A 111,021-nucleotide genomic window follows, 5' to 3' on the forward strand; every position below is an offset into this window, starting at 1 on the left:
GATGCTGATCCCCATCTGCTTCATCATCTGCTTCATCTTCTTGGGGCTTACCCCCTTGCCACCGATCCCTGGGAACATGGTCTAACCTTGGAGGGGCATCCGTAGTAAATCTATCTGTGGCCTTCCGTCCCCCCGCCGGGAGATGTGGGGCCGATCCGGGGGCTTTCTCCGAGGGGTGAAAGGACCGGTTGGAGGCCATTGAACAAAAAAAGATGGAAAAATTGTTTTATAGCTGTGAAAAAATCTGATTTCATCCCGCAATTATAATGTTTAATTGTAAAGATCTCCATTAAATATGGAAAAGGATATATCCGATGCGGTTTCAGGGCTTCCCGTCGAATCTTTCGGCTTTCGGCTTTATTGGAGGGATAGGATATAGCATCAGATACGGGTGGAGGAAGGCCCCGGGACATAACCCACGTCGGTCCCGTGGACATAAGAGACGGAACATCGAACCCAGCGCCTCTTGGTCTGATGGGCTTCGGCATGACGACGGTGCTCCTGAACATGCACAATGCGGGCTGGTTTGAGCTCGGGTCTATGATCCTGGCCATGGGGATTTTCTACGGCGGGGTCGCCCAGATCATCGCCGGAATCATGGAGTGGAAGAAGGGGAACACCTTCGGGACGACGGCGTTCACCTCTTATGGGCTCTTCTGGCTCACCCTCGTAGCTCTGATCCTCTTGCCCAACACCACCTGGGCAGCGGGGACTAAGACTTCGGATCCTGGACTGATAGCCTACTTCTTCATGTGGGGGCTCTTCACCTTCTACATGTTCATAGGCACCCTGAAGCTGAACAGGGCCCTCCAGGTCGTCTTCTTCACCCTGACGATCCTCTTCTGGCTCCTGGCCATCAGGGACTACACCGGCAGCGCCACCATAGCCACCATCACCGGGTACGAGGGTATCTTCTGCGGCTTCACTGCCATATACGCCGCCTGCGCCCAGGTGCTGAACGAGGTCTACGGCAGAACCGTCCTGCCCCTGGGGCCGGTTAAGCGGAAATGAACCCGAGATGAATCGGACGGCATGGAACCTGCACGTCCACCTCATCTCCTTCATCCCTTTTTTGGCGTCGACGGCTTCGGGGCTGCTCCTGGGTGGGCCCTGCCCGCTAGAGGAGGCGAATTTCGCGACGACAGGGTGGCGTTGGCAGGGGAGCTCTTCCTGGGGATATCCCGGCCCGAATGGCTTCCCCTCCCCCACTTAGCCCTTCTCTGGCGCGGGATCCGAAATCGGTGGAGGCGAGCCCCGGGGACGCCGGAGCTTCAGAAAGAGCCCTGAGGGGATCCTCTGATCGGTCCCACCCCTGGCTACCAAAGGGCCTTATATTCTGCCGTCCCTTATCATCCCTGGTGTATAGGTGATGATGCATTCTGGAGATAGGATCAAAGGCGGAGATATGCCTACGGACCTGATCGAGAAGGTTGACAGCCTCCTGGATCAGTTCATGGGGATCGTGGATGGCCTGGCGGAGGAGAAGAAGATTCAGAGGGGGGTCGTCAGGAGCCAGAACCCCAGCAGCATCGTGGCTGTCCTGGACGCGGCCACCCTCTACATCCTGGCCCAGAACCATGCGGGCGCCCTCTCCACCATGTACACGTACCACCCCGACAAGCGGATCTCTGAGCAGAAGGCGATCAGCAGCGCTCGGTGGGAGTTCGGGTACGAGGATCCGTTGATGATAGTCTTCCCGGCGGTCGTCCTCGATCAGGGCGAGAGGGATAGGAGGGACATCCTCCGGGTGATCGCCCTCGCTCACGTCGAGGCGGAGGTCCTGAGGGCGATAAACCTGATGAGCCTGATGCAGATCCGGCCCCTCTTCGGCCACGCCTCCTACATCGTCGACGATCGGACCGCCTCGGTCCTCCTCCCCCTCACCGACGAGGGCGACGATCTCTTCGACGAGGCGGTTAAGCCGGCCCTGGAGCGGGCGGGGCTCATCCCCCGGAGGGCCCTGGAGTTCGGCGACGACGACGAGAAGCTGAAGGCGATCTGGAGGGACATATGCAGGGCCCGGATGGTGGTGGTGGACCTGACCGGCTCCGACCCCCTGGTGATGTACGAGCTTGGGATCGCCCACGCCGTCGGAAAGGAGTCTCTCGTCCTCTGCCGGCGCGGCGCCTGCCCCCAGTTCCCGGAGAAGCTGATCCGGGCAAACCTCCTGGAGTACGACGGCGGCGAAGAAGGGATGGTGAACCTCCGGGCGGAGATGGCCGAGGTCCTCCACCAGATGATAAATCCGGTGATGGGCTCGGATTGAGGACGGAAAAAGATTGCCGGGGGCGGGAGCTGCACCGCCCCCTCATATCTGGGACCTTCAGATCGGATGGGTCTTGCAGCTCTTATCCATCATGTTGTAGACCTGAGCAAACTCGGTGTTCACCCCCACCACCTCGTCGTTGAAGCCCCGGAGCCCCTCGGGGACCGGGCCGAGGCCGTCGGCCTTCTCCTGGGCGTCGACGACGGCGCCCGGCGGTACGAAGCTCCCATCCCGGAGCCTGACCCCCACCACCAGGGCGAGATGGCCGACGAAGCACCTCTTTCCCAGGGTGGAGGCGTGGACGACGGCATTGAAGCCGACGAAGCTTTCGTCCCCTATCTCCAGGGGGCCGTGGATCACGGCGCCGTGGGCTATGGAGACCCTCTTCCCCAGCCTTATGCTCGTCCCCTCGAGGCCGTGGAAGACGGCGCCGTCTTGGACGTTGCAGTCGTCCCCGATGATGATCGGCGTCGCCTCATCGGCCCGGACGGAGGCGCCCGGCGCGACGTAGACCCGCTCTCCGATCCTGACGTCACCGATGACGGTGGCCGCCGGGTCGACGTAAGCGGTCTTGGCGATGGTGGGCATCGATTCGAGATCGTTCCAGCTGGTCTTTGGATTGGCTTTGATCATCCAACTCACCATCCCCTAAACAGCCTTCTAAGATAAAAGCCATTATCATCATCGATGGTGGCCTTCTCCAACGACCGACCCGATGGGGAGGAAGGCGGGGAAGTAAATAATATAAATTCTCTATAATCAAAATATTTTTATGAATATCTCAACTTAGAACGCATCTCCTGATCGGTCCCTTGGGGCTCCTGAAGGGTTATAAAAGGCGAATTTCTTATGTGGATAACGTATTTTCGAGATAATTGGCGCTAATTTTAAATAGATACGATACCCTAATAATTCAGCCCAACAAATCTTTGGCATGACGTTCTCTTGGAGGGAGACGCCATTTTGGGAAAGGTCTTTCGGCAGAGTGCGAGCTTTGAGCGAGCATAGGCAGTTATCCATGGAGGGTGTCTGATTATGGCAGAAAATATTGAAACCTACGAGCCGCCGGGTGGGCGGTGGATGATAGTAATAGTGGGCCTGATCATCCAGCTATGTCTGGGTGCCATTTACGCTTACGGCGTCCTGAGAACCCCGCTTTTGAACCACTTCAAGGCCTTAGGGCAGGATCCGACGGCCATGGCCATGACCTGGCCTTTCATCGTCTTCCTGGCGATGTTTGCCTTAACTATGCCCCTGGCGGGCCCTTACATCCAGAAGGTGGGCCCCACCAAGGTCTGCATGGCGGGAGGGGTGCTCTGCGGCGTCGGCTGGCTGGCGGCCTCCTTCGCCTCCTCCCCGACGATGCTGATACCCCTTTACGGCGTCATCGGTGGCGTCGGTGTAGGAATCGCCTATGGCGCGCCGATCTACACCTCTGCCCAGTGGTTCCCCGACAAGCGAGGCCTCGCCGTAGGATTGACGGTGTTGGGCTTCGGCTTCTCGTCGGCCATCATCACTTACGCCAGCAGGTTCATGCTGGGGAGCGGCTGGGACATAATGAACATCATGCGGACCTTTGGGGTGGCTTTCATCATCATAACCGTGATCCTATCCGTCTTCCTCAAATGCCCCCCCTCTGGCTGTAAGCCCGGAGGCTGGACCGCACCGCCATCCACCACCGTCACTCGGAAGGTCGACTTCATGAGGAACGAGATGTCCAAGACGAAGACCTTCTACGGGCTTTGGCTCTGCTACACCATCGGTGCCCTGGCAGGCCTCACGGCGATAGGGATCGCGGGCCCCGTGGGCCTGGAGGTCTTTGCCAACGCCGGGATGACGGCGGAGGAGGCGACTAAGTGGACCTTCCTCCTGATCTTGCCCTTCGCCATCTTCAATGGGGCGGGGAGGCCGATCTTCGGAAGTCTGACGGACAAGCTGACCCCCAGGAATGCGGCGATCCTATCCTATGTCCTCATCCTGGCGGCATGCCTTCTGATATACACCAACTACTCCTCGTTCTACGCATACGTCGCCAGCTTCGCCATCCTTTGGGGTTGCCTCGGCGGGTGGCTCGCCATAGCGCCGACGGCCACGGCGAGCTTCTTCGGGATGAAGGACAACGCCAAGAACTACGGCCTCGTCTTCACCGCCTACGGTGCGGGCGCCATCATCGGGGGGATCGTCTCCGCCCAGGCGAAGGACCTCCTGGGGGCCTTCCAGCCCTTCTTCCTGATCGTGGCAGCCCTGGCGGTCCTGGGCATCGTCGTCGCTTTCGTAATGTTGAAGCCCCCTGAGGCGAAGTGAGGAGGCGGCATTCAAGGGAACTGAGGCGATGGTGAGGAGCCATTGGCCGGGTCCCCTGGGAGGGCGGAAGGCACCGCCCTTCCCCCGGCCCACCAATCAAATCCTTTTTTCGATCTCGGCCTTGATCTGAGGGTTCTTCTATCGGAAAATCCTCTCTTCACGCCCCGGCGGGGCCAGAGATCCTCTCTTTTGGGTTCGCCAAATATATTATATCCTCATCAGCCATCTCCTCTCCTCATGTTCAAGCTCGGAGAGTATGAGGAGTCCGAGGCGGCGGAGATAGCGGACTCCCTGAAAGAGGCTGGCGTAAAGGTCGACCTGAAGCCATCGATATCCGCATCCATGGAGAGCGCCATCTACCTGGAGGGGAGGGAGAGCCAGCTGAGGGAGCGGATCGGTGACTTCGAGGTTTACGATCGGTACATTGAGGCGCTGAAAACGGTTCTATCCGAGGAGGTGGAGGATGAGGAGCTCGTCGATCGGTACCTTTCGCTGTTGAACCCATCCTGGAATGGGAGGATGGAGGATATCTTTGAAGACGTTTCGAAGATTGCAAAAAAGAGTCGAGAATCAACCCCCTCGGGCATCGAAGAGGCATCAGCTATTTTAACAAATCTTCTGGGTGCGGCGGAGGCGCTCCAGTTTCTGGACGCAGCCCTCGAGCTGAATGAGATCGATGTTCATGGCGGGGCAGGAGGGGAGCTAGGGGACGATCCGCTCCTCAGGATCCCGGTCGATCCCGACGACTGCGACCCCGAAGACGAGCTGACGAAGTCGATCCTCGCCGTCCGTCTCGAGAAGACGGTCGAGGTCCGCCTCGACGAGATGACGACCCCCCTGGCCAAGAACGTCGCCGACGAGTTCGCCGAGGAGTTCGCCGAGGAGTACTATAAGATCTGCTCCATAGGCATGATCGTCGAGAGGGTTCTCGCGCCGCCGGGAGACTCGAATAAGATCGACCTGGACGAGTTCAGGGAGCTCCTCGTCTTCGAAGAGGATATGGAGGGTTTTGTCATGACGGTCGACGGGACGGCGGTGGCCGAGGAGATGGCCAGGACCCTCAAGAAGGAAGGGGTGATCAAGTTCAAGGGGGATAAGATCGTCTGGAAGGGGTGACCATCCGCCCCTCGGGTCCGAGGTCCCCCCCTTGAATCCCGAGAGGTCAGAGCATCGACCGGCGGATCTCCTCGGGGGTCTTCGGCGAGAGGTGTGCAGGAGGGACGTCGAAGACGGTTCTGGCGCCGATCGCCCCCTCCTGGTGGAGCCTGTACGCCGCCCGGGCGTAAGCGAGGAGGACGGATGCCGTAAAGGCAGGGTTGCTATCGAGCTTCAGCCTGAACTCGAGGACGTGCCCCGTGCCGTCGGCGGTCTTCCCCGCCCTCATGACGAACCCGCCGTGGGGCATCCGGTTGTGGGACCTCTCCATCTCCTCCTGGGAGATGAAGGAGACCTTGGTATCGTAATCGGCGAAGTAGTTGGGCATGCTCCGGATCTTCTCTCTGATCTCCCCCGGGTCCGCCCCCTCCTCGGCGACGACGTAGCACCTCCGGAGGTGCCTCTCCCTCGTCGAGAGGCTCGGGGCCTCCCCCGACCTCACCCTGGCGACGGTGTCTTCGATGGGGATGGTGTACTGCCTTGCGTCTCTCACCCCCTCGACCCTCCGGACGGCGTCGGAGTGGCCCTGGCTGACGCCCGGGCCCCAGAAGGTGTAGTCGGTCCCCTCCGGCAGAACCGCCTCCTCCAGGAGGCGGATCAGGGAGAAGAGCCCCGGGTCCCACCCCGTCGAGACGATCGCCGTCCTCCTCCCCCGGCGGGCGGCCGAGTCGACGGCGGCGAAGTACTCGGGGATCCGGGGGTGGTTGTCGTAGCTGTCGACGGTGTTGAAGATCGACGCCATGGCGGGGCCCTGGACCGGAAGGTCGGTGGCCGAGCCGCCGCAGAGGACCGCCACGTCCACCTCGCTGGCGTACCTCTCGGCCTCCTCGATCGACGACGCCATAAGCCCCGGGGTCAGGGTCCTGATCCCCCGGGGGTCTCTTCTGGTCAGCACCACCGCTGCCATCATGTCGGGGTTCTGCCTCAGGGAGAGCTCGACGGCCCTCCCGACGTTCCCGTATCCCACGATCCCTATCCTCAACTTCTCCATAGCCGCCCTCCCCAGGTCCCCGGGCGGGCTCCTCGGCCCCGCCGAAGTTCTGCCGTCGAGGATAAAGCCTTTTACTCCTCGTCGCCAAACCTGGACCGAAGCGACGGTCCCATTCGAGGGAGGCGGCGATCATCATCCCCAAAAAGACCCCCCGAAGCCTCTCGCCCCGGGAGATGCTGGCCGAGGCGAAGAGGCTCTGCCACGGATCCTGCGCCGAGGGCTGCGTCGAGATGAAGCGAGCGGGGCTCCACCTGAAGCTCCTGGAGATGAGGCCCCACTGGTCGGTTCTGAAACGGGAAGAGCAGGAGAGGACCATCGACCGGGGGGAGACCGAGCCCTTCGACATCGCCATACCCCTCCCCGCCAAAGACCGGAGGGATCCGGCGGGGACCCGGGGGGGGGCCGACCTCTTCTGGGAGAGGTTCCGATGCACCGGGTGCGGCCTCTGCTGCAAGACCCCGGGGGCGGGGCTCTACCTCGATCGGGAGGACATGGAGCGGATCTGCCGCCACCTCGGCTGGCCGATGAAGCGGCTTGAGGCCCTCTGCAGGTATGACAGGCAGCTGAAGGCCTGGGCCCTCCGGCAGCCCTGCCCCTTCTACGACCCCGAAGAAGGTTGCACCATCTATCCAGCCCGGCCTAAGACCTGCACTCGATACCCCCTCCACCCTCCCCTCAGGGAGGTGCCGTACCATTTGGCCGTCGACGCCTTCTGCCCCGCGGCGAGGAGCTTCGTCAAAGAGACCCTGGGATGGTGGATCGTCTGCGAGACTAACTGGGCCCGGATCCTGAAGGGGCTGGAGGAGGAAGGGGCGTCGGAGGATGGGGAGGTTGAGGGTTGAGGTCAAGAGGGGTCCGAACCCGCCGAGATCGATGGGGCGGATGAATCCCCGGCTGGAAGAAGGAGCCGATGGGCGACATCCGCCCTTCAGATCATCTCTTCTGCCACCATATAATCCACGATCTCGCAGAACCCCGGCCCGAACTCCTCCCCTGAGACGTAGTCTGCCTTCGCCTTCAGCTCCGGGACTCCGTTTGCTACGGCCGCCCGAAACCCCGCCACCCTGAACATGGGAAGGTCGCTTATGCTGTCGCCAACGGCCGCCACCTCCTCCTGGGAGAGGCCGAGCCGGTCCATCACCTTCGCGAGGGCGCGCCCCTTGTCCACCTTCCTGTCCTTTATGTGGACGGCGAAGCCGCTGTCGACGAGATCGGCTTCCAGCCCCCATCCTCGGAGGCGGGATTCGGCCTCCTGGATCTCGAAGTTCGATTCGACGACGAGGTCGGTGATCCTGTACCTTGAGTCCTTCTTGGCCAGCGGGTAGACCTCTTTTAGGCGACGGTAAGCCTCCTGGCAGATGGCGGGGTCGGAGAGGAGTTCCATCTCTCCCTCGCCCCAGGATATGACGCCGCCGTTCTCGGCGATGAAGGTCCTGCTCGTCCCCAGGAGGACGGCCGCAGCCCTGGTGAAGCAGTGGACGTTCCCCGAGACGAGGATGACCGTGGTGCGGGAGTTGAGCCTTCCGACCGCCTCCACCGCCCTGGGGTGCAGAAGCCTTTGATCGTCGGTGATGGTGCCGTCGATGTCGAGGGCCAAGGCCCGGATCAATCCATCAGCCCCGCAGAGGTGACTGCGAAGACCGCCTCGCCGTCGGGGAGGTTCGGAGAGTCGATGAGCCTTGCGATCCTCTTCTCCCCCTTGGACTTCCGGAGGTAGATCCGGAAGGTGGCGGTGTGGCCGACGATGTGGCCACCCACCGGCTTCGTCGGGTCGCCGAAGAAGGCGTCGGGCTTGGCCATCACCTGGTTTGTCACCAGGACGACGGCGTTGTTGAGGTCTGCAAAGCGCATCAGGGTGTGGAGGTGCTTGTTCAGCTTCTGCTGCCGGTCGGCCAGGGTCCCCCGGCCGACGTACTCGGCCCGGAAGTGGGCGGTGAGGGAGTCGACGATGAGGAGCCTCGCCGGCTTCCCCGACTTCTTCATCTTCTCTGCGAGGTCGAGGGCGCTCTCGGCGAGGAGGATCTGATGGTTGGAGTTGTAGGCCCGAGCGACGTGGATGTTCCTCAAAAATTCCTCCGGCTCCCGGGGCTTCTCCGGCTCCCCGGAGGGGGGGAGCCCCTCCACCATCTGGGCGATCCTCTCGGGCCTGAAGGTGTTCTCGGTATCGATGATTATGACGGAGCCGTTGAGGCCGCCCTCCTCCGCCGGGAGCTGGACGTTCACCGCCACCTGATGGGCCACCTGGGTCTTCCCGGAGCCGAACTCGCCGTACACCTCCACGATCGCCTGGGTCTCAAAACCCCCTCCCATCAGGGCGTCGAAGGTCTCGCTCCCCGTCGTCACCTTGCCGACGAGCTTCCTCCTCTCCATCACCATATCGCCGGTCTCAAAGCCCCCGATGTCGGCGGCCGCCCTCGCCGAGGCTATGATCTTCGCCGCCGTCGACTCCCCCACGTCGGCACAGGCCGCCAGCTGCGCCGGCGAGGCGACGGCCAGGGCCTCGACGCTGGCAAACCCCGCCTCCCTCAGCTTCTCCGCCGTGGCCGGACCGACCCCGGAGAGATCCTCGAGTAATACTTCAGCCATATTTCACCAATCCTCCATCCACCCTCAGGCCTTAACCCCTCTCCTCGGGCGGGGCGAAAGTAACCCTGGTGCTCCACCCACAGCTCAGCTCCACATCGCCGTTCCACCCCGCCCGAGCCATGCAGTCGACGATATCTATCCTGGAGCCGAGGTCGAGGTCCTCGATCAGCCGGACCTGGTCGTTCCAGAGGGCGACCCTCACCCGGCCCGTTCCGTCGGAGACGTAGATGTTCGCCACCCTTCCGACGGTCCCGTCGTCCCGCTCGAACTCCCGGACCTCCCCGAGGCCGGATACGAAGCCGGAGATGCTGCAGATCGATCCGGCGGCGAGGTCCGAGACCTGGGTCATCTTCTCCTGGTACTCGACGGGAACATCGCTCTTTTTCACGACCGAGTACCCTCCGGCCTGGACCTCCACCGATCCGTACCTCTCTCGGGAGAGGGCGTTCGTCACCTCCAGGGCGTCGCCCTCGGCGAGGTCGATCTCCGCCTTCTCGTTCCAGAGGGTGAGCCTTATCTTCCCGGAGCTGTCGCCGAGGATGACGGACCTGACGAGGCCCACGGAGCCGTCCCGCCGGGAGAACTCCCGGACCGTCCCCGGGTCGAGGACCCTGGCGAGGATGTGGATGTCCCCCATATCCGCCCTCACCTCGGAGATCTTGAGGGGCTCCGTCCGGGTGGTGATCTCCGCCTCCACCTCCTCGAGGCCGCCCCGGTCCACCGTCACCTCGGTCCCGAAGTACCCCTCCCGGGTGAAGCCCCGGACCCGCAGGGTCTGGTCGAGGTGGAGCTCCCCGGTGGATACGGGCTCCGCCAGCTCGTCCCAGAGGACGATCCTGACGCTCCCGGTCTCGTCGGCGAGGGTGACGTTGGCGACCCTCCCCACGCCCCCGCCGCTCCGGGGGAACTCGTGGACCTCAGAGATGGCGACGACCTTTCCGACGAAGGTGACCTTCCCCGTCTCGGGCCTGATCCGGTCGATCTTCAGCTCCACCTCGCCGAACTCCCGGGCTACGAGCATCGCTGCCGTCCTCCGGTCGCAGAGCTCCCCCATCAGCTCGACCTTCTCTCCGACCCTCTCCTCGAACTCCTCGGGGGAGATCATATCCTTGATCTGCTCGTAGACCTCCCCGATCTCCTGGTCCATGCCGCTCCCCCTTCAGGCCTTCTCCGCCGGAGCCTTCGTCTCGGGATTGACCCTCAGGTAGGAGGCGTCGCAACGGGAGACGAAGAGGTCGCAGACCTCCTCCGGGTCGCCGTCGGCGAGGACGGCTCCATTCTCGAAGAGGATCGCCCGGTGGGATATCTCCCGGACGAAGTCGACGTGATGGCTGACGAGGAGGATGGTGGTGTTGAACTCGGCGTTGATCCTCTTGATGGCGTTGGCCACCCCCCGGAGGGTGATGGGATCGATGTCCCCGAAGGGCTCGTCGAGGATGAGGATCCCGGGCTTCGAGGCCATCAGGAGGGCGATGGAGACCCTCACCTTCTCGCCGCCGCTGAGCTGATGGGGATACTTCTCCAGGATAGAGGGGTCGAGGTCCAGGACCTTGAAGACCGGCTCCGCGTACCTCCTCGCCTCCGTCTCCGGAAACCGCGGGAAGAGCTCCTCGAAGATCTCCCTCGTCAGACCCAGCTTGTCCAGAACCGTCTTAGCCTCTTCCTCCGTCATGTCGGTGAGGGTGTAGATGACGTCCAGGATCTTGTCGCTGATCCCCATCTCCTCCGCCACCTTCCGGGCGTAGTCGATGACGTCCTGCCCCTTCACCCCGAGCTTGTAGGCGATCTGCTCCAGGACCGTCTCCCTCGGGAAGAGGGCGAACTCCTGGTACATTATCCCAATGTTCCTCCGGACCCCCATCCTCTCCCGGGAGTACTCCACCATGTCCACCCAGCCATCTCCGAGCCTGTAGAAGACGGAGCCCTCGTCCGGGCGGGCGATCCCCTGGATGATCTTGAGGAGGGTCGTCTTCCCTCCGCCGCTCGACCCGATGAGGGAGGTGATCTCCCCCTCTCTGATCTCCAGGTTCAGGTCCTCGATCCTGAGAACCTCGCCGGTCCCGACGAGGTAGTTCCTCTTGTGAAGGCCCACAATCCTGATGGCGGGCAGGGCCTGGGGGCGGGGGACTAGGGGCTCGGCGTCGCCGAGGAGGGATAAGAACCTTCTCAGCACCTCCTCCGGCTCCCCCTCGTCCAGGATCTCCCCCTTATCCAGCCAGATCATTCTATCGGCCAGGTATCTGTGGACCTCGGGGAGGTGGGATACGACGATGGTGGTGATCCCCAGCTCCCGGTTCACGTTCTTGATGGCGTCGAGGACCTCCTGCTTCGTCGCCGGGCAGGCCATGGTGGCAGGCTCGTCCAGGAGGAGGAGCTTCGGCTTTTTGGCGAGCTGCCTTGCGATCAGAAGCCTCTGCTTCTCGCCGCCGCTGAGGATCGTGGCGAGGTGCTTCGCCTTCTTATCGAGGCCGACGAGCTTCAGGTAATCCATCGCCTCTTCCATCACCGCCTCGTATTCGAGGTCGTACTCCGTCGGGATCGTCTCGTAGCCGGTTATGCGGGAGTAGACCCGGCGTGCGACGTTCTTGATGGCGGGCTCGGTCCAGAGGCCGAAGTCCCTCTGAAGATGGATGGCGGTGACCTGCCTCTGGCGGTGGACCAGATCAGGCCCCGAGTTGGGGACGATCTCGAGGCCGTCGATCTCGATCTTCCCGGAGTCGAAGGTCTCGATGCCGCGGAGGATCTTCAAGAGGGTGCTCTTGCCTCCTCCGCTCTTTCCCACGATCCCCAGGATCTCCCCCTCTTCGGCGGTGAAGCTCACCCCCTTCAGGGCCTCAACCTGGCGGTCTTTCAGCTGGTAGACTTTGGATAGGTTCTCAACCTGGAGCAATATAAGGACCTCCTCAATATTTCATTCTTTCAAATGTATAATCGATCTTCCATTCTGATCCGACCGGCCCCATGCCTCCGTTTCCGGAGGCTCCGGGCCGCCCGCTGATCCGGCGGGGTCATCGGATCTTTGTCCCCGGAGGGGTCGCCTTATCGGGGGCGAGGAGGACGGCCTCGCCGTCGGCGTCGGCGGCTAGGAGCATCCCCCGGGACTCGACGCCGAAGAGCTTCGCTGGCTCGAGGTTGGCGAGGACCACGACCCTCCTCCCCAAAAGGTCCTCGGGGCGGTGGGTCTTGGCGATCCCCGCCACGATCTGCCTCTCCTCGGAGCCTATATCGACCAGGAGGCGGAGGAGCTTCTCCGATCCTTTGATCCCCTCGGCCGCTTTCACCTCCCCAACCCTGAGGTCGAGGCTCTTGAAATCTTCGAACTTCACGGTCCCCATCTTCTCTTCTCCCTGCTTCTTCCCTTTTTTGGCGTCTATCGCCGCTATCCTCTCCATGAAGATCTCGTCGAGCTTCGAGACGAGGGAGTCGTCGATCCTGTTGAAGATGTGCTCGGGGGCGCCGAGCCTCATTCCCGCCTCGATCGGGAGGTGGGCGTCGTCGAATCGGGCGTCAGCGGCGGTGCCGTCGAGGCCGAGCTGCCTCCAGGCGACCTCCATCTTCCCCGGCATCACCGGCTGGAGGAGGATCGCCAGGGCCTTGGCGATCTGGAGGCAGTTCCTCAGGACCGCCCCGCACCGGTCCCGGTCGGATTTGGCGAGCTTCCAGGGCTCGCTCCCCTGGAAGTAGACGTTCCCGAAGTCCGCCAGGGCCATCGCCCCATCGGCGAGCTTCTTGAACTCGTACTCCTCGAGGGCAGACCTCACCAGAGATACCGTCCCCTCGATCTTCGCCATCACCTCCGGGTCCAGCTCCCCGGCGGGGACGGCCCGGTCGAAGTTCTTGGTGGTGAAGGTGACGGCCCGGTTGACGAAGTTCCCGAGGGCCCCCACCAGCTCTCCGTTCACCTTCTCGGCGAAGATCTTCCAGGAGAAGTTCAGCTCCTTGGTGTGGGAGGTGTAGGAGGCGAGGTAGTACCTGAGGAGGTCGGGGTGGAGCCCCTGCTCCAGGTAGTCGTCGATCACCCAGACGACGTACCCCCTGCTCTTGGAGAAGGTCTTGTTGTCGATCTTCAGCATGCCGCTGGCGACGACGGCGGAGGGGAGGGTGTAGCCCGCCCCCTTCAGCATCGCCGGCCAGAAGATGCAGTGGTGGTAGACGATGTCGCCTCCGATGAAGTGGACGATCCGGGAGGGTTTTCTCCAGTACCGCTCCCAGTCGCCGTTGGTCCGGAGGGCCCACTCCTCGGTGAAGGAGATGTAGCCTATCGGCGCGTCCACCCAGACGTAGACGACGAGATCCTCGGAGCCGGGGAACTTCACCCCCCAGCCGAGGTTTCTGGTGATGCACCAGTCCTTCAGCTCCTGCCTCACCCACTCCAGGGCGTAGTTCCTGGCGTTCGTCGTGCCTCCGAGGCTCTGGAGGTAATCGACGAGGAAGTCGCTGAAGGAGGATAGGCGGAAGAAGTAATGCCTCTGGGTCCGGTACTCCGCCCCGCTCCCGCAGACCTTGCAGACCGGCTCGGAGATCTCCCCCGGCTCCAGGTGGCGGCCGCACCCCTGGTCGCACTCGTCCCCCCTGGCGGGGGAGCTGCAGTAGGGGCAGATCCCCTCGACGTATCGGTCGGGGAGGAATCGGTCGCAGGAGGGGCAGTAGGCCAGCTGGATCTCCCGGGGGTAGACGTGCCCCTCCTCCATCAGGGCCTCGACGATCGCCTGGGTCCGGCGGTGGTTGGAGGGGTCGTCGGTGTTCCCGAAGTAGTCGAACTCCACCCCCATCCGGCGAAAGACCTCGTCGAAGTGGTCGTGGTACCGGGTCACCAGCTCCGTCGGCGTCGTCCCCCTCTCCTCGGCGTTGACGACGATGGGCGTCCCGTGGGAGTCGGAGCCGCAGATGAAGTGGGGGGCCTCTCCCATCTTCTTCAGCCCCCGGACGAATATGTCGGCGGGGACGTAGGTCCTGAGGTGGCCGATGTGGCAGGGGCCGTTGGCGTAGGGCAGTCCGCAGGTTACGAGTATGGGAGGTTCGGATGGAGCCAAGTCAGAACACCTGCCGGATCTATTCCCAAACTTCCTGATATACGTTTCCCATATCGAAAAGGAGGTTGGCGGGGTCTCGCGGCCCCCCCCGGCCGGCGGAGGCAGTTTAGATCCGCCATATCGGGATCGATCGGGGCTTTATTCCCTGCCGCCGGCGGCATCCGGGGCGGCGGCCTGACCCCCGATATCCGCTTTCTTTTCGGTACGATGAGAACTTCAGAGCTTCTATCAGCATCGGGATCGTCGGAAGCTACTTATACGGCGAAATCAAGGAAAAAACTCAAGCCGAGGAGATGGGCTCGCGAAATTGGAGGGTGGAGGCTGATATCAAGCCGATAACTGGGGAGTTGTTCCGTCGGATCGCGAATCGCTCCCGGCTTTCGTGGATCTACGCCATTTAGGCCCTTAAAATGAGGGGGACCTCAACATGGACGAAAGGGATATGGTCAAACGGGTGAAGGTATTCGCCAGCTCTGAGCTGAAGCTGAACATCTTGCTCTGTTTAAAATATCGAGAGATGGATGTTAACGACCTCCAGGGGGTCCTGGGAGGAAGGAATACCACAATTCTCCATGCCATAAGGGATATGACCGATGACTATCTGATCTCCAGGGGTCGGCAGGGATACAGGCTGACGAACCTGGGGAAGATCAGGGGCTGCGTCCTTGAGAGCCTGATGGGGGTCCTGGATGATCTCGAGGCCCGTCCCGATTTCTGGCTGAACCACGATATCAGCTCCATCCCTCCGGAGATGCTAGAAAGGCTGAGCATGCTCCGCCGGTCGGAGATGGTCTCCACAAACCCCGCCTCCCCCCTGGAGATCCACGAGAGGCTGGAGTCTCTGCTCTCCACCTCGAAGAAGATCTCCGCGATCCTCCCTCTATTGATATTTCCAAAGGACTCGAAGGTCTTCACGAACGCCCTCCGGAGGGGGTCCCGGGTGGATCTTTTGATGACGGAGAAGATCGCAGGAAGCCTCCTCGACGACGGGAGCATCTCCGCCTACGAGGTGGAGAGGCTCCTCAAGTTCGAAAGCTTCAGGCTCAGGCTCATCGGTGAAGATCTCAAGCTCGCCCTCTTCGTCACTGAATCCTTCCTCTATCTGGGGCTCTATCGCCACGACGGAGTCTACGACGTGGGGACGGGGGCGATCTATCTCGGAGAGTCCGCCGTCGCCTGGGGGATGGAGCTCTTCGAATACTACGCTCAGAGATCCCGGGAGCTGGATGAGGGGGACCTCACGAGGGTATTCCGATCGAGCATTCAGCCGGAGGCGGAGGCTCCGCCTCTGGCCGGCGAAGACCCCGGAGCCTTCGACGTGATGATCGTCGAGGACGACCTCGGCCACGCCACCCTCATCCGCCGGATCTTCGAGGAGAGCAGCCCGAGATGGAGGGTCCATCACGCCAGCCAGCTCCAGGATGCCCTGAGGTGGATCGAGGAGAGCTATGGCCGACCGTTCCTGGTGGTGGCGGACTATCTCCTCCCGGACGGCTGCGGCCTAGACCTCGCGGGGAAGGCGGAGCGTCCCCTGGAGGTGGGCTTCCCCCTGATAATCCTCACCGGATTCGGCTCCGAGAAGATAGCGGCTCAGGCCTTCAAGTCCGGGGCGATGGACTACGTCGTCAAGGAGGCAGATAGCATCCAGCGGCTTCCCGAGATCGCAGAAGAGGCCCTCCTCAGGTGGCGGGAGCTGAAGAGGCGGGCCGCCGGCGGGGAGGGCCACCCGAGCCCCCAGGAGGGGCAGGGCCTCCCCCTCAAGGTCTGATCTGGCCTCAGGGGGTCGGGAGGGTGAAGAGGACGCAGGTCCCTCTCCCCTCCTCCGATTCGATCCAGATCCTCCCGCCGTGGACCTCTATTATTCTCCTCACTATGGCGAGGCCGACGCCGCTCCCCTCGGAGTCGGGGTCGATCTTGTAGAAGAGGCCGAAGACCTTCTCCCACTGGTCGGGGTCCATCCCGATACCGTTGTCCCTGACGAAGAAGACGGTCTCCTCTCCCTCAGGCCGCCATCCGACCTCTATCTCGGGATGGGGCCTGTCGCCCATGTACTTGATGCTGTTGTCGAGGAGGTTCGTCAGAGCCTCCTGGACCCTCAGCCTGTCCACCCTCACCCTGGGCCAGCCCTCGGCGAGGGAGACCTTGATACCCCTCGATCTCAGCTCCCCGGAGGCCTGGCTGAGGGCCTCGTGGACGATCTCTCCGAAGGAGCCCTCCTCCGGAGGGTTGACGACCCGGCCGACCCGGGAGAGGCTCAGGGTGTCCTTGAGGAGGTGGTCCATCTTGAGGACCGCCTCCTCGATCATCGCAAGGTCGATCTTGATCTTATCTCCGTCCAAGGCCGAGAGATCCTCCCGGAGGAAGCCGACGAACCCCTGGATGGTGACGAGGGGGGACCGAAGGTCGTGGGAGACGGTGTAGACGAACCTCTCCATCTCGGCGTTCTTCGCCTCCACCTCGCCGATCCTCTCCTGGAGCTCCCCCTTCGCCCTGACCAGGTCCGCCCTCGTCCGGGACCGGATGAAAGCGCCGCCTATGGACCCCGCCGCCACCTGGAGGACCGATATCTCGCCGTTGCTCCAGAACCTCTCCCGGTGGCAGTCGTCGAAGCCGATGAACCCCCATAGCCGATCCTCGACGAAGATCGGGACGATCAGGATGGAGACGATACCCTGGGGCGCAAGGTAAGCCCTCTCCGATTCGGGAAGGTCCTTGACGAGGCCTACATAAGGTCTCCCCCTCGATATAATCTCATAAAAAGTGGATGAATCGGGGTGGTACGGGAGGCTCTGAAGGACGGGGTTATTTATCTGGGGCTCGACCTCTCCCTTCGTCCACTCGTAGCGCTGGCTCATGAGGACCTCCCCATCTACGGTCTGGTTCTCGAAGATGTAGGCCCGGTCCGCCTCCACCGCCTCCCCCAGGAGCTGGAGGACGTCGATGATGATTTGGTCGATATCGTAGTTGACTAGGAGGGAGTAGGAGGCGGCGGCGGAGGCGGAGAGGAGCCTGTCCCTTTTCAGGAGTTCGACCCCAGCCTCCTTGATATCGGTGATGTCTCTTGCGATCCCGCATATCCCCGTGACCTGGCCCCGGTCGTCCCTCAGGGGGACCTTGACGGCGTGGAAGGTCATTGAAGATCCGGCTCGGGTATGGGCGGAGACCTCGCCGACGAACGGTTCTCCGGAGAGAACCCCGGCGTCTTTCTCCCGGATCCGAGCCGCCGTCTCGGCGCTGAAGAAGACCTCGTCCCTCTCTCCCAGCATCTTGGAGGCTGGCAGCTGAAATATCCTCTCCATGACGGGGTTGACGAGGACGTACCTGCTCTTCGGGTCTTTGATGAAGATGCAGTCATGGGCGGTATCCACGATCGTCCTGAACCTCTTCTCGCTCATGGCGAGCTTCTGGTTGTAACTCTCGAGGTGGTCGAGCATCTCGTTGATCGACTCTGCGAGGGTGGCCAGCTCCGCCGGCCCCACCGTTGGGATCCGCGACCCTTGGCCTTTCTCCTGCTCCCGGATCGCCTCGACGGAGGAGGTGATGGTGGCCAGGGGCATAAGGATGGAGAGCTCCAGGAAGAGGAGGATCAGCCCCCCGAAGAGGAGGCTTGCAAGGAAGATCCCCACCACCTGCCGGCGGATCGTCTCCAGTCCCCTTGAGCGGATCTCCCTCGGGACCTGGGCCTCCAGGAGGACGGTGGGGTTACCGTATACATCATCGATCGTCTTGGTGGCGATGAGGGTATCTGAGTCCTCCTTAACGATGAGGAGGGAGGTTTTAGAGTTGGTACCCTCTGACTCCCCCACCGGGGCGGTGGCAGCCATCCTCAGGTCGATGCCGCTCAGCCTCGCAAGCCCTTCCGCCCTCGCCCCGTCCAGGCGCCTGCCGACGATGAAGGTCCCCGATATCGGCCCCTTCCAGTGGCTGTCGAGGATCGTGGTGGAGCTGACCAGAAGAAGCCCCTCCGGATCGGAGACGATCCCCGTAAGGCCGTCCTCCGGCGAGGAATGAGCTATCAGGGGGTCGTCCTTCGCGAGGCTCAGAAGCCGGCCGGGGGCTGGGACCTCCTCTCCCGTGGCGTGGTTGAAGGCCCTGGAGTAGAATAGGTTGCCGGAGCGGTCGTAGTAGATCATGAAGTCGACGTCGAGGCCGGATAGGGTCCAGCTGTTCAGGTTATCCTGGATGTACTGATCGTTCTCGCCTATGACGAAGTCCCGGGTATCGTTCCAGTGCCCCCAGTCCTCCGCCGCCCTCTTGAGGGATGATAGGTCCTCCTGGAGGTAGAAGAGGGTGCCATCGACCTTCTGGTGGACGTAGGCCTCCTCCAGATCCGAGAGGGTCCCCATCATCATGTGGCACATGAAGGTGCTGCAGATGAGGGCGAGGACGAGGATCATCCCCCCGGTGAAGGCCAGGATGCTTCGGCGCAGCGTCATGGGTGAAGGCCTCGGTTTCGCTCACCTCTGGGGTCTTTCACGCGGGTCCGGGGGAGCGGTTCCATCCAAGCCAGTACTCTTTGATCTCCTCGACGGTCCGCTTCAGGTCCTCGAAGCTGAGGGGCTTGATGAGGTAGCTGTTGACGTGGTTGGAGTAGGCCCGCCGGAGGTCGTCGTCGCTGGTGGAGGTGGTGAGGACGACGACGGGGATCGCCCTCAGCCTCTCCGACCTCTTGATCTGAGATAGGACCTCGTGGCCGTCGACCTTAGGGAGCCGGAGGTCCAGGAGGACCATCCTCGGGAGGCTCCTCCCCCCCCCTTCGTGGAGGCGGAGGTAATCTAGGGCGGCCTTCCCATCCCTCAGCCACTCTATCCTCCCGGTGAAGCCGAGCCTTTCAAAGGCCCTCATGATAAGCATCGCATGGGCGTTGTTGTCCTCTACGAGCAGTATGATGAAGGGGTCCTCTGCCTCTAGGACGTCTCCGGAATCCAGGCCGTAGCTCACTTCCTTTCAACCTCCTCCAAAACGAGATTGTCTCTCCGTCCACTGGGTGATGAAGGCCTCGCACCTGCCTTACTGTCATCCGTCCGTGGTTTATGAAGATAACCCTCCGAGTATAACGAATAATTGTCCATCGCGGGTGGGGAACCGGTGACGACGATCCGCCTCCTCAGATGGTTCCATCGATGAGATCCATCGGAGATCTTCGGAGGGAGGGATCTTCAACGATAATTCTGGTTTCATCTTTCCATCTGTAAATTGCCCCGTTCCCACAAAGAATAGTGGATAACCCCCTTCGGGCAGGCGTCGACGCAGCCGCCGCAGAGTATGCACTCGGCGTCCTCCATCCGCCTCCGCTGGACCATATCCAACACATCCAGCCCCATGGGGCAGGTCGTGGAGCACCTACCGCAGCCGGTGCACCGGTCCCCATCAGCGAAGAGGCGAAGCGCCGGCCACCGGAAGAGGTTCCGTATCTTCCTGCCGATGATCATGATCACCGCGATCGGGCAGAAGTAATGACAGAAGCCACGTCTTCCTGCGGCTATGGCGAAGATGGTGATAAAGGTGATCTGGGCATAGAATATGGTGTATGCTCCCTCTTTCGCGATCGAGATGCCATGATCGGTGTAATAAAATGGGTCGATGGCTGTAAACCCTCCGGCGGAGTGGACTGCAAGGATGAGGGGGGCAAAGAGCAGAAGGAATATCAGGTATTTGAGCCAGTTCAGCCGGACGCGGTTGGTCTTTCTATCATTAATCTGAAAGTAGATCTCCTGTAAGCCACCTGCGGGGCAGAGCCACCCGCACCAGAGCCGTCCCAAAAATAGCGAGCTGATGAATATGAGGATGAAGACCATCAGCCCTCCGGTGACGATCCCCTCCGATGCTCCTCGAGTTATTATTGGGCAAGATATATAAACAAATGTTATGGGCATCAATACGAAGGATAATATGATCAACGCCTTCCGGAGCCTCTGCCTATCGTTTATGATATTTTTCATATAGAAAACCGTCAGAATTAAATGTATTTTAAGTTTCCTCCGCTGCTATAACTGCATCCTGTCGAGCTCCAGATTTCACGACGGGGTCAGAATGATTCTATCTTCTGGTTTCCTGCAGGTGCCCGACAAGCGTTTCTATAAAGCGGCGAAAATAAGACAAGCTCTCTTTGAGTGTTTCAGGATTCAATTCAGCCAAAATCTGGAATGAACGTCGACCTTTGTCGTACCCTTTCCCTTTACCGCAATCCTTGGTAGCGTTTTTCAGTGCCCCCAGCAGATCTTCCCGTGATCTGCGCTCCAAGTCTTCCGCTGGAAAAAGAGCGCTCTCTCGCAAATGTGCGCCAAAAACATTGCGCAGAGCCTCACGATCCGCCATTATCCACGTCTCCATGCAGGTTACCATCATCTGCGCCTGGTCATCCTCGGCACCGGCTGGACGGTCCCATCCGTCGCGGGACTTCAGATGAGCCCAAGGCGCCATTGTAACTGGCTCTTCGCTATCGACGAGAAGCATCGGAAATTCGTTTACATAGGCTGATCTCAACGCTATCTTGAACATGTCGTAGGCTTTGTTGCGTCCTCCACAGGCAACGGTGCTCGGCATCCGCCCTTCAAAGCCCGTCCTTTCGATGAGCTTTCTAAACCCCTCTCGACATCGCAATTGAAGATCCTTGCTGTCGCCGCCCCCTTCAATGTATATCCGCACGCTCACCATCTTGTCCCCCCAAGCGCGCCACGGGTCCAGAGTTCGCCCAGACGATAACCTTTTAGCCATTCTTCCAGCTTCTTGCCGTCGAGACGTCGAATCTCGGTCTGGCCGTGGTGCTTCTCGCAGACGAGGACAGCCTCCGGCCGCTCGGTCATCGCATCTACGAGGATGTCCGAGTGAGTGGTGACGATCAACTGGGTGCGCTCTGAGGCGGCGTTAAGCAGGTCGGCCACTTTAGGGAGTATATCGGGATGAAGACCGAGCTCCGGCTCCTCGATGCAGATGAGCGGCGGGGGTGTCGGGTCGCACAGGATAGCCAGCATGCAGAGGTATCGCAGAGTTCCGTCTGACAGCCTCGTTGCGGGAATCGTAAAATCTCCTTCGGTAAAGAAGACCTGGACCGTGCCCCCCTTGATGCTCACATCAAAGTCGTCTAGGCCTTCGTAGAGGTCATGCAACGCTTCAAGAATGGCCTTCTTCGCCTTCGGCACCCCACGCAGACGGTTTAGAAACAATCCCAGGTTCGAAAAGTCTTCCTCCAATCGATCGTTGCGCATGTCTGCCTTCTGCGGCTCGCGGAAGATCGCGCTCCGTCCGAAGTACCACTCCCGGTATATCTTGATCTTATCGTAGACACTCGCCAGGTAAGAGACCTCCGGGTACGCCTCAGGGTCTCGCCGCTGAGCGAGTATTGACTGATCGGTCTCGACCGTCTCAGGCTTCAGCTTCCGTTCTTCAGTCTCTTCGTGTAGTCCTTTGGTACTGACATTGAGTACCGGGTTCCCGTGCTGGTAGCTGTAGTAAAAATATGGCCTGTCGAAACCTGGAAAGGGCTCTTTATTCTCGATGCGTTCGTCAGCCAAGCGGAAAGTCTGGTTCTCCTCCCGAAAGGCCAGAACGTGACGGAGCGGCAGATTTCCTCGGAGATTGCTGATGACGACGTCGATGGAAGCCTCACCATCGGGCTTTCCTTTCCATATCCAATCGCTTGCACCTCCGCCCCGGCGGATAACTGCACGGATGTCGCCTGGGGCTGCGCGCAGGAGAGATATGGCCTCGATGAGATTGGACTTCCCAGAGCCGTTCGGACCGATGAGCACATTCAGGCTTTCAAGGGCGATAGGCTCTGTATCGGGTCCAAAAGAAAGCAGATTGCGTGGCCTAATTTCCCTCACCATTCGCATCTCATTGCCGTTCAATTCCATTATTCCACCTCCTCATATCCCCTCAGATTTTCCGCAAAACAAGACGATAACCTCGTCTGTGGCATTCCTTTATAGCACTTTCCAGAAGAATAGCCGGGTCAGAAGCGGGAGGTTTAGTGCATAATCGCTGGTATTTGTGGATCGCTTGGATGAGACGATGATGGTAAAGGTCTGCCAAAATAGCAAAAGTCATTGAATATAATTTGTAAAAGAGCGCCGAGGGGGAGATTCGAACTCCCGCGACCCTTGCGAATCACAAGCTTTCAGTAGAGAATTCCAGGCTTGCGCCTTACCACTAGACTACCTCGGCACGATTACGACTTTTTGGCCCACATCTTCGGATACGTCCCCGGGGCCATGACGACCCGGGAGGTCTTGGCCACGATCCCGGTGGCCGACTTCATCATATCCTCGCTTCCCATGGCGGCCACGGCCACGGCAACAGCCTCTCCTTTCAGGGTATAAATAACTACCTTCTCCCCCTCCTCTATCCCCGACTCGAGCCGGAGGAGCCCCGGCGCCGCCAGGGGCGCTCCGTGGCAGATGGCGTCGACGGCTCCGTCGCTGATGACGAGGGTGGGCATGTGCGAGAGGGCTCGCTCCACCGGGAGGACGGCCCGCCGCAGGGGGGTTTCATCCCCGGTCTCCCGCCAGATCACCTTCGCGTCCTGGAGTTCATGGAGGGTCACCAGGGTCTCATCTTCGCGGAAGGGGCCGGACCTCGTCCTCCGCAGCTCCTCCATGTGGGCCCCGGACCCGAGGGCGAGGCCGATGTCGTGGCAGAGCTTCCGGATGTAGGTCCCCGCCTCGCAGCCGACCAGGAAGAGGACCCTCGGCCCCTCGATCTCCAGGACCTCCAGGTAGTAGATCTCCCGAGTCCGGAGGGCCCTCTTGACGCTGGACTTGAGGGGAGGCCGCTGGTATATCACCCCAGCGAACTCGCTGCAGACCTCCATCACCCTCTTCCGGGGGAGGGTCGCATGAAGCCGCATCAGGCAGACGTACTCCTTCCCGGCGGAGAGGAGGGTCTCGACGACCCTCGTCGAGTCGCCGAGCATCGTCGGGAGGATCCCCGTCACCTTGGGGTCGAGGGTGCCGCTGTGGCCTGCGGTCTCGATCTCCAGGATCCTCTTCACCCAGGCCACCACCTCGTGGCTGGTGGGGCCCGGCGGCTTGTCGAGGTTTATGCAGCCGAGGCGGATGTGTTGGTCGAGGGGGCGCCCCTCCGGCGAGACCCCGTACCTCGGGTCCGTCCTCCCCTCCCTCCGGACCAGGGTCTCCCGGGTCCGGTCAGCTGGAAGAGCTCTCTTCATCTTCAAGAGTCCTCACTGCGGCCAGGACGATGGCGCCGACCCCCCGCTCGTCCCAGGTCCCGGTGTCGATGACGAGGTCGTAGACGGAGAGGTCGCGGACGTCTATGTTGTAGTACTTCTCGTACCTCCTCGCCTCGCACTCCTCCCGGCCTTTCGCCTCCTGGAGGGCGTCCTCCAGGAGCTTCTTCTCCCGGGTCGCTATCCTCTCGGCCCGAAGCCTCCGGTCGGCCTTGAGGAGGATCTTCAGGTCGGCGTCGAGGACGTGCCCCGAGAGCCGCCCCTCGAAGATCCCCCCCGCCTCCGCCGCCATCTCCCTCTGGGCGTCGTCGATGATGTAGTCGATCTCGGGCCCCTCCTCGGCGATCCGGCCGAGCTCCCCCAGGGAGATGCCCCGGTCGCTGGCTATCTTCCGAAATAGCTCCCCCGAGTTGACCCACCGGAGGCCGAGCTCCTTAGAGAGGATCCGGGATAGAGTGCTTGTCCCCGTTCCGGGGGCACCGCTGACGGTTATTATCATCCCATACCGCCGATGTCCAGAGCTTTTCTTATGATCTGGGAGACCGGTATCGAGCAGATGAAGTACCAGTAGAACCAGTAGAATATGGGTCCCAGGACGGTATCGGAGATCGGGTGGACCCCCCAGAAGGGGAAGCTGAGGAGGATGGCGTGCTCCTCGATGTAGAGGTAGGCCCACATGAAGAGGGGTATTGAGACGATCCCGATGTAGGCCATCGGCTTCAGCTGCATCTTCATCATCTTGCTCTGATCGCCGAGCATCTCCCTCTGCTGGACCTGGAGCTGCTGCTGCCGGGCCTTGTCCCCGGCGAGCTGAGCCGCGCGAAACTCCTTCTGGAAGCTCCTCATCGTCTCCTGCTGCCGCTTCAGGTAATCCCAGTCCATGGTGTACTTCTGGATGAGGCTCGCATAAAGGCCGGTGATGGCGGCGAGGGCGAAGAGGACGACGTGGAAGGGGAGGATCCCCGGGAGCCACCCGAGGACCGCCTCCATCACCTCTCCCACGTTGTGCCTGAACTCCATGCTCACCATGATCCCCACCATCAGGGCGATCCCGACGCCCAGAAGGAGGGAGTCGAGGGACTTCGCGAGGCCGCCGTTCTTCATGCCGACTCACCGAAGAACCTGCGCATCATCGGGTACATCTCCTGGATCTGCTCGCTGGCGATCTGCTCGTAGAGCCGGTAGACGATGCTCACCGCCAGGAGGAGGCCGGTGCCGCCGGCGCCGCCCAGGGTTCCCATGAGGCTTGCGACGAGGGTGAGGAGGCCTATGATGACCCCGCCGATCACCGTCACCTTGGGGATGTACCTTAAAAGGAGCTTCTCGATGCTGACGGGGTTTCTCCTGTGGCCGGGGACCTGGAGGCCGGAGGCGTGGATCTTGGCCGCGACGCTCTTGGCTCCCATGCCGGTCGTCTCGATCCAGAACATGGCGAAGATGACTCCCCCGATGATCAGAACGGCGGCGTCGGTGAAGACGTGGAGCCAGATCTGCCAGCCCGCGATCGGCGGAAGGCCCAGAAGCTCCATCCCCGGGTTGCTGCTGGCGACGAGCCCCGGTATCCAGTCGTGGGGGCTGTTTATCGGCGAGAGGTAGTACATCAGCCCCGATATCGGCTGGGGCGACGTGGCGCCCACCAGCTCCCCGGTGACCATGTCGTAGCTGGAGGTGGAGGTGAAGGTCCCGAGGATGCTCGAATAGGCGGTATAGACGATGTTCACCCCGGAGGCGGTGTCGGTGGTGCTGGCCGTTGTCATGGTTCCGATCTTGCCGGCGAGGAGGGTTCCTATCATCTGGATGTTCGCCTGGAGGGCCCTCACCAGGATCATGGGGAGGACGCTCGCGTAGACGAGCTTCACCGGGAACCTGCCTCTAGCGCCCCGAACGGCGCTGTGGGCGAGGGGTATCTCAACCCTGGTGCTCTCCACCAGGACTACGAAGAGGATGATCACTATCGTCGTGATGAGGGCGAGGATTCCGCCGTCGATGAAGACCCTCTCCAGGCCTGAGGTGGTGAATACATCCTCGAGGCCCAGAACGTCGTTGGTGAATATGAAGACCCATTTGGGGATTATCCCGATGGGAAGACCCTGGTCCCCGATCGTCCAGTTGAATAGGCCTGTGATCAGCGACTGGCTGACCCCCGCGACGATGAAGAGGCCGACGCCTGACCCGATCCCCCACTTGCTCACCACCTCGTCCATGAAGAGGACGAGGACCCCGCCGATACAGATCTGGACGAATATCAGCAAGGATATCAGGCCGAGGGATACGCCCAGGGCCGAGGCGAGGGACTGATCTGGGAGGAGGTAGCCGCCCGTCACCTGGGGGAGGGCCTCCACGATGATCATGACAAAGACCAGAAGCTTCTGAGTTCCCTGGAAGATCGCCTGGTCCCGCGGGTCTCTCAGGTTCAGCTTGATTATATCTGCCCCCACCAGGAGCTGGAGGACGATGGAGGCGGTGACTATGGGCCCTATCCCCAGGAGCATCAGGGAGCCGAAGGACCCGGCGAAGAAGGCCCGATACATCCCGAAGAGGTCTATGGATGCCGGGGAGAGGCCGAAGAGGGAGACGTTGGAGAGGGCGAAGTAGAGGATCAGGATGCCCACAGTCCAGCTGAGCTTCTTCTTGAAGTGGACGTGACCTTCGGGCCTCTCCACCGCCGGCAGCCTCCTCACGAAGGGCTCTATCGCGTAGAAGAAGCTGTGCTGATTCATGATACCACTACTTCACCGCCAACCTCTTCGATCTTAGCCCTGGCGGCAGCGGAGAAGGCTTTTGCCGTGACGGTGACGGGCCTTGAGATACTCCCTTTGCCCAGGACCTTCATCTTCCCGAGGTCGATCCGCCCTTCCTCGGTCGCCATCGAGTCCAGGTCGCCGACGTTTATGACGTCCACTTCCCTGGCGTTGTGCTTGAAGAACCCGTGCTTGCCCATCACCCTGCCTAGCATCATATCCCGAACGAAGTGATGCTTGCATCCGCCCGCATTGCCGGTGCCGCCCCTCGACCCCGCACCTCTGCGGTTTTTGTGGGTGCCGCCTCCGCAGGTCCTGCTGCCCCGAAACTTCTTAACCTTGCTTTTAGGCATGGTCCTACCTCATCTTCCAGATAAGATCCGAGATCGACTCGTGGTAGCCGAGCTCGCCGCCCTCCCGGACGGTCTTCTTCGTTCCGCGGTGCCCCTTCCTCGGAGGGTGGAGCCTGAAGACCGGCTTTATCCCCGCATCCTTGAGGGTCGCCCCTCCGTGGGCTACCGCCGAGGCGAACTCCTTTACCGTCTTGTAGGAGGTGTTCTCCTTTATGAACTGGTCCGTAAGACGTCTGTTGCCGTTCAACCTCCCCCGCATCTCCAGCATCTTGGCGAGAGCATCCTCGTCGATCTCGCCCCAGGCGACGTAGTCCTTCACCTTCTGGATCATCCCCCGGTAGTGGGGGTTGTCCGGGACCACGACGCAGTGGTTGATCCTGTGAAGCCGGAGCAGGTCGAGGGTATCCTTGATATCGGGTTTGGTATTGACGCTCCCCCGAAGTCGCACTATCGCATACATCCTCATACCCTCATGGTGACGGTATTCCGCAGAGCGTTGTAGGTGGCCTTGGCGAAGTTGAGGGTGGTCCTGGTGTTTCCGGAGGACTTGGTCCAGACGTCCCGGATCCCCGCCATCTCCATCACCTTCTTGGCGGTCCCTCCCGCTGCGATCCCCAGGCCTCTCGGGGCGGGGATCAGGGTGATGGAGACGGACCCAGCCTTCCCCACGACCTCGAAGGGGACGGTATGGCCGGCGCCGCAGCCGCACTCCCAGCTGCCACAACCGCGGTTTACCTTTATGATGTTCAGCTTGGCGACGTCGATACCCTTCCTGATGGCGGGTCCGACCTGGTTGTCTCTCCCCTGGCCGATGCCGACGTAGCCGTCCTTGTTTCCGACGATGACCGTCGCCCTGAACTTGACCCTCCGTCCCGAGTCGGTCATCCTCTGGACCATGTTTATGTCCAGAACCTCGTCCTCAAGGCCTGGGAGCAGGGCGTCGACTATCCCCGCCTCTTTTATGGGGAGCCTCGACTTGAGCGCCTCGTCGAAGGTGGTGATCTGCCCCTCGTAAACGAGCCTGCCCAGCTTGGTCTTGGGGACCCATTCCTCTCTGTATTCCATCCTCATCCTCTCACCCCAGTATCTTCTCGCGGACGGCATCGAACTGGGCTACAAACTCCACCCCTCGGTAAGCCTCTATCGTCTCGCCGCGGATTCTTTCGTCATCCGGGAAGATCTCGGGGCTGTGGGGAATCTCTATCCCGGCGTCCACCACGCCCTTCAGGGCGGAGTATATCCTGTTGCCCCGGGTGTTGGCGTGGATCCCCATGTCCAGGATCGCCTCCGTCCCGCCCATCGCCTTCATCCTCTTGCCGAAGAGGAGGCCGGTGAGGTATGCCGCCGGGACGTTCCCGGTGTTCTGATCAAACCCGAGCTTCTTCAGCTCCTGGGAGTTGACCGTCAGGAGGGTCCTGTCTCCGACCGGCTCTGCGACGATGAGCTGGAGGGAGATGTTCTTGTTCCCCTTTCTGATCACAAGCCTGGGCTTTCTCGAAAGGATGAGCTTGTATCGGAAGTGATAGTCCGTTCTGCCCTCTCTCCGCCTTCTGAAGGGCACTTTGTATCGTGGTCCGGTTGCCATCAGTCACTCCTCGTTAGACCTTTTGCCTTGATGTAAGCGTTGAGATGGGCTGTGCTGCGGTACTCGCCGCCCTTGGCCTTCCGATAGAGCATCCGATAGGTGTGGCGATCGATCTCGCCCTCTTCCCTCAGCTCTTTCAGGTTGCTGCGAAGGGCCCGGATCTTGGTCATCCAGACCACTTTCCTCGGAGACCGGGAACCTTTCGCGCCCTTTCTCCTCCCCTGTCCCTTCTGGTGGCCGTAGGCCCTCTTGGCGGCTCGAACCCTGTATCTAGCGCGGCTGTTCCCCTTCTTCGGCTTGGCCTTGATATTTCCAGCCTCGATCTGAGACCTGATGTCCTCCCTCGTGATGGAGTCGGCGATCTCGCCGGCGACCTCCGGGTCGGGGTTTATCCAGATCCTGCTCTCCCCCACGGCGAGGACCGACGCTGCAAGCCTCTTCTGCGTTGAGAAGTCCGGCAACTCAGTCCCCTCCCGCGGTGGGGTTGAGAACCTTCAGGTTCATCTCCCGGGCCATAGCCTCGATCTCGTCTCTCTTCTTCATGCCGACAGTGGCGGCGATCCGGACGGCGCAGCCCTCGGCGTTCTTCAGGTCGTCTGGATTCTTCACCAGGACCTCCTTCATGCCGCAGGGGTGATACCCCCTGACGCCCCTGGGGCTGCCGTATCCGGCCTTCACCAGCTTCCCCTTGGCGGCGATCTGCTGTCTCAGCTTGTTGTGGAGGCCCCGGGGCCGCCTCCAGCTGGGCGAGAGCTTCTTCTTCTTGTGGGAATCGCAACGGTTGAACTCGGGCTTCCTCTTCTTCTGCCTAGCCCGAACTTTCATCAACCTCTCTCTCTCGGAAGTCAACTCCGTCACCTCTTATCCACCAGATATATCCCGTCCTGGAATACTCTGATGTCGAATCCTCTTACTTTGGTCGCCTGCTCGATGTTGGCCATCGTCTGGCCCACCAGCTCCTTGTCGATTCCGGTGACGATCACGGTGTCGCCCTTGATCTCCACCTGGGATCCGCCCATGATCTTGGCGGATCGGGGCTTCCTCTCGCCCAGGAAGTTGCTGATCAAGAGCTCTCCCTTGGAGGCCTTCAGCTGAATCGGGAAGTGAGAGTAGACTGCCTTCATCCTGTACTCGAACCCCTCGTTGACCCCCTTGATCATGTTCTTCAGGTGGGCGGCTATGGTCCCTGCCATCGACCTGTGCCGCTTCCTGGTGATCTCGGCGTCCACCACCAGGGTGGAGTCTTCCTTTCGGATCTCTATCCCTGGATACCAGAGCCGTCTCGAGACCGTCCCCAGGGGGCCGGTCACCGTCACCGTAGCGTCGTCGCCGATCTCCACGGCGACGCCCTCTGGAATCTCAATAATTCGCGCCAACTCCTTGACCATCGTGACCACCTAATAGACGTAAGCCAGAAGCTGGCCGCCGATCCCGCGCTCCCTGGCGTCGACGTGAGATATGACCCCCTGGCTCGTGCTCATGATGAGCACCCCGAAGTTCCGGGAGGGGAGGAACCTCTTCTCCCACTTCTCCAGGTCGGCGACCTGGGTGGAGAACCGAGGCTTGATCACGCCGCATCGGTTGATCTTCCCCTGGAGGTTGACCTTGAACATCCCGGACTTGCCGTCGTCGACGAACTCGAAATCGCCGATGTATCCGAGGTCAGCCATCACCTTCAGGGTGTTGCCGATGAGCTTGGAAGCGGGCTGGATGATGCATCCTCCTTTGCCGACGTCCTCAGCGTTCTTTATGATGGACATGGCATCGGAAAGCGGATCTGACAGTACCATCAATCATCACCTACGAGTACTTCTCAAAACCCATCTCCGGGGCGATCTCTCTGAAACACTGCCTGCAGAGATAGATTCCGTATTTTCTGATGAGCCCAGGCCTTCTGCCACACCTTTTACAGGCATTTGCGCCCCGGCCGAAGCTCTTGGTATCGCTCTTCATGCCGCCTCCACGATGTCAACGCCGTATTTATTCTTGACGTACTCGACGGCGTCTTCTCTCGTCACTCTGTGCGTTGAGGCCATCTTCGCCCTGGCGACCCGCCTCCGGGCCACCCGGTATCCCGGCCGTTTCAGGGCCACCGAGACGTCCATCCCGAAGATCCCGATGTCGGGCTCGTACTTCATCCCCGGAAAGTCGGTGTGCTCCTCGACCCCGAAGGAGAAGTTGCCGGTATCGTCGAAGGAGCTCCGCCGGAGGGCGCTCCCCGCCACCTCCAGGGCCACCTTGAGGAACTCCTCGGCGTCTCTCCCCCGGAGGGTGACCCGGCATCCGATCGGCTCCTTCTTCTTTATCCCGAAGCCCGGCAGGGTCTTTTTGGCGATGGACCTGACGGGGGACCTGCTCGTGATCTCGCCGAGGATCGTCTCGGCGTTGACCAGCCGCTGGCCGCTCTCGCCGGTTCCGATGTGGACCGTCACCTTGTCGATCCGCGGCTCCAACATGACGTTCATATCTCAGCCCCCAGCTTGATGGCGGGCTTATCTCTGCCGATCATGAAGACGTGGTCTACGGTCGTCTCGAACTCCTCTTTCCCGGAGATGATGACCCGGTTCGGCCGAGAGCTCTTGACCACCTCGATCACCTTGATCGTACCGACCTCCCCGGAGTGGGTGCCGCCGACGACCATGGCGAGGTTTCCTTCCTTGAACTCGATGACGTCGGAGATCTCCTTATCGGGTATCGATAGGATCACCGAGCTTCGGGTGGTGTAGTCGCCCTCGGCCAGGATGTTGGTCCCGTCGTTGAGGTTCAGCTGGGTCTTGCCGCCCTGGAGGACCGTCTTCTTCTCGATCCTGCAGAGCTTCCTCGCCTCGCCGGCCTCCAGCTCGTGGAGGTTGAACCTGCCTTTCGCGTCCGTAAGGAGCCTGAAATTTTTGTCCAGAGCCGGGACCGATATCACGTCGAAGATCCCCACGGGGAAGTTGAGGTCTTTCCTCGCCTTTCCGTCGACGAGGACCCCGCCCTCGTGGAGGACGCGCTTCGCCTCTCTGGAGTTGTCGACGAGCCCTAAGAGGTCTCTGACTACGACGACGAGGGGGATGCTCCCCTTCTCAGAGTGGGGGCCTGGTCTCGTCTTGGCCACCCACGTATGGACCTTCCTTGCGATCGGCCAGCTTCTGGGGCTCGCAACCCTCTTCTGATGTCTGCTCACCTAAATCACCTGGAAAAGATCTTCTTCCGCTCCTCGTCGTCCATCTCCATCTTGGTGATGATGACGTTGGAGGGCTGGACTGGCCTGGGCACCTCGGTCCCGTCGGCCCGGAATACGCTGACTCCGGCGACGTGGATGGTGCCGCTCTTCAGATCCGCCTTCTGGACCTCGCCCTCGGTCCCCGCGTGGTCGCCGCGCATCAGCTGGACGGTATCGCCCTTCTTGACCTGAGCGCTGCGGGCCTTCATCTCCTCCCGGAGCTCTTTGGAGAGGGCGGCGTGCATGTACTTCTGCCGTTTGTGAAGGGGGGCGGAGAACCTCTCTTTTCTCTGCTTGCGTGGCTGTTTGCTCTTCATGGTGATCACACTATTATCGAGGCCGCCGAGGCGATCTTTCCGTACCGCTCAGCCACCTCTCGGGCCACTGGCCCCTTTATCTCCGATCCCTTGGGAATCCCGAGAGCGTCGGTGATGACCGCCGCGTTGTCCTCGAACTTGACCCTCATCCCGTCGGGCCTCCGGAACTCCTTCCTCTGGCGGACGATCACCGCGGTCATGATCTGCTTTCTCATCTCCGGGGTACCCTTCTTCACGGATACCACTATCATGTCGCCGACTCCAGCGCAGGGCATCCGGTTCTTTACGCCCCTGTACCTCTTCACCGATATGATCTCGAGCACCCTCGCGCCGGTGTTGTCGGCGCATTCGAGCCGCGCTCCTGCGTTGATCGGCCTTGAGATGCTCGCCTTCAACCCCTTCATCGGACGACCTCCACCACGACGAAGGACTTGGTCTTGCTGAGGGGCCTGCATTCGGCGACCTTGACGACGTCGCCGACCTTGGCCTTAAGGCAGGGGGGGTTGTGGGCGTGGAGCTTCGACCGCCTCTTCTCGTACCTGTCGTACTTCGTCATCTTCCTCTCGAACTCTCGCAGGACCACCACTGTATCGGTCATCTTGTCGCTGACCACCTTTCCGTCAAAGACCTGACCGCGAACGGAAAGCTCTCCATGAAAGGGACATTTTGGATCGTCACAGGCCTTTTCAGGGGACTTGACGCCCAGTCCGACATCCCTCATAATTTCCACCTCGATCTCCGTATTTTTTTGTTAATCCTGTTTTCGGGTTGTGAGACTAAAACTGAGCCCTCTGCCTTCACCTTCAGGCCCTGGGACAGGGTAAAAATGAAGCAGTTGCAGGACTTGGGAACGCATTTCACTCCGCTCCTGGTCTCGATCAGAAAGGTGTTCCGGGTCTCATCGACGACCCGGCCGGAGATTCCCGCCTGGGCGGGGTTAGTCCCCCTTGCAACCTCCACCGGAAGGCCAATGAGCTCATGTCTGACGAGATTCTCAGGAGTGATCATCACGCCGTTGCACGCTCCTTCTGAATGGTCTTGATCCTGGCTATGGACCTCTTTATCTCCCTTATCCTGCCGGGGTTCTCCGGGGCGCCCCCAGAGACGACGAGCCCCCGCTCGCGGACGAGCTCGCCCTTTAGCTTCTCAAGCTCCTCCCCCAGCTCCTCGGGGCTCATGTTCCTCAGTTCATCGACCCTGAATATCGCCATGTCAAGTCCCTCTCGTCTCACCCTTCTCTCTTCGGCTCTTCAGAGGCCGCCTCGGCGGGGGCCTCCTCCTCGGTGGCCGGTTCCGCGGAGACCGGCTCTTCGGAGATCGGCTCGTCGGATTCCGCAGCAGGCTCCTCGGAGGCCTCCTCCTCGAAAACCGGCTCTTCGGCGGGGGTCTCTTCGATGGCAGGCTCGGCGGGGATCTCCTCCTCGACGATCTCCATCTCCTCGACCGTCACCTCGACGGCGCCCTCGGCCCCGGACTCCAGGAGTTCCTCCAGCTCGTCCCTCTTCTCCTCCACTGGAAGGGCCTCTTCAGCCTGTTCCTTGGAGGGGGGCACGATCTCGAACCTGTCGGGGGGCACGGCGTCGGGGGGGACGATCCTCACCTGGCATCCGATGGTCCCGAGCTTCTTAACCGCCACGGCGTAGCCGTGGTCGACTATCTCCTGGGAGGGCTTCCCCGAATGCTTGACGTAGCCGGAGAGGAACTTCTCGACCCTCGACCTCGGTCCTGTGAGCTTGCCGCTGAGGATTATCTCGCATCCGAGGGCACCGCTCTCCATCACCCTCCGCAAGGTGGTCTGGCCCGCCTTTCTGAAGTACCAGCCCCTCTCCAGGGAGCTGGCGAGCCTGTTGGCCACCACCTGGGCGTTCAGCTCGGCCTTTCCCACGTCCTGAACGTCGATCTGGGGGTTGTCCAGCCGGAAGTTTCGGTCCAGGTCTCGGGTGAGCTTTCGGATCAATTTGCCGCCCTTGCCGATGACCATTCCAGGCTTTTCGGCATAGACGGTGATCTGGATCCCCATGGGGGTCCTGTTCATCGTCATGCCGCCGTATCCGGCCCGACTGAGCTCCTTGGAGAGATACTCGTGGACCAGGGCTTTGGTGAAGCCGTCCTCTACAAATTTCTTCTCTACGCCCAAGTCAGCTCACCTCGGTCAATATCATCTCTATAGAGACCGTCTCCGTATCCTTGGGGGTGGCTCTCCCCATGGCCCTGGGCATCCAGCCCCGGAGGGTCCTCCCCTGTTTGGTGGAGACGTGGGTTATCTTCATCCCGGCGGGGTCCAGCCCTTTGTACTCGGCGTTGCTGGTGGCGTTGACCAGGACGCCCAAGACGGCCTTCGCCGCCTTCTGGGGGTACCTGCCGGCGTCCCATCCGACGAGGCCGTGCCGGTGGGGAACCTTCTTGTTGTGATGCTTGAAGGGGACCGGCCTCTTCTTGGCGATCACCTCTTCCAGGTATGTCTTCGCCGCCTCGGCCCTCATACCCCGGATGGCGTTGCAGATCTCCAGAGCGTGCTTGGGCGAGATGTGATGTTCCGTGCCCATCGCCCTGGATGACTTCTCCTTTTTTTCAGGGATGATGGAATATTTCAGTCGTCCCAAAATTCACACCTCACTTCAACGGCACGAACTTGCTCGATCGGGTGGCGCCAACGCCGGCGCTGCCGTGAGTTACCCTTGCTCTCGTCAGGGAGTACTCGCCGAGGTAATGGCCGACCATCTCCGGCATGATCTCGACCCGGTTGAAGGCCTTGCCGTTATAAATCTCGATCGTCTTCCCCACCATCTCGGGAAGGACTATCATGTCCCGGAGATGGGTCCTCACCACTTCCCGGTCCTTTACCCTGGAGAGGAGCCTCTTGTGATCCTTGGTCAGGCCCCTCTTCAGCCTTCTCCGCTGCCTCGAGGGGAGAAGCTCCATGAACTCCTCGGTGCTGAGCTTGTTCAGATCCTCGGTCTTGAGGCCGCGGTAGGTGAACTCCTCTTTCCTCTTCGGAAGCCTTGATCCTGATTTCCTAGCCAAAACAATCCCTCTTCAACGCTTTCCGGTCCTTCTGGCCGCAATGGACCCGACCTTACGACCGGGGGGTGTGTTCCTGCTGACGGTCTTGGGCCTTCCTGGATGCTGCCATCCGCCGCCACCGAAGGGGTGGTCCACCACGTTCATGGCCACGCCTCTTACCCTCGGATACTTGCCAGCCTTGGACTTCATCTTGTGGTACTTTTTTCCAGCCTTCACGAAGGGCTTGTCGGTCCTGCCGCCGCCAGCGACGACGCCTATCGTCGCCATGCACTGGGGGTTGAGCCACTTCATCTCTCCACTGGGGAGCTGGACTACGGTCTTTCCGACGTCGTGGGCGATGAGGATGCCGTAGACCCCGCTGGATCGGGCGAACTGGCCGCCGGCCCGGGGGTTCGACTCGATGTTGCAGATCGGGATCCCCTCGGGGATCTCCGCCAGGGGGAGGGAGTTTCCGGGCTTGATCTCGGCAGAGGCGCCGCAGGCGATCTCCTGGCCGACGTATACCCCCTCTGGGACGAGGATGTACCTCTCCTCATCGTTGTCGAGGACCACCCTCGCCACCGGGGCGCACCGGGCGGGATCGTGGACTATCTCCTTGACGACCCCCAGGACGGTCTGGTCCTGGTCCACCTTGACGTGCTTCAGCTCTGCCCTGAACTTGTGAGAGGGTGCCCGGTAAGTCGGGGTTCCTCGACCTCGGTTCTGTTGTATTAATCTGTGCCCCATAACCTCACCTCACAATAGTCCCAGGGTGGTGGCCAGCTCGTTAGCGCTCCCTTCTCCGGCCAGCTTCACCGCCGCTTTCTTCTCGCCCTTGGAGGTGATCATAGTCCTGACGGAGATCACTTCTACGTCGTAGAGCCTCTCCAGCTCCTCCTTGATCTCTTTCTTGTTTGCGCCGATCTCCACCAGGAACTCCATGGTGTTATCGGAGTCGATCATGTTCGTGACCTTCTCCGTGATGAACGGACTCTTAATGACCATAGGTCTCACCCAGCCACCTCAGAGAGGATTCTGTCCAGACGGTGAGCCTTCCGGCGTGGGTTCCGGGGGCCAAAAGCTCGACGTTCAGCCTATCGACGGTGGTGACGTCGACGCCCGGAAGGTTTCGCGAGGCCCTAATCAGCCCGCCCTCTCGGCCCGCCACTATCAGCAGGCTCTTCGGCTGCTTGTACCTTCTTCCTCGCATCTTGCCTCTGCCGGCCCTGACGGTCTTCCCGTCTTTCGCCCTCATGACGTCGTCCCACCGGCCGCAGGCCGCCAGGAACTTTCTGACCTCCGCCGTCTTCTCGACTCCTTCGAGGTCGTCTTTGGCGACGACGATCGGCTCGCCTGAGAAGAGGTGGCCCCTCCCCCGGACGAGGTCGGCGTTCGCGGTGGCGGCTATCGCCGATCGGATCGCCTTCCTCCGCTCCTTAGCGTTCACCTTCTCGGTCCTGTCCGTCTGGGGCTTCGGGGGGTGGGCTCTCCTGCCGCCCTTGGCCTGGGGGACCCTCGCAGCCCGCCTTCCGTTCAGGATCCTCGGGACTCGGGAAGCGCCGCGCCCCGTTCCCCAGGAGAGGGCAGAGGTCTTGAGGCCTGCGAGATCGCTCGGACCGTAGGGCTGGAGCCGGTTGGCCTGGGCCGCCAGCACCGCCCTCTTTATGAGATCGGGCCGGAACTCCTCGTCGAAGACCGATGGCAAGTCCATATCTCCGACCTCATTTCCGGATAGATCGATTACTTTAGCCTTCATCACAATCCCTGCTTGGAGTCTCTGCTGACGTAGAGGACCTGGGGCGTCTTCAGGTCGGCGTCCTTGGCTCTGACTGCGGACCTCATCCTGACCAGCCTCTTGCTGGGGCCCGGGACGCTGCCGCTGAGGATGGCGTACTCCCCCCGGATGATCCCGTATCCAGGAAATCCGCCATCGGGGGTGATGGCGCCGCCGTCGGATCCGATCGCCAGGACCCTTTTATTGAACTCGGTCCTCTGGTGGTAGCCCATCTGGCCCAGGAGGGGGACGGTCCACCTGACGTGGTGGGGGTTCCAGGGGCCCAGGTTGCCTATGTGCCTCCGCTTGCCGCCCCGGGAGTGCTTCCTCTTCTGAAGGTTGATACCCCACCGCTTGACGGGGCCCTGGACTCCCTTCCCTTTGGTGATGGCGGAGACGTCGATGATCGATCCGGGGCTGAAGATGCTGGAGATCGGAACCGAGGATCCGAGGAGGCTCTTTGCCAGCTCGAACTGGTTGGCGATGTTGCCGCCGTTCACCTGGATCTCCATCAGGTCTGGATTCTTCTTGGGTACCCCCGTCAGAAGCTTGGGGTTGGTGTGAGCGATCAATCGCAGCTCTTCCATATCTTCAATTATCGCCCCGATCTCGTCGATGGCGGCTCCCCTCTTGTTCTTGGGGACGGTGATCGACCGTGCCAGGGATGGGTCCAGCTTATCGGACCAGGCCTCTCCCGCAGCCCTCACGCCGCCGTTGTACTTCTCGTAGACGCGAAGGGCGGCTATGCTCAGGGGTGGCGTCTCCAGGATCGTCACCGGGACGCTGATCTCCATCCCCTCGGTGAGGCTGTTGGGCTTGTCGTCGATCATGATGATATGGGTCATGCCGGCCTTGTAACCGGCAAAACCGTCCATTCTGGCCTTCTCCTCGCCAGCGGCCCAGTATCTCGTCCTGGGGACCTGGCTCTTAGCCCGCTTTCGGGGGCTGAAGGCCAGCGAACCTCGCCTTGGTCGGTGTATGGTTGCCATTTAGCCCTCCAGTGATCGCATCAGGTTGACCTGGGAGAGGGTGGCGAATATCGCCTCTTCGAGCCTCACCGTCTCGGTTCCCTGATGCGGTATGGTGTTAATCACGCAACATCCTTCCATCGTTTCGCTGCTCAAGAACGCATCAACGCCGCGAGCGGGCGATCCGTAGACCAGTTCCAGACCTCGCCCTTGGCCCTGGCGGACCACCCGCGCGAGGAGGTCTGGGGTTGCTGGCGTCCCCAATCTGGACGTGGCCACCACCAGCCGCCCGCTCGAGCGGACGTGCTCGTCCAGGTCCGGGATGACCTCGGTCTCGTAGCCCCAGTAATGGGGTATCTCCGATCGGTCTACAGGCTCCGCGGCGAGGGGTTTCAGCGAAAAGACTCTGACGTTCAGACGCTGCCCAGCAGAAAACCGCTTCGCGGTTCTGAGGGGCAAAGGGCGCTCAACACCTATCTCCACCCATGCGCCGTCGTCAGATCCCACTTCGTCGACTACTAAACCTACTCGATACTCGCCGACCTTGAGCGTTGAAACCTTTGAGCTTTTGGGATGATGAGGGGTGCGCAGCGGCGGCAGGATGCCGACGTACCTCAGGGCCCTCTCCCGAGGAAAGAGCCTCTTTCGGAGGTACTGGGGCGTCTCTGCGTACTGCAGGACCCGGGATATGAACCGGGAGTCGTCGAACTCCTCGTCGCGATATATGACTATCCGATCCACCCGAAATACCGCAGCTGCTCTTGCGATCATGCCCACCTTGAGGGTGCGTACCCGCTCGTCCCGCGACTCCATCGTCGCTGAGGACGGGATCAAGATGGACGTCTCGCAGCCACCGATCATCGGATCTTACCCCCAAGACCTACTCCTGATATAAAAAGGTTTGGAGAGGAAAATGAGGTCACTCCGGCGGCCGGTATGCGGGCCGATTTGAAAGGCCGTCCAGAGGCCAGTTTTGGGGCCGGATCCCCCGGCCCACCCTCATCTGATGACATCGAATTGCTCGCCTCGTCCCCACCTCCACGCCTCCTCCCCTATATTATGTCTCTCGTCGAGGCGTTGAGGTGGTGGTGGCGCGGGGTCCCGGGCCCCGGGTCAATGGATGGGCTTGAAGGTCCGGGGGTCGAGGGTGAGGGCGCTCTCGCAGTAGGTGCAGATCGTGTCGAGGCCCGTCCCGGCCAGGACCGCCCTCTCCACCAGCTCCTGGGGCGGGAGGTACTGGGTCATCTCCTCGCCGCAGAGGGGGCACTTTATCTTCAGCCACTCGAGGTCCGTGAGGTCCCGCATATTTAGTATCACCTCGCCGAGGGCGTCGGAGTAGCCCTCCCGGCTGAATGTAATCGGCTTGAGGTGCCTTATCATGACGGGGAGCTCCGCCTCCTTCTCCAGGAGGGGGATCACCAATTGGTCGATCCCGGCGGCGAAGCCGATCTCCTGGTTTACCCTTGGGGATACGACGCCGTCCAAAGTAAGCAGCGCGATGACGCAGTCACAGTGGCGGATCCCAAACCTCACCCTCTCCCCTGGAGAGATCCCGCGGGCCCGCCGGTAGATGGCGACGAAGCTCTCGAGGCCGACCCGCCAGAGGGCCTCGGCGAGCTCCCGGGCGAGGGGCTCGTCCTCCTCAGAGTGGGTGATGTAGACTTTTGTGATCATGAGCTATGGACTCCGGAGGGGAGATGGTTGTGGGGGGTAATCACGGTTTCCGTCGGGCGGGGCCCTTCAGCAGAAAAGCTAATAAGCAATCCTCTCCCCGGGAGGGGAGCCCGGAGGGGTAATCCATGGACTTGGAGCTTGAACCGATATCCTCGGAGGATCGTGAAGAGATAGTCGAGATCTTCAACTTCTACGTCGATAACAGCTTCGCCGCCTTCCCGGAAGATCGGGTGCCTGGGAAGTTCTTCGACCTCCTGATGGAGGCCTCTAGGGGCTATCCCGCCTTTGTCGCCAGGGGCGCCAGGGGGCAGGTCCTCGGTTTTGGGCTCCTCCGCTCCCACCATCCCATGCCCGCCTTCTCCCGGACCGCCGAGATCACCATCTTCGTCCATCCTGAATCCCGGGGGATGGGGATAGGCAGATCTTTGGCTCTCCGGCTCATCGATGAGGCGAAGGGGAGAGGCATCACCTCTATCCTCGCCGGCATCTCCTCCCGAAACGATGGGAGCATCGCCTTCCACCGACGGCTGGGGTTCCGAGAACGCGGTCGGTTCAAGGCGATCGGGAGGAAGTGGGGTGAGGACTTTGACGTCGTATGGATGCAGAGGACCCTTTAAGGTGGGTGGGGTTAGTAGATTCCATCCTCCCTTTAGGGCGGATCACTTGACGTCTCGGCGATGGGGGCCGGTGATGGGCGATCCTTCTTCGAACTCCTCCGATCTCTGGCCGGGTGCGAAGGCTTAAATAGTCAGAGACCTTTCTGGAGTCCTGCGTTAAGCTATTCTGTTTTATGGTTTTTCGCAAAGGATGGTGTAAAGTTTGTACGGTAATACTAGAGGCTCTTTTGGCGCCAGCGGTTTTGGTCCCTCTGCGCCGGTGGAGACTGGAAAGGAATATGATGTTGAGATCGAGGACATATCAAAGCAGGGCGACGGCATAGCCAGGATCGAGGGTTTCGTCATCTTCGTCCCGGAGACCGGCGTTGGCGACAAGACCAAAATTATGGTCGATAAGGTCATGCAAAGGTTCGCTATCGCCCACAAGGTCTGAAGCAATCATCGATCTTCATAGTCGTTGGCGGTCAGAGGAGCGATCCTGCTGCCCACGACTGCTTTAATATGAGACAGTCTGTCTCTCTCGCCTTCGATCTCTTCGATTTCTAGGGATGGGGATCTTCTGTTGAGAGATCTCTGTCTATTTCTGGGGTGAGGCCTTAGGCCTTGAGAATGTCGAATATGGCGTAAATATAATTTAAAATTGAGCCGAGATGAATATGAGCGAGGCATCAAACCAAAGATCAACGGTAGTGGAGAATCTGGACGAGCCGCTCAAGGATGCTGCGGAAGGTTACGGGGATCTTATGGCCATATCGGTGGTCCACAAGGTGAGCATGAGTGCTCTCCGGTCCAGGTTGAAGGAATTGCAGATAGAACAAGGGCGAGAACTTCAGCGTGAGCGAGAGAATGATCGAAGAAGTGATCCGAGATGAGGGGAGAGAGAAATGGAGATTTGACGATCGATGGGAAGAGGATCGTAGCCGAAATCGCTGATAAGATCGAATGGACCCCCCAGGGATGGCCCGTCGTGGAAGGTCTGGAGGGCGAACTCGCCCTTCAGAAGTGTTATTCCTGGCTGGCGTGGCAGGATCTCCCTCTTGCCACGGTCCCCAAGAACGATAAGGAGTTCGACGAGTTCGTCTCCTCGAACGTATTCCTAGCGATCAGCTTCGACGGCCGAGACCTCAACGATCTGGAGTTCGTCACCAGAGAGTACGCTGAAACTTTCGGTCGGAGATCGGATGTGGCCTTCGTTCCCGCCGCCTTTGGAGAGAAAAAAATGCTATCGCGGCTGAAGGCCTTCAAATTCCCTCGGGGTCGGAGAATGTGATCTCCGGATTCCACGCTCCGATCTCCAAGACCCGAGACCACCCTGGATACAGCCTGCCTTTTTATACGCCGCTTTCTTTCTCTCTTCGCATCCTGATCCATCTCGCCCCTGCCTGCTCGGATCATACGCGGCCATCAGATAAACGGCAGAGGGTCCCGTTTTCTGTAAACTAGGGCCTGGCAGATAGCGATGAGGTCGCCGCCGGCGGTCTTGACCCGGATATCGTAGGTCGCAACCCGGTTCGACCTGCTCACCTCTTCGGCCTCGGCCTGGAGGGTCTCCCCCTTCTTGGGGGAGCTGACGTAAGTGACGCTCATGCTGAGGGCGACGGAGACGGTCCCGTGGGAGTTTGAGGCCACCTCGAAGGCCTCGTCGATGAGGGAGAAGATGGCTCCGCCGTGGGCCATCCCGAAGATGTTCTCCATCTCTTCGGTGAACCTCATCTCAACAAGGGCGTACCCTTCGGCCACCTCCACCAGTTTGAGCCCCATCTTTTCAGCGTAGGGCTCTTCTGCGACCCTCCTTCGGATCGCCTCGAATATCTCTTCGGTCATCAGTCAGCATCTCCAATAGATCCCTTCTTCCATTCCTCTCGCCTCCGGGGATAAAAACATCTCAGAGCTTGAGGTCGTACCTCACCTCGGTGACGACCCCGCCCCAGATCTCGGAGGTCTTCTCCTCGGTCTCTTCAAAGCCGAGGGATTCGTAGAGGCTCTCTGCCGCCTCCAGGCCCCGGACGGTCCAGAGGAATATGGAGGGGTACCCGACGGATCGGGAGAACTCCACCGCCTCCTCCGCCAGCCTCCGGCCGAGGCCGAGCCCCCTCACCTCCGGGGCGAGGAGGAGCCACCGGAGCTGGGCCTCCTCCTCGGAGGCCTTGACGACGGCAGCGGACCCGACGACCCGTCCCTCCCCAGCCTTCTCCACCTCGACGATCCAGATCCTCTCCCGCTCCGACCGGGATGTAGCAAACCTGGCGATCGGCCCCGCGACGTAGCCGTCGAAGGTCTCGTCCCACCCCTGCTCCTCGGAGTAGACGACCCCGTGAAGGTGGATCACCATCCCGATGTCCCCTGGCTTGAGATACTTTCGGATCGAGATCGAAGATTTCTCCGTCTCTGGCCGCCTCGGCTTCATCAGCTTCCTCTTCTGATCCCTCGACATATTTCAAAATTGCCTCCTTCTGCCGCTACCTTTTTTTCCTTGCCGAAAGAGACGATCTCGGATGGCCCCAGAAGATAGTTCCACCGTGGATATTGACTTTGGCCCACCCGATGGCGACCCGCCCGAGGGGGGCGGGGGGGAGGCGCGCTGGTGGGATTCGGCCGAAGGGCACAGGTTCGCCCTGGAGGTCCTCCAGCTGAGGGCGAGGAGGGCCATATTGAAGATGGTCGACGAAGGCGCCGGCTCCCCGGAGGAGATCGCCGAGAAGTTGGGGATCGATGGGGGCCTTGCCGCCTTCCACCTCGCGATGCTGGAGAGGGCCCTGGTCGTCGAGGCCGTCGATGGCGTCTACAGGTCCACCCCCACCGGTCGGCTCTATATCGAGAGGGTCGAGGCACCGCCCTCTGAAGGCCCGGACCGTTCCTGATTTCCGCCAGCTCTTTCCATAGCCGGTTGGCGAAGATCTCGGTTCGCGAGGGATGGCGTAAGGTCATAGCCCCGGTCCCAGAGACCCGGGTATGTAGCAACTTAACCGAAAAGCTTAATACTAAATAAGATATCATCTCCAATTGCCGCGCGGAAGGCGAGATCCTGACCTCCACCGCTGAAACGCCGTGCCCAGACTGTGCCCATTGGACAGAATGGGGCCCGGACGTTGAGCGACGTCTGGGCCCCCTCTCCCGCTTTGGGTCGGGGCGGGGCCGTCGATAGTTCAGACCGTCCTTTTTCTCTTTTTATCAGCCCGGGGCTGGACCCCCCCAGCGTACTTCATCGCGATGCATATCCGCTGGACTGCGGTGAGGTTGGAGAGGACGGCGGCGATGGCAATCGCCCCAAAAAGCCAGCTTTCTCCGAATAGAAGGGCTCCGATCATCCCGGCGTAGATGAGGATCAGCCTCTCCGCCCTCTCCAGGAGCCCGCCCATCTCCTTCGCCAGGACGGCCTGGTCCTTGACGAGGCCCCGGTGGTCGGCGTAGGCCCGGACGAAGGAGGTCATGACGGCACCGAAGATGAGGGCCGCGATCCAGCCGCTCATGGGGATGATGAACTCGGCCTCGGGGCCGATATAGAATAGAAGCCCCAGAATCAGGAGAGCCTCGACGTACCTGTCGAGGACGCCGTCGAGGAAGGCACCGGCCACGGAGGTCCGGCCGGTCGTCCTCGCCACCGCCCCATCGACGACGTCCAGGCCCCCCGATACCAGGAAGAGAAGGAGGCCGGGGAGGAGCTGGCCTCTCCAGAGGGCTACGAAGCCGCCGAGGGCGACGGCCAGGGCGAGGCCGGTCCAGGCGTTGGGGGAGAGGCCGAGGCGGGCGAGGCGGGCCAGCCTCCTATCCACCTTCTCTCCATCCACCAGACGGGACTTGAGCATCGAGGTCGAAACGGGAGGGGGGTATTAAACCCTTTTGAGCCCCCCCGGCTCAGGCGCCCAGGTCCGCCAGGAACCGCTCGATCCTGTCCACCGCCTCCAGGATCTCCTCCCTGGAGGTGGCGTAAGAGCAGCGGAGGAACCCCTCGCCGCTCTCGCCGAAGGCATTCCCTGGGACCGCCGCCACCCTCTGCTCCTTCAAGAGCTCCTCGGCGAACTCCTCGGAGGTGAGCCCCGTCCCCTCGATGGAGGGAAAGGCGTAGAAGGCCCCCTTCGGCTCGAAGCAGGGGAGGCCGAGCCTCTCCAGCTCTGAGACGAAGAGCCTCCGCCGCCGGTCGTACTCCCGCTTCATCGCCTTCACCTCGGATTCGCCCCGCCGGAGAGCCTCCACCGCCGCCACCTGGGCCATGGTGGGGGCGCAGAGCATGGTGTACTGGTGGACCTTGGTCATAGCCCCGATGATGGCGGAGTCGCCGAGGGCGTAGCCTATCCTCCAGCCGGTCATGGCGCAGGACTTGGATAGGCCGTTTAGGAGGACCGTCCTATCTCTCATCCCCTCCAGCTGGGCGAAGCTCGCGTGCTTGCCGTCGTAGGTGAGCTTGTCGTAGACCTCGTCGGAGATGACCAGGAGGTCGTTTTCGACCACCAGGTCTGCGATCTCCTCCAGGTCCTCCCGGGTCATGATCGCCCCGGTGGGGTTGTTGGGGTAGCTGAGGACGAGGGCCTTCGTCCTCTCGCCGATGGCGTCCCGGAAGTCCTCGGGGCGGAGCTTGAACTCCTCGGAGAGCCGCGTCGCGACGGGTTTGGGGACGCCCCCCGCCAGGAGGACGTCGGGGACGTAGGCGACGTAGCAGGGCTGGGGGACGATCACCTCGTCCCCGGGGTTCAGGGTCGCCCGAAAGGCGAGGTCGACGGCCTCGGAGACCCCGGTGGTGATGAGGATCTCCTCCTCGGGGTCGTAATCGAGTTCGAGCTCCTCCTTCGCCGACTCCGCCAGGATCTCCCTCAGCTCGATGAGCCCCTTGTTCGAGGTGTAGGAGGTGTGGCCGCACTCCAGGGAGTAGATGCACGCCTCCCGGATGTGCCAGGGGGTGGGAAAGTCCGGTTCCCCCACGCCGAGGCTGATCACGTCCTCCATCCCCACCACGATGTCGAAGAACTTCCTGATCCCCGAGGGGGGCATCTCCTTAACCGTAGTGGAGAGGTGGTTCTCGGGGCTCCAGACGGCGGGCTTCTCCATCGCCAGATTCTTGTTTTTTCCGCCTTTATCGGTCCTCGTCATGCGGTGACCACCAGTCTCTTGGGCTGGACCCTGTCGTAGAGGATGACCCCGTGCTCCTTGTAGCTCTTGAGGACGAAGTGGGTGCAGGTCGCCTCGACCCCCTCCAGGGTGGCGATCTTCTCGGTGACGAAGAAGGCGACGTCCTTCATCGACCTCCCCCGGACGGTGAAGGATATGTCGTGGTCGCCGGATATCAGCCTCACCGACTGGACCTCGGAGAACCGGGAGATCCTCTCGGCGATGGCGTCGTACCCCTTGTCCCTCGATAGGGATACCTTCAGCTCGACTATGGCGTAGACGTAGCCGTCGTCGACCTTCTCCCAGTTGATCATCGTCATGTACTTCCTTATGATCCCCGAGTCCTCGAGGCTCTTGATCTCGGCTGCCACCTCCCCCTCCGGGCGGCCCAGCAGGGTCGCGATCTCTCCGGGGGTGGCCCTGGCGTTCTCCTCCAGCACCTCTAAGATCTCCTTGGCGAAGTCCCTCATAGATCCACCCGTTCGTATCTGAAGAGGATTATAGTTTTCCTTCGAGGAGCCTCACCACCAGTCCCGGAGGAGGATCTCGAAGAAGGACTCGTTCTCCGCCGCATCCGCCCCGAAGGGTACGGGGAACGCCGGGGCGGTGAGGTTGGCGAAATCGAGGAAGATGCTCTCGTTTCTCAGAAGATGGAGGAAGGGCGGCTCGATACCGGGGTCGGCTCCGCTCCGGGCCGCCCCCGCCGCCGATCGGTTGATGAGGCCGATATCCTCACCCGCCAGGAGCGCCTCCAGCTCGTCCAGGTCCCCGGTGAAGCTGAGGTTGAGGGGGTCGACGGCGGCCGACGCCATGGCCATCGTCGAGAAGATCAGAATAGGTATAAGACGCACCTTCTGCCTCCGGAATATATAGAATTTTATTAAGCCCCGGGCGTGATTCGAACACGCGACCTAGTGATTACAAGTCACTCGCTCTAGCCAGCTGAGCCACCGAGGCCCGCACCCTCCTCCGCCCTGAAGATTTAAAGACTTTGCTCCGGCCGTAGCCGTTCGAGGAGGCGGCAGGTGGCGCAGACCCCGTCGCTGGAGGGCTCGCCACACCGGGTGCAGGCGACGACCTCGTAGGATCCCGGCGGATCCCGGGCGAGGATCTTCTCAAAGCCCCTGACGATGGAATACTTCGTCCCGGGGTGCTTCGCCTCCAGGTCGTTCAGGAGTTCCTTCACCTCCTGCCTCATCGCCCTGGATAGGTATGGGCAGGCAAGAGTCTCGAAGGGTATGGCGTGGGCGATGGCGTAGACCCCCATCTCCTTCTCCGGCACCCTCCGGAGCGGCTTTATCCTGGGGACCATCCCCGGGAGGGCCCTCCTCGGCCGGAGCCTGTAGAGCCGGTCCACGTCCCCCTTCAGGTAGTTGAGCATCACCGTCTGGGCCTCGTCGTCGAGGTTGTGGCCGGTGGCGACGGCGTCGGCGGAGAGCTCCCGGGCCGTCCTGTTGAGGAGCCCCTTCCGGAGGACGCCGCAGAAGCTGCAGGGCCCCTGGGGCTGGCCGGAGGAGGCGAGAAGGTCGGTGGTGACGCCGAACTCCCCCTCCAGGCTCCTCACCACGTGCTCGACCCCGAGCCCCTTCGCCACCGAGGCCGCCGCGGCGAGGGTCCTCGGCCTGTAGCCGGCGATCCCCTCGTCGATGGAGACGGCGACGAGCTCCACGTCCTCCCGGGAGGAGAAGAGGGCATGGAGGATCGAGAGGAGGGAGGAGCTGTCTTTGCCGCCGGAGACGGCCACGGCTATCCTGCAGGGTCTGCCGAAGATCCGATAGGTCCGGAGGACCTCCTTCACCTTCCGGTGGACGTCCTCCTCGAAGTGGCGGGGGCAGAGGTGGAGCCCCGAGTACCTCTGGAATATCGCCGCCCTCCCCGAACACCGATCGCAGCGGATCATCCCACCGACCCCCTCCCGGGAGATATATGAACCTGTCCCGTCACCGGCCGATCTTGTACCGCGTGATCGCCGCGACGCCGCCGAGGGCCGAGAGCCTCTTCCCCGGCTCGAACTCCGAGCTGAAGATCACGACCCGACCCCGGGCGTCGGAGACGGACCTCATCAGCCGGTCCATCTCGGGGCTTCGGACCTGCTCGTCGGAGACCATCAGGGTCTCGACCGCCCCCTGCTCCGCCGCCCCCCGCACCTCGGCGGGGCCGTAGGCTGCCCTCCCGTCGGTGGCGATCTCCCGGAGGAGGGCCTCTAGGAGGGTCGTCTCCAGGGCGAGCCTCGACTCCTCCAGGATCTGGTCGATGGCGCCCCGTCGGAGGACCTCCTGGAAGCCCGATACCCCCATGGCGGAGGCGTCGCAGAGGACGATCCTGGGGGCGAGGCCTGGGTAGGCGGCGTCGACCCTCCTCTTCAGGTCCTCCTTCGTGAACCCCGGCCCCGCCAGGATAACCTTCGAGTCGGAGGCGGCGACCCTGGCGATCTCCTTCGCCGCCTCGTCTAGGAACTCGGTCCTCCGGTCGCCGCCCCGGCCGCTCATTCCCTTGCCGCCCCCCATCCTGATCTCCGAGACGGTCTCGACCCCGAACTGCCGGAGGACACCGATCGCCGTCTCCCCCTCCTCCACCAGGGCGATGACCACCTTCGGCCGCTTCGCCTCGGCGACCGCCTCCCGGATCCGGGCCAGCTCGTCGGGGCGCCACCTCTTGACGATGGAGAGGTCCGACCCCGGCTCGAGGTTGAGGGTGTGGTAGGAGGAGACGTCCTGCCCCACCTCGATCACCCCGTGGACCCGGAGCCAGCTGGAGGAGGTGTGAAACTCCACCGACTCCACCCTGATCCCGAGCCGGACGGGCCTCCTCTCCAGCTTCTCCGGCCGGAGCTTGTCGGCGGAAGGGGTCGCCTTCCGGTGGGTGAGGGCGAAGACGAGGTCGCCGGGGGCGATCAGATACTTGAGGTGCCAGAGGTCGTCGATCGACTCGGTCACCAGGGAGATCTCCCCCTCATCGCCCCGGAGGCTCTTCTTAAGAACGCGCATGAGGCCCCTTCTGATCAAAAGGCTTAAATGGATTGCCCGAAAAGGCAGGGTTCGAGCCGCCATAACTCAGCTGGTAGAGTGTCTGGCTGTTAACCAGATCGTCACAGGTTCGAGCCCTGTTGGCGGCGTCCAAAAAATACGCTTCTTGGGCCTGTAGCTTAGTCCGGTTAGAGCGCTCGGCTCATAACCGAGTGGTCGCCGGTTCAAATCCGGCCAGGCCCATATTCATTAAATCAGCAGCTTTGTGCCTCGTTTACCATCGTCTTGGCGAGGAGCTGCCACGAGGATATCTTCTTTTTAGTAAGGCCGGTCTTCTCCGCCAGCGCCTCCGCCTCGGCCCCGGCCAGGTCGAGGGCGGTCTTCACCCCGGCTGCCCCGAGCTTCTCCAGGGTCTTGGGGCCGATCCCGGGGATCTTGGCGAGGAGGTCGACCTCCGTCTTCTTCTTCGCCTCCTCGGCCTTCTTCGCCTGCCACTGGTCGAAGTTGCACTTGGGGCAGCCGAGGTCCCAGGGGCGTTTCCCCTTGTTGATGATCCTTATCTGCTGCATCCCGTGCTCCTCGCAGGCCTTGTCGGTGACGACGATCATCCCGAACTTCGGCAGGGGGAGGGTGAAGGTGCAGTCGGGGTAGCCGGCACACCCTATGAACCTGCTGCCGCGCCTTCCCCTCCGGATGATCAGCTCGTGGCCGCAGATTTGACAGAGGCCCACGATCTTGTCGGTCCGGAGCCCCTCGCGGAGGGTCGTCCCTATCTCCTCCTGGTGGCGGAGGAGGTCGTCGAAGACGGCGTCGAGCATCGACCTCGACTCCTCGATCACCGCCTCCTCTCCGACGTGGCCGTTGGCGATCTTCGTCATGTCCTCCTCCAGGGTCCGGGTCATATCCGGCTTGGTGATGTTGGGCGAATGCTGCTGCAGGGCCTCGACGACGGCGTAGGCTGTGTTCGTCGGCTTCATGGGGTTTCCCTGGACGTAGGCCCGGGCGTAGAGCTTGCTTATGATCTCGTGCCTCGTCGACTTCGTCCCCAGCCCCAGCTCGTCCATCAGCTTGACGAGCCTCCCCTGGCCGTACCTCGAGGGCGGCTGGGTCTCCTTCTCCTCCAGCTCTTTCCCCAGGACCCGGAGCTTCTCCCCCTCGGAGAGCTGGGGGAGGATCTCCTCGGCGGCCTTGCTGTAGGGGTAGCACGCCCGCCACCCGGCCTCGATCTGCCGGGCACCCGTCGCCCTGAAGGGCTGGCCGTCGATCTCCACCCGGACGTTCATGACGATCCAGCGGGAGGGGCCGGAGAGGGTCGCCAGAAATCTTCTGACGACGAGCTCGTAGATCTTCCACTGGTCGGGCTTCATATCCGCCTTGGCGGCCGGAGCCGTCGGGTAGATGGGGGGGTGGTCCGTCGAGAACCTCTTGCCCCTGGTCGGTACCATCGGCCCCGACAGGACCCGCTCCGCGTCCTCCCGGAAGGGACCCTTCTTGAAGATCGATACCAGGGCCCTGAGGTCCAGGGTCTTCGGGTAGACGGTGTTCTCGGTCCTGGGATAGCTGATGAACCCGCTGGTGTAGAGCCACTCGGCGATCCTCATGGCGTTGGCGGCAGAGAAGCCGATGCCGCTCGCGGCGCTGATGAAGGCGGTGGTATCGAAGGGGGCGGGGGGCCTGTCGGTCCGCGTCTTCTCCTTGATGGAGACTACGGTGGCGACCTCCCCGAGCTCCTCGAAGATCGACCTCGCCAGGTCTCCTTCCCAGATCCTCCCCTTCTCATGCTTCACCCGGAGGTCCTTCTCGAGGCAGGCGCTGATCTCCCAGTAGGGCTGGGGCTTGAAGGCCTCGATCTCCTTCTCCCGGTCGACGATGAGGGCCAGGGTAGGGGACTGGACCCTCCCCACCGAGAGGAAGCCCTTCCCCAGCCTCCCGGAGGTGATGGAGATGAACCGGGTGAGGGCGGCGCCCCAGATCAGGTCGACGACCTGCCTCGCCTCCCCGGAGGATGCGAGGTCGAAGTCCACCTCCCCGGGGGATTCGAAGGCGTCCTGGATCTCCCCCTTGGTGATGGCGCTGAACCTCACCCTGTCTGCTTTGATCGTTGGGTTCGCATCCTCGGCTATCCTCAAGGCCTCGACCCCGATCAGCTCCCCCTCCCGGTCGTAGTCGGTGGCGATGGTGATCCGGTCTGCATCCTTTCCCAGGTCGTGGAGGGCGGATACAATCTTGCCCTGGGTCGGCCTGGTCACCACCTCGGCGTGGATCAGGTCTCGGTAGTCCACCTTCTGCCAGTTGTTGTAGCCGGGCGGGTAGTCGACCCCGACTATGTGGCCGGAGAGGCCCATGACGACCTTATCGTCGAAGTAAAATGCTTCGATCCCGTGAACCCGTTTGACCTTCGGCTTGGACCCGGCGAGAATTTGGGCGATCCTCTTGGCGACATTGTGCTTTTCGGCGATGATGAGATGCATCCGATCCCCGCCAGTTTTGGAGATGATATAAGTATTTATCGCAAGGCTCGAAGGGCCTCATCAGAAGCGATCCAGGAAGCGGGGCCGCAAGATGGCGTTTTAACCTTAAACGCTCCCTTCATTTTCATCACATTCCTGCCATCGCGGCTCCCCTCGGATCGTCTGTTTACAGATACCACATATTATGTGCAAACGGTCGGAGACTGTCAGGCCATTGTAACACAATCGCCCCCGTCCTGTATTCAAATCAAAATATTTGCCTTGATCTTCGATCTCTCCATTGGATACAATGGATCAATCCGCTGATATTATCTCGCCGAAAGGTGGCCTGAAATCCGATTACGAGCCACATAGTCCAGGTCTATCATCACCATTTTATGCCATGCGCCCGTAAGATTATTTTTTTATCTTTTTTTCACACTACGGGCCATATTTTTACACATTCGAATAAATGTATTGTTATTAAATGTATCGCACAAAAACTTTAAGTAGCGTTATGACTATCATCTCTTCGGCGGGAGACTGCAGTAAAGAGGATCATTGTCGGGTATGATGGCACTAGAAATTAATCATACCGTTCGCTCCGGCATCCCTGGTTTGTTCGGTCTCCTGCTAAAAGGTAAAGGAGGAAAAAGAACGTGTCTGACAAAATAGACCTCTATAGTGACCGTGGCGTTCTTTTAAAGAGTGACGTTGACCTGAGCGCCGTCAGCCCACTCAAGAACGCGGCGATGAAGAAGCTGATCAACCTGACCAAGCGGACCGTAGCGGTCAACCTGGCGGGAATCGAGAACGCCCTGAAGACCGGAAAGGTCGGCGGGCAGGGGAGGCAGATCAAGGGACGCGAGCTCAAGTACGACGTCGTCGCCAACGCCAACGCCCTCGCCGCCGAGATCAAGAAGCTCCTCCAGGTCGAAGCCGGAGACGACACCAACGTCCAGGTCCTGGGTGGAGGAAAGCAGCTCCTCGTCCAGATCCCGACTGCCAGGGTCGACGCCGCCTCCGAGTTCGTCGTCGGGATGACCGCAACGGCAGCCGCCACCTGTGAGGCGCTCGTCACTCAGTTCAAGGCCGGAATGTTTGAAGCCCCCATGGTCCACGCCGCAGTCTGGGGCCAGTACCCGCAGACCGTCCCCATGGCCGGCGGAAACATCGCCTCTGTTCTCAACATCCCCCAGAACGATGAAGGTCTCGGCTTCGCTCTTCGAAACATCATGGCCAACCACATCGCGGCCATCACCAAGAGGAACGCCATGAACGCTGCAGCCCTCTCTTCCATCTACGAGCAGATCGGAAACTTCGAGATGGGCAACGCCATAGGCATCTTCGAGAGGTACCAGATGCTGGGCCTCGCCTACCAGGGCCTCAACGCCAACAACATGGTCTACGACCTGGTCAAGTCCAACGGCAAGACCGGAACCATCGGGACCGTCGTCCACAGCGTCGTGGAGAGGGCCGTCGAGGATAAGGTCATCAAGGCCGGCGAGAAGCTCCCCTCCGGGTTCGTCATGTACGAGGCCGTCGATGTCCCCATGTGGAACGCCTACTGTGCAGCAGGCACCCTCGCAGCCACCATGGTCAACTGCGGCGCTCTCCGAGGCGCTCAGGCCGTCTCCTCAACCCTGCTCTACTTCAACGACGTCATCGAGAAAGAGACCGCCCTGCCCGGCTGTGACTGGGGCAAGGTCATGGGAACCGCCGTCGGGTTCTCCTTCTTCAGCCACTCCATCTACGGCGGCGGCGGACCTGGCGTCTTCAACGGCAACCACGTCGTGACGAGGCACTCCCGAGGATTCGCCATCCCCTGCGTGTCCGCAGCGGTTGCTCTTGACGCCGGAACTCAGATGTTCACTCCGGAGATGACCTCCGGTCTGGTGGGAGCCGTCTACGGAGAGATCAAGGAGTTCCGCGAGCCTATCGTAGCAGTTGCGGAGGCTGTATAGATAGGTTGAGTATGCATGGTCACTAAATCAGACACGGAACCGGTCCAGATAGAGATCTTCCCTCAAAGATTTCTAAAGCCCGATACGGCCCAGCGCCTCCTGGAGGAGATCTACAGCAGTGGAGGCATCCTGCGGATCATGATCCAAGGTCCCAACCTCCCCAAGTCGGTGCCCTACGGCCCCGGCAAGGGGATCCCCATCGAGGAGCACTTGAACATGCTCCTGGAGCTGGGGGATTCGGCCCTGGAGCTGAGGGTGAAGGTGGGACGGATCTGGCTGGAGCTGGATAGCGAGGAGAGGATTGAAGGGGTCAAAGCAGCATGCGAGCGAGTGCTGCCCTGCACCTTCAGCATCAAGAGAAAGCAACTATTTCACACCAAGCCCACCGTATCGGACTACGCGAAGTACGGGAGCGAGGTGGAGGATAAGAGGATCCTTGGACTGGTCGATCCGAAGGCCAAGCGAGAACGCGACCTGGCCATTTTGTCTGATACAGGCGGTGACACATAAAATTTTCACAAGGAGGTTAAGGATATGGCATACAAACCCCAATATTATCCCGGCACCACGTCTGTCGGCAAGAACAGACGCAAGCACATGTCTAGCGATCTGGAGAAGCTGAGAGACATCTCCGACGCCGACGTTGTAACCATCATGGGCCACAGGGCCCCCGGTGCAGACTACCCCAGCACCCACCCGCCCCTGGCAGAGATGGGAGAGCCCGACTGTCCCATAAGGCAGCTCGTCACGCCCACCCCCGGCGCCGCCGCTGGAGACAGGATCAGGTACTCCCAGTTTGCTGACTCCATGTACAACGCCCCCGCCATCCCCTACTTCAGGAGCTACTGGGCGGCCATCAACTGCAGAGGCTCTGACCCCGGCACCCTCTCCGGCCGACAGATCGTCGAGGCTAGAGAGAGAGACATTGAGCAGTACACCAAGATCATGATGGACACCGAGATGTGCGACCCCGCTCTCGCCACCATGAGGGGCTGCACCGTCCACGGCCACTCCCTGAGGCTCGACGAAGATGGAATGATGTTCGACATGCTCGCCAGGACTGAGCTCGGTTCCGACGGAAACGTCTACTACGTCAAGGACCAGGTCGGCATCCCCCTGGACAGAAAGGTCAACGCCGGAAAGCCGATGAGCGAGGCCGAGGCGAAGAAGAGGACCACCATCTTCAGGTGCGACAACGTCTCCTTCGGTGGACCCTGCACCGCAGACAAGAGGACCTTCGACGAGGGGCTGGTCACTCTGCACCACATGTGGGAGCGGAGAAGCAAGTGGGGATTCAGGCCAGAGTAAATGGTGGTGATTAAAGATGGGAAAGATTCACACTAAAAAGCTGTTCGTAAAGGCTTTGAACAAGAAGTTCGGAAGGGACTTCGACCTCAGCGGAACTAAGACCGTCTACGAGAGGCTTGGTCCCGAGCAGAACGCCCGTAAGAGAGAGTTCATGGAGGCCTCCAAGAAGCTGGAGGGCAAGCGTGGCATCTCCATGTACAACCCCTACCTCCACGCCGGCGGCGTACCGCTGGGCCAGAGGCAGCTCGTCCCCTACAAGCTCTCCACCACGGAGTACATCGTAGAGGGTGACGACCTCCACTTCGTCAACAACCCCGCCATGCAGCAGATGTGGGACGACATCCGGAGGACGATCGTCGTCGGTCTGGACATGGCCCACGAGGTGCTGGAGAAGCGTCTGGGCAAAGAGGTCACCCCCGAGACGATCAACAACTACCTGGAGATCCTCAACCACGCCATGCCCGGCGCCGCCGTGGTTCAGGAGCACATGGTCGAGACCCACCCCGCCCTCGTCGACGACTGTAACGTCCGGATGTTCACCGGCGACGACGACCTGGCGGACGAGATCGACGACCAGTACCTGATCGACGTCAACAAGCTCTTCCCCGCCGAGCAGGCCGAGGAGATCAAGGCAGCCATGGGCAAGACCTCCTGGCAGGCCATCCACATCCCGACGATCGTATCCAGGACCTGCGACGGCGGTACCACCTCCAGGTGGAGCGCCATGCAGCTCTCCATGACCTTCATCGACGCCTACAACATGTGCGCCGGTGAGGCCGCTGTGGCCGACCTGGCCTTCGCCGCGAAGCACGCCGCCGTCATCCAGATGGCTGACATGCTCCCCGCGAGGAGGGCCCGAGGCCCCAACGAGCCCGGTGGACTATCTTTCGGCTTCCTCGCCGACATGGTCCAGACCTCCAGGGTCAAGCCCTTCGACCCGCCCCAGGTCTCCCTGAACGTCGTCGCCGCCGGCGCGATGCTCTACGACCAGATCTGGCTCGGCAGCTACATGTCCGGTGGTGTCGGCTTCACCCAGTACGCCACGGCCGCCTACACCAACGACGTCCTGGACGACTTCTCCTACTACGCATGCGACTACGGCGTGGACAAGTTCGGTGACTGGGGCAAGGCTCCCGCCACCCTGGAGACCTCCAAGGACATCGCCACCGAGACGACCCTCTACGCCATGGAGCAGTACGAGTCCTTCCCGACCCTGCTGGAGGACCACTTCGGCGGTTCCCAGAGGTCCGCGGTCATGGCCGCCGCCAGCGCCATCGGCTCTGCCTGCCTGACCGGAAACAGCCAGTCCGGCCTCGCCGCCTGGTACCTCAGCCACCTCATCCACAAGGACGGCTGGGGCAGGATGGGCTTCTTCGGATACGACCTGCAGGACCAGTGCGGTCCGACCAACGTCTTCAGCTACCAGGGCGACGAGGGGAGCCCCCTCGAGCTGAGAGGCGCGAACTATCCGAACTACGCCATGAACGTCGGCCACCAGGGCGAGTATGCAGGCATCTCCAGCGCCGCTCACGCGGGCCGCTTCGACGCCTATGCGTGCAACCCCCTGATCAAGGTCTGCTTCGCAAACCCGGCCCTGATCTTCACCTGGGACGACATCCGCAAGGGATACGGCATGGGTGGTGCGAGGGAGTTCCGCGCGGCCGGCGAGAGATCCCTGGTCATGCCCGCAGTGTAGGCGAGAGCCTGCACACCCCTTTTTTATTTATTTTTGCCCACGGTCCATTACATCAGGATTCTTCTGCATGAGCCCGCGTTGATCCCCCAGGTGAAGATCTGGCCATAGAATGGTGCATCTTCTGGGGCGGGCTTTCTGGATGGTTCATCCAGGGGGCTCAAAAAGAGGTCTTCTCTGGTCGATCGCCCCCATCCTACCCGGGCCACCATGGGGTGGCGTTCGGCTATCGATCCGAGGCTTTATCCCTGGTCAGATCCCGGATCAGCCCCTCCCCCCAGGGGTGAAGATCGACCTTGAGGTCTCTCAGGACCTTGGGGGCCTTCAGGGATGGCTCGTCGCTCAGCCTCAGGGCCACCAGATTTTTCTTCATCAGGAGGCTCTCTCGAACCTCCCAGTCGACCCATTCGCAGTCCTGGAAGGTCTTTCCCACCAGGACGAAGACGATCGATGACGCCTCAATCCTTTTCGTGATGCAGCGTCGGACGTAGACGGCGTTCTCGTTCTTGAAATGGACCTTCAATGCGAAGTCTATGAAGTCGAGGCGGGGGTCGACCCCCTTGGCGAAGCTGCAGAACTCCCGGACCCGGTCCAGGTCTTCCACCCGGAAGATGAGGAAGGCCCTCCTCCGGGGGAGGAGGGCCTGAGGCTCGAATACCTCCCCCCGCGCCATCTCCTCCAGCCTCTCCAAAGCCGAGGGTTTCGGCTCTGAAGGGCGGATCTCCGGATCGGCGATCTCAATCATCCCTTCCCTCCCTCCCCAGGGGGTCGACGACGGCCTTTCGGGCGGTGCAGCTCCTGCAGATTCCGTTTCTTCCCGGGTGGCAGCAGAAGGTCTCCTCGATGGGGAGGCCGTACCATCTGGCGGTGTTGAGGACGTCCTCCTTCGTGAAGTTTATGAGGGGGGTGAGGATGGTGATGAAGTCGCCGAAGGCCGAGTTTATGGCGAAGTTGGCGTTGACGAGGAACTCCTCAGTCTGGTCGGGGAACCGGCGGCTCTCATCCGAGAGGAGGGCGAGGGCTACGATCTTAATCCCCCGCTGGTAGGCGTACGAGGCGGCGGCCATCAGAGCCATCAGGTTTCTCCCCGGGAGGAAGGCGTTGATGTAGCTCGCCTTGCACTCCCCCTGGACGTCGGACTCTATCGATCTGCAGTAGCCGCTCAGGTCTATCCTCTCGGGCGGCGGAAGGTCGCACCTCTCAAAGACGCTCCTGCAGGCCTCCCACTCCTCATCGCCGGATATCTGGCCGAAGTCGATGAAGATGGGGTGCTGCTCCTGCCTCTCGTTGTTGAGGATCTTGCACATCACCAGGGAGTCTATGTCACCGGAGACTATGGGGACTACGGCCATCATCGATAGCTCCTTATCTGAGGGACGGCGCGGTTCTGCGCAGTCGGACTTTGTACCTTGAAGCATCAACTTATATATCCTCACCGGGTGGCCCCTCCTCCCAGGGGCATTCCGCCCGAAGATCGGGGCGGGAGATATATCCCCTTAATGGTCGGGTAAGCCGAAAATGGTTCGCAAATTTCTTATACAAACCGAGCCCAAGTTGATAATATGTCCAGAAAGGAGAAGGTCATATTCCTCTCCGCCCATAACTCCGCCCGATCTCAGATGGCTGAGGGGCTCCTCCGCCACCTCTACTCCGACCGCTACCTCGCCTTCAGCGCCGGGGTGGACCCCCGGGAGGTGGACCCCCTGGCGGTGGAGGCGATGGCGGAGAGGGGGATAGACATCTCCCGGCAGAGGTCCAAGAGCTCAAAGGAGCTTTGGGGTACGGCCGTGGACGTGGTGGCCAAGATCCGCGACTTCGATTCCGAGGCCTGCCCCCTCTTCCCCAGCGGGAGGTGGAGGGCGTTCCTGCCCCTGGAGGACCCCTCGATGGTGGAGGACCCGGCGGAGCGGAGGCGGGTCCTCTCGGCGGCGAGGGACCGCCTGGAGCGGTGGATCGTCGAGACCTTCGGAGAAGAGGCCTTCAGGAAAGATGATCAGTGATAGGTATCAGACGATCCGGTCCTTATATTTCTCCAGAAGGCCCATCACCCTCCTCACATCCCTCCCCTGAGTTCGCACCTCCTGAAGGAAGGCGGAGTAGGTGGCGTCGTCGACTATTCGCGGCACCGGCTTGCAGCTCATCCCGGTGAGCATCAGGTTGAAGCACCGGGCCTCCGCCTCCGAGATCCTCAGGGCCCGATATTCTCCGGCATGCTCCCGGTAGAGGGGGTTATCCTCCCGGGGCAGGTCCAGGGCGATCTTGGCGAGGGGAGTTCCTGGTATCGGCTCTGCGACGCTCGCGAAGACGTCCTCCAGCATCGCCTCCTCCATGAAGTCTAGGGTCGCCTGGTAGTCCTCCTCCATCTCGCCGGGGTAGCCGACGATGAAGCTTCCGCCGACCTTGACCCCGGACTGGTGGGCGAGCTCCACCGCCTCCAGGCTCTTCTCGGGGGTCGTCCCCTTCTTCATCGCCCTGAGGATCCCGGGGCTCCCCGACTCGATCCCGAAGAAGACCCAGCCGACGGTGTACCTCCTCACCGCCTCCAGGATCTCCTCGTCGACGAAGTCGACCCTCATATCCGGGACTGAGAGGTTCTTTGGACCCAGGATCTCAGCCAGGCCCTTTAAGAGGGTGATGAAAGCCTCCTTGTTCACCTCCTTCCCGTAGCCGAATAGTGATCCCGTACCGCCGCTGACCGCCACCCTGGTGACCCCCCTCCTCTTCATCTCTCTGACCTCGGCGAGGATGTTCTCGAGGGACCGGGACCGGATTGACCGGCCGAAGAACCGGGGGACCTGGCAGAAGGTGCAGCCTCCCAGGCATCCCCGGTGGGTCTCGATGTAGACGTTGGCTCCCCGGACGCTCTGGCTCCTCAGGTCGTCGGGGATGAGGGGCATGACGTGGTCGAGGTCGGAGACGGGGATGGGATCGGTCTTGACCACCACGCCGTCCCGGAGGAAGGCTAGGCCGGAGATCTCTTCGGAGGGCCCCCCTTCGACTAGGTCTGCGACGACCTCCTCCCCCTCCCCCACGACCACAGCATCTACCTCCAGCTCCCCGAGGACGATCTCGGGGACGAGGCCGACGGGGCCTCCGACGTATATCCTCGGAGCCCGGCTCGCCAACTCCCGGATCTCGGGGTCGAGGAGCTGGGAGGTGGAGAAGAGGCTGAGGAGGGTCAGATCCCCCTCGGAGGAGAGGTCCCTGGTGATCGAGACGGCGTGGCCCCGGTCCCTGAGGATGCCGCCGAGGACTAGGGAGCCGTAGGTGTAGATCTTAGGGGATACGATCGTCGTCTTCATCTTAATCTCCATACCGTTATTGATCCGTCTCAGACCCCCAGGCCGTTGATCTCACTGATCAGCTCGGTGAAGGCCTCCACCTCCACCTCGATCACCTCCTCGGGGGTCATGCTGATGGACATCTCCCCGTCGACGGTCAGCCGGTCGGGGCCGCGCCGGACGAGCCTTCTGACCCCGTCCCTCGATAGGACCCGTTTGATCTCGGGGTCGAAGGCCATCGTCCTCCCCGGGAGGATCACCGTCTCCTTCACCGACGAGAGGTCGAGGGCGAGGAGGTCCTGGATGGTGATGAGGCATCCGATATCCTTTTTTACGGCGATGACGTTGACGCCGTCGCCCAGCTCCGCGAAAATCGCTTTGAGGAGGGGGGCGGCGACGGAGCTGGTGATGAGGGTCGCCCCCTTCTGGACTTGGGGGAGCCTTCTTATCAGGTCCTTGTGGTGCGCCAGGGCGAAGGGGGACTTCGTCACGGGGTCCCAGAGGGGGGTTCCCGCCACCCTGAAGCTGTATCTATCGTTCGTCTCGGTCACGATATCCCGGAACTCCTCGACGGTGTGGGGGACGACCCCGGGGATGATCGGCTCGTTTCCGAGGATCAGCCCCTGCTCCCGAGAGTTTGCAAACCTCATCAGGATCAGGTTCTTGACCCCCATCTCCTCCAGGTCCCGGCAGGTCCGGTCGAGCTCGGGGCCGTCGTTCACCCCCGGTATGAGGACGGAGGCGGCGTAGACGTCGCAGCCTTCAGCGAACCGCCGGAGGTTCGCCAGGGCGGCCTCGGGGTGGCGGTCGTTCATATGCTCTCTCCGGAGGGCCGGGTCCGTCGAGAAGACGGTGAAGGAGACCTCCTTCACCCCCGCCTCGATCAGGTCCTCGGCCTCGTCTCCCCTCGTGAAGCCCTTGCCGCTGGTGTAGCCGAGGTGGATGGGGACCCCGCCCTGCCCCACCATCCGGGCCAGCTCCAGGAGGTGGGGATAGCAGCTGAGGTCGCCTCCGCCGCTGATCGTCACCTTATCGGGCCTCCTCCCGAAGGCGGCTCCGGCCACCTCCATCGCCACCGTCGCCATCGGCTTGAAGCCTGGGTACGCCTCGGCGATCGCCCGGGAGCAGTAGTCGCACCCCTTCTGAAAAGGTAGGCACCTCTTGCACCCGAAGGGCTTCAGCTCGTTTGTCTTTACGCCCTTGAAGTAGCAGTAGCTGCAAAATCCCTTGCAGTCTATCCCCGGCCTTCCGCCGACGTCCGCCAGAATCTCCATCCGCAAACTCTCCAGACCAGGATCGGCCCGGAGGGGTAAAGCCTTTGCGGGATGGGCGGGGGCGGGGATGATCCGATCGAAACCCTCCCGAAGCGGGAGGAAGGTGGGCTGGACTCGACCCCTCCTTTCGACGGAATCGCCGCGTAATCGGCGAGAAAACCGTAAGCCGGAAAACTATTAGTACCTTGAAGAAGACCAAAAAGATCGTGGCTCATAAAAGGCCGTTTCACGTCATGATCATCCCCACCCTGGGCTGTCCATCCAGCTGCAGCTACTGCTGGTCCTCCGATGAAAGGTCCCCAATAATGACGATCGAGACTGTGAAGGAGATGGTCCACTGGCTCCGGGAGTTTCGGGACGACCCCGTCACCTTCACCTTCCACGGCGGCGAGCCCCTCCTCGCCGGAGCCGACTTCTACCGCGAGGCTCTGGCCCTGATCACCGAGGGGCTCCGGCCCCGGAAGATCGCCTTCGCCCTCCAGACGAACCTCTGGAAGATGACCCCGGAGATGGCCTCCGTCCTGGCGGAGTACCAGATCCCCATCGGCTCAAGCATCGACGGCCCGAAGGATCTGAACGACCTCCAGAGGTCGGCGGGGTACTTCGATAAGACGATGGCCGGCTACAGGGTCGCAAAGGAGCACGGCCTCTCCGTCCAGTTCATCTGCACCTTCACCTCCACCTCGATAGACAAAAAGGAGGAGATATTCAACTTCTTCTTGGAGAACGGCCTCACCATGAAGCTCCACCCTGCTCTTCCCTCCCTGAAGAGCGACGATCCGGATAAGTGGGCCCTCCCTCCCGAGAAGTACGGCGAGCTCCTCGTCTACCTCCTCGACAAGTACCTGGAGAATATGGATAAGATCGAGGTCCGTAACATCAACGACCTCTGTCGATGCGTCTTCACCGGCCGGGGGACGGTCTGCACCTACGTCGACTGCATGGACGACACCTTCGCCGTCGGCCCCGACGGGAGCATATACCCCTGCTACCGGTTCGTGGGGATGCCGGAGTGGGTGATGGGGAACATCCGCGACCGTCCCTCCCAGGCCGACCTGGCGGGGTCCGGGGCTGGAAGGAGGATGCAGGAGTTCAAGAGGCGGGTCGACGTGGCGTGCAAGGGCTGCCGCCACCTCCGGTACTGCCGGGGCGGATGCCCCTACAACGCCATAGCCCCCTCCGGCGGCGAGCTTTTGGGCGTCGATCCCCACTGCGTCGCCTACAAGAGAATCTTCGACGAGATCGCCGACCGGTTCAATAAAGAGATCTTCGGCTCCTTCCCGATGGGGCCGACCTGCCTCCCCACCGAGCCCCCTCGGGGCGGAAAGCCGGGGATCACGGCCCTGATCCAGAAGATCGTCTCGAGCTAGGGGTCTGGATCCTGGGATCTCTCCTCCCTTCCCTCAGGCCGCCCCGGGATCGGACCCTCCAAAGGAACGATCGACCACCGGCTGTCTCTTCTCTACAGGATCGTCAGGATGGCGATGACCTCCAGGAGGTATATCGCGACGAGCATGCTCCCCTCAAACCTGGTTATCCGGTTTCCCAGGACCATGAAACCGAGGAGGAGGCTGATCAGCACCACCACGGGGAGGGTGACGGAGACGAAGGCCTCGCTCGCGGCCACGTCCCCCACCAGGGAGGCGGCTCCAAGGATGATCAGGGCGTTGAAGGCGTTCGCCCCCATGATGTCACCCATGGCGATGTCCCCCCGGCCGCTCTTGGCGGCGACGATGGCGGTGCTGATCTCGGGGAGGGAGGTTCCTACCGCCAGGAGGAGGACCGCCACCACCCCCTCGGGGATCCCCAGGGTCGAGGAGATCGACAGGATCGCCTCGATCATGTAGTTTGCGCCGATGGCCAGGAGGAGGATGCCGGCGAAGAAGATCCCCAGCTGCCGTGGATTGAACTTCTCGCCCCCTTTCGCCTCCCCCTTCCGGTGCTCGGAGATCTCGTGGCGGAGGAAGGAGAGGTATATGGCGATGAGGAGGAGCCCCTCGATCCAGGTTATCCTGTAGTCGAGAAAGACGACGTATATCGCCAGCATCGAGGCGAGGAGGAAGGAGAGGTCCGTCTCCAGGATCTTCCTGTCGATGTATATCCCGTAGAGGGCCGCCGCTGCTCCGAGGGCGAGGCCGGTGTTGGCCAGGATCGAACCCAGGACGTTTCCGGCGGCGATCTCGGGGGCGCCGCCGTCGACCATCATCGCGACGATGGAGGTAGAGAACTCCGGAAGGGCGGTGCCGAAGGCGACGACCGTCGCCCCGATGACGAACTCGGAGATCCCCAGGACCTTGGCGAAGTGGACGGCGCTATCGGTGATCGCCTTGGCCCCGTAGTAGAGGGCGACGAGAGAGACGGCGAAGGTCAAAAACTCCAGCAACGAACCAGCCCCGGAAGACCCGTCGTCGGTCCTCATTAATTAATCAATCCGTCAGCCTCTGCCGCCAAAGATTGGGGAAGCCAAAATATAAACCATTGAATAGGTATTTTAATTAGAAGATACAAAGTCTCCGGCGATAGATCGACCAGGGGGTCCTCGGGGCCGGTGCGGCTCCGAGGTCGGGCGGCCGGAAGGTTGAAGAGATCTCCCGGACCGGGTTGGAGTAGCAAAGGTGGTCGGGGTTGCACATCAAGGAGATAGAGCTCGTAAACTTCAAGTCCTTCGGCAGGAGGGCGGTGATACCCCTAAGAAACGACTTCATCGCCGTCACTGGACCCAACGGCAGCGGCAAGTCCAACGTCGTCGACGCTCTCCTCTTCGCCCTATCCCTCTCCTCCAGCAGGGCGATGAGGGCGGAGAGGCTCCCCGACCTCATATACCGGGGCGACAACGGCAAAAACCCCGACTTCGCCCAGGTGACCGTCAAGTTCGACAACTCCGAGCGGGGCGTCCCCGTCGACGAAGACGTCGTCGAGATATCGAGGAAGGTCAGGCTGACGAAGAACAAGTACCAGAGCATCTACTATTTTAACGGCAACCCCTGCACCCAGACGGAGATCCACGACCACCTCTCCCGGGCGGGGATCACCCCCGAGGGGTACAACGTGGTGATGCAGGGGGACGTCACCAGGATCATCGAGATGACCCCCCTGGAGAGGAGGAGGATCGTCGACGAGATCGCCGGGGTCGCCGAGTTCGACGAGAAGAAGAAGAAGGCTCTGGAGGAGCTGGAGGTGGTGAGGGAGAGGATCGACCGGGGAGACGTCATCCTGGTGGAGGTGGAGGCCCAGCTGGCGAGGCTCGCCGAGGAGCGGGATCGGGCCCTCGCCTACCAGGCCCAGAGGGAGGAGAAGAGGCGGATGGAGGCGTTCCTCCTTCTGGCGAAGCTGAAGGAGGCGGAGTCCGATCTGGCCGACCTCGATACGGAGCTCCTCGACCTCCGATCGATCGATTCCGACCTCATCGGGAGGCTGGACCGGGGTAGGGCGGAGCTCTCCTCCCTGGAGGAGAATCTGAAGGGGCTGAACGACGAGATCACCCGCAAGGGGGAGGACGAGCAGATCGAGGTCAAGCGGCGGATGGTGGAGGTGAAGGGCTCGATCAAGGCGGATGAGGGGCGGATCGAGATGGCCGAAGGCGAGATCGCCGCCCTGGAGGCGGAGCAGAGGTCCGACTACCTCGAGGCCGATCGGCTCGGCCGGGAGGCGGAGGAGCTCTCCATGCGGATCCGGGACGGCTCCATCCGGAAGGCGAGCATCCTCGCGGAGATCCAGGAGCGGGAAGAGGCCCTGGCCTCCTATAGAGAGAAGATCGCCCGGGCCGACGCCCGGTACGCGGAGGTGAGGGACCGGCTCGCCGTCGTCAAGAGGGAGGTGGAGGAGGCGAAGTCGAGGGCGGCAGACCTGATGAGGGAGAGGGACCGCCACCTCGACGCCGCCAGGAGGCGTTCCATCGAGCGGGAGGAGGCGGCGATTGAGATCTCCGAGGCGAGGGAGACGATGGCGGGGCTCGACCGGGAGAGGGGACGGATCGGCCGGCAGCGGCAGGAGCTGGAGGAGAGGATATCCCTCTTCGAGGAGGAGAGGGACGACCTCGACTCCGCCCGGATATCGATCAGGCGGGAGATGGCCCGGGTCGATGAGACCCTCCAGCGGCTCCAGATGGAGCGGGCCCGGGCCGAGGCGAGCCTCCGGTCCGCGGGCGAGGGCACCGGCTACAGCAGGGCGGTGGAGGCGATCCGGTCCGCCATGAGCCAGGGGCACCTGACGGGGCTCTTCGGGACGATCGCGGAGCTCGGGGAGGTCGGCGAGGATTACGCCACCGCCCTGGAGGTGGCGGCGGGGGGGAGGCTCCAGAGCATCGTCGCCGAGACGGACGGGGATGCGGCCCGGGCGATCGAGACCCTCAAGAGGTCGAAGGCGGGGAGGGCCACCTTCCTCCCCCTAAACAAGATGGCCTCGGGCACCCCACCGGCGCTGCCGAAGGAGCCCGGGGTCGTCGACTACGCCATAAACCTCGTCGCCTTCGACCCCCGGTTCCTCCCCGCCTTCTGGCACGTATTCCGAGATACTCTGGTGGTGAAGGAGCTGGATGTGGCCCGGAGGCTGATGGGCCGCTACCGGATGGTCACCCTGGACGGCGACCTGGTGGAGAAGGGGGGAGCCATGACCGGAGGTACCTTCAAGTCTCGGCTCAAGTTCGCCGCCGACGAGCGGCAGAAGCTGGAGGAGGCGACGAGGCGGGTCCTCGCCGCCCAGGCGGAGAGGGACTCCCTGATCGAGCGGCTCGACCGGGTCGAGGGGGAGGTCTCCTCGGTGCGGAGAGGGGTGGAGGAGCTCGGCCGGGAGGTCTCCCGGATCGAGGTCCGGCTCGAGGAGATCGACGGCCAGAAGGTCCGGCTCGAGAGGCTCATCCAGGACCGGGAGAGGAGGCTTCTGGAGCTGGAGGCGGACGCCGCCGGGGTGATGGAGCGGCTCGACCTCCTGGAGCGGGATATACGAGAGAGGGAGGCCGAGGCTCGAGGGGCCGAGGAGCGGGCCCGGTCCCTGGAGAGGGACCTGGAGGGGTCGGAGATCCCGGAGCTATCGGCCCTCGCCGACGGCCTGGAGGCCGAGATCCGGTCCCTCTCCCGGAAGGCCTCCGAGATCGAGGCCGAGATCACAGGCCACCGCCTCCGGGAGGAGAGCCACTCGGCCCGGCGGGCGGAGCTCTCGGGGCGGCGGGAGGCCCGGGAGGAGAGGAAGAGGGCGGCTATCGAGAAGAAGAGCGCCGCCGCCGATAGGATCGGCAAGGCCGATCTCGCCCTCGCCGACCTCGGCCAGCGGGAGAGGGAGATCGAGGTGGAGCTATCGGAGCTGAAGGGGACGAGGAGCCGGCTCCTCGACGAGGTGATGGCCAAGAGCAGGGAGGTCGACTCCGCCGACCGGGAGCGGGAACGGGTCCGGGCCCGGATCGCGGCGGCGGAGGGCGCCGCCGCGGAGATGAGGTCGGCGGCCGACGGCCTGCGGGCGGAGATCGAGAGCTTCGGGATCGACGCCTCGGAGGAGCCACCCAAGAGCCAGACCATCATCAGGAAGATCCACGCCCTGGAGAGGTCGATGGAGGAGCTGGAGCCGGTGAACATGCTCGCCATCGAGGAGTACGACCGGGTCTTCGACCGGCGGGAGACCCTCCGGGACCGGCGGGAGACCCTCCAGCGGGAGAGGGAAGACCTCCTGGCGAAGCTAGACCAGTACGAGGAGATGAAGCGAGAGGCCTTCATGGCCGCCTTCGAAGGGATCAACGAGAACTTCCGGGATACCTTCAATCAGCTCTCCGACGGCGAGGGGGAGCTGATCCTGGAGAACGAGGAGGACCCCCTCGCGGGCGGGATGACGATCCGGGCGAGGCCCGCCCGGAAGGCCTTCCACCGGCTGGAGGCGATGTCCGGGGGTGAGAAGAGCCTCACCGCCCTCTCCTTCATCTTCGCGATCCAGAGGTTCCGGCCCGCCCCCTTCTACGCCCTCGACGAGATCGACATGTTCCTGGACGGGGCGAACGTCGAGAGGGTGGCGAAGCTGATCAAGGGGATCGCCCAGGCCGCCCAGTTCATCGTCGTCTCGTTGCGAAAGCCGATGATCCAGGAGGCTAAGTACGTGGTGGGGGTGACGATGCAGGAGAACAACATATCCACGGTCACGGGGGTGTGTCTCAACTGAGCACCGTAGAAGCCCTGGAGGTCCCCGAGGCCTACGGCCCGGAGCCGGATCCGATCATGGTCCTGCTGGACCTCGCGAGGCGGGGGGAGATCGACCCCTGGGACCTGGACCTCTCCGCGGTGACGGAGAAGTTTCTGGAGCGGATCGAGGCCCTGGGAAATAGAGACCTTCCCGCCCTCGGCAGGACCCTCCTCTACGCCAGCATCCTCCTGAGGATGAAGTCCGACTCTATGGAGGGGGAGGAGGAGCCAGAGGAGGAGTTCGAGGAGTTCGACGACCCCCCCGTCTTCAGGAGGCGGATCGTCGAGGGTCTCCCCTCACCGCCGATAAGGAGGAGGGCGAGGAGGCCCGTCACCCTCGAGGAGCTGATATCCGAGCTGAGGCGGGCGGAGACCGTCGCTGAGAGGAAGGTCGGAAGGGAGAGGGCGAGGCCCGAGCCGACGGTGGAGGAGGCGATGGAGCGGGCCCACGAGGAGGGGATCGAGGGGAGGATCCGGACCCTCCGGGGGACGATCTTCGAGATGCTAGCGGCGGAGGAACGGATCTCCTTCTCGGACCTCCCGGAGAGGGACGTCCTCAGCTACGTCTCCCTCCTATTCATGGCGGGGAGGAGGGAGATATGGCTCGAGCAGGACGCCCTCTTCGGCGAGCTTTACATCAGGAGGCACCCCGGCGGGCCGGGGGAGCAGGCGGCGTGAGGCGGGACGACCTTGGCGGGCGAAGCTTCTGAAGATCGGTCTTTGCCGTCGGTTGAGGCCAGCGGGGAGGCGGCGGTGGTGGAGGCTGCCCTCTTTGCAGCCGGAAGGCCCCTGACGGCGGCGGAGATCGCCGAGCTGACGGACCTGCCGATAAGGGTCGCCATGCGCTTCGCCGACAGCCTCGTCCGGGAGTACTCCGAGAGGGCGGGCGGGATCGAGGTCCGGGAGTCGGAGGGGCGGTACGTCATGCAGGTCCGCTCCACCGTCGCCGATCGGGTGAGCAAGGTCGGCCCCCAGGAGCTGGATCCACCGCTTCTGCGGACCCTGGCTGTCATCGCCCGACACCAGCCGATCCCCCAGAGCGAGCTTGTGAGGGTGAGGGGGAACAAGAGCTATGGCCACGTCCGGGAGCTCCTGGAGCGGGGGCTGATCCGGGCCGAGAAGGAGGGGAGGACGAAGATCATCACCACCACCAAGGGCTTTGCCGAGTACTTCGGCCTCGACTTCGACGACCCCGACTTCGTCAGGAGGGCGATGGAGGGGCGGAGGCTCGGGGTCACCCCCATGTACCGGAGCCTCGCCGAACGGATGGGCCTGGAGTACGACGTCGTCAACCCGTACAGCCCCGGCAGAAATGACCTGGTGGCGATGAAGGGCCTCGACCTTCTGGTCATCGCCCCCGGCTACGCGGAGAGGGCGAGGGAGCACTACTCGGCGGAGCTCTTGGAGGCCGGGGTGAGGACCTTCACCCAGCTGAAGGAGAGCGCTGCTCTAATCGCCGAGAGGTCTGGGGCCGCCGATCCCGCCAGGACCGCATCCCTCCTCGAGGAGATCGACGTCCTCCTGGCGGGTTACAGGGAGAGGGCAAGGGGCGCAAGGCCGATCAGGCCCCTATCGCCGATGGTGGAGGAGATCGCCCTGGACCTCGGGGTCCCGACGGTCGAGGACGGCGTCCCTGCCGCCCCCGACTACAAGGGCTTGGAGGCCGAGATCCAGGTCCCGACCCACCAGCCCTACGATATGGACATCCTCGAGAGGATCAAAGAAAGGTACGAGGCGATCTTGAAGGGGCTCGCTGAGGGCTGAGGCCGGTGAACGGATGATCCCGGGAAGATCTCCATCGCGATCGTCGAAGATCGATGGCCCTCTCCTTTAGCAGAAGCGGTATTTTTTTTATCTGGACGAAAGAGATTTGAACCTCTCGCTACCTCTTTGTTCCTGGATGGATGAAGAGACCCTCGACGACTTAGCCCGCTGGTTCTCCGATTACGTACATACCTTCAAGTCCGGCGATCCCGGCGAGGACGAGAACATCATCCTGAAGGAGGAGCACACCGCCCGCGTTCGCCGGGAGATCAGCGATATAGGCCGGACGCTCGGCCTCGCCGACGACGACCTCCGCCTGGCGGAGGCGATGGCCTTATTCCACGACCTCGGTCGATTCCCCCAGTACGCCACCTACGGGACCTTCTCGGACCGCCGATCCTGCGACCACGCCGCCCTATCCGTCGGGGTCCTCATCGATAGCGGTGTCCTGGACGCCCTCGATCCCGAAGAGCGGGAGCTGATACTCAAGGCGATATCCCGCCACAACCGGGCAGGCCTTCCGGAGGAGGAATCGGACCGGTGCCTCCTCTTCTCAAAGCTCCTCCGGGACGCCGATAAATTGGACATCTGGGCCGTCCTCCTCGATTACTATCAGCGGCGCGAGAAGGAAGGATATCGAAACGCGGCCCTGGAGCTGGACCTTCCCGATGCGCCCGGGATCAGCGAGGAGGTCCGTCGCGACATCATGGCCGGAGAGATCGTGAAGCTCTCCGGCGTCAAACGGCTCAACGACTTCAAGCTCCTCCAGGCGAGCTGGGTCTTCGACATAAACTATCGGCCCGCCCTGCTGGCGGTGAGGAAGAGGGGCTACCTCGAGGAGGCCCGGAAGTTTCTTCCCCGGACCGAGGAAGTAGATATGATCTTCACCCTCCTAAAATCCAGCCTCGATTGGAGGATCGAATCCGAGGTCGTCGGCGCCGGGGATGGGGCTTGATGGAGGGATCAAATCTCAGCCCCGTCCAGCGGAGGGCGCAAAGCCCCTTTTTTTCCGAGGGCTTCAAGATACTCCAGGACCGCCAGGATGAAGGCGGCGTGGGACCACATCAGGGGCAGCACCGACCTCGGGCTGCCGTCGTCGGCGACCTGCTCCGGCAACAGCCCCGTCGTCGGGTGGGCCCGATCCGCGCACCAGCCGATCAGCTCCAGGGCCCGATCGAGACTCCCCACCGCGGAGTGCCACTGGGCGAGCCATAAGGTGGAGATGATCCAGCTGTTCATCCTCCCGCCATACTCGTCCCCCTCGTACCGGGCCACGCCCCCCCCCGGCCTCAACAGCTCCCTCTCCACCGCCTCCATCGTCCTGGCCACCCTGGGGTCGTTGGGGGGTAGAACCCCAAACCACCATACCCCAAATAAGGAGGAGTCTACGGTCCCGTCCTCCCCAGACCGCCTGAACCTCCCGAGCCGATCGTCGTAAAGCCGGTCGACGATCGCCGCCCGGACCCTCTCAGCCCCCGCGGACCAGGCCTCGAAGAGCCGGTCGTTTCCTAGGGCGAGGGCCAGCTCCGCCGCCCCCCGGAGGCCGGCGTAGACGGTGGAAGCGCTGTAGGTGAATACTCCCTTCCTCTCCTCCCAGAGGTCGAAGCTCGCCCGCGGCAGGCCGGAGTCGTCCAGGCTCCGGAGGAGCCAGTGGGCCGCGGGAGCTGCGATGGAGCCGAAGTATCTGCCCGCGGTCCAGACGTTCCTCGCGACGAGCCAGTTGAAGTAGAGGGCGTATAGGGGCAATCCCGTCTCGTCGATCTGGATCATGGGGACGGGGTGCCAGGTGGACCCGAAGTCCCCGGCGGGGGTGTACTTGTGGAGGAAGTACCCCCGATCGGTGATCGTCTTCGCGAAGAAGCCGAAGACCTCGCAGCTGAGGTGGTGGTACCGCGCCCGGTCGAGGGCTATGGAGGCCCAGGCGGCGTCCCGGGGCCAGCAGTAGGAATAGACGTCGGCTCCGAACTGCCGGATATCGGAGTCGCAGGAGGCGATCGCCGAGCCGTTGATGTCCATATGGGCGACGGTGGCGATCAGGCTCCGGTAAAAGATCACGCGGACCCTCTCGGGGAGGCTATCCATCAGGGCGGCCTCGGGGAGGATGGAGGTCCTCTCGAGGAAGGAGTTCCAGAAGTTCAATGTAGTCCTGTAGAGGCTATCTCCCTCCCCTCGCCCGATCTGCCGGTGGAGGGAGATGACCTCCTGGTAGCTCTTCCCGAAGATGGTCCAGAGTTGGACCTGTCGAGATTCGCCGGAGAGGAGGCCGGATATCGTCCAGGCCAGGGTCGAGTCCACCGATCCGTGGGCTACGGGGTTTCCGCTGAGCCTCTCCCCCTCCAGGATCTCCTTCCAGGTCCCTTCGAGCCCCCTCCACTCCGCGGTACCGGTGGCGAACTGGTCGAAGTTCGGGCGGCTTCCGTGGAGGATGTACCGATCGCGCTTGTAGTGGATCAGGACGTCCCGGTCCACCACCGCCGTCTCGCCGATCTTGTTCTCCAGGATCCTGTAGTTCTGGTTGGAGAAGAGCCTCAGGTTCCTCTCCTCCCCGGAGACGTTCTTCACCTCGAAGATCCTGGAGAAGGCGTTGAGGGAGGGGTGGACTGCGTCCAGGACGGCCACCTCCATACCTCCCCGGGGATCTCTGAAGATCGTCTCTCCGATGCTCGAGACGATGTCGTGGACGAAGCCCTCCCCATCGGGCCTCCTCCCCTTCCCCGGGATGGGAGATCCCCTCAAGAGGTCGGCCCGGAAGCTCGACTGGTACCTCTGGACCGGGCTCCAGCCTTCAAACCAGCTCGATCGGCGTGGTGGGTCCAGGTCGCAGATCCCGGCCCTGACGGAGTGGCCGTGGTTCTCAAGGCCGACGTGGGGGAAGTAGACGTCGCGGACCGTCCCCCTCTCGTCCTCGCAGATGAGAATTCTGCCGTTTCCCAGGATCAGAGGTCGAGTCATCCCTATCCCTCCGGGTGCGGGATGGTATTTCGGCGACCGACGTATTTTAACCTGCTCTCCTCCGCCGTCTTCTCGGATCCCGAGGCCGGGATGATTTTAAGATCAGGCCTGGCCAGCTTAACAGGTACTTGAAAATAAATGTTTTATATCAGTAAGTTGTAATGACTCCTTCAGGGAGATTGTTAGCATGAAGGCGATTAAACTATCGATGGCCGTCCTGATCATCGGCCTCTTCTTGGCCTCTCCGTCCCTCGGAGTGGCGTCGTCACCCTTCGGAGAGGGGTGGCCCCTCTGGAACGATGGGGTGGGGATCGGCGACTCGCAGGTCAAGGGGATCTCCAAGGCGGATGAGACCACTTATCAAGAGAACGCTTCGACAGCAGACGTTTTGAAGGATGCACCTCTGGCAGAGGAGGCCTCTGCCGATGCAGAGTCGTCGGAGGGATATGATGCCGTCGTCGACGACTGGATCATCGACGAGAGCTTCTACAGCGACAGCTCCGGATATGAGGGGGAAGAGTTCGGATGGGGGGACACCATCGACCATCCTGGGATGCCGGGGCCCGATGAGAACGCCCTCTGGATAGTATTTCCCTACAGCACCAACGTCCGGACCACCAAGCTCGTCATCCAGAGGGGGAGGTTCGCGAAGGAGCTGATAATTCCAGGGATGGACGGGAAGCTGACGATCCATGAGGTGAGGCCCGACGGCACCGAGGATACTTACGTCCCCGACTGGCAGGTGAAGGCGAGAAGGGCCTATCGGGTCTGGTTCACCGCCGACTCCGTCGGCGACTACACCGTCTGGTACGAGGTCCAGAACCCGAAGACGATGGTCACCACCAAGAGCAACGAGATCAAGTACCGGGTCTTCGAGAACCTGGCCATCGTCGTCCCCAACGAGGTCAAATGTGAGGGGGAGACCGCCACCCTGAGGGCCCTGGTCTCGGGATGCTACGACCCGATATACCAGTGGTTCAAGGGGATCACCTCCGAGGATGGGACCTCGATCCCCGGGGCGACGGGGAGCGTTTACATCATAAGGAACGTCTCTCCTGAGGACGAGGGCTACTACACCTGCAAGGTCACCTGCAACGGAAACTCCGACGAGGATGCGGGATATCTCCGGGTCTGCACCAGGGATGAAGAAGGGAACAAATGCAAAGGCCGATGATCCGGCGGCCGACCCGTTTAAATGGGCGCGGGCCATGACCTGAATCAGGTCATGGCAACCTCTTTTTCTTAACCCATCTAAGCCCGACCTCAGCCGAACTGGAGCTTGCAATCCACGGATGCCTCCACCATGTACGCCTCTCCCGGGATCAAAGGCTCGCTCCGATCGAGGTGGACCCACCGGCCGTCCCTGTAGCTCCAGAGGAAGGCGGATACGATCCCCTCCTGGACCGCCTGGGGGTAGTCGTATCGCTTGTGGTTCGCCCTGACGGTGACGTTCGCCAGAGAGACCGTCTCGTTCGTGGGGACCCCCACCAGGTTCCACCCCTTCCTCAGATCGACCATGCAGGGGAGGTCCACAGGCTTTCCGGCTATCTCCAGGGTGAAGCTCTCGCGTCCGTCGATGACGTAACCCCTTCCCGGCTCCAGGTCTGTGATGTTGGCGGCGTGGTCCTCCTGGATGGTGTAGTTCCAGCCGTCCCCGGCGAGGGTGAATATTCCCCGGTAGCTCTTCCTATTCAGGAGCTTGGAGATGGAGGGGTCCTTCGGTTTCAGGTGGAGGGAGAAGGGGGTCCACCCCACCGAGACGTTGACGACCTGGACCATTCCCGGGACGATCCGGTACTCGACGGTGAAGGTCCTCTTCTCCCCCAGGGCGGGGCTCAGAACCGGCCAGACCACCCGCTTCTCCGAGCCTACCAGCTCCTCGCCGTGCCATACCGCCCTCCCCCTCTCCTTCACCACAATCTCCTCGGCGTCCCTGTTGAGGAACACCTCGCCGATGAGGGCGGGGGGAGCGTTCAGGCTGAGGTAGCCGTCGGAGGAGTCCTCCATAATCCAGTAGATCCAGTCTCCGGACCACTCCGAAGTCGGCGTGATCGATACCGTGACGTCATTCGATTCGTTCGATTCGGTGACGTTCGAAGTCTCGACCTCGTAGGGGAGGTCCGGGGTCTTCGGGATCGTCGGCCGGAAGGCGGGATCTCCGAAGAGGGTGAAGATGCTCGCCGTCTGGTTGAGCATCTCTTCGATGGAGAGGTACCAGGGCTGGTATTCGTCTATCTTTTCGAGGTCGATCCCCTCGGTGGCCTGGATCTTCGATGCGTAAAGGTTGTTTGCCGCCATCATCGCCTCGCCGATGGTGGCGTTCTCAAAGACCAGGGCCTGATGCATCCTCCCCACATAGTCGTCGGATACGAAGATCCAGGAGTTAGCGCTCGGTCCCGCGTAGTTCACAGCCCCCGCCTTCAGGAAGGCCAGGGCCATGGAGTCCTCGAGCCTCGTCGGTATGTATACGTCGATCCCATCCCTGTAGGGGAAGGTCTGGCCCTTGAGCTTGGTGGTGAGACATGCGGAGGTGGTGGTGGTCTGAGGGGCGAGGGTCAACTGCTTGACCTGCTCCTCGTCCATGAGCTGGTCCATCAAAGCCCAGATCGAGAGCTGCCATCCCCAGTCGACGCCGTGATAGTCGAAGTATACCAGGCTCTGGCCGCTGTTCATCTTCGATGAGACCCTCTGGTAGGTCGCCTCCTCCCAGCGGAGGTTCTCGGCGTTCAGCCCCGCAGCCCTCAGGTACTCTCCGATCCGGAGGGGTATCGGCGACTGAGGCCACGTCGAGGGGTAATCGGCGGGAGAGGATATCACCAGGGCGGAGCCTCGCCATTCGCCGCCGATATCATCGTAGGCGAAGGTTCTGGCTACCATCTGGGAGGCGTCGTAGACGCTGAGGCCTATGATCCTGCCCGTCGCCACGTCCTGATAGCCGTCATCGTCGAGCTCGATCCCGTACTCACGGCATACATCGTACTCGAAGACCCCCGCCGCCTGTTTCATCCCCGTTGATATGAAGGGGAGGGACCCGGGGCCCCCCACCACCATCAGGTACCTCGGCGATATCTCCAGGTCTTCCACCAGGGTCTGGAGGTCCCGCTCCAGGACCGAAGGATCGATGCTCTGGGGGTCGGTCGCCGCATCGAAGACGATCCCCCTCCTGGCCCCGGCCATCTGGGCCGATAGGAGAGATAGCTTCGGGATCTTGGTGTGGCTGAAGGCGGTGACGTTTATGGGGCTCGCAGATGTGGCGACGGTGACGGTGAAGTTCTCGGTCCTGTGATCCACCGTCTCAGAGGCGGTCCAGGCCTCGAGGTTGAAGGTCCAGGTACCGGGCCTCCCCAGGAGGAGGGTGGCGTTCGAGACCTTCCCGGGGCGAGAGTCGGTGAAGACCTGGCTCGACTTCTCGCCCTCGGGGTTGTAGTAGTTGAGGACGACCCGGGCCGGCTGCCTCGTCACCTCCCAGGAGATCGTGGTCCATCCCGGCGAGGCTCTAGAGGGACGGGTTATGTTGATGAAGGGACCGTCGTCGATTCTCGCCCTCTCCCTTCCGTCTCGGCCTTCCTCTTCCTTTCCGGTATAATTGACGGAGATACCGCCATCCAAAGCCTGGGTCCATCCGGCGTCGAGGGCGTGGAGGATCAGCACCTCCAGGTTGAGGGTGGCGAACTCCCGGGGACCCAGCCGATCGATCGTCCAGCTCAGGTTCGTGCCGCTGAAGAAGGCGCTGTCGGGGGTGGGGGAGAGCCCCGTCGAGGGGTCGGTGAGGACGACCTTCCCGGAGGCGGAGCTCCACCAGGCGACCATCCGAGCGGGGAGGATCAGGTCGGTCAGAGCCAAATCCTTCAGCTCATCTTTTCCGCTGTTCTTCAGGGTTATCTTGAGGCGGACGATCTCTCCCTCGCGGTCAGAGGGTATCTCGGTGGGGTTCACCTCCACCTCCAGGACCAGATCTTCGCCGATCTTCGTCCTCATGAGGTCCGACCTGGGCTTCGGGGAGAGGAGGGATATGTCTCGAGAGTTGGTGAGGACCACCGACTCCACCTCGTCGCCCCGGGCCCTCATCTCCCGGATCAGAAGCTCGTTATCCCCATCGATGACCGTCAGGTTCATCTCGGCGAGGCGGGACCTGACGCCTTCGGATATGGGGCCCGCTGATACGACCGTCGTCGATCCGAGCCGGGCCAAGTCGTCTTCGGTGGAGTTCGAGAGGGAGTCCCCGACGAAGAGGACGGGCCAGTTGAGGTAGGATGCGATGGCGGCTGCGGTGAGGCCTGCGCTGTAGTTGTCGCCGATCAGGACCGCTCCCGGCGACTCATCCCACTTCGCTGCGACCTTCGAGGCCATCTCGATGCTGTCGTTGTACTCGATGACGCCGTCGGGGTCCCAGAAGACGTCCCCAATCCCCAGGGTCCGACCCTGGAGCCGGTCCATCAGCCACTGGACCGAGGCGGAGGGGGGCTGGAGCTCCGACCAGAGGGGGGTGTAGACGACGTCGTACTCGAAGACCATCCCGGCAGCCCCCTCCTTCGCCAGATCTTCGATCCGGCGGACGGTCCCTTCCACGTTCTGGGTGGATATGGTGTACTCGATGTAGTCGTCGCTGAGCCTGACGAAGACGGGAGCCGCCGCCATCGACGATGCCACCTTCATATCCGCCGGCTCGACGGGGCTCACCACCACGAAGTCGGCCCGGTCCGATATCTCCGCCAGGTTGTACCCCTCGCTCCGGTCAAAGGGGTCGCCGATGGCCACCCCCAGCTTCGCGGGGCCGAGCTCCCCGGCCATCCGTCTAACCTCGTCGACGACCTCCAGGACCTGCTCCTCCTTCCACCGGCTCCATAGCTGGCGGTTGTAGCTGCTGGACCCTACCCTGGAGAGGTCGACGCCGGTATCGTTGTAGAACTCCTCTTTGCATACGTCGCAGAAACAATGGTTCTCGTCCAGGAACCCGAAGTTGTAGAGGACGACTCCGTCGGCGGCGTAATCATCGATCACCTCCTCGACCCGGTCGTAGAGGTGATCTCTCGCATCGGGATCTATGGGACAGAGCCTATCGGCGACGACGACCCCCTGGGATAGGATGGCGATCTGGGCCGAGTCGGGGTAAAGGTCTCTGTACTGCGGAGGGATCGGGCCGGATAAGCCAGCTCCCTTCGTCTCCTGGTCCCCCAGAAGCATCTTCCCCAGGAGGCTGAGGGCCGCCCCTCTCTCCTGCGCCGCCAGGACCTCCTCCTCGGAGATGCCCGCCTTGGCCTCCTCAGGGACCTCCAGGGTGGCGGTGACGTAGGCCTCGATCCCCTCCTTCTGGGCTGCCTTCACCAGGCTCTTGGCGAGCTCCCCCTCGGCGTCGATCACCAGGGCCGAGATGTTCGCCGCCGCCATGGCATGGAGGGCGGAGGTCGGACCGTACCTATCGAGGTCAGCCCTGTCGATCCATCCGATCCTATCCTTAGCCTGGATCTCCCGCGGCATGACGAGGAGGGGCCTCGTCACGACGTCGCCCTCCTCCGACCATACTGCCAGGGGCGTCGCGGCGACGGCGGCGCGCCAGTCGTCAGCCCCCACCAGGATGATCTCCTCCAGGGAATCCGATTTCGTCCCCCTCTCCATCTGGCCGTCGGCGGCGATCGCCAGGATCGCAAACAACGTCATGACCGTCAAAAAGCCTCTCATTCATCCCACCTCCTCGATGGTCAGCCCCGCTCCCCTCAGCGCCTCGATGGTGGCGGTATCAGCCCCCGTCCCCCAGATGAGGGCCCTGGCGAGGCCCGAACTCACCATCTCTTCCAGGGCCGCGGCGCTCGCCTCGGTCAGGGGAGTGCCGCAGATTATCAGGGGCGCCCCGATCCTCTTCGCCTCCTCGTACGCGGCGAAGGCCTCCATCTCGTCGGCTCCGGCGATCACCACCGCCTCCGTCCCCGCCGGCGAGAAGGCCGAGGCGAAGAGCCACGACGTCTCGCAGATCTCGTCGCCAGCGATCCTCTCCGTCGGCATCATCCCCGATATGGTCCTCTCCACCTCGGAGGAGACGACGGACTCGTTGCCCAGGATCACCACCTTCGCGAGGGGCAGCTCCTCCAGCAGCTGGAGGTCGTCCTCCGATAGATCGCCACCCCGGAGGGTTATGACGGGGACCGTATCGTTTGCCAGCCCCTCGGCGTAGGCAAGCGCGATGGCCCGGTATAGGAGGCCTTCCCCGGTGACGATGGCGAACCTGGCGGATTCCACCGCCAGAAACTCCGCCCTCTCCGTCGGCAGGGGTATGTTGTAGGAGTCGTGGAGGAGGAACTCTATCCTGTACCGTCCGGGCTTGGTGGCCAGAAGAGTGAACTCGCCTATCCCGGACTTCTCCTCTCCGACGGATATCACCTGGCTTTTTGGCATCACCAGGACCTCGGGAGGCGCCACCACCTGGATCGATATCCTCTCGTCGACGTTCAGCTTGATTCCGATCGATCCGATGTGGGTCCTGTTGGTCACCACCACCGCTGGGAGGTCGACGATCGCCTCATATTGCCGGACCTCCTGGTTCAGCTCGATCATCGCCGTCACCGTGGCGTTCTTCAGGGGGTCGCCGAGGGAGGTCGCCTGGATCCCGATCGTCCGGGTATCTCCAGGCCTCTCGCCCACGATCTCCAGGCCGAGGACCCGGCTCACCCCCGATGAGAGGGTGAGGTTGTAGGGCATCTCCACCGTCTCGGTCCCGTCGAAGAGGGTCGCCGTCCATCGGGGTGGCAGGTGGGGGACGTCCAAGGATATCACGTCCTTGAAGCGGCCAGCGTTCCTGACGAAGATCTCAAACTCAGCGGGCTCATCCGGGTCTGCGGTCGCGGAGGATGATCTGGCATCGTCTATGCTGAGGCTCACCCCATAGCTCTCCTCCTCGATCACCGCCACCTCGAACTCCACCAGAAGAGGCAGGGAAGATGCATCGTCGAAGAAGTAGGCGAAACCAGGATACGTTCCAGGGCTGATCTCCGGCGGCGTCGAGAACTTTATCTTTACCTTGACCTCCTCCCCCGGGGCGAGGATCTCGAACTTCGAGATCTCCATCAACACCAGCTCTTTCGCCTTGCCGGCCACGGGCATCGTGGTGATCCCGAAGATGGGCTGGTTTCCGGAGTTCTTGAGGATCAGGGTCCTTTCCGTAATCTCACCGGGATGGAGTTCAACTTCGAACCGGTCTATCTCTGCTGCCAGCTCGGCCGCAGAAACGGCGACCAGCAGCAACGGGATGGCGAGCAGGCTTATAAGCTTCATCTGGGCACCTCACTCGGGTCATCGCGGATCGGTGGGATCTCTCACGATACCGCCTTCGTCCCATCGGCCTGGGGTGGGGCTGAAAAACCCCCTCTCCAGAGTGAGACTGGATTGTGGTCCTGATCGGCGCCATCTGCGGATAGGGTCCGGCGGGTGCCGGGCCGGGAACGCCGGTGAGAGCTCACTGGTCTTACGCCTCTTAGGTTGGACGACCTCGACGATTCCGATTTCAGATACAAATCAATTATATGCGCAGGTTATTTAGACGAACTATGGATGAATAAGCTTTGCGGCCAACTTCCTGCCCTGGGTTCGGCCTTTTCGCCGCCGCCTTAGGGACTCCAGTCGGGGGCGAGGGTCGCGAAATTCTGATTCCAAAGCCGTCCCAACTCCGGGACGGCCATGACAAGTTATAAATGGACGGCGCATAATACTAATATTGTCAACCAAAAATGGGCTATGGGCGCTTATGAAGAGGGGTTTCACCTTCTAGGGAGATGGGCAGTCCCCAGAGCCCATGGGCAGATCGTGAGGTGGAACGATTGGATAAATTTACAGCAGCTGGATTCGTCTTCGCCTTTGCTGTCATCATCTCGATGGCACCGACATCGGCGGCACAGCCGATATTCTCAGAGCCCTATCAGTATCCGGGATACGATCCCTGGTCGTCGATGGACCCCTGGCCTGGCTCTTGGGACGGTAGCTGGTCGCCCATGACGGGGTACGGCTGGCCATACCAGTCGGAGGATCCCTTCTGGACGGCGGAGGAGAACCCGTGGACCTGGGGGTCGTCGGGGGTCTCCTCGGATGGAGCGCCCACTGCTACCAGGCCCAGCGGCTATCAGCCTTCTAGTGCGCCGTCCGCCTCGACGGGGTCGCCGATATCCCACCTAGCCGATGGCATCTCCCTATCAGAGCAGGAGGTGAGCAGCCTTCCCGGTGGTTGGAGCCTCCTCGCCCCTGGGGGCTCAGGCTCGCCGGTGGCTTCGGGGAGGCCGGAGGTCTTCCAGGGCTATTACGGAGGAACCCAGGCTTTCCGGAGATACAGCGGCGGCCTGCAGCATTGGATCTACTACTGCGGGAGGTGGACCTACGGCCCCGCAGCCCTATGGTATGGCCAGCAGACTAACACCGTCATAAGAAATGATCAGTATCAGATGATCTGGTCTTTCGAGAGATACCCGAGCGGTTATGAGGCGTGGCAGTACTGGGGATACTGGTATCCGGGCTACCGTCACGCCTGGTTCGGGGCTGATGCCAAAGGCTGGCACCAGATCGCTGTATGGGGAAGCCGCTCAGGATGGAGCAACCCGATCTGGGTCTACGTCTGGTGATGGGGGGGCGGTGGGGGGAGGGGCCGATGACCCGGGAGGCGGATCTCGATCTATCCTCCGCCCCCATCTTTCGCCTCAGACCACCCGGACCCATGGATGATCGACATCTATTTCTGGAGCGGATGAGAGGGACTCCCATGGCGAAAGCGGCCTGGGGTTGCGGTGAGGCCTTTGGATAAGGAAAGGGCGTATCTGGTGGCCACCCCCTTCAAGAAGAGGGACAAGAGGAGCCTGAAGATCAGCGACTTCGTATTCGCCCTATCTCTGGACCTGAAATGGGGCCCCCCCGAGAAGGTGAGGGCCCTCCTCCAGGAGGCGGCGGATGAAGGGCTCGTCCGGATCGAGGGGGATTACGTCCACGCCGCCTTCGACGATAGCCAGGCCGAGGTCCCCGTCGGGTTCAAACCCCAGAAGGAGGAGGACCTCTTCGAGAAGGCCCTCCGGCTGGTCGTCTCCACCACAGGGATGGGGAGGAAGGAGGTGATATCCATGGTCAACGAGAGGCAGGATTCCCTGATGGGCCTCGTGAACCTGGACGCCGTCGCCCTCCTGGTGGCGAAGGAGGTGGGGGCGGAGGTGACGGACCTGGCCGGGGAGGCCTACCGCAACCTGATCGAAGAAGGGGCGCGGTAGGCCTTAGTGGCGTGGGAGATCATCAGCCCTCGCGTCTTCGGAAGGGCTTTATCCTCAGAGCGCCCCAGATCGCCGGGGAGATCTATCTTGATATCGATCTCGCTTTGGTCCCAGGGAGCCTTGTGCATCCTCCTTTCTGCCTTATTACCTGCGGGGGCGGCCACCGACGGAGGCGAGCCGTCGAGCGGGCTCTTCAGGATCGAGGACGGGGCTGTGGTCATAGACTGGTCCCCGGGGACGGGCTTTTCCCTCAACCCCCCAGGATCCTGGAGGAACCTGACCGATTCGGCGGGGGAAGAGGCCAGCAGCCACCTCCCAGGGGGTGGAGGCGGGGGATCGGATCTGAGGCGGTCCGCCCCAGCCTCCACGGAGGGGTGGGGGGTCTACGGCGGAGGCCTCGGCGGCGCCCATATCGGGTGGGCCTCACGCGGCCTCCGGGGCGGCGGCCATGGCCGCCCCGCCGAGTACGGCCGGAGGGCGACGGACCTGGTGGGGGTATTCTCCATCGATATGACGATAAAGCTCGGATCGAAGGGCCCCACCAACCTCTCGGAGGCGGAGTGGATCGGCTGCCCGTAGGGGTGGGGCCGATCCGTCCGGGGTCAAGGGGATTCGCTCTCGATCGAGGCCTCCTCAGAGCCGACCGTTCCCTTTATTATCTCATACGACGATGCGATCTGGGGGAATGCCATGAAGGCTTTGGCAATTTTATTGTCTCTATCCGCTATCACCCTTTTGGGGGCAGCCGGGGAGGCTCCGACGCTGACCGTCGTCGGTGAAGGGGTCGTTCTCGTGCCGGCCGACGTCGTCTACGTATCTATCACCGCGACGGTCCAGGATGAGAACCTCACCGTCGCCTCGTCGGAGAGTTCCGAGGCGCTGAACCGTACTATAGAGGCCCTCATAGAGGCTGGCGTCGATGAGGGGGCCTTCACCGCCGGCCGGGGCCGATCCGTCTCCACGATCCAGACTGCGAGCAGGGTGTGCAACAACTCGACCTGCGTCGTCGTCTCCGACGGGGCGGTGAACCTGGTCAGAGAGGAGGTGACGATCAGGTTCGATGCCCGTGAGGAGGCTCTCATCAACAGGAGCTTTGAGGTGGCCAGGTCCGAGGGCGCCGAGGCCGGCATCGCCGGTTACGCCCTGGTGGACAGAAGAGCCGCCATCGCCGAGGCTAGGGAGAAGGCGATCCAGAACGCCGAGGCGGAGGCCGGGGCTCTCGCCTCCGCCGCGGGGCTCAAACTCGGAGAGAGGCTAGAGATCTTCGAGAGGTCGAGCCCTCTGATCCGGGAGCCCTCTTACGCCTTCGACCCCCTGGGGATGAGGATGACGGACCTCTTCGACCTCTCGTGGCCCGTTGCTGTCGATCCCTTCGAGACGGCCTCTTCCGCAGAGCCGGGGATGATGGAGGTCATATCTCAGGTCTTCGTCACTTATCGGGTCTCTCCGTGATGGGGCGTCGCGGATCATCCCCATCCACCGCGGAGGCTTTCTATTATTTATTTTTATTAAATTCCGCAGGGCCGAATCTCTGCTGCTCAGGTACTTCTGAAACATAATTTACTTATTCTACAAAATCCATCAGGGAACTGTGATGAAATGAGATGGCTTACCATTATCCTCCTGGCGTCCATAGTCTCGTCGGCTCCGGCTCATGCTCTGGAGTTTTTTAGCGGCGACCCCGTAGTCATCGACTCCCCCGTGGCCGACGACATCTTCGCCGGCGCCAGCACCGTCAAAGTCCTGGCCCCCGTCGACAGCGCCGTCATCGTCGGAGGCGACGTCCTCATTGACGCCCCGATAAGAGGCGACCTCCTCGTCGCCGGGGGGACGGTCGATATAAACTCCGACGTGGGCGGAAAGATCCTGGCTGCAGGGGGGACCATAAACCTCCGGGGCGACGTCGAGAGGAACGTGGTTATGGCAGGCGGCACCGTCAAGGTCCTTCCCACCTCGAATATCGGGATGGACGCCGCCCTCACCGGGACCGAAGTCCAAAATGGCGGTAACGTGGCGGGGACCCTCTGGGTCAGCGCGGCGAACTTCGTCAACACCGGCGACGTTGGGGATCTGAAGTTCCGGATCGTCGAGGAGGAGGGGGCGGAGGGCCCCCGGACCCTCATCTCTACCTTCAGCCTCCTGATGATCCTCGGCTTTCTGATCGTCGGCCTCGTCTCCCTCCGGCTATTTCCGGGGGTGTTCTCCGCCGTCGATGGGGAGGTGAGGCGATCTCCGGCGGCCAGGGCCCTCCTCGGCCTCGGGCTGATGGTGGCGGCGACGATCCTCGTGATAGTCTCGGCCCTCTCCGTCGTGGGGATCCCCCTGGCCCTCCTCCTCCTGGCCCTCGCGGCGGCCGCCCTCCTCGCGGCCAACCTGTTCGTCTCCTTCAGCCTGGGGAGGTGGATCGTCTCGGCCCTGAACCGGGATCTCGCCGACCTTTCAGCCTTCGTCATCGGCTACCTGGTTCTGAGCCTCCTCTTCCTGATACCCTACGCTGGATCCTTGATGGAGCTGATCTCCATCGGCCTGGGGTTCGGAGCAGCGGCGACCGCCCTGAACGAAAGCCGGAGGAGGGGATGACCGCTCTTGATATTACCGTTGAAGGGCGGACCCGCCAGACGGGATGGCCGTGGAGCCCGTCGGACCCGGGGAGAGGATCTGCTCCCCGGGATCAGGTCGGAGGCTCTCGGAGATGCCGCCCTCCGCGGGAACTTTTGGTCTCTTTTGGGATCCCATCTTCGGGGATGGACGGATCGGGGAGGGGATCTGGGGCGAGAGAGAGCTATTTCGAGCTTACTATGAAAAAATCCATATACCAATACGCGTCTAAATCAAGGATGGAGAAGCCCAGGTGATGGACTTGAAGTCGATTATAGATGAGGCTCTTAACCGAGCTGAGCTCGAGGGCCGAACAGCTCCGCCGGGGGCCATGGAGAACGACGACGATCTCGAAGATCGGAGAGTTCGGACTAGGGCCAAGGAGAACGACGACGATCTGGCGGCGGTTCTGGAGCAGCTCACGACGGTCATTCGGGTAGTCGGCTGCGGCGGGGGCGGGTCCAACACCATCGAGCGGCTCGCCGAGACCGGGATCGAGGGGGCCGAGCTCTTCGCCATGAACACCGACGCCCAGCACCTTCTTCACATAAGCGCGGACCGGAGAGTCCTCATCGGCCGGAGGACTACCCGGGGGCTGGGGGCGGGGAGCCTCCCCTCCATCGGGGAGGAGGCGGCGAGGGAGAGCATCGACGAGATCAGGGCGGCGGTGGAGGGGGCGGATATGGTCTTCATCACCTGTGGCCTCGGCGGCGGGACCGGAACCGGAGCCGCTCCCGTGGTGGCGGAGGTGGCGAGGGAGATGGGAGCCCTCACCATATCGGTGGTGACCCTCCCCTTCGCCGCGGAGGGGGCGATAAGGATGGCCAATGCCGACGTGGGGCTGAAGCGGCTCCGCGATGTCTCAGACACCGTCATCGTCGTCCCCAACGACCGGCTCCTGGAGGTCGTCCCCGACCTACCCCTCCAGGCCGCCTTCAAGGTGGCAGACGAGGTATTGATGCGTTCGGTCAAGGGGATCACCGAGCTGATCACCAGGCCGGGGCTGATAAATCTGGACTTCGCCGACGTCAGGACGATCATGTCCAACGGTGGGGTGGCCATGATCGGCCTCGGAGAGGCCCAAGGGGAGATGAAGAGCAAGGACTCGGTGATAAAGGCCCTCAGAAGCCCCCTCCTGGACGTGGACATCTCGGGGGCGACGTCGGCCCTGGTCAACGTCGTCGGCGGCCCCAACATGACGATCTCCGACGCCGAGACGGTGGTGGAAGAGGTCTACGAGAGGATCAACCCGGAGGCGAGGATCATCTGGGGGGCTCAGATCGACCCGAACCTCGAAAACGGCATCAGGACGATGTTGGTGGTCACCGGTGTATCGTCTCCTCAGATCCTGGGAAGAGAGGACTCAAAGGAGGGGCGGATCGTCTCCAAGCACGGGATAGACTTCCTCCGGAGAAGGAGGGCCGATATCTGAGGCCAAATGCTCGGGCACCTCGACGAAAAGGATCCCAGGGCCAATGCCGTCGCCCGCAGAAGCGAACCGCCCGGGTCAGCGGCCCGCCATGACGGGGGCGAGAGGATGGGGTGGGGTTGCGTCCTGATTCTTGCTTGCCTCCCCTCCCCCGGCGGATAGGACCTTCGGGACGTCTCCGTCCACCACCAGCTCCACCTTCTGCATATAAAGGAGGGTCTGGCCGACACAGGGGAACTCTTTGAAGGTGTCAGGGTGAATGTAAACGGTCTTGAGCTTATGACAGGCCTGGAGCATTCTGTAGATTTCCCGGTTTGTGGGGACGAAGGCGATTGCCAGCTCCTCGTCGGAGGGTAAAAGCCGCGCCAGGTCGAACTCCGAGTTCAAGATCCGCATCATATTCAGATCACCGCGAAGATCTCCATCAGAAAGCCCAAGGGTGGAAGCTCCATACGCTGGCCAACTCTTTCTGATTTTACAATACTAGCAATGGTCCTATCGTATTTGAATCTGTTGATTAAAAATAACTGGGGATAGACCCCTCACTGAGCTGAAGGGCATGCTACAGCTTGGCATGATGGATCCCCCTTGGCGCAGGCTGGCTGCCCTCCATCTCGTAGACAAAAAAATAAGACGATATGAGGTCGGTACGGATCGCGACGCCCCGCGGGGCAGTCTTCGACAAAGATGACCCTCGGAGGCTTCTCGGATGGGTAGCCCCCTCCTCGGAGCGGAACCATCGGAGAGCTTCCGTCCTGGCCGCAAATGATAACATGCACCATGTCAATCGATGGGGTTATAAGGTATAGCGATTGCTTAATAAATATTGTTATGGTGGCTGACGCTGGATGTGAGAATATGGTGACTGATAAGGTGAAGCGAGAGCTTGAGATGCTAAAAAGGCACCTTATAATCCTGAAACACGTCATGGAGAATGAGCCGATCGGCATCCTCAAGCTGGCCGAAGAGACGGGGATCCCCAGCCACAAGGTCCGCTACTCCCTCCGGGTCTTGGAGCAGGAGGGGCTCATCGCCGCCTCCGCGCCAGGGGCCGTCACCACGGAGCGGACGGAGGCCTTCCTCCGAGATCTGGACATCGCCATCGACGGCCTGCAGGAGACGGTCCGGGGTCTCAAGGAGATAAAGCTCGAGCGGTAGCTTCCGATGCTCCCTTACCTAGAGATCGCAAGGGCTCTGGAGGCGGTCTCCAGAGAGGAACGGCGAGGGGCCAAGGCTGAAAGGTTGGCGGCTCTTATCAAGCCTCTCCCCGCCGAGATGCTCCGCCCCACCGTCAGGCTCATCTCGGGCCGGCCCTGGCCCCCCTGGGAGCCCCGGGAGCTTGGGATCGGCCCCGAGACCCTGGATGCGGTCCTCGAAGAGATCTCCGGCCGGGTCCCCTCCTCCGAGGAGAGGGCGGCTGACCCCGGGGATCGGGCGGAGAGGATGGTCCGAGGCCGGTCTCAGAGGACCCTCGCGCCGTCGACGATGGACTCTCTGCACGTCTATGAATCTCTCCGCCAGATCTCGGCCCAGAGGGGACCGGGCTCCTTATCCCGGAGAAGAGCCATCCTCAAGGGCCTCCTTCTAGCCGCATCCCCCCTGGAGGCGAAGTACCTGGCCAGGGCTGTCCTGGGGAGGACGACGGCGGGGCTGGGCCCCTCGCTGATCTCGGCTGCGATAGGGAAGGCCTTCGACGTCGATTATTCCCTGGTGAAGAGGGCGTACTCCTACCTTCCGGATCTCGGGATGGTGGCCCTCAACGCCCGCCAGGGGGACATATACGATATGAGGCTCGCACCTTCTAATCCCGCGAGGATGATGTCGTTCCGACGGGTGAAGGACCCCCGGGAGTTGATGGCGGGGGGAGGTCCGAGGGCCTACGTCGTCAGGTATGGGGGTCTGAGGGTCCAGGTCCACAAGTTCAACGACCGGGTGTACATCTATACCAGCCAGCTTCGAAATGTCACCCGGCCCCTTCGCGATCTGGCGGAGGAGGTGGCGATGGCCGGAGGAGAGTTCGTGATGGAGGGGGAGTTGATCCTGGTCCGAGGGGGAAGGATATCCCCGAGGTCGGAGACGGTGGGAAGGATCAACCTCCGGGGGAGGTCCCGGGGCGGGGCGATGCCGTCTCTCGCGGCGTCGGATCTTCTCTACCTGAACGGCGGGGATCTCCTCCAGAGAGGCTATGAGGAGAGGAGGGGTCTCCTGGCCAAGGCTCTAAAGGGGGTGGAAGGAAGGCCCTTATCGTCCAGGATATTCCTGGCGGAGGAGGAGGTGATTGGAGATGGCCAGAGGGCGGAGGAGTTCCTCCGACGGTCTCTGGATCGGGGGTTTGGTGGGGCATGGATCCGCGATCTTGACGGATTGTACATCCCCGGCGAGATGAGTTCCGGGGACGCGGAGGTATCTCGGTTCCCGGCGGAAGGAAACTCCTCCTCCCAGGATCAGGAGCCCCACCGTTAAATTGCGGCCCCTCGCCGGCGGAATGCGGGGTGCGGTCGTCGTCCTTCCGGGGCGGTCCCGACCCTCCTCGCCGAAGATCTCCCCAAGTTCAAAATAGAAGTCTGCGGAAGCGTTTTCTGACGTAATACGGCCACGAAAGTCTTTATATGTGAAGAATACTCAGTTCCTTGAGAGCCGGTCAGCAGGGCGGTTCTTGTCAGAGGGGAGAATATTTAAGCTCAGTATGTGAATAAGTTTAGAGAGGTATCGGAGGAAGGATTAGATGAATAGAGGATTCTTGGCGGTTTCGGCGGCGCTGCTGGTGGCCGCCATCACGTTATCGCCAGTGATGGCATATACCATCTGCAGCTCAGCAACTCCATCTTACACCATAGGATCGGGAACGCCCTACCAGTACTCGATAGGATCAAAGGGCCTCCAGGCCTACTCGATCGGTTCCGGGAGCCCGTATCAGTACACATCGGGGTCCAGCGGCCTCCAGGCCTACTCGATCGGTTCCGGGAGCCCGTATCAGTACACATCGGAGTCCAGCGGCCTCCAGGCCTACTCGATCGGTTCCGGGAGCCCGTATCAGTACACATCGGGGTCCAGCGGCCTCCAGGCCTACTCGATCAGTTCGGGGAGACCCTACCAGTACAGCGTAGCATCGGGAGCCCTCCAGGCCTACTCCATAGGGATGGGAGTTCCTGCGGCCAGTACCGGATCCTGTCCAATAGTGGCGCCGACCGTCGCGCCCAAAGTCGAGGTTCCGGTCGTCGCTGATACCGAGGCCGAGGATGTCGAGGTTCCGGTCGTCGCTGATACCGAGGCCGAGGATGTCGAGGTTCCGGTCGTCAATGATACCGAGGCCGAGGACGTCGAGGTTCCGGTCGTCAATGATACCGAGGCCGAGGATGTCGAGGTTCCGGTTGTCGCTGATACCGAGGCCGAGGATGTCGAGGTTCCGGTTGTCGCTGATACCGAGGCCGAGGATGTCGAGGTTCCGATCGTCGCTGATACCGAGGCCGAGGATGTCGAGGTTCCGGTCGTCGCTGATACCGAGGCTGAGGATGTCGAGGTTCCAGTTGTCAATGATACCGAGGCCGAGGATGTCGAGGTTCCGGTTGTCAATGATACTGAGGCCGAGGATGTCGAGGAGCCGGTCGTCGCTGAGACTGAGCCCGCCCTCCTGAACATCGTCGAGACGGCAGTCGGGGCTGGCAATCTGAACGACCTCGTCACCGCGGTGGAGGCGGCAGGTCTTGCAGACTTCCTTGCAGGCGAGGGGCCCTTCACGGTCTTCGCCCCCACGGATGAAGCCTTCGGACTGTTGGGTGAGATCGACCTCAACGACACCGATGCTCTGACCGAGATCCTCACCTACCACGTAGCTGATGGCGCTCTGATGGCCGCGGATGTCGTGAACATGACCTCCATTGAGACCCTCGAAGGCTCTAGCCTCACCATCGAGGTCACTGACGAGGGGGCCTTTGTCAATGGCGCCAGGATCGTCCAGACGGACGTGGTCTGCAGCAACGGAGTCGTCCACATAATAGACGCAGTCTTGATGCCACCCGCTGAGGCGGAGGTGCCTCCTGAGGAAGTTCCTCCCGTAGAAATGCCTCCGGCAGAGGTGGAGGAGCCTCCCGCGGAGGTCCCTCCCGTGGTAACTTGAGATAGCAGAAGTAGAGTGGCGGGGCAGGGCTGGGAGCGACCCGAATGTCTAGCTCCCGGCCCTCTCCCGAAATCCGTTTTTGATTTAATTTTCGTAGGACAATCCTATCCGACTCAGCCGGTCGAAGCCCGTGCCGGCGATGCCTCCCGCCCGGAGGGCCGGAGGGTAATGCCGCCTGAGGGAATGCGGCGGAGAAGGGACCGATACCGTGGATGACCGGGCGGCGAGAACCCGTAGGCCTGGCTCCCTCCAGTCGATCTCAGAGCGTCGGGATGTAGGTGGGTTCCGTCCAGAGAAGATGCCGAATTCAGAGCCGCCCGTACATCTTGTGCGCCTTCTCAATGGTGGTGATGGCAAGGATCGAAACGACCTTCTCGTCTTCATATATCCGATAGAAGACGGTATAGGACCTTCCCACATGGAGGCGATATAGCTTCTTATGGCCAGCGAGATGGAGCGCCTTCCGGTCGCCCCTTTCGCCTCCAGGGAAGGGATCGTCGGAGAGAGCCAGACACCGATCTGCTACAAGCCGCCTGCTCTTCTCAGGCAGCGATCGGAGGAACTCAAGGGCCTTCTCTTCGATCAGCAGCTGGTAGGTCAAAATCGAAGCTCCACGAAGTTCCCCTCCCTCTCGATCCTCTCCATATCCAGGAAGAGCCGCCGCTTCTTCTCGTGCTCGATCATCTCCGCCAGAAGGCCCGCGAAGGTCTCTCCCGGCCTCTTGAGGTCTGATAGATCCTCCCAGACCTCCCTGGTCACCGGTATCCTCTTATCGGCCGCTTCGCCCATGTAAATGCTGTAAGGGCTGTAAGGGCTTATAGGTTGTGGGTAGAGGGCGAGCGGCCGGGGCGGCGCGAAATTCCGGAGGCTAGCTCCATCCGGGCGATTTCAGAGCGCCACGAAGTAGGTGGATTCTAGAAAATGATGGGTCTTTAAGGAGTGGCGTTCTCCAGGTCTCGCAGCTCGGCTTCGAGGGGAAACGCCTTGTAGCGTTCGAGGGTCAGCAGAAACTCGAATCGCGGCATACCGGCAAGCTCCGCGGCTCGTCCTGAGGAGAGCCGACCTAGCTCATAGAGCTTGACTGAGGCCAAAATCCGCAGCTCGCGCCCGAAGGCCTTCTCGTCGGTCTTCTCGGATAAGAGCACCTTTTCGGGCACGTCGATCGTAATTCTTCGAGCGGCCATATTTCACCATAATACGATTATTTTCATGGCATAACTTATTTTTCATACGATGATTCTTATCGGATTTCAGCCGGGCGAGGCTCGTGGGGGCGGAGCCGTCCAGCCGGAGGGAGCGCAAGGTTCGCACCGCCTGGGCGAAGGCGGACGGCATCGAGCGGCTCGTGGTCGTGCAGGATGTATCTCACGTCTCCGGTTGCCTGCAGTCAAAGACGATGAAATGATAATGGATTACTTTGGCCCACTTTCTAGATATTTATATATTAAATATAGAATCGTCTGCCTTAGGCATCATTTTCGTCTTTTTAAATAACTCAATAGTGCTTCTTGCAAAAACTTCTCAGCTTCTCTTAGGGCGTCCCAATCATCTGAAAGTTGATGTACATTTTTTCCACGCAGTTTTGAAGCTTTACTCACCTTCGAGTATGCACTTTCTTCACTGATATTCATTATACGAGCCATATTTTCGGCCATGATCCTGTTCCGACCCTTAAGGAATACTCGACCTGGATCGGAAATCGCATTTTTGAGCTTATCTAGACGATCAGGATCATTTTTGAGACTTTCAACATTCTTAGCTGATTCGAGAATTTGATTAATCTCATCCTTTGTGAGAAGAGGCTCAGACTTACTGCGAAACACGTGTTCAGTAGCTGCCCAAAGCATCGAAAGTCGGCTTGGCATGCAGTTTTCTAGGTAAGATTGGTTTAGGCCTCGGGCGGCTAGCCTTTCTTTATCAAACGAAAGAATTGCCTCGATATTATTAATTTCTTCTGGCGTTACTGGACGAAGCATTTCTTCCCGCATTCCAGCAAAGCAATATAATCCAATTCGAGGTCTAAATGTGCAGCTAAATTGTTTAATATAAAAACCAACATTTTGTATTATTGCAAGGCAATCCAATAAAAGTAGTAACTTTTCTCGAACCAATTCCCCATATTCCCTATCAGTTTGGTCCAGCTTAATGAAAACGTTAAATGCTCCAACAGCGTCTCCCAACTTAAACTCCCAACCCCAAAGACCATCCAAGCTCTCAACTAAACGATCTAAGTGGGAAACCCCTCCATAAGTGGATCTACCACCTAGAGCGAGACATTGTGCACGAATAGCCATACCAATTGGCTCATTTTGATATTCGATCCGCTTGTTTATTCGATTGAGTATAGCCTGATCTGAAGTAAGTACTTCTACTTGGTGCCCTGTGGGTATATGGCTCAAGACTACTACGTTTTTATTTCTGTTTGATGGATGAAGTGCTTCTTGTAAAGATAGTTCAGTCTTAAAGAATGAAATGAATCCATGGATTTCCTGTGGGGTATGATTCAGTATAGGATAGGACGTCACAACCCGATAACCGTCCTCAAAAAGTTTCTCTAATTCTTCCAGGCTAACCAAGGTGCAACCCTCTTAAGAAGCTACAATCTATTATGAGCTGCCAGCGGATCCTATTCCTGCCCTCTCCACCATCATCCCCATCAGCCGCCACCCGTCGATCGTGCCGCACCCGCCCCGGGCCCCCTCCCGCTCGGAAAACGCCTCCATCCCGTCGGCCTCGATCCCCGAGCCGATCATGGCGAAGGGGACGGGCTCGGCGGTGTGGGTCCGAAGGGCGATGGGGGTGGGGTGGTCGGGCAGGACGGCGACGCGCCACTGGTGCCCCGATCGTTCGAGGCCGGCGAGGACGAGGCCGACGACCCGCTCGTCGAAGCGCTGGATCGCCTCGATCTTCTCTTCGAGCTTGCCATCGTGGCTCATCTCGTCGGGGGCCTCGACATGGAGGTAGACGAAGTCCACCCGGTCGAGGGCCTCGAGGCAGGCGGCGACCTTCCCCTCGTAGTTGGTGTCGAGGACGCCGGTGGCTCCGGGGACGTTGATTACCTCGAGGCCCGCGTAGACCCCCATCCCCTTGAGGAGGTCGACGGCGGAGATGACGGCGCCCTCTACGCCCCACAGCTCGCGGAACTTCGGCATGGAGGGGGCCTTCCCCTGCCCCCAGAGCCAGATCATGTTGGCGGTCCGCTTTCCCTCTCGCGCGCGGCGGAGGTTGACCGGGTGTTCAGCGAGGATCGGGACCGACGCCAGCATCATCTCGCGCAAGGCGGCTGCTCCCTCTCCCTTCGGCAGGTATCCATCGATCGGCTGGCCGGAGATGTCGTGGGGCGGGGTGCAGACCGCCTGGAGGCCTTCGTCGCCGCCCCGGACGAGGAGGTTTCGGTAGCTTACGCCAGGATAGAGCCTCGCTTTTGGATCGCTCTTCTGGAGGGCGGCGATCAGCTCGCGCCCCTCCTCCGAGGAGATGTGGCCCGCGCTGTAGTCGACCATGACCCCACGATCGAGGTCGACGTTGACCAGGTTGCACCGGAAGGCGACATCTTCTGGACCGAGAGAGACGCCCATCGCCGCCGCTTCCAGGGGGGCTCGGCCGGTGTAGTACCTCCTCGGGTCGTAGCCCATCACCGAGAGGTTTGCGACGTCGCTTCCCGGCGGCATCCGCGGCGGGACGTTTCTAGCAAGGCCGCCTCGCCCTTCTCGGGCTATCCTGTCCATATTGGGGGTCTCTGCCGCCTCCAGAGGCGTCTTTCCCTCCAGCGCCTCGATGGGATGGTCCGCCATCCCGTCTCCCAGCAATATAACAAGCTTCATCCTGCTCTCCCAAATTCTCCGGCCCTCTGAGCCTCTCGCCTAGCGCGTCTCCCGTCCTTGGACTATAGCGTTCTATTCAGGCGCAGCCTCTCGCCCTGCCACTTCATAACGGAGCCATACGAAGCCGCCCCTCACCCTCTCCATATGGGTCAACCTGAGATGGACGAACTCACCGCCGGATTCTATCTCACCTTCTTCGAAGAGGCTCGTCCCTCTCCGCCCCCCCACCAGGGTGGGGCTGATGAGGACGCTCACTTCGTCGACCAGGCCCGCCCGGAGGAGGACGCCATTCAGCCTTCCTCCACAGTCCGTCCGCACCGACCTCGCGCCGTACCGGGCCTTCAGCTCTTCGAGGGCCTGCCGGAGGTCGACATGATCTTCGCCGACTATGAAGTATTCCAGGTGCCTCTTTCCCAGATAATCCAGGTAGGATGGTGGCGTCGCCTTTGAGCAGAGGACCACAATCTTCCGCCACCACGGCTCCTGCTGTAGGAGCCTCCAGTTGTGGATCCGCCCCCGGCTGTCGGGGACGACGAGCAGCGGCCGAGGCTCATAGATCAGGCCTTCCGTCCCCGGAGGCGGCTCCTTCCGGGGTGGAGGGGGCTCCTCCTTCGCCATCTCTTCCTCCTCGTGCCCTCCCAGAACGAAGATAGTCTCGCTCCCCGCGAGGATGGCGTCAGCCTTCCAGTGGTACGATAGCTCGTAGTAGAGGAGCATCGCCTCCGGCGAGTCTGCGACCCTGTCCACCCGGCCATCAAGGCTCGCGAGGTTGTATATCGTGACCCTCGGCAGCGTCGCAGCTTTCACCCTCTGAAACCCTCCCCTCATACGAAGAAGGTGCTCATCCCGCCTTCCGCCTTCGCCTCTTCCGCCTTCTTCTTCGCCCTCGCCTTCCTCTCCGCCTCGGGCATCTCCTCCTCCTCCCTCCTCTTCCTCTCCTCTCTCTCCATCCGGGCTAGGTGGTGGTTGAGGACCTTTGCTAGCTGGTTCAGCTTCGCCCTCTGGCACGTGGCGCCCCGGGTGACGCCGTAGACGATCTCGACGACGGTCCCCAGGGTCTCGACCTTGTTCCTCGGGGGCATCACCAGCCTCGTCTTCACCCCCACCTTCGCGAAGTCCTCGAAGTCGACGGGGCTCTGGCATACGATCACCGCCGGGACCTCCGCCAGGGCCAGGACCTCCTTCGCCTTGTAGACGACGTGAGACCTGATATTCCCGAGGTGAATGACGGCGATCTTGTGCCTCTCGATCTGCTCGATCTCCTTGGGGGAGAGGCCGAAGGTGGGGCCGAACCCCTTGGAGGCGGATGGGAAGCTGTCGGGAACCCCCGCCCCCGCCTCCAGGACGAGGACGCTCGTCTGGACCCCCTCCCGCCGCAGACCGTAGGTGATCTCGCAGACGGGCTTGGTTATGTGCCTCCGCCCCGGGGACATGGCGATGGCGATCACGTCTGGTCTGGAGGCCTCGGAGAGGGTTCCGCGCTGGGCCAGGCCGCCGCCCTTGGCAAGCCCCATGCTCTCTCGGCAATCCACAACCTGGGTCGTCCTGCCGATCATGGGAATTTATTCGGAGGCTAACGCATATTAGCCTTTGCTCGCCGTTTTTCCTCGGGCGAGGCCTTTAAGCCTCCTCCTGCTGAGGAGGACCTCATGCTCACTTTCGTTGGCCTGGGGCTCTACGACGAGAGGGATGTCTCGGTCAAGGGCCTGCAGACGATCAGAGACTCCGACCTAGTCTATGCGGAGTTCTACACCTCTCGGCTCATGGGCGCAACTCCTGAAAAGCTCGCCCAGCTCTACGGCAGAGAGGTCAAAGTCCTGACCCGGGAGGAGGTGGAGGTGAGCCCCGAGGGCTGGCTGGGCCGGGCGAAGGAGGAAAAGGTCGCCTTCCTGGTGGGGGGAGACCCCATGATCTCGACGACCCACCTTGACCTCCGCCTCCGGGCCCTCAGGATGGGGATAGAGACGAGGATAGTCCACTCCTCCTCCATCGTCACCGCCGTATCCGGGATGACGGGGCTTCAGAACTATCGGTTCGGCAGGTCCACCTCGATACCCTACCCTTACGTGGCGGGGGGAAGGAGGATCGTCGCCATGAGCCCCCGGGACGTAGTCGTCGATAACCTCGCGAGGGACCTTCACACCCTCCTCTTCCTCGACATCCAGCCGGAGAGGTACATGACCGCCGGGGAGGGGGCGGCCCTCCTCCTGGAGATGGAGGAGGAGGCCTGCGGCGATCGGTTCAACTCCTCCCTGGGCGTCGGGGTGGCGAGGGCGGGCTCCGAGGACGCCGTCGTCGTCGCCGACTGGCTGCGGAAGCTTGTGGATCGGGATCTGGGCGGTCCCCTCCAGATCCTCGTCGTCCCGGGGAGGCTCCACTTCATGGAGGCGGAGGCGCTGGTGGCCCTAGCCGGCGCGCCGCCGGAGATCCTGGAGATGGCAGAGCCCTGATCGGGAAAGGTTTAATAATCTCTGGGTATTCTCTCAGGAATACTGGAGGATTATGGTGCCCAAGATATCGGTGGAGATACCCCAGCACATCATCGACGACGTAAACCGGCACGTCGGCGACGACGGGAAGTTCGTCACCTTCTCCGACGCCGTCCGGACGGCGCTGAGGAAGATGCTCGACCAGCTCGACGAGATAGACCGCCGCCAGGGGCGGCTGAAGGATGGAGAAGAATGAGGATGGGCCTCTCCCTGGAGTTCGACGCCGCCCACCGCCTTCCGGGATACGACGGCAAATGCGCCCGTGTCCACGGCCACACCTACGAGGTGGAGGTGGTAGTCGAGGGGCAGGTCGACGAAAAGACAGGCTTTTTGATGGACTTTTACGATCTGAAGGAGGCCCTCAGATCGGTCCTGGAGGAGCTGGATCACCGCGACCTCAATGAGATCCTCGATAACCCCACCGCCGAGTGTATCGCAGAGCAGATCAGGGCCGGCCTGGAGGAGCAGCTCCTTGGCTCCAACGCCGCCCTCGTCTCGGTGAAGCTCTGGGAGGGGAAGGGCAAGTGGGTGATGACCGGATGACGCCGAAGGCGGTCTGCCTCTGCTCCGGGGGGCTCGACTCGACCGTCGCGGCGACGAAGGCGCTGAACGACGGCTTTGAGATCTCCATCTTCCACGTCCTCTACGGCCAGAAGGCGGAGGAGAGGGAGAAGAGGGCGATCGCGGAGGTGGCGGGGGCCCTGGGGGCGGTGGAGGTACGGTTCGCGAAGACGGACCTCTTCCGGAAGATGACACCCCTGACGACGGCCGGGGCCCCCATCCCCATGGGGAGGGAGGTGGATATCCGGGGCCCCAGGGCCACCCCCTCCACCTGGGTATACTGCCGGAACCTCGTCTTCGGGTCCATGGCGGCGGCGTATGCGGAGTCGGTGGGGGCTGAGAGGGTCTACGTCGGCTTCAACGCCGAGGAGGGGAGGTCGTACCCCGACAACAGGCCGGAGTTCGTCGATAGGTTCAACCTCCTCCTGGAGAAGGCCGTTGCCTCCTTCAGCATCCCCCCGAGGGTCGAGGCGCCCCTCGTCCACCTCCAGAAGCCCGAGATCGTAAAGCTCGGGTCGGATCTGGGGGCGCCGATGGCCCTGACCTGGTCCTGCTACCTGGATGGCGCCCTCCACTGCGGGGAGTGCGAGGCGTGTCAGCACCGGATGTTCGGCTTTCTGGAGGCGGGCGTCCCTGACCCCACCGAGTACCTCTGACTCTGGAGTCTTGGGGGAGATCTTCTCCTCCTTCCAGGGGGAGGGGCCGCTCTTAGGGAGGAGGCAGGTCTTCGTCCGGACGGCGGGATGCAACCTCGCTTGCGCCTACTGCGACTCGGCGAAGTTCCGCCGCGAGGTGACGTTTTGTGATGTTATTGCCCCCGGCCTCCGCCGACGGGCTGAAAATCCCGTATCCTTGGCGTGGACGATGGAGGAGGTCCGGGCTCTCTGGGGCAGAGGGACTCATAGCGTCTCGATAACCGGCGGCGAGCCCCTCTGCCAGCCCGAGTTCGTCGAGGCGCTGGCGAGGGCTTGCTCCGCCGAGGGGATGCCTGTCTACCTGGAGACGAACGGCTTCTCTCACCGCCGGTTCTCGAAGATGATCCCTTGGATCGATATTGCGGCCGTCGACATAAAGCTTCCAAGCGCGTTCTCCCGGGGGGGATCGGAGGAGCTGGTCGAGAACGAGCTCGCCTCCATCGAGGCCGCCTCCCGCCGGGGGGTCTTCACCATCGCCAAGGTGGTGGTCCTCGCCTCGACCCCTAGGGCGGAGATAGAGGGCCTCGTTCCCAGGCTGGCGGGGCTGGACGCCGTGGTCGTCCTCCAGCCCGCCTCGGGGGACGGGAGGCCGTCTCCGGAGAAGCTGACAGAGCTATTCGAGGCGGCAGCGGAGGTCCTCTCCGGGGTGGTCGTCATACCCCAGGCCCACAAGATGATGGGGATCCTCTGACCCTGCCGGGAGGGGTCAGAAGCTGAGCTCCTCTTTCTTCTCCGCAATCCTCTCCTTCACCATCCGGCTTCTCTCATCGGCGTTTCTGTCGTACATATCCCGGTACCGATCGGACCGCTCGTTCCTCTCCCATTTAGCCAGCCTGCGGTCGAGGGCCTCGAACATGTACCTCTCCGCCGCCTTCACCGTATCGAAGTCTCCTCGGAGGACGAGGATCTCCCTCTCCTCGGACTCGCCGTCCAGAAGGCCGACCTTGGCGTTCCGCCTCACCGGCTCCAGCTCGAATCTGTCCACCAGATCCTGGATCACGCTGAGGGGCATCCCTATGGGGATCGCCAGGTCGTAGAGCCCAGAAAGTTCCTCTCTCTTCTCAATTTCAGCGTCGGCCATCTCATCATCACCCTCAGATCCTCATCCCTTGAAGATTTAACTCTGTCGAAGGGCGCAGCGCCGGAGGTGGGCCAGCGTACGGGTTTACATCCTTTGGAAGAGCATCGCCGGACCGGGGGATCCTCGGAAGGTCGAACCTTCTCCGGCGCATAGCCGATCGTCAGAAGAAGCAGATGGGGCGGCCTTATGCCCCCGTCTTCCGGGAGCACCTCTAGGGAAACTGTTATTAAGGGGTGGCTCAATCAGAAAGGCTGCCGGGCCCGTAGCTTAGCATGGTTGGAGCGCACGGCTGATAACCGTGAGGTCACGCGTTCGAATCGCGTCGGGCCCACCAGAAATCCGTTTTCGTATTTTAGGACCTTAAATCCCGCCCTTTTGTCTGGTATCCTCCCCTCTATTGCGTCCCCACCGGCTATACCCCGGAGATATCCCCGCTGAGGTTCGTGTTCATGACGTAATTGAAGCCGAGGGCCGGGGTCCCGCACCATCCCGCCTGCTCGAGGATCCCCATGAAACAGACCCCTATCAGCTTCTTGTGCTGGATCTTTCCCAGAAGGGCTGCCATCTCCTCGATGGAGACCCCGATCTTCGGCATCGCCATCCCTCCCAGGATCACCACCACGTCGGCGTCGGGGCTGGCGGCTTTGCCGAGCTCCATCCCGTACCCCGTCGCCACCAGGGCTCTCGTCTCTTCCACCTTCAGGCCGGGGACGAAGGCCAGCCTCTTCTCCCGGACGGGAAAGCCGAGGAAGGTGGCGAAGGGCGTGCAGAAGCCCGGGGTTCCGACGAAGGTTATGCTCTCGTCCTCCTTCACCAGGTCTCGAAATCCGTTGAGCATCCCGCCAAGGCCCTTTATATCGTTGATCTTCTTCATCCGATTCCTCCTGATCTTCATATAGACGCCCCAAAGGTTTTAAGCTTTAACCATCGACAATCGAGCCGACACTCTCGCAGGGATCCGGACGATTTGGCGACGAACGATCGGGGGTATGAGGGATGATGGGAAAAAATCTTAAAAAAATGTTTGACGTCAGCCGGGACAATTCGGCGGTCATGAAGGTGAGGCGGCAGAGGATCGCCCTCTTCAGGGATCTGGCCGCACCCCTCCCAAAGCCCTTGAAGCTCATAGACGTCGGCGGGACGGAGCTCTTCTGGGAGAAGATGGGCTTCGCCGACGATCCGGACTACGAGATAACCATCCTCAACCTCTCCAGGACGGATAGCCACCACTCCAACATCCGCCTCGTCGCCGGGGATGCGAGGGATATGAGGGGCTTCGCTGATGGAGCCTTCGACGTCGCCTTCTCCAACTCAGTCATCGAGCATGTGGGGGGGCCATCTGAGCAGCGCCGGATGGCCCGGGAGGTGATGCGCGTCGGGAGGAGGTACTTCGTCCAGACGCCGAACTGGAGCTTCCCCCTGGAGCCTCACTTCCTCTTCCCGGGCTTCCAGTTCTTCCCTCTCGCCCTGAAGGTCTTTTTGATCCAGCGCTTCAGCCTCGGCTGGTACCCGAAGATCCCCGATAGAGAGGAGGCGCTGGCGGCCGCAAACTCCGTCCGGCTCCTCAAGAGGCGGGAGGTGGAGGAGCTATTTTCCGGCGGAACGATCCGGGAAGAGAAGATCTTCGGGATCACCAGCTCCTTCATAGTCTATGGTGGATGGTGACCTCCGGCCCGATCTGACGAGGGGGAGATACCTGCCCCGGGCCTGATCTTCTCCGCCTCTGATCGGTCCCGACCCTGGCCTCCCGATGGGCCGGTGGAGGGGAGGATCCCCGTCCTGGCCGAGCCTCCTCAAATCCCGCTTCAAAATGTTTATCTGGATTGAAAATGGTTCTTCCGGCACGATGACCAAGAAATCGGTGAAGGAGAAAAAAGCGGGCACGGAGGGGAAGGATCAGCCGGCTCCGAAGAGGAGGCCGTTGGAACGGATCCCAGACCTTTACATCTACGTCGGCCTGGGAGTCGTATTCCTCTTCTCGCTCTACCTGAGGGTCTACAAACCCATGTCGCGCGTCCTTGTCGGAGATTCCGTCCTCTTCGACGGCAACGATGGATCTTATCACATCATGCTCGCCAAGAGCACCGTCCTCAACCTCCAGCGGCCGTGGTTCGATCCCATGACCTTCTTTCCGAGGGGGACGGAGATCACCTTCGGCCCCTTCAACAGCTGGGCGATCGCGATCCTCTCTTACATGGCGGATCTCGGCACCCCCAGCATGCACACCGTCGAGGTGGTGGGGGCGGTGTTGCCGGCCGTCTTCGGAGCCCTCCTGGTCTTCGTAGTCTACTTCATAGGCCGGGAGCTGGGAGGGAGGACGGCGGGGTTCATGGCCGCGGTCATGATCGCAGTCCTGCCGGGCCAGTTCCTCTCCCGGTCGTTGATAGGGTTTGCAGACCATCACGCCGCTGAGGTCCTCCTCAGCACCACGGCGATGCTCTTCTTCATCCTCGCCTTCCGGTCGGGCGCCGGCAAGCTCACCTTTGCCGCCATCCGGAGGATGGATCTAACCGCTCTGAAGAGGCCGCTTGCCTACTGCCTGCTGGCGGGCCTCTTCCTGGGGCTCTACATAGATGCATGGTCATCGGGCCACCTCTTCGTGGGGATCATCCTCGCCTTCGTCACGGTCCAGAGCATAGTCGACCACATGAGGGGGAGGAACGCTGATTACGTGGGTATCTCCGGGGCGATCGCCTTCTTCGTCACGCTCCTTCTCGTCCTGCCCTTCGTCAGGGCCGAGAACGGCTTCGGCTTCACCCTCTACTCCCTTTTCCAGCCTACGATCCTGATCGTCGGTATCATCTTCATGCTATTCCTCTCCGTACTCTCCAGCCAGCTAGTCCAGAGGAAGATGGATAGGAGCTACTTCCCCCTGATCGTCATCGGGTCGATAGTCGTCGTCTTCGTCATCCTGATGCTGGCGGTTCCCCAGTTTACTGGAGCCCTGACGGCCGGCCTGAAGATATTCCAGCCCAGGACCGGGGGAGGGGCCACCATATCAGAGGCTTCCAGGATACTGGAGAGGGGCTCCATCCAGCGGAACTTCCCAGGGATCGTCCCGATCCTGTCGCCCTTCTGGCTGACCCTCATCGCCCTGCCCCTCCTCCTCCTGAGGTATCGGCGGGACGACAGCCGGAATGGGGATATGCTGATCCTCGCATGGACGGTGATCATCCTCGCCCTCACCTTCGCCCAGAACAGGTTCGCCTACTACTACGCCGTCAACGTCGCCTTCCTCGCCGGTTACCTGGGATCGGTCCTCCTCGAGAAGACCCGGTTTTTGGAGGTCGAGGACGCCTTGGTCAGGATGGCGAGGGGGTCGTCCAAAGAGGCTCCGGATCAGAACCGGGCCATCATCAACTTTGTGGTCGTCGCCTTCCTGGTGGTCCTCTTCGTCTATCCCTCGATGTTTGGGTCAGTCCAGGGGGTTAAGATAGGAAGCTTCTACTCGCAGAACCAGGTAGGACCGATGAACTCCGACTGGTACGAATCGATGTACTGGCTCCGGGATAACACCCCCTCGCCGGAGATGGGGATCTACACCATATACGAGCGGCCGCCCAAGGGCGAACGGTTCCCTTATCCCGACTCCGCCTATGGGACCATGTCCTGGTGGGACTACGGCCACGCCATCGAGGCGGTGGGCGAAAGGCTTGCGAACTCCAACCCCTTCCAGCAGGGGATAGGGAGCATAGAGACCGGGGTTGCGGGTTCGTCCCCCTTCTTCCTCGCCCAGAACGAGTCGGAGGCGGAGGCGGTGGCGGCTAACCTCGACGTCAACAGGTCCCTCTACTCCAACATCAGGTACGTAGTCACCGACGTGGAGATGGCGATGGGGAAGTTCCACGCCATGGCCGCCTGGAGCAACATAAATCCCGGCACATACCATTTCAGCTACTGGCAGGACGGCCAGCCGATCATGATCTATCGGCCTCCCTACTTCAGTTCGATGGTCGCCCGGCTCCACTTCTTCGACGGGACGGAGGCGAGGGTCCAGGAGGGGTGGACGATCGCCTACCGCACCGACGGTCAGGGCGGGGTATCGGTGGAGCCCCAGAAGAGGTCTCGAAACTACCAGGAGCTCCTCGATAGCGTCAACGAGAGCCTGGGGCGGGGCTATGCGGCGGCCGAGGTGGTATCCCAGAGCCCGATCATGACCTCAGTTCCCCTGGAGGCCCTGAGCCATTACAGGCTCGTCCACGAGTCCCCGAGCTCGATCACCTCCAGCGGCCAGAAGTACGTAAAGGTATTCGAGCACGTTCCGGGGGCCACGATCACCGGGACGGCCTCCCCCGGGACGGATGTGGTCATCTCCGTCCCGATATCGACGGGCAGGGGCAGGAGCTTCGTATATCAGAAGTCCACCGCCGCCGGATCCGACGGCCAGTTCTCCCTCGTCGTCCCCTACTCGACGGAGGGTCCAGAGAGCTGGTCCACCAACTTCGACGTGGGGCCTGTCGGCCCCTACACCCTGCGGGTCGGCACCGTCCAGTACGAGGAGGTCCGGGTCCCCGAGGGGGCGGTGATCGCCGGGAGTTCGATCAGCCTATGATGCTCCTCGAGGAGATGACCTGGACCGAGATCGAGGCAGCCCTAGAAGTGACCCGGACTCTGATCCTCCCGGTGGGGGCTACGGAGGAGCACGGCCCCCACCTCCCCACCTTCACCGATACGATCCAGGCCCTGGAGGTGGCAAAGGAGGTCGCCCGGAGACGAGCCGTCTTCGTCGCGCCGCCGGTCCACTACGGGGTCTGCAGGTCGACCCGGGGCTTTCCGGGGACGATCTCCATCAGTCCGGGGGCCCTGAGGGACCTCGTCTCCGACCTCCTCACAGCCTTTCACGACTCCGGCTTCGAGAGGGTCCTCATCCTGACGGGCCACGCCGGCGGCCAGCACCTCTCCGCCCTCAAGGAGGCGGCGGAGAAGGCGGTCGCAATAAGGGATATCCGGGTGAGCCTCGTCTCCGACTTCGACCTGATCGATCCGAGGGAGGTCGAGACCCCCGGGGACGGCCACGCCGGGGAGATCGAGACATCGAGGATGCTGGTCATCCGGGAGGACCTGGTGAAGGGGCTCCCCGAGAAGCACTTCCCCCCCAGGCCGAGGTACCTGATCATGAGGGACGTGAGGCCCCTGATGGGAAACGGTGTGATGGGCGACCCCTCCCGGGCCACCAGGGAGAAGGGGGAGCGGTTCATGGAGATGGCAGTCCAGGGGGTTCTGGAGGCCCTGGAGGAGCTGGAGAGCTATCCATCTCCTTGACCGTCTCTCCTCCTCTTAGTTTTCTTTTCTCCCCGGTCTACTGCCTCGGCGCGCTTCTCCTGAAATCTGAGGTCCGCGACTTCGCGGCGGGCAGGTTTAATATATGGTCCCTCGCATCTGCCTACCCTTGAAGATCGCGATTTCGCAAAGGTTGATCATCATGCCATCAGAAGAGGATAAGCTGTCCGCCCTGTCTCCCAGGGACAGGCAGGTGCTGAAAGAGATCTCGGACGGCCTCACTGACCCCAGGAAGATCGCCGAGAAGCTGGGAATTAAGGAGGTCTCCGTCATCTCCTCGGCGGAGGGGCTTGCCGAGATGGGCCTGATAGGGCTCGATAAGAGGGTGGAGGAGGTCTACGCCCTCACCGAGGAGGGGGCCCGGTACGCCGAGATCGGCCTTCCCGAGAGGAGGATCCTCGAGATCGCCGGGGCCGGGGGGGTCCCCATATCGGAAATCGAAGATCCAGCCCTGAAGGTGGGGATAGGCTGGCTCAAAAAGAAGGGATGGGCGGCCGTCGAGGCCGGCAAGATCAAGCCCGCAGGGGATGCCCCCCCAGGAAAGGACGAGGAGATCCTGGGGGCACTTTCGTTCCAGGGGGAGACGAGCGGATCGGCCCTGGACTCGGAGGCGCTGAAGCTCCTAAAAGGAAGGGGTCTTGTGGAGTCCAGGGCCCAGAAGTCCTGGTCTTTAGAGATCACCGATGCCGGACGATCTGTCTTCAGAAAATCTGTTGAAAAGGATGTCGCAGGCCGTTGTGACTCGATCTCTCATATAAATCAGATCACCCCGGATATGATAAAGAGCGGGGTCTGGGAAGGAGGATACGTAAGTTATAAGGGTTCTCGATACGAGGTCCGCCCCTACGACGTCGCCCTCCCCGCGGAGCGGATCTACCCCGGGAAGGTTCACCCCTACCAGCGGCTCCTATCGAGGATGAGGGAGATCATGCTGGAGATGGGCTTTTCCGAGATCAAGGGGGAGGTCGTCCAGTCGAGCTTCTGGAACTTCGACGCCCTCTTCCAGCCCCAGGACCATCCGGCCCGGGAGATGCAGGACACCTTCTACCTCGACTCCAGGGCCGAGATCCCCGACCACTCCCGGGTGAAGGAGATGCACGAGCACGGCGGCGAGGTCGGCTCCACCGGCTGGGGCGGGACCTGGGACCCGGAGGTGGCCCGTCGGGAGGTCCTCCGGACCCACACCACATCGGTGACCATAAAGTACCTGGCAGACCACCCGAACCCTCCGGTGAAGGCCTTCTCGATAGACCGGGTCTACCGGCGGGAGGCGATAGACCCGACCCACACCCCGGAGTTCGAGCAGCTGGAGGGGGTGATCATGGACGAGGGGCTCTCCTTCGCAAACCTCCTGGGGGTCCTCCGGGAGTTCTACGCCAAGATGGGCTTTGAGGAGGTCCGGTTCCGCCCCGGCTACTTCCCCTACACCGAGCCCTCCGTCGAGCCGGAGGTCTACATCCAGGGGCTCGGCTGGGTGGAGCTCGGCGGGGCGGGGGTCTTTCGGAGGGAGGTGACCGCCCCCTTCGGGATAGACCATCCGGTCCTGGCGTGGGGGCTCGGCGTCGGGAGGCTCGCCATGCTGAGGCTGGGGCTGAAGGACCTGCGGCTCCTATACCAGTCGGACATCGGATGGCTGAGGGACGTGCCCACTCTGTCGAGGATGTGATCGATCGTGCCGGTAGTTAGACTGTACTACGGGGATCTGGAGGAGATGGTCGGTGCCTCCAGGGATGAGATCATGGCGCGGATGGCCATGATGGGCGCAGACATAGGAAAGAGCAACGCAGAGGATTATGTCGACGTCGAGTTCTTCCCCGACAGGCCCGACCTCTACAGCTCCGAGGGGGTCGCCAGGGCCCTCCAGGGCTTCTTGGACCTCAAGAGCGGCCTTCCGGAGTATCGGGTCTCCCCCGGAGAGATAGACCTGAGGGTGGACCCCTCCGTCGAGAGGGTGAGGCCCTTCATAGGCTGTGCCGTGGTGAGGGATCTTCAGTTCAGCGACCCCGCCATAGAGTCCCTGATGGACCTCCAGGAGGACCTCCACTGGGGCCTCGGGAGGAACCGGCGGAAGGTGGCGATCGGCGTCCACGACATCTCCCGGGTCGTCCCCCCCTTCACCTACTTCGCCGCCGACCCGTCCTTCGAGTTCGTCCCCCTCGACTTCGAGGAGAGCCTCTCGATGGAGGAGATCCTGAGGCGCCACCCCAAGGGGGTGAGCTACGCCTCCATCCTGGAGGGGTTCGACCGCTACCCCCTCATCACCGACGCCAACGGCGATGTCCTCTCCTTCCCTCCGATCATCAACGGCGAGCTGACTCGAGTCCGAGACGATACCAGGGACCTCTTCATCGACGTCACGGGGACCGATCCCGTCGTATACAAGGCCCTCAACATCGTGGTCTGCGCCCTGGCGGAGAGGGGCGGCAGGATCGAGACGGTCCGGGTAAAGAGGCCCGAGGGTACCCTCGTCCTGCCCGACCTCGCTCCCGCCAGGTGGATGGTCGAGGTCGAGGAGGCCCGATCCCTCATCGGCTTCAACCTCTCGGCGGAGGAGCTGGCCGCCTCCCTGGAGAGGATGAGGTTTGGGGTCCGGCCCCTCGGCCGGGAGCTGGAGGTCCTCGTCCCCGCCTACCGGGCGGACATAATGCACTCCTGGGACATCTTCGAGGACGCCGCCAAGGGTTACGGCTACGACAGGCTGGTGCCGGTCCTCCCCAAGACCGTCACCGTAGGCGAGCCCCACCCTCTGGAGGTCCGAAAGTCCGACCTCCGGGAGATCATGGTCGGCCTAGGCTACCTGGAGACGATGCCCTTCACCCTCACCTCTGAGAGGGTGAACTTCGAGATGATGGGCCGCCCCCGGGACGAGGCGGCTGCCACCCGGGTCCTCCACCCGATCAGCGAGCTTCACACCATGGTCAGGACCTCGATCCTCCCGAGCCTCCTTGAGATCTTCGCGATAAACCAGCACCATCCCCTCCCCCAGAGGATCTTCGCCCTGGGGGACGTTCTTATTGGAGGAAGGACGAGACAGGAGCTGGCCGCAGCCTCGATCCACAGCTCCGTCGACCTCGCGGAGGTGCGGTCGGTGGTGGGCGCCCTCTTCCGGGAGCTGGACCTGACGCCAGAGATAATCCCCTCCGAGGATGGGGCGTTCCTCGCGGGGAGGAGGGGAGACCTCCTGGTCGAGGGGACGAAGGTCGGGTCCTTCGGCTTCTTCAGCCCCCAGGTCCTGCAGAGCTTCGGCCTCGACCAGCCCGCCGTGGGGCTGGAGTTGAGGTGGGACCGGCTCTGGCCTCTCGGGGGTTCGTAGAGGGCGGCTCGGGCAGGGGCGGGGCCGCCGTCCGGCCCCCAAAAATCGGCCTTTCCATCTCATATCCAGTACCCTTACCCTGATAAGTTTAATATAAGCCCCAAAACAACTTTTACTTCAATGGCAGGGGGGGAGCCCTCATAAAGGTCCGGGATTTGATGACTTACCCCATCCTCGCGGTGGGGGTGGAGACCACCGTCTTCGAGGCGATCCAGATGATGGTTCGCGAGGGGAAGGGGAGCGTCCTCGTCGTCGAGGGGGGTCTCCTCAAGGAGGTGGTGGGGATAGTCACCACCTCCGGATTGTTCAGGCAGGTCTTCGCCAAGGGGATAGATCCCAGGAACGTCGTCGTATGGGAGGTGATGACCCCAGCGCCACTGGTGACCATCGGCCCCAACGAGACGACCAGAAGGGCGGCGGAGATGATGCTGGAGCATAAGGTAAGGAGGTTGCCGGTGGTTGAATGCGGCGCCCTCGTGGGGATAATCACGAGCAAAGATCTTCTCCGGTGTGTCGGCGACGGGGGGGCTGGGGAGACGTCACGCTCCGAGAATACCTCAGATCACCGGAGGCGGTGATCATCGGTGGTTCCGGGTACGCCTCCCGACGCAGAATTTAAATATCGAGAGGATCAAGTTGGGGTCGGGTCGAGGTAGCCAAGCCTGGTATGGCGCAGGTTTGCTAAACCTGTGTCCCTTCGGGACTCGAGGGTTCGAATCCCTCCCTCGGCGCTAATTTTATAAAATAAATAAAAGAGCGGCTCATCCTCCGCTCGAGATGGTTTTGAACCTCTCGGCGAAGTTGAAGCATGAGCCGTCAAAGCAGCCGAAGCTCGGGGCCGGGTTGTCCTTGAAGATCAGCCTTCTCTGGATCTCGAAGGACCCCAGGAACTCCTCCCGTTCTCTGGTGCTCCTCTGACCGGGGATCGTCTGCTTGGCGTCGATGGCCAGATACCCGGTGAAGTTGTCCGCCGTCTGGAACTCCGCCCTCCGGTGGGGGCCGGTGTGGTGGAGGTCTATCTGCTGGACCTCGTACTCCATCTCCTGGAAGTTGTAGCTCTCGTGGACCCTCGGCCCCCACCCCCCCGAAGACCATGGAGCTTCTGACCGACTCGGTCCCCATCAGGGTGTCTCCGGGGTTTTGGGCGACGTAGTTCTCCACGGCATCGCACTCCTGGAAGGTGGGGTTGCCACCTTTCGCCTTCTCCACCAGGTACTCGTTCTTCATCAGAGTGTCGACGCTGCCGCTGAAGTAGATGTCCTTGTTGGACTTGACCCCGGTGTTCATGCTCCGGACGTCTTTGTTCATCGTGAACTGACCGCTACCGCTGACGGAGGTCTCGGAGACGTAGTCGTAGTTTTGAAGCTTGAACCCAGCGATGGCTGACCCCGACTTGAAGCTTGGGGCTGAGGCGGTCACCTGGAAGTCGTAATCTCCCGGCGGCGCCTTCATATCGGGGGTCACAGGAAGGACTTCGGTCCCCACGCTACCCGCCGCTACCGTCATGACCAGCTCGGTCCATCCGAACCAGCCGGGTCTGCAGTTCTTGGGGACGGCCACCAGCTTCACATCCGCGTCGGAGCACCCCAGGTTCTCCACGGTGACGATGTACTCCAGGGTCTTTCCCGGGGTGGCGTAGTTCTGGTCATGGCCGGACTTCGGCCCGGAGAGATCGACGGATACTCGAAGCTCCCCCAGGATCCGGGGCGCGGAGGGCCATACGGTCCCCGATACGGGTCCCGATACGGGACCTGATGCAGGCCCCGTGGCAGCCGCCTCCAAATTCCACTCCGATTCCGGCCCCTGCCTCGTCTCTTCGACGGTGGCAAAGGCCGTCTGGGCCGCCAGAAATAGAAGGATCATCAGGCATTTCTTCACTCTTTAACCCCCATGACGAGTTGCTTTGCGACAAAGGCGGTTGGTTTCAAGCCACGACGGAAAAGGCCTTCCCCCTGGGGACGATCGGATCCGGACCGGCTCCGCCGCAAAAATAAGAAAAGAGGGCGGGCTGCTGACCTCAGCAGTCCACTCCCGCGCACGGGCACGGTCTCGGTTCATATACTGGGTTCTCGTGGAACTTGATCTCCTTCTGGACCTCGAAGTCACCGCGGAAGAGTTCGTGGCTCTTTATGTCCTTGTAGAAGATCTTGTGCATGCTGGCGTCGGTTCCCCAGGTACCGTTGAAGCTGTTGAGGGTCTGGAGGCCTACGGTGTGGACTATCGTCGAGTTCTTCGTCGAGCCGAAGAAGACCGTCTGGTCCTTCTCCATCTCGTTGACGCTGAACATCTCCTGGATGTTCGCACCGATGCCGCCGTAGAACGCCTTGGAGTTGATGAACTTCCCGCCCTGGAGAGGCGCGTTCTTCACCGCGAAGGTGAGCTTGGTGTTCTCATAGAAGTTCAGGTTCGCGTAGGTCGAGTCGTTCTTTTGACAGTCCGTCTCGTTGTAGTTCGGGATCGGCCTCTTCAGCTTGTTCGGCTCCTGCGAGTAGACGTGGGTGGAGTCCATCTCCAGAGTGCCGTCGCCCGACATCATGTCGTAGTACTCGAGGGCTATCTTCTTATCAACGATGGAGGTTGCCACGTCGATGTAACCGGTCCCGCTGACCAGCGCATTCTCACAAAACTGCTCGTACTGAATCGGCTCCTTTAATGGCGGGTTGGCTACAGCTAAGCTACACGCCAATGCAAGTGCCACCAGTATCGCTATTACTCCCTTCATTTACTTGCACCCCCTTCATGTTCTGAATTCGAATCGTTCGTCTCCCTTTTCCGGTGAGACTGACTACTTGTCTATTTAATGTAGGGCTGATATTTCAGTGTTTTGGTCCAAAGATGCTCCTAAGGAGATGGAAAATAAAAAAGTAGGGTCGATTCGGACGCATAGCATCCGAATCCCGCGTCACCGCTCAGATGCAGGGGAGCCAGTCGACCTGGACTTCGCCGCAGGTTCCGTTGCCCCAGAGCTGGATGAACTTCTCGATGGAGAAGACGCCCGTCAGGTCCTCAACGGAGCGGCCCCACTCGTAGTGCCTGCCCTTGCAGTTGACCATGACGTCCTTGGAGAGCCAGCCGATGTGGGCTACACCGATGACGTTGGAGTTGAAGTTCGCCTCGAGGGCGCCGGTGCAGTTGCCGCAGCCGAAGCAGCCGTCAGAGCCGCAGCCCTCTGGGTCCCAAACACCACAGTCGCGCCTGGTCTTGACCTCGGTGTTCTTCTGGAGGTGCTCGGCGTGGGTGTACATCTCGACGACTACAGCTCCGATGTAGTAGTTCTGGACGCAGAGCTTCTCGATCCACTTCTGGTCGTAGGTGCCGGTCTGGTAGCTCACAGGCATGTACTCAAACTCGGCCTCCTTGTTGAAGTTGATGTAGTCGACGCAGCAGCAGGGATCGTTCCAGCCCTCGATGATGCAGGGGCCAGGTGTCGTAGAATTATATTCAGATCCACACGGCTCATTGCAGCACCAGGGTCCGAAGGGGTCCCTCTCGGCCTCGATCTCAGTTCTCTGGGTGATGACGTTTCCGCTTCCAGACTCCTTCTCGACCAGCTTGTTTCCGTTCAGGCCGGGTTGAGTCTGAATGATGATCTCTACGTTCTTGTAGCCGACGCCCTTGATGTTGGCCTTCTCGTACATGTAGTTGGCAGCGCCAGCCATGCCCACCAGGGCGACTCCGATGACTAGTAAAATAGCCAGTTCTCTCTTCATTCAGTTCCCACCTCCGTTCTTCATTCTATACCCTCGTTCGTCCGCCACCACTTCTGGCCGCAAAGGCGGCCCTCGGATGGAGGACAACTTCGCTCCTCAGAGTTTTCGCCTGGATGCACGGGTCCCAGATCCTCGCAAAAACCGCGGAGGCATCAGTCCCGCCAAGCCGGGATACTCCAGCAGAAGCTGCACCACCCCCCCCTTGGAGCTTCAAGCCTGCCCCGAGAGCTTCAATCGTATCAAAGTTCTTTCGGCCAGGCACATCCTCTTCTTCAGGTTGATGGCATATAAATCTATCGAGCCCTCCCCCAATCTCCCACGACGCTGGTCATCACAGCGGTCCCCGGGCCCGAGATTAGAAGGCCGGTTTCCGTCAGCAGGACGATGAGGCGGACGGGATATCAGAGAGGCGTTAAAGCCGCTCAATAAAGGCGGCCCTTGAATGAAGCCAGAAAAAAAGTGGAAGCGGGAACTTCCGTGCTCAGATGCAGGGGAGCCAGTCGACCTGGACTTCGCCGCAGGTTCCGTTGCCCCAGAGCTGGATGAACTTCTCGATGGAGAAGACGCCCGTCAGGTCCTCAACGGAGCGGCCCCACTCGTAGTGCCTGCCCTTGCAGTTGACCATGACGTCCTTGGAGAGCCAGCCGATGTGGGCTACACCGATGACGTTGGAGTTGAAGTTCGCCTCGAGGGCGCCGGTGCAGTTGCCGCAGCCGAAGCAGCCGTTAGCGCCGCAGTTCGTCGAATTCCAGCCGCTACAGTCGCGCCTGGTCTTGACCTCGGTGTTCTTCTGGAGGTGCTCGGCGTGGGTGTACATCTCGACGACTACAGCTCCGATGTAGTAGTTCTGGACGCAGAGCTTCTCGATCCACTTCTGGTCGTAGGTGCCGGTCTGGTAGCTCACAGGCATGTACTCAAACTCGGCCTCCTTGTTGAAGTTGATGTAATCGACGCAGCAGCAACCGTCATTATAGCCCTCGATGATGCAGGGGTCAGACGGAGAGGATCCCCAGGGAGATCCACACTCGGTCCCGCAGCACCAGGGTCCATAGGGGTCCCTCTCGGCCTCGATCTCGGTCCTCTCGGTGATGACGTTTCCGCTTCCAGACTCCTTCTCGACCAGCTTGTTTCCGTTGAGGCCGGGCTGAGTCTGAATGATGGTCTCTACGTTCTTGTAGCCAACGCCCTTGATGTTGGCCTTCTCGTACATGTAGTTGGCAGCGCAGGACATCCCCACCAGGGCGATACAGGCTACCAACAAAATAGCTAGTTCTCTCCTCGTTGTTCTCCCACCTATACTGTTGATCGGTAATTTGCTGGCCTCTCATCCCGGATCTTGCCGGCAGAGTGGCCCGCTCAGATCTCACCCACCGAAACGGGTTATGTCGTCTCAGCAGAGTGACATGGAACCTGCTTTCGCATTCAAGTAGTTATACTTTTTCGTCCAGACGTTGGCAGACGTCAATAGAATATTAACTTCATCATGGCCTACTCGTCGGCGGGAACGCCATCTGGCGGATCTACTAGGGGCGGAGACTCTAAAGAGTGGCCGCGACGTGGCCCTTAGGCGCCGCGGCCTCCATGAAAGGGGCTGCTGAGGGCTGGAAAGATGCTCCGGCCGGGATTTGAACCCGGGTCTTCGGCTCGAAAGGCCGGAATGATTGGCCGGACTACACTACCGGAGCGCTCGATCTTCGGGTCCGATCATCCCTGAGGCGGTCGGGCACCCATCTTCCAGACTTTGGCCCTCTATATCTACGTTTCTCATCTCCGACCCGATAGGCTGCGGGGGCCCCGAGGGCGGGACTTTATAGTCCCGGGCGGATTCGAACCACCGTCCCAGGCTCCAAAGGCCTGCAGGATTGACCACTACCCCACGGGACTCCTCGGCCGCCCTCGGGCTTGCAGCCCCCGCGGGGACATCTATCTGCATAAGATATATATCCGCTTCCCCGCCAGGGATCCGGAGATGAAGCTGATCACCAAGCCCCATTCTAGCCAACGGAGGCTGATAGA

The 111,021-nt window shown here is 61.7% G+C and carries 116 protein-coding genes and 8 tRNA genes (2 of these 124 running past the window's edge); 47 read left to right on the forward strand and 77 right to left on the reverse strand.

The annotated features are described in order from the left end of the window. Positions 1–78, reverse strand: partial view of a nascent polypeptide-associated complex protein gene (locus MHAR_RS02230; protein ID WP_014586002.1) — the start only. It extends 276 nt beyond the left edge of the window; 78 of the gene's 354 nt are visible here — the first part of the coding sequence; the start codon lies at positions 76–78; the stop codon falls past the left edge of the window. Between the two features lie 408 nt (positions 79–486). Between MHAR_RS02230 and MHAR_RS02235 the strand changes: the two genes are divergently transcribed. Both MHAR_RS02235 and MHAR_RS02240 read left to right on the forward strand, forming a co-directional pair. Beyond that, complete coding sequence (locus tag MHAR_RS02235) at positions 487–1,011, forward strand: acetate uptake transporter (RefSeq protein WP_014586003.1); 525 nt, start codon at positions 487–489, stop codon at positions 1,009–1,011. Between the two features lie 394 nt (positions 1,012–1,405). Continuing rightward, entirely contained in the window at positions 1,406–2,266 is an 861-nt protein-coding gene (locus MHAR_RS02240) for a hypothetical protein (RefSeq protein ID WP_048144270.1), read from the forward strand. Positions 2,267–2,323: 57 nt separating this feature from the next. On the opposite strand, the gene MHAR_RS02245 is transcribed toward MHAR_RS02240, so the two are convergent. Then, the gene (locus MHAR_RS02245) at positions 2,324–2,899 is read right to left on the reverse strand and encodes a gamma carbonic anhydrase family protein (RefSeq protein WP_014586005.1); all 576 of its coding nucleotides are present in this window, start codon (positions 2,897–2,899) and stop codon (positions 2,324–2,326) included. Between the two features lie 447 nt (positions 2,900–3,346). On the opposite strand from MHAR_RS02245, the gene MHAR_RS02250 reads away from it, so the two are divergent. Together MHAR_RS02250 and MHAR_RS02255 are read left to right on the forward strand one after the other, a co-directional pair. Then, positions 3,347–4,570: an L-lactate MFS transporter gene (locus MHAR_RS02250; RefSeq protein WP_228369596.1), complete on the forward strand. Its 1,224-nt coding sequence runs from the start codon at positions 3,347–3,349 to the stop codon at positions 4,568–4,570. Positions 4,571–4,807: 237 nt separating this feature from the next. Then, positions 4,808–5,686 (forward strand): hypothetical protein, encoded by an 879-nt coding sequence (locus tag MHAR_RS02255; protein ID WP_048144271.1) that lies wholly within the window; start codon positions 4,808–4,810, stop codon positions 5,684–5,686. A gap of 46 nt (positions 5,687–5,732) precedes the next feature. Here the strand turns inward: MHAR_RS02255 and MHAR_RS02260 are convergent, their stop codons facing one another. Continuing rightward, positions 5,733–6,716: a diaminopimelate dehydrogenase gene (locus tag MHAR_RS02260; protein ID WP_014586008.1), complete on the reverse strand. Its 984-nt coding sequence runs from the start codon at positions 6,714–6,716 to the stop codon at positions 5,733–5,735. Positions 6,717–6,889: 173 nt separating this feature from the next. Between MHAR_RS02260 and MHAR_RS02265 the strand changes: the two genes are divergently transcribed. Continuing rightward, a complete protein-coding gene (locus MHAR_RS02265) occupies positions 6,890–7,558 on the forward strand; it encodes a YkgJ family cysteine cluster protein (RefSeq protein ID WP_014586009.1) in 669 nt (222 codons plus the stop codon). Positions 7,559–7,644: 86 nt separating this feature from the next. Here MHAR_RS02265 and MHAR_RS02270 read toward each other — a convergent pair whose 3' ends face one another. The 5 genes from MHAR_RS02270 to metG all read right to left on the reverse strand — a co-directional run bounded on the left by MHAR_RS02270 (position 7,645) and on the right by metG (position 14,335). Beyond that, entirely contained in the window at positions 7,645–8,325 is a 681-nt protein-coding gene (locus MHAR_RS02270) for a phosphoglycolate phosphatase (RefSeq protein ID WP_048144272.1), read from the reverse strand. Continuing rightward, positions 8,322–9,302, reverse strand: a complete 981-nt coding sequence (gene radA / locus MHAR_RS02275) for a DNA repair and recombination protein RadA (protein ID WP_014586011.1) — start codon at positions 9,300–9,302, stop codon at positions 8,322–8,324. Before radA ends, MHAR_RS02270 begins: the two co-directional genes overlap by 4 nt. Positions 9,303–9,333: 31 nt before the next feature. After that, on the reverse strand, positions 9,334–10,449 hold the full coding sequence (locus MHAR_RS02280) for an OB-fold nucleic acid binding domain-containing protein (RefSeq protein ID WP_014586012.1): 1,116 nt from the start codon (positions 10,447–10,449) through the stop codon (positions 9,334–9,336). Between the two features lie 12 nt (positions 10,450–10,461). Beyond that, positions 10,462–12,192: an ATP-binding cassette domain-containing protein gene (locus tag MHAR_RS02285; RefSeq protein WP_014586013.1), complete on the reverse strand. Its 1,731-nt coding sequence runs from the start codon at positions 12,190–12,192 to the stop codon at positions 10,462–10,464. A gap of 118 nt (positions 12,193–12,310) precedes the next feature. Beyond that, on the reverse strand, positions 12,311–14,335 hold the full coding sequence (metG, locus tag MHAR_RS02290) for a methionine--tRNA ligase (protein ID WP_014586014.1): 2,025 nt from the start codon (positions 14,333–14,335) through the stop codon (positions 12,311–12,313). Between the two features lie 427 nt (positions 14,336–14,762). Between metG and filR1 the strand changes: the two genes are divergently transcribed. After that, positions 14,763–16,103, forward strand: a complete 1,341-nt coding sequence (gene filR1 / locus MHAR_RS02295) for a methanogenesis two-component system response regulator FilR1 (RefSeq protein WP_014586015.1) — start codon at positions 14,763–14,765, stop codon at positions 16,101–16,103. Between the two features lie 7 nt (positions 16,104–16,110). Here filR1 and filI read toward each other — a convergent pair whose 3' ends face one another. The 35 genes from filI to MHAR_RS02470 form a co-directional block, all read right to left on the reverse strand. Next, a complete protein-coding gene (gene filI / locus MHAR_RS12350) occupies positions 16,111–18,771 on the reverse strand; it encodes a methanogenesis two-component system histidine kinase FilI (RefSeq protein ID WP_014586016.1) in 2,661 nt (886 codons plus the stop codon). Positions 18,772–18,808: 37 nt separating this feature from the next. Then, positions 18,809–19,276 carry a methanogenesis two-component system response regulator FilR2 gene (gene filR2 / locus MHAR_RS02305; protein ID WP_014586017.1) on the reverse strand — a complete coding sequence of 156 codons (468 nt, stop codon included), beginning with the start codon at positions 19,274–19,276 and terminating at the stop codon, positions 18,809–18,811. 236 nt (positions 19,277–19,512) lie between these two features. Further along, positions 19,513–20,277, reverse strand: a complete 765-nt coding sequence (locus MHAR_RS02310) for a 4Fe-4S binding protein (protein WP_014586018.1) — start codon at positions 20,275–20,277, stop codon at positions 19,513–19,515. Between the two features lie 97 nt (positions 20,278–20,374). After that, entirely contained in the window at positions 20,375–20,992 is a 618-nt protein-coding gene (locus MHAR_RS02315) for a DUF4276 family protein (protein ID WP_048144273.1), read from the reverse strand. Continuing rightward, a complete protein-coding gene (locus tag MHAR_RS02320) occupies positions 20,986–22,164 on the reverse strand; it encodes an AAA family ATPase (protein ID WP_143763447.1) in 1,179 nt (392 codons plus the stop codon). Before MHAR_RS02320 ends, MHAR_RS02315 begins: the two co-directional genes overlap by 7 nt. Positions 22,165–22,405: 241 nt before the next feature. Continuing rightward, positions 22,406–22,501 (reverse strand) — tRNA-Ser (locus MHAR_RS02325). 4 nt (positions 22,502–22,505) lie between these two features. Continuing rightward, on the reverse strand, positions 22,506–23,504 hold the full coding sequence (locus MHAR_RS02330; RefSeq protein WP_014586020.1) for an RNA-guided pseudouridylation complex pseudouridine synthase subunit Cbf5: 999 nt from the start codon (positions 23,502–23,504) through the stop codon (positions 22,506–22,508). After that, positions 23,482–24,021 (reverse strand): (d)CMP kinase, encoded by a 540-nt coding sequence (gene cmk / locus MHAR_RS02335; protein ID WP_014586021.1) that lies wholly within the window; start codon positions 24,019–24,021, stop codon positions 23,482–23,484. The genes MHAR_RS02330 and cmk overlap by 23 nt, the downstream gene beginning before the upstream one ends. Beyond that, positions 24,018–24,626 carry a DUF106 domain-containing protein gene (locus MHAR_RS02340; protein WP_014586022.1) on the reverse strand — a complete coding sequence of 203 codons (609 nt, stop codon included), beginning with the start codon at positions 24,624–24,626 and terminating at the stop codon, positions 24,018–24,020. The genes cmk and MHAR_RS02340 overlap by 4 nt, the downstream gene beginning before the upstream one ends. Beyond that, on the reverse strand, positions 24,623–26,242 hold the full coding sequence (secY, locus tag MHAR_RS02345) for a preprotein translocase subunit SecY (protein ID WP_014586023.1): 1,620 nt from the start codon (positions 26,240–26,242) through the stop codon (positions 24,623–24,625). The genes MHAR_RS02340 and secY overlap by 4 nt, the downstream gene beginning before the upstream one ends. Further along, a complete protein-coding gene (locus MHAR_RS02350; RefSeq protein WP_014586024.1) occupies positions 26,239–26,616 on the reverse strand; it encodes an uL15m family ribosomal protein in 378 nt (125 codons plus the stop codon). The genes secY and MHAR_RS02350 overlap by 4 nt, the downstream gene beginning before the upstream one ends. 4 nt (positions 26,617–26,620) lie before the next feature. Next, a complete protein-coding gene (locus MHAR_RS02355) occupies positions 26,621–27,076 on the reverse strand; it encodes a 50S ribosomal protein L30 (RefSeq protein ID WP_014586025.1) in 456 nt (151 codons plus the stop codon). 2 nt (positions 27,077–27,078) lie between these two features. After that, entirely contained in the window at positions 27,079–27,681 is a 603-nt protein-coding gene (locus MHAR_RS02360; protein WP_014586026.1) for a 30S ribosomal protein S5, read from the reverse strand. Positions 27,682–27,691: 10 nt separating this feature from the next. Beyond that, complete coding sequence (locus MHAR_RS02365) at positions 27,692–28,201, reverse strand: 50S ribosomal protein L18 (RefSeq protein WP_014586027.1); 510 nt, start codon at positions 28,199–28,201, stop codon at positions 27,692–27,694. After that, positions 28,201–28,662: a 50S ribosomal protein L19e gene (locus tag MHAR_RS02370; RefSeq protein WP_014586028.1), complete on the reverse strand. Its 462-nt coding sequence runs from the start codon at positions 28,660–28,662 to the stop codon at positions 28,201–28,203. The genes MHAR_RS02365 and MHAR_RS02370 overlap by 1 nt, the downstream gene beginning before the upstream one ends. 1 nt (position 28,663) lies before the next feature. Next, a complete protein-coding gene (locus tag MHAR_RS02375) occupies positions 28,664–29,059 on the reverse strand; it encodes a 50S ribosomal protein L32e (RefSeq protein WP_228369597.1) in 396 nt (131 codons plus the stop codon). Beyond that, positions 29,056–29,589, reverse strand: a complete 534-nt coding sequence (locus MHAR_RS02380) for a 50S ribosomal protein L6 (RefSeq protein WP_014586030.1) — start codon at positions 29,587–29,589, stop codon at positions 29,056–29,058. Before MHAR_RS02380 ends, MHAR_RS02375 begins: the two co-directional genes overlap by 4 nt. 9 nt (positions 29,590–29,598) lie before the next feature. Then, complete coding sequence (locus tag MHAR_RS02385) at positions 29,599–29,991, reverse strand: 30S ribosomal protein S8 (RefSeq protein ID WP_048144274.1); 393 nt, start codon at positions 29,989–29,991, stop codon at positions 29,599–29,601. Positions 29,992–30,001: 10 nt separating this feature from the next. Further along, positions 30,002–30,154 carry a 30S ribosomal protein S14 gene (locus tag MHAR_RS02390; RefSeq protein ID WP_014586032.1) on the reverse strand — a complete coding sequence of 51 codons (153 nt, stop codon included), beginning with the start codon at positions 30,152–30,154 and terminating at the stop codon, positions 30,002–30,004. Beyond that, on the reverse strand, positions 30,151–30,657 hold the full coding sequence (locus MHAR_RS02395) for a 50S ribosomal protein L5 (RefSeq protein WP_014586033.1): 507 nt from the start codon (positions 30,655–30,657) through the stop codon (positions 30,151–30,153). The genes MHAR_RS02390 and MHAR_RS02395 overlap by 4 nt, the downstream gene beginning before the upstream one ends. Positions 30,658–30,662: 5 nt before the next feature. Then, positions 30,663–31,367, reverse strand: a complete 705-nt coding sequence (locus MHAR_RS02400) for a 30S ribosomal protein S4e (RefSeq protein WP_048144275.1) — start codon at positions 31,365–31,367, stop codon at positions 30,663–30,665. Positions 31,368–31,372: 5 nt separating this feature from the next. After that, positions 31,373–31,723: a 50S ribosomal protein L24 gene (gene rplX / locus MHAR_RS02405; RefSeq protein ID WP_014586035.1), complete on the reverse strand. Its 351-nt coding sequence runs from the start codon at positions 31,721–31,723 to the stop codon at positions 31,373–31,375. 5 nt (positions 31,724–31,728) lie between these two features. After that, positions 31,729–32,127, reverse strand: a complete 399-nt coding sequence (gene rpl14p / locus MHAR_RS02410) for a 50S ribosomal protein L14 (protein WP_014586036.1) — start codon at positions 32,125–32,127, stop codon at positions 31,729–31,731. Then, positions 32,124–32,444: a 30S ribosomal protein S17 gene (locus MHAR_RS02415; protein ID WP_266335532.1), complete on the reverse strand. Its 321-nt coding sequence runs from the start codon at positions 32,442–32,444 to the stop codon at positions 32,124–32,126. Before MHAR_RS02415 ends, rpl14p begins: the two co-directional genes overlap by 4 nt. Then, complete coding sequence (rnp1, locus tag MHAR_RS02420; protein ID WP_048144276.1) at positions 32,441–32,731, reverse strand: ribonuclease P protein component 1; 291 nt, start codon at positions 32,729–32,731, stop codon at positions 32,441–32,443. Before rnp1 ends, MHAR_RS02415 begins: the two co-directional genes overlap by 4 nt. Further along, positions 32,731–32,934, reverse strand: coding sequence for a 50S ribosomal protein L29 (gene rpmC / locus MHAR_RS02425; RefSeq protein WP_014586039.1), 204 nt, complete (start codon positions 32,932–32,934; stop codon positions 32,731–32,733). The genes rnp1 and rpmC overlap by 1 nt, the downstream gene beginning before the upstream one ends. 17 nt (positions 32,935–32,951) lie before the next feature. Then, a complete protein-coding gene (locus MHAR_RS02430) occupies positions 32,952–33,860 on the reverse strand; it encodes a 30S ribosomal protein S3 (RefSeq protein WP_014586040.1) in 909 nt (302 codons plus the stop codon). Position 33,861: 1 nt separating this feature from the next. Continuing rightward, entirely contained in the window at positions 33,862–34,326 is a 465-nt protein-coding gene (locus MHAR_RS02435; RefSeq protein WP_014586041.1) for a 50S ribosomal protein L22, read from the reverse strand. A 10-nt stretch (positions 34,327–34,336) separates the two neighbouring features. Continuing rightward, positions 34,337–34,747, reverse strand: a complete 411-nt coding sequence (locus MHAR_RS02440) for a 30S ribosomal protein S19 (RefSeq protein ID WP_014586042.1) — start codon at positions 34,745–34,747, stop codon at positions 34,337–34,339. Positions 34,748–34,759: 12 nt separating this feature from the next. Further along, positions 34,760–35,473, reverse strand: coding sequence for a 50S ribosomal protein L2 (locus MHAR_RS02445; RefSeq protein ID WP_048144277.1), 714 nt, complete (start codon positions 35,471–35,473; stop codon positions 34,760–34,762). A 9-nt stretch (positions 35,474–35,482) separates the two neighbouring features. Further along, positions 35,483–35,731: a 50S ribosomal protein L23 gene (locus tag MHAR_RS02450; RefSeq protein WP_048144278.1), complete on the reverse strand. Its 249-nt coding sequence runs from the start codon at positions 35,729–35,731 to the stop codon at positions 35,483–35,485. After that, positions 35,721–36,482, reverse strand: coding sequence for a 50S ribosomal protein L4 (gene rpl4p / locus MHAR_RS02455; protein ID WP_014586045.1), 762 nt, complete (start codon positions 36,480–36,482; stop codon positions 35,721–35,723). The genes MHAR_RS02450 and rpl4p overlap by 11 nt, the downstream gene beginning before the upstream one ends. Then, positions 36,482–37,489 (reverse strand): 50S ribosomal protein L3, encoded by a 1,008-nt coding sequence (locus tag MHAR_RS02460; RefSeq protein ID WP_048144279.1) that lies wholly within the window; start codon positions 37,487–37,489, stop codon positions 36,482–36,484. The genes rpl4p and MHAR_RS02460 overlap by 1 nt, the downstream gene beginning before the upstream one ends. Next, positions 37,490–38,329 (reverse strand): putative RNA uridine N3 methyltransferase, encoded by an 840-nt coding sequence (locus MHAR_RS02465; protein WP_014586047.1) that lies wholly within the window; start codon positions 38,327–38,329, stop codon positions 37,490–37,492. It lies immediately after the preceding gene. Between the two features lie 252 nt (positions 38,330–38,581). After that, the gene (locus MHAR_RS02470) at positions 38,582–39,142 is read right to left on the reverse strand and encodes a toll/interleukin-1 receptor domain-containing protein (RefSeq protein ID WP_014586048.1); all 561 of its coding nucleotides are present in this window, start codon (positions 39,140–39,142) and stop codon (positions 38,582–38,584) included. Between the two features lie 125 nt (positions 39,143–39,267). Between MHAR_RS02470 and MHAR_RS02475 the strand changes: the two genes are divergently transcribed. From MHAR_RS02475 to MHAR_RS02490, 4 genes are all read left to right on the forward strand, one after another. Beyond that, entirely contained in the window at positions 39,268–39,759 is a 492-nt protein-coding gene (locus MHAR_RS02475; RefSeq protein ID WP_014586049.1) for a GNAT family N-acetyltransferase, read from the forward strand. 202 nt (positions 39,760–39,961) lie between these two features. Continuing rightward, positions 39,962–40,192, forward strand: coding sequence for a TRAM domain-containing protein (locus tag MHAR_RS02480; protein WP_014586050.1), 231 nt, complete (start codon positions 39,962–39,964; stop codon positions 40,190–40,192). Positions 40,193–40,415: 223 nt separating this feature from the next. After that, positions 40,416–40,631 (forward strand): hypothetical protein, encoded by a 216-nt coding sequence (locus MHAR_RS02485; RefSeq protein WP_143763239.1) that lies wholly within the window; start codon positions 40,416–40,418, stop codon positions 40,629–40,631. A 20-nt stretch (positions 40,632–40,651) separates the two neighbouring features. Beyond that, the gene (locus MHAR_RS02490) at positions 40,652–41,029 is read left to right on the forward strand and encodes a hypothetical protein (RefSeq protein WP_143763240.1); all 378 of its coding nucleotides are present in this window, start codon (positions 40,652–40,654) and stop codon (positions 41,027–41,029) included. A gap of 134 nt (positions 41,030–41,163) precedes the next feature. Here the strand turns inward: MHAR_RS02490 and MHAR_RS02495 are convergent, their stop codons facing one another. Continuing rightward, complete coding sequence (locus MHAR_RS02495) at positions 41,164–41,583, reverse strand: PaaI family thioesterase (protein ID WP_014586052.1); 420 nt, start codon at positions 41,581–41,583, stop codon at positions 41,164–41,166. A gap of 61 nt (positions 41,584–41,644) precedes the next feature. Further along, entirely contained in the window at positions 41,645–42,166 is a 522-nt protein-coding gene (locus MHAR_RS02500; protein WP_048144769.1) for a GNAT family N-acetyltransferase, read from the reverse strand. 112 nt (positions 42,167–42,278) lie between these two features. On the opposite strand from MHAR_RS02500, the gene MHAR_RS12355 reads away from it, so the two are divergent. Then, the gene (locus tag MHAR_RS12355) at positions 42,279–42,620 is read left to right on the forward strand and encodes a winged helix-turn-helix domain-containing protein (protein WP_014586054.1); all 342 of its coding nucleotides are present in this window, start codon (positions 42,279–42,281) and stop codon (positions 42,618–42,620) included. Between the two features lie 285 nt (positions 42,621–42,905). On the opposite strand, the gene MHAR_RS02510 is transcribed toward MHAR_RS12355, so the two are convergent. The 7 genes from MHAR_RS02510 to MHAR_RS02540 form a co-directional block, all read right to left on the reverse strand. Further along, positions 42,906–43,565, reverse strand: coding sequence for a CDP-alcohol phosphatidyltransferase family protein (locus tag MHAR_RS02510; protein WP_014586055.1), 660 nt, complete (start codon positions 43,563–43,565; stop codon positions 42,906–42,908). Positions 43,566–43,614: 49 nt separating this feature from the next. Continuing rightward, positions 43,615–44,844 carry an aminotransferase class I/II-fold pyridoxal phosphate-dependent enzyme gene (locus MHAR_RS02515; protein WP_014586056.1) on the reverse strand — a complete coding sequence of 410 codons (1,230 nt, stop codon included), beginning with the start codon at positions 44,842–44,844 and terminating at the stop codon, positions 43,615–43,617. Continuing rightward, entirely contained in the window at positions 44,841–45,332 is a 492-nt protein-coding gene (locus tag MHAR_RS02520; RefSeq protein ID WP_014586057.1) for an Lrp/AsnC family transcriptional regulator, read from the reverse strand. The genes MHAR_RS02515 and MHAR_RS02520 overlap by 4 nt, the downstream gene beginning before the upstream one ends. A gap of 51 nt (positions 45,333–45,383) precedes the next feature. Beyond that, positions 45,384–45,713 carry a hypothetical protein gene (locus MHAR_RS02525; protein ID WP_014586058.1) on the reverse strand — a complete coding sequence of 110 codons (330 nt, stop codon included), beginning with the start codon at positions 45,711–45,713 and terminating at the stop codon, positions 45,384–45,386. Positions 45,714–45,745: 32 nt separating this feature from the next. Beyond that, positions 45,746–45,819 (reverse strand) — tRNA-Thr (locus MHAR_RS02530). Positions 45,820–45,844: 25 nt separating this feature from the next. After that, the gene (locus MHAR_RS02535) at positions 45,845–46,762 is read right to left on the reverse strand and encodes a TIGR00269 family protein (RefSeq protein WP_014586059.1); all 918 of its coding nucleotides are present in this window, start codon (positions 46,760–46,762) and stop codon (positions 45,845–45,847) included. Positions 46,763–46,802: 40 nt separating this feature from the next. Continuing rightward, a complete protein-coding gene (locus tag MHAR_RS02540) occupies positions 46,803–47,849 on the reverse strand; it encodes an mRNA surveillance protein pelota (RefSeq protein WP_014586060.1) in 1,047 nt (348 codons plus the stop codon). Between the two features lie 55 nt (positions 47,850–47,904). Here MHAR_RS02540 and MHAR_RS02545 point away from each other — a divergent pair. Both MHAR_RS02545 and MHAR_RS02550 read left to right on the forward strand, forming a co-directional pair. After that, positions 47,905–47,977: transfer RNA gene (locus MHAR_RS02545), tRNA-Asn, on the forward strand. 19 nt (positions 47,978–47,996) lie between these two features. Continuing rightward, positions 47,997–48,071: transfer RNA gene (locus MHAR_RS02550), tRNA-Ile, on the forward strand. 11 nt (positions 48,072–48,082) lie between these two features. On the opposite strand, the gene MHAR_RS02555 is transcribed toward MHAR_RS02550, so the two are convergent. Then, positions 48,083–50,299 (reverse strand): DNA topoisomerase I, encoded by a 2,217-nt coding sequence (locus MHAR_RS02555; RefSeq protein ID WP_014586061.1) that lies wholly within the window; start codon positions 50,297–50,299, stop codon positions 48,083–48,085. Between the two features lie 638 nt (positions 50,300–50,937). Here MHAR_RS02555 and mcrB point away from each other — a divergent pair. From mcrB to mcrA, 4 genes are read left to right on the forward strand one after another with little or no spacing between them, the layout of a single operon-like run. Beyond that, on the forward strand, positions 50,938–52,242 hold the full coding sequence (mcrB, locus tag MHAR_RS02560; protein ID WP_014586062.1) for a coenzyme-B sulfoethylthiotransferase subunit beta: 1,305 nt from the start codon (positions 50,938–50,940) through the stop codon (positions 52,240–52,242). Between the two features lie 15 nt (positions 52,243–52,257). Continuing rightward, the gene (gene mcrD, locus MHAR_RS02565) at positions 52,258–52,752 is read left to right on the forward strand and encodes a methyl-coenzyme M reductase operon protein D (RefSeq protein ID WP_014586063.1); all 495 of its coding nucleotides are present in this window, start codon (positions 52,258–52,260) and stop codon (positions 52,750–52,752) included. 24 nt (positions 52,753–52,776) lie between these two features. Next, the gene (gene mcrG / locus MHAR_RS02570) at positions 52,777–53,550 is read left to right on the forward strand and encodes a coenzyme-B sulfoethylthiotransferase subunit gamma (RefSeq protein WP_048144282.1); all 774 of its coding nucleotides are present in this window, start codon (positions 52,777–52,779) and stop codon (positions 53,548–53,550) included. A 16-nt stretch (positions 53,551–53,566) separates the two neighbouring features. Further along, on the forward strand, positions 53,567–55,246 hold the full coding sequence (gene mcrA / locus MHAR_RS02575; protein ID WP_014586065.1) for a coenzyme-B sulfoethylthiotransferase subunit alpha: 1,680 nt from the start codon (positions 53,567–53,569) through the stop codon (positions 55,244–55,246). 223 nt (positions 55,247–55,469) lie between these two features. Here the strand turns inward: mcrA and MHAR_RS02580 are convergent, their stop codons facing one another. Next, complete coding sequence (locus MHAR_RS02580; protein ID WP_014586066.1) at positions 55,470–55,988, reverse strand: TIR domain-containing protein; 519 nt, start codon at positions 55,986–55,988, stop codon at positions 55,470–55,472. Beyond that, positions 55,981–56,661: a 7-cyano-7-deazaguanine synthase gene (locus tag MHAR_RS02585; RefSeq protein ID WP_081472244.1), complete on the reverse strand. Its 681-nt coding sequence runs from the start codon at positions 56,659–56,661 to the stop codon at positions 55,981–55,983. Before MHAR_RS02585 ends, MHAR_RS02580 begins: the two co-directional genes overlap by 8 nt. Positions 56,662–56,805: 144 nt before the next feature. Between MHAR_RS02585 and MHAR_RS02590 the strand changes: the two genes are divergently transcribed. Then, positions 56,806–57,243: an arsenate reductase ArsC gene (locus MHAR_RS02590; protein WP_014586068.1), complete on the forward strand. Its 438-nt coding sequence runs from the start codon at positions 56,806–56,808 to the stop codon at positions 57,241–57,243. Positions 57,244–57,249: 6 nt separating this feature from the next. Here MHAR_RS02590 and MHAR_RS02595 read toward each other — a convergent pair whose 3' ends face one another. Beyond that, positions 57,250–58,545, reverse strand: a complete 1,296-nt coding sequence (locus tag MHAR_RS02595; protein ID WP_014586069.1) for a methyl-coenzyme M reductase glutamine C-methyltransferase — start codon at positions 58,543–58,545, stop codon at positions 57,250–57,252. A gap of 29 nt (positions 58,546–58,574) precedes the next feature. Beyond that, positions 58,575–59,798, reverse strand: a complete 1,224-nt coding sequence (gene mmp10 / locus MHAR_RS02600) for a methyl coenzyme M reductase-arginine methyltransferase Mmp10 (protein WP_014586070.1) — start codon at positions 59,796–59,798, stop codon at positions 58,575–58,577. A gap of 233 nt (positions 59,799–60,031) precedes the next feature. Between mmp10 and MHAR_RS02605 the strand changes: the two genes are divergently transcribed. Next, positions 60,032–61,168 (forward strand): TIGR04083 family peptide-modifying radical SAM enzyme, encoded by a 1,137-nt coding sequence (locus MHAR_RS02605; RefSeq protein WP_048144773.1) that lies wholly within the window; start codon positions 60,032–60,034, stop codon positions 61,166–61,168. Between the two features lie 92 nt (positions 61,169–61,260). Here MHAR_RS02605 and MHAR_RS02610 read toward each other — a convergent pair whose 3' ends face one another. Further along, entirely contained in the window at positions 61,261–62,217 is a 957-nt protein-coding gene (locus MHAR_RS02610) for a sodium:calcium antiporter (protein WP_014586072.1), read from the reverse strand. Positions 62,218–62,423: 206 nt separating this feature from the next. Here MHAR_RS02610 and smc point away from each other — a divergent pair, with 206 nt between their 5' ends. The 4 genes from smc (at position 62,424) to MHAR_RS02630 (ending at position 68,678) form a co-directional block, all read left to right on the forward strand. Beyond that, positions 62,424–65,939 (forward strand): chromosome segregation protein SMC, encoded by a 3,516-nt coding sequence (smc, locus tag MHAR_RS02615; protein WP_014586073.1) that lies wholly within the window; start codon positions 62,424–62,426, stop codon positions 65,937–65,939. Next, positions 65,927–66,637, forward strand: a complete 711-nt coding sequence (locus MHAR_RS02620; RefSeq protein WP_014586074.1) for a segregation/condensation protein A — start codon at positions 65,927–65,929, stop codon at positions 66,635–66,637. The genes smc and MHAR_RS02620 overlap by 13 nt, the downstream gene beginning before the upstream one ends. Before the next feature lie 42 nt (positions 66,638–66,679). Continuing rightward, positions 66,680–67,723 carry an SMC-Scp complex subunit ScpB gene (gene scpB, locus MHAR_RS02625; RefSeq protein ID WP_143763242.1) on the forward strand — a complete coding sequence of 348 codons (1,044 nt, stop codon included), beginning with the start codon at positions 66,680–66,682 and terminating at the stop codon, positions 67,721–67,723. Between the two features lie 136 nt (positions 67,724–67,859). After that, positions 67,860–68,678, forward strand: coding sequence for an HD domain-containing protein (locus tag MHAR_RS02630; protein ID WP_014586076.1), 819 nt, complete (start codon positions 67,860–67,862; stop codon positions 68,676–68,678). A gap of 8 nt (positions 68,679–68,686) precedes the next feature. On the opposite strand, the gene MHAR_RS02635 is transcribed toward MHAR_RS02630, so the two are convergent. After that, positions 68,687–70,675 (reverse strand): glycoside hydrolase family 15 protein, encoded by a 1,989-nt coding sequence (locus MHAR_RS02635; RefSeq protein ID WP_014586077.1) that lies wholly within the window; start codon positions 70,673–70,675, stop codon positions 68,687–68,689. Positions 70,676–70,862: 187 nt separating this feature from the next. Here MHAR_RS02635 and MHAR_RS02640 point away from each other — a divergent pair, with 187 nt between their 5' ends. Then, a complete protein-coding gene (locus MHAR_RS02640; RefSeq protein ID WP_014586078.1) occupies positions 70,863–71,849 on the forward strand; it encodes an immunoglobulin domain-containing protein in 987 nt (328 codons plus the stop codon). 89 nt (positions 71,850–71,938) lie between these two features. Here the strand turns inward: MHAR_RS02640 and MHAR_RS02645 are convergent, their stop codons facing one another. Both MHAR_RS02645 and MHAR_RS02650 read right to left on the reverse strand, forming a co-directional pair. Next, positions 71,939–76,354, reverse strand: a complete 4,416-nt coding sequence (locus MHAR_RS02645) for a C25 family cysteine peptidase (RefSeq protein ID WP_014586079.1) — start codon at positions 76,352–76,354, stop codon at positions 71,939–71,941. Continuing rightward, positions 76,355–77,941 carry a hypothetical protein gene (locus MHAR_RS02650; protein ID WP_014586080.1) on the reverse strand — a complete coding sequence of 529 codons (1,587 nt, stop codon included), beginning with the start codon at positions 77,939–77,941 and terminating at the stop codon, positions 76,355–76,357. It abuts the gene before it with no gap. Between the two features lie 542 nt (positions 77,942–78,483). Between MHAR_RS02650 and MHAR_RS02655 the strand changes: the two genes are divergently transcribed. The 6 genes from MHAR_RS02655 (at position 78,484) to ftsZ (ending at position 83,938) form a co-directional block, all read left to right on the forward strand. Then, positions 78,484–79,275, forward strand: a complete 792-nt coding sequence (locus MHAR_RS02655; RefSeq protein ID WP_014586081.1) for a hypothetical protein — start codon at positions 78,484–78,486, stop codon at positions 79,273–79,275. Positions 79,276–79,437: 162 nt separating this feature from the next. After that, positions 79,438–79,908, forward strand: coding sequence for a DUF2240 family protein (locus tag MHAR_RS02665; RefSeq protein ID WP_143763244.1), 471 nt, complete (start codon positions 79,438–79,440; stop codon positions 79,906–79,908). A gap of 120 nt (positions 79,909–80,028) precedes the next feature. Then, positions 80,029–80,487 carry a hypothetical protein gene (locus tag MHAR_RS02670; RefSeq protein WP_143763245.1) on the forward strand — a complete coding sequence of 153 codons (459 nt, stop codon included), beginning with the start codon at positions 80,029–80,031 and terminating at the stop codon, positions 80,485–80,487. Positions 80,488–80,598: 111 nt separating this feature from the next. Further along, the gene (locus MHAR_RS02675; protein ID WP_081472245.1) at positions 80,599–81,360 is read left to right on the forward strand and encodes an SIMPL domain-containing protein; all 762 of its coding nucleotides are present in this window, start codon (positions 80,599–80,601) and stop codon (positions 81,358–81,360) included. Between the two features lie 147 nt (positions 81,361–81,507). Then, positions 81,508–82,488, forward strand: coding sequence for a hypothetical protein (locus tag MHAR_RS02680; protein WP_014586085.1), 981 nt, complete (start codon positions 81,508–81,510; stop codon positions 82,486–82,488). A gap of 274 nt (positions 82,489–82,762) precedes the next feature. Beyond that, positions 82,763–83,938: a cell division protein FtsZ gene (ftsZ, locus tag MHAR_RS02690; protein ID WP_014586086.1), complete on the forward strand. Its 1,176-nt coding sequence runs from the start codon at positions 82,763–82,765 to the stop codon at positions 83,936–83,938. A 75-nt stretch (positions 83,939–84,013) separates the two neighbouring features. On the opposite strand, the gene MHAR_RS02695 is transcribed toward ftsZ, so the two are convergent. After that, positions 84,014–84,334 (reverse strand): DUF1699 family protein, encoded by a 321-nt coding sequence (locus MHAR_RS02695; RefSeq protein ID WP_014586087.1) that lies wholly within the window; start codon positions 84,332–84,334, stop codon positions 84,014–84,016. 459 nt (positions 84,335–84,793) lie between these two features. On the opposite strand from MHAR_RS02695, the gene MHAR_RS02700 reads away from it, so the two are divergent. The 3 genes from MHAR_RS02700 to MHAR_RS12790 all read left to right on the forward strand — a co-directional run bounded on the left by MHAR_RS02700 (position 84,794) and on the right by MHAR_RS12790 (position 88,052). Continuing rightward, entirely contained in the window at positions 84,794–85,093 is a 300-nt protein-coding gene (locus tag MHAR_RS02700; RefSeq protein ID WP_187287842.1) for a winged helix-turn-helix transcriptional regulator, read from the forward strand. A gap of 6 nt (positions 85,094–85,099) precedes the next feature. After that, a complete protein-coding gene (locus MHAR_RS02705; RefSeq protein ID WP_014586089.1) occupies positions 85,100–86,398 on the forward strand; it encodes an ATP-dependent DNA ligase in 1,299 nt (432 codons plus the stop codon). Between the two features lie 262 nt (positions 86,399–86,660). Continuing rightward, the gene (locus MHAR_RS12790) at positions 86,661–88,052 is read left to right on the forward strand and encodes a fasciclin domain-containing protein (RefSeq protein ID WP_014586090.1); all 1,392 of its coding nucleotides are present in this window, start codon (positions 86,661–86,663) and stop codon (positions 88,050–88,052) included. 307 nt (positions 88,053–88,359) lie between these two features. Here the strand turns inward: MHAR_RS12790 and MHAR_RS02715 are convergent, their stop codons facing one another. The 7 genes from MHAR_RS02715 to mcrC form a co-directional block, all read right to left on the reverse strand. Continuing rightward, positions 88,360–88,653, reverse strand: a complete 294-nt coding sequence (locus MHAR_RS02715) for a type II toxin-antitoxin system RelE family toxin (RefSeq protein ID WP_014586091.1) — start codon at positions 88,651–88,653, stop codon at positions 88,360–88,362. Next, positions 88,650–88,841, reverse strand: coding sequence for a hypothetical protein (locus MHAR_RS02720; protein ID WP_014586092.1), 192 nt, complete (start codon positions 88,839–88,841; stop codon positions 88,650–88,652). Before MHAR_RS02720 ends, MHAR_RS02715 begins: the two co-directional genes overlap by 4 nt. 143 nt (positions 88,842–88,984) lie before the next feature. Beyond that, on the reverse strand, positions 88,985–89,236 hold the full coding sequence (locus tag MHAR_RS02725; RefSeq protein WP_048144288.1) for a UPF0175 family protein: 252 nt from the start codon (positions 89,234–89,236) through the stop codon (positions 88,985–88,987). Positions 89,237–89,524: 288 nt separating this feature from the next. Continuing rightward, positions 89,525–90,628: a hypothetical protein gene (locus tag MHAR_RS13190; RefSeq protein WP_014586094.1), complete on the reverse strand. Its 1,104-nt coding sequence runs from the start codon at positions 90,626–90,628 to the stop codon at positions 89,525–89,527. Between the two features lie 30 nt (positions 90,629–90,658). Beyond that, positions 90,659–91,876, reverse strand: a complete 1,218-nt coding sequence (locus MHAR_RS02730; RefSeq protein WP_014586095.1) for a cofactor-independent phosphoglycerate mutase — start codon at positions 91,874–91,876, stop codon at positions 90,659–90,661. A gap of 72 nt (positions 91,877–91,948) precedes the next feature. Next, positions 91,949–92,683 (reverse strand): RibD family protein, encoded by a 735-nt coding sequence (locus tag MHAR_RS02735; protein WP_187287843.1) that lies wholly within the window; start codon positions 92,681–92,683, stop codon positions 91,949–91,951. A 17-nt stretch (positions 92,684–92,700) separates the two neighbouring features. Beyond that, positions 92,701–93,432 carry a methyl-coenzyme M reductase I operon protein C gene (gene mcrC / locus MHAR_RS02740; protein ID WP_014586097.1) on the reverse strand — a complete coding sequence of 244 codons (732 nt, stop codon included), beginning with the start codon at positions 93,430–93,432 and terminating at the stop codon, positions 92,701–92,703. Positions 93,433–93,525: 93 nt separating this feature from the next. On the opposite strand from mcrC, the gene dph5 reads away from it, so the two are divergent. Genes dph5 through MHAR_RS02765 form a run of 5 tightly spaced genes read left to right on the forward strand, consistent with a single transcriptional unit; the run spans position 93,526 to position 96,312 of the window. Then, positions 93,526–94,326 (forward strand): diphthine synthase, encoded by an 801-nt coding sequence (gene dph5 / locus MHAR_RS02745; RefSeq protein ID WP_014586098.1) that lies wholly within the window; start codon positions 93,526–93,528, stop codon positions 94,324–94,326. A 55-nt stretch (positions 94,327–94,381) separates the two neighbouring features. Next, complete coding sequence (locus MHAR_RS02750; protein ID WP_014586099.1) at positions 94,382–94,561, forward strand: ribbon-helix-helix domain-containing protein; 180 nt, start codon at positions 94,382–94,384, stop codon at positions 94,559–94,561. After that, positions 94,558–94,908, forward strand: a complete 351-nt coding sequence (gene queD, locus MHAR_RS02755) for a 6-carboxytetrahydropterin synthase QueD (protein WP_048144289.1) — start codon at positions 94,558–94,560, stop codon at positions 94,906–94,908. The genes MHAR_RS02750 and queD overlap by 4 nt, the downstream gene beginning before the upstream one ends. Continuing rightward, positions 94,905–95,582, forward strand: a complete 678-nt coding sequence (locus MHAR_RS02760) for a 7-cyano-7-deazaguanine synthase (protein WP_014586101.1) — start codon at positions 94,905–94,907, stop codon at positions 95,580–95,582. Before queD ends, MHAR_RS02760 begins: the two co-directional genes overlap by 4 nt. Positions 95,583–95,592: 10 nt before the next feature. After that, positions 95,593–96,312 carry a 7-carboxy-7-deazaguanine synthase QueE gene (locus tag MHAR_RS02765; protein ID WP_014586102.1) on the forward strand — a complete coding sequence of 240 codons (720 nt, stop codon included), beginning with the start codon at positions 95,593–95,595 and terminating at the stop codon, positions 96,310–96,312. 15 nt (positions 96,313–96,327) lie between these two features. Here MHAR_RS02765 and MHAR_RS02770 read toward each other — a convergent pair whose 3' ends face one another. Beyond that, the gene (locus MHAR_RS02770; protein WP_014586103.1) at positions 96,328–96,702 is read right to left on the reverse strand and encodes a hypothetical protein; all 375 of its coding nucleotides are present in this window, start codon (positions 96,700–96,702) and stop codon (positions 96,328–96,330) included. Positions 96,703–96,958: 256 nt separating this feature from the next. Here MHAR_RS02770 and MHAR_RS02775 point away from each other — a divergent pair. Next, positions 96,959–97,036: transfer RNA gene (locus tag MHAR_RS02775), tRNA-Ile, on the forward strand. Positions 97,037–97,114: 78 nt separating this feature from the next. Here MHAR_RS02775 and MHAR_RS02780 read toward each other — a convergent pair. Next, positions 97,115–97,576 (reverse strand): DUF2124 domain-containing protein, encoded by a 462-nt coding sequence (locus MHAR_RS02780; protein ID WP_014586104.1) that lies wholly within the window; start codon positions 97,574–97,576, stop codon positions 97,115–97,117. 146 nt (positions 97,577–97,722) lie between these two features. On the opposite strand from MHAR_RS02780, the gene MHAR_RS02785 reads away from it, so the two are divergent. The 7 genes from MHAR_RS02785 (at position 97,723) to MHAR_RS02815 (ending at position 106,026) form a co-directional block, all read left to right on the forward strand. Further along, positions 97,723–98,367 (forward strand): class I SAM-dependent methyltransferase, encoded by a 645-nt coding sequence (locus tag MHAR_RS02785; RefSeq protein ID WP_052300978.1) that lies wholly within the window; start codon positions 97,723–97,725, stop codon positions 98,365–98,367. Between the two features lie 181 nt (positions 98,368–98,548). Continuing rightward, positions 98,549–101,254: an oligosaccharyl transferase, archaeosortase A system-associated gene (locus tag MHAR_RS02790; protein WP_048144291.1), complete on the forward strand. Its 2,706-nt coding sequence runs from the start codon at positions 98,549–98,551 to the stop codon at positions 101,252–101,254. After that, positions 101,251–101,964, forward strand: coding sequence for a creatininase family protein (locus MHAR_RS02795; RefSeq protein ID WP_014586107.1), 714 nt, complete (start codon positions 101,251–101,253; stop codon positions 101,962–101,964). Before MHAR_RS02790 ends, MHAR_RS02795 begins: the two co-directional genes overlap by 4 nt. A gap of 160 nt (positions 101,965–102,124) precedes the next feature. Further along, positions 102,125–103,648, forward strand: coding sequence for a phenylalanine--tRNA ligase subunit alpha (gene pheS, locus MHAR_RS02800; protein WP_014586108.1), 1,524 nt, complete (start codon positions 102,125–102,127; stop codon positions 103,646–103,648). A 6-nt stretch (positions 103,649–103,654) separates the two neighbouring features. Continuing rightward, positions 103,655–105,295: a phenylalanine--tRNA ligase subunit beta gene (gene pheT / locus MHAR_RS02805; protein WP_014586109.1), complete on the forward strand. Its 1,641-nt coding sequence runs from the start codon at positions 103,655–103,657 to the stop codon at positions 105,293–105,295. A 158-nt stretch (positions 105,296–105,453) separates the two neighbouring features. After that, on the forward strand, positions 105,454–105,873 hold the full coding sequence (locus MHAR_RS02810; protein WP_014586110.1) for a CBS domain-containing protein: 420 nt from the start codon (positions 105,454–105,456) through the stop codon (positions 105,871–105,873). A gap of 68 nt (positions 105,874–105,941) precedes the next feature. Beyond that, a tRNA-Ser gene (locus tag MHAR_RS02815) sits at positions 105,942–106,026 on the forward strand. Positions 106,027–106,111: 85 nt separating this feature from the next. Here the strand turns inward: MHAR_RS02815 and MHAR_RS13195 are convergent. The 6 genes from MHAR_RS13195 to MHAR_RS02845 all read right to left on the reverse strand — a co-directional run bounded on the left by MHAR_RS13195 (position 106,112) and on the right by MHAR_RS02845 (position 110,889). Next, a complete protein-coding gene (locus MHAR_RS13195; protein ID WP_143763246.1) occupies positions 106,112–107,173 on the reverse strand; it encodes a COG1470 family protein in 1,062 nt (353 codons plus the stop codon). A 139-nt stretch (positions 107,174–107,312) separates the two neighbouring features. After that, complete coding sequence (locus MHAR_RS02825; RefSeq protein WP_228369598.1) at positions 107,313–107,981, reverse strand: hypothetical protein; 669 nt, start codon at positions 107,979–107,981, stop codon at positions 107,313–107,315. 223 nt (positions 107,982–108,204) lie between these two features. Further along, complete coding sequence (locus MHAR_RS02830) at positions 108,205–109,005, reverse strand: hypothetical protein (protein WP_014586113.1); 801 nt, start codon at positions 109,003–109,005, stop codon at positions 108,205–108,207. Between the two features lie 481 nt (positions 109,006–109,486). Next, positions 109,487–110,236 carry a hypothetical protein gene (locus MHAR_RS02835; protein ID WP_048144779.1) on the reverse strand — a complete coding sequence of 250 codons (750 nt, stop codon included), beginning with the start codon at positions 110,234–110,236 and terminating at the stop codon, positions 109,487–109,489. 379 nt (positions 110,237–110,615) lie between these two features. After that, a tRNA-Glu gene (locus MHAR_RS02840) sits at positions 110,616–110,690 on the reverse strand. A 126-nt stretch (positions 110,691–110,816) separates the two neighbouring features. Continuing rightward, a tRNA-Gln gene (locus MHAR_RS02845) sits at positions 110,817–110,889 on the reverse strand. Between the two features lie 85 nt (positions 110,890–110,974). Here MHAR_RS02845 and MHAR_RS02850 point away from each other — a divergent pair. After that, positions 110,975–111,021 carry the 5' portion of a DUF128 domain-containing protein gene (locus MHAR_RS02850; RefSeq protein ID WP_014586115.1) on the forward strand. Its footprint extends 946 nt past the window's final position, so 47 of the gene's 993 nt are visible here — the first part of the coding sequence; it begins with the start codon at positions 110,975–110,977; its stop codon lies beyond the right edge, outside the window.

The sequence above is a fragment of the Methanothrix harundinacea 6Ac genome (assembly GCF_000235565.1).
In the GTDB taxonomy this organism is placed as follows: Archaea; Halobacteriota; Methanosarcinia; order Methanotrichales; family Methanotrichaceae; genus Methanocrinis; species Methanocrinis harundinaceus.

Coding starts and splice junctions, on each gene's coding strand:
- MHAR_RS02380 (WP_014586030.1), bottom strand. CDS start 29,589: ATGGTCAAGGAGTTGGCGCGAATTATTGAGATTCCAGAGGGCGTCGCC.
- MHAR_RS02590 (WP_014586068.1), top strand. CDS start 56,806: ATGTCCAGAAAGGAGAAGGTCATATTCCTCTCCGCCCATAACTCCGCC.
- MHAR_RS02835 (WP_048144779.1), bottom strand. CDS start 110,236: ATGTCCTGCGCTGCCAACTACATGTACGAGAAGGCCAACATCAAGGGC.
- MHAR_RS02680 (WP_014586085.1), top strand. CDS start 81,508: ATGAGATGGCTTACCATTATCCTCCTGGCGTCCATAGTCTCGTCGGCT.
- MHAR_RS02485 (WP_143763239.1), top strand. CDS start 40,416: ATGAGCGAGGCATCAAACCAAAGATCAACGGTAGTGGAGAATCTGGAC.
- MHAR_RS02355 (WP_014586025.1), bottom strand. CDS start 27,076: ATGTATGCGATAGTGCGACTTCGGGGGAGCGTCAATACCAAACCCGAT.
- MHAR_RS02460 (WP_048144279.1), bottom strand. CDS start 37,489: ATGGCAACCATACACCGACCAAGGCGAGGTTCGCTGGCCTTCAGCCCC.
- MHAR_RS02730 (WP_014586095.1), bottom strand. CDS start 91,876: ATGAAGCTTGTTATATTGCTGGGAGACGGGATGGCGGACCATCCCATC.
- MHAR_RS02445 (WP_048144277.1), bottom strand. CDS start 35,473: ATGGGGCACAGATTAATACAACAGAACCGAGGTCGAGGAACCCCGACT.
- MHAR_RS02310 (WP_014586018.1), bottom strand. CDS start 20,277: ATGAAAAATATCATAAACGATAGGCAGAGGCTCCGGAAGGCGTTGATC.
- MHAR_RS02390 (WP_014586032.1), bottom strand. CDS start 30,154: ATGAAGAGCGATACCAAGAGCTTCGGCCGGGGCGCAAATGCCTGTAAA.
- MHAR_RS02535 (WP_014586059.1), bottom strand. CDS start 46,762: ATGATCCGCTGCGATCGGTGTTCGGGGAGGGCGGCGATATTCCAGAGG.
- MHAR_RS02830 (WP_014586113.1), bottom strand. CDS start 109,005: ATGAAGAGAGAACTGGCTATTTTACTAGTCATCGGAGTCGCCCTGGTG.
- MHAR_RS02610 (WP_014586072.1), bottom strand. CDS start 62,217: ATGAGGACCGACGACGGGTCTTCCGGGGCTGGTTCGTTGCTGGAGTTT.
- MHAR_RS02640 (WP_014586078.1), top strand. CDS start 70,863: ATGAAGGCGATTAAACTATCGATGGCCGTCCTGATCATCGGCCTCTTC.
- MHAR_RS02365 (WP_014586027.1), bottom strand. CDS start 28,201: ATGGCAACCGGACCACGATACAAAGTGCCCTTCAGAAGGCGGAGAGAG.
- MHAR_RS02235 (WP_014586003.1), top strand. CDS start 487: ATGACGACGGTGCTCCTGAACATGCACAATGCGGGCTGGTTTGAGCTC.
- MHAR_RS02240 (WP_048144270.1), top strand. CDS start 1,406: ATGCCTACGGACCTGATCGAGAAGGTTGACAGCCTCCTGGATCAGTTC.
- MHAR_RS02540 (WP_014586060.1), bottom strand. CDS start 47,849: ATGCGCGTTCTTAAGAAGAGCCTCCGGGGCGATGAGGGGGAGATCTCC.
- mcrC (WP_014586097.1), bottom strand. CDS start 93,432: ATGATCGGCAGGACGACCCAGGTTGTGGATTGCCGAGAGAGCATGGGG.
- filI (WP_014586016.1), bottom strand. CDS start 18,771: ATGACGCTGCGCCGAAGCATCCTGGCCTTCACCGGGGGGATGATCCTC.
- MHAR_RS02250 (WP_228369596.1), top strand. CDS start 3,347: ATGATAGTAATAGTGGGCCTGATCATCCAGCTATGTCTGGGTGCCATT.
- MHAR_RS02475 (WP_014586049.1), top strand. CDS start 39,268: ATGGACTTGGAGCTTGAACCGATATCCTCGGAGGATCGTGAAGAGATA.
- MHAR_RS02245 (WP_014586005.1), bottom strand. CDS start 2,899: ATGATCAAAGCCAATCCAAAGACCAGCTGGAACGATCTCGAATCGATG.
- MHAR_RS02350 (WP_014586024.1), bottom strand. CDS start 26,616: ATGCCTAAAAGCAAGGTTAAGAAGTTTCGGGGCAGCAGGACCTGCGGA.
- MHAR_RS02700 (WP_187287842.1), top strand. CDS start 84,794: ATGGTGACTGATAAGGTGAAGCGAGAGCTTGAGATGCTAAAAAGGCAC.
- MHAR_RS02260 (WP_014586008.1), bottom strand. CDS start 6,716: ATGGAGAAGTTGAGGATAGGGATCGTGGGATACGGGAACGTCGGGAGG.
- MHAR_RS02495 (WP_014586052.1), bottom strand. CDS start 41,583: ATGACCGAAGAGATATTCGAGGCGATCCGAAGGAGGGTCGCAGAAGAG.
- MHAR_RS02650 (WP_014586080.1), bottom strand. CDS start 77,941: ATGAAGCTTATAAGCCTGCTCGCCATCCCGTTGCTGCTGGTCGCCGTT.
- MHAR_RS02500 (WP_048144769.1), bottom strand. CDS start 42,166: ATGAAGCCGAGGCGGCCAGAGACGGAGAAATCTTCGATCTCGATCCGA.
- MHAR_RS02265 (WP_014586009.1), top strand. CDS start 6,890: ATGCTGGCCGAGGCGAAGAGGCTCTGCCACGGATCCTGCGCCGAGGGC.
- MHAR_RS02415 (WP_266335532.1), bottom strand. CDS start 32,444: ATGAGGGATGTCGGACTGGGCGTCAAGTCCCCTGAAAAGGCCTGTGAC.
- MHAR_RS02635 (WP_014586077.1), bottom strand. CDS start 70,675: ATGACTCGACCTCTGATCCTGGGAAACGGCAGAATTCTCATCTGCGAG.
- MHAR_RS02725 (WP_048144288.1), bottom strand. CDS start 89,236: ATGGCCGCTCGAAGAATTACGATCGACGTGCCCGAAAAGGTGCTCTTA.
- filR1 (WP_014586015.1), top strand. CDS start 14,763: ATGGACGAAAGGGATATGGTCAAACGGGTGAAGGTATTCGCCAGCTCT.
- MHAR_RS02340 (WP_014586022.1), bottom strand. CDS start 24,626: ATGAAGAACGGCGGCCTCGCGAAGTCCCTCGACTCCCTCCTTCTGGGC.
- MHAR_RS02510 (WP_014586055.1), bottom strand. CDS start 43,565: ATGCTCAAGTCCCGTCTGGTGGATGGAGAGAAGGTGGATAGGAGGCTG.
- MHAR_RS02585 (WP_081472244.1), bottom strand. CDS start 56,661: ATGCTTCAAGGTACAAAGTCCGACTGCGCAGAACCGCGCCGTCCCTCA.
- MHAR_RS02315 (WP_048144273.1), bottom strand. CDS start 20,992: ATGGTGAGCGTGCGGATATACATTGAAGGGGGCGGCGACAGCAAGGAT.
- mcrD (WP_014586063.1), top strand. CDS start 52,258: ATGGTCACTAAATCAGACACGGAACCGGTCCAGATAGAGATCTTCCCT.
- MHAR_RS02720 (WP_014586092.1), bottom strand. CDS start 88,841: ATGGGCGAAGCGGCCGATAAGAGGATACCGGTGACCAGGGAGGTCTGG.
- MHAR_RS02645 (WP_014586079.1), bottom strand. CDS start 76,354: ATGAGAGGCTTTTTGACGGTCATGACGTTGTTTGCGATCCTGGCGATC.
- MHAR_RS02785 (WP_052300978.1), top strand. CDS start 97,723: ATGTTTGACGTCAGCCGGGACAATTCGGCGGTCATGAAGGTGAGGCGG.
- MHAR_RS02705 (WP_014586089.1), top strand. CDS start 85,100: ATGCTCCCTTACCTAGAGATCGCAAGGGCTCTGGAGGCGGTCTCCAGA.
- MHAR_RS02605 (WP_048144773.1), top strand. CDS start 60,032: ATGATCATCCCCACCCTGGGCTGTCCATCCAGCTGCAGCTACTGCTGG.
- MHAR_RS02520 (WP_014586057.1), bottom strand. CDS start 45,332: ATGAGGGACTTCGCCAAGGAGATCTTAGAGGTGCTGGAGGAGAACGCC.
- MHAR_RS02470 (WP_014586048.1), bottom strand. CDS start 39,142: ATGATCACAAAAGTCTACATCACCCACTCTGAGGAGGACGAGCCCCTC.
- MHAR_RS02515 (WP_014586056.1), bottom strand. CDS start 44,844: ATGACGAGGACCGATAAAGGCGGAAAAAACAAGAATCTGGCGATGGAG.
- MHAR_RS02330 (WP_014586020.1), bottom strand. CDS start 23,504: ATGAAGAGAGCTCTTCCAGCTGACCGGACCCGGGAGACCCTGGTCCGG.
- MHAR_RS02770 (WP_014586103.1), bottom strand. CDS start 96,702: ATGGCCGACGCTGAAATTGAGAAGAGAGAGGAACTTTCTGGGCTCTAC.
- MHAR_RS02595 (WP_014586069.1), bottom strand. CDS start 58,545: ATGAAGACGACGATCGTATCCCCTAAGATCTACACCTACGGCTCCCTA.
- queD (WP_048144289.1), top strand. CDS start 94,558: ATGAGGATGGGCCTCTCCCTGGAGTTCGACGCCGCCCACCGCCTTCCG.
- MHAR_RS12790 (WP_014586090.1), top strand. CDS start 86,661: ATGAATAGAGGATTCTTGGCGGTTTCGGCGGCGCTGCTGGTGGCCGCC.
- MHAR_RS02465 (WP_014586047.1), bottom strand. CDS start 38,329: ATGATCGGTGGCTGCGAGACGTCCATCTTGATCCCGTCCTCAGCGACG.
- MHAR_RS02780 (WP_014586104.1), bottom strand. CDS start 97,576: ATGAAGAAGATCAACGATATAAAGGGCCTTGGCGGGATGCTCAACGGA.
- MHAR_RS02360 (WP_014586026.1), bottom strand. CDS start 27,681: ATGGAATACAGAGAGGAATGGGTCCCCAAGACCAAGCTGGGCAGGCTC.
- rpmC (WP_014586039.1), bottom strand. CDS start 32,934: ATGGCGATATTCAGGGTCGATGAACTGAGGAACATGAGCCCCGAGGAG.
- MHAR_RS02555 (WP_014586061.1), bottom strand. CDS start 50,299: ATGCATCTCATCATCGCCGAAAAGCACAATGTCGCCAAGAGGATCGCC.
- dph5 (WP_014586098.1), top strand. CDS start 93,526: ATGCTCACTTTCGTTGGCCTGGGGCTCTACGACGAGAGGGATGTCTCG.
- MHAR_RS02630 (WP_014586076.1), top strand. CDS start 67,860: ATGGATGAAGAGACCCTCGACGACTTAGCCCGCTGGTTCTCCGATTAC.
- mcrA (WP_014586065.1), top strand. CDS start 53,567: ATGGGAAAGATTCACACTAAAAAGCTGTTCGTAAAGGCTTTGAACAAG.
- MHAR_RS02580 (WP_014586066.1), bottom strand. CDS start 55,988: ATGATTGAGATCGCCGATCCGGAGATCCGCCCTTCAGAGCCGAAACCC.
- MHAR_RS02395 (WP_014586033.1), bottom strand. CDS start 30,657: ATGTTGGAGCCGCGGATCGACAAGGTGACGGTCCACATCGGAACCGGC.
- rnp1 (WP_048144276.1), bottom strand. CDS start 32,731: ATGATCACTCCTGAGAATCTCGTCAGACATGAGCTCATTGGCCTTCCG.
- MHAR_RS02320 (WP_143763447.1), bottom strand. CDS start 22,164: ATGGTGAGGGAAATTAGGCCACGCAATCTGCTTTCTTTTGGACCCGAT.
- rplX (WP_014586035.1), bottom strand. CDS start 31,723: ATGAAGAGCAAACAGCCACGCAAGCAGAGAAAAGAGAGGTTCTCCGCC.
- MHAR_RS02790 (WP_048144291.1), top strand. CDS start 98,549: ATGACCAAGAAATCGGTGAAGGAGAAAAAAGCGGGCACGGAGGGGAAG.
- secY (WP_014586023.1), bottom strand. CDS start 26,242: ATGAATCAGCACAGCTTCTTCTACGCGATAGAGCCCTTCGTGAGGAGG.
- rpl14p (WP_014586036.1), bottom strand. CDS start 32,127: ATGAAGGGGTTGAAGGCGAGCATCTCAAGGCCGATCAACGCAGGAGCG.
- mcrG (WP_048144282.1), top strand. CDS start 52,777: ATGGCATACAAACCCCAATATTATCCCGGCACCACGTCTGTCGGCAAG.
- MHAR_RS02255 (WP_048144271.1), top strand. CDS start 4,808: ATGTTCAAGCTCGGAGAGTATGAGGAGTCCGAGGCGGCGGAGATAGCG.
- MHAR_RS02280 (WP_014586012.1), bottom strand. CDS start 10,449: ATGGACCAGGAGATCGGGGAGGTCTACGAGCAGATCAAGGATATGATC.
- rpl4p (WP_014586045.1), bottom strand. CDS start 36,482: ATGAAGGCTAAAGTAATCGATCTATCCGGAAATGAGGTCGGAGATATG.
- ftsZ (WP_014586086.1), top strand. CDS start 82,763: ATGGACTTGAAGTCGATTATAGATGAGGCTCTTAACCGAGCTGAGCTC.
- MHAR_RS02795 (WP_014586107.1), top strand. CDS start 101,251: ATGATGCTCCTCGAGGAGATGACCTGGACCGAGATCGAGGCAGCCCTA.
- cmk (WP_014586021.1), bottom strand. CDS start 24,021: ATGATAATAACCGTCAGCGGTGCCCCCGGAACGGGGACAAGCACTCTA.
- mmp10 (WP_014586070.1), bottom strand. CDS start 59,798: ATGGAGATTCTGGCGGACGTCGGCGGAAGGCCGGGGATAGACTGCAAG.
- MHAR_RS02675 (WP_081472245.1), top strand. CDS start 80,599: ATGAAGGCTTTGGCAATTTTATTGTCTCTATCCGCTATCACCCTTTTG.
- pheS (WP_014586108.1), top strand. CDS start 102,125: ATGCCATCAGAAGAGGATAAGCTGTCCGCCCTGTCTCCCAGGGACAGG.
- MHAR_RS02760 (WP_014586101.1), top strand. CDS start 94,905: ATGACGCCGAAGGCGGTCTGCCTCTGCTCCGGGGGGCTCGACTCGACC.
- MHAR_RS02450 (WP_048144278.1), bottom strand. CDS start 35,731: ATGGTCATTAAGAGTCCGTTCATCACGGAGAAGGTCACGAACATGATC.
- MHAR_RS02810 (WP_014586110.1), top strand. CDS start 105,454: ATGACTTACCCCATCCTCGCGGTGGGGGTGGAGACCACCGTCTTCGAG.
- radA (WP_014586011.1), bottom strand. CDS start 9,302: ATGGCTGAAGTATTACTCGAGGATCTCTCCGGGGTCGGTCCGGCCACG.
- MHAR_RS02385 (WP_048144274.1), bottom strand. CDS start 29,991: ATGGTACTGTCAGATCCGCTTTCCGATGCCATGTCCATCATAAAGAAC.
- MHAR_RS02695 (WP_014586087.1), bottom strand. CDS start 84,334: ATGATGCGGATCTTGAACTCGGAGTTCGACCTGGCGCGGCTTTTACCC.